The 115,343-nt window shown below is 56.4% G+C and carries 95 protein-coding genes, 5 tRNA genes and 1 riboswitch (2 of these 101 cut by a window edge); of the genes, 34 read left to right on the top strand and 66 right to left on the bottom strand.

Annotated elements, in window-relative coordinates:
• From DEU53_RS17820 to DEU53_RS17780, 9 genes are all read right to left on the bottom strand, one after another.
• On the bottom strand, positions 1 to 266 hold the start of the coding sequence (locus tag DEU53_RS17820) for an AbrB family transcriptional regulator (RefSeq protein ID WP_101763752.1). The gene continues 787 nt to the left of window position 1, outside the view; the window shows 266 of its 1,053 coding nt (coding positions 1–266); its start codon is at positions 264 to 266; its stop codon lies off the left edge, out of view.
• Between the two features lie 145 nt (positions 267 to 411).
• Complete coding sequence (gene corA / locus DEU53_RS17815) at positions 412 to 1,365, bottom strand: magnesium/cobalt transporter CorA (RefSeq protein WP_008105777.1); 954 nt, start codon at positions 1,363 to 1,365, stop codon at positions 412 to 414.
• 310 nt (positions 1,366 to 1,675) lie between these two features.
• Positions 1,676 to 3,838 (bottom strand): DNA helicase II, encoded by a 2,163-nt coding sequence (gene uvrD, locus DEU53_RS17810; RefSeq protein ID WP_101763753.1) that lies wholly within the window; start codon positions 3,836 to 3,838, stop codon positions 1,676 to 1,678.
• Between the two features lie 76 nt (positions 3,839 to 3,914).
• A complete protein-coding gene (gene yigB, locus DEU53_RS17805; RefSeq protein ID WP_110867923.1) occupies positions 3,915 to 4,631 on the bottom strand; it encodes a 5-amino-6-(5-phospho-D-ribitylamino)uracil phosphatase YigB in 717 nt (238 codons plus the stop codon).
• Positions 4,631 to 5,539: a tyrosine recombinase XerC gene (xerC, locus tag DEU53_RS17800; protein ID WP_110867922.1), complete on the bottom strand. Its 909-nt coding sequence runs from the start codon at positions 5,537 to 5,539 to the stop codon at positions 4,631 to 4,633. The genes yigB and xerC overlap by 1 nt, the downstream gene beginning before the upstream one ends.
• Entirely contained in the window at positions 5,536 to 6,240 is a 705-nt protein-coding gene (locus DEU53_RS17795) for a DUF484 domain-containing protein (RefSeq protein WP_101763756.1), read from the bottom strand. Before DEU53_RS17795 ends, xerC begins: the two co-directional genes overlap by 4 nt.
• Complete coding sequence (gene dapF, locus DEU53_RS17790) at positions 6,237 to 7,061, bottom strand: diaminopimelate epimerase (protein ID WP_110867946.1); 825 nt, start codon at positions 7,059 to 7,061, stop codon at positions 6,237 to 6,239. Before dapF ends, DEU53_RS17795 begins: the two co-directional genes overlap by 4 nt.
• Before the next feature lie 29 nt (positions 7,062 to 7,090).
• Positions 7,091 to 7,294, bottom strand: a complete 204-nt coding sequence (locus DEU53_RS17785; RefSeq protein WP_101763757.1) for a lipoprotein — start codon at positions 7,292 to 7,294, stop codon at positions 7,091 to 7,093.
• A gap of 134 nt (positions 7,295 to 7,428) precedes the next feature.
• A complete protein-coding gene (locus DEU53_RS17780) occupies positions 7,429 to 9,990 on the bottom strand; it encodes a class I adenylate cyclase (RefSeq protein WP_101763758.1) in 2,562 nt (853 codons plus the stop codon).
• A gap of 316 nt (positions 9,991 to 10,306) precedes the next feature.
• Here DEU53_RS17780 and hemC point away from each other — a divergent pair, with 316 nt between their 5' ends.
• The 6 genes from hemC to DEU53_RS17745 all read left to right on the top strand — a co-directional run bounded on the left by hemC (position 10,307) and on the right by DEU53_RS17745 (position 15,240).
• Positions 10,307 to 11,248: a hydroxymethylbilane synthase gene (hemC, locus tag DEU53_RS17770; RefSeq protein WP_101763931.1), complete on the top strand. Its 942-nt coding sequence runs from the start codon at positions 10,307 to 10,309 to the stop codon at positions 11,246 to 11,248.
• Positions 11,245 to 11,985 carry a uroporphyrinogen-III synthase gene (gene hemD / locus DEU53_RS17765; protein WP_101763759.1) on the top strand — a complete coding sequence of 247 codons (741 nt, stop codon included), beginning with the start codon at positions 11,245 to 11,247 and terminating at the stop codon, positions 11,983 to 11,985. Before hemC ends, hemD begins: the two co-directional genes overlap by 4 nt.
• A 23-nt stretch (positions 11,986 to 12,008) precedes the next feature.
• Positions 12,009 to 13,139, top strand: coding sequence for a uroporphyrinogen-III C-methyltransferase (hemX, locus tag DEU53_RS17760; protein WP_101763760.1), 1,131 nt, complete (start codon positions 12,009 to 12,011; stop codon positions 13,137 to 13,139).
• 2 nt (positions 13,140 to 13,141) lie between these two features.
• Positions 13,142 to 14,338, top strand: a complete 1,197-nt coding sequence (hemY, locus tag DEU53_RS17755) for a protoheme IX biogenesis protein HemY (protein WP_110867921.1) — start codon at positions 13,142 to 13,144, stop codon at positions 14,336 to 14,338.
• 159 nt (positions 14,339 to 14,497) lie between these two features.
• Complete coding sequence (locus DEU53_RS17750; protein WP_101763762.1) at positions 14,498 to 14,866, top strand: DUF6516 family protein; 369 nt, start codon at positions 14,498 to 14,500, stop codon at positions 14,864 to 14,866.
• Positions 14,863 to 15,240, top strand: coding sequence for a MarR family transcriptional regulator (locus DEU53_RS17745; RefSeq protein WP_110867920.1), 378 nt, complete (start codon positions 14,863 to 14,865; stop codon positions 15,238 to 15,240). Before DEU53_RS17750 ends, DEU53_RS17745 begins: the two co-directional genes overlap by 4 nt.
• Positions 15,241 to 15,805: 565 nt before the next feature.
• On the opposite strand, the gene DEU53_RS17740 is transcribed toward DEU53_RS17745, so the two are convergent.
• The 18 genes from DEU53_RS17740 to trxA form a co-directional block, all read right to left on the bottom strand.
• Positions 15,806 to 15,882: transfer RNA gene (locus DEU53_RS17740), tRNA-Pro, on the bottom strand.
• A gap of 37 nt (positions 15,883 to 15,919) precedes the next feature.
• Positions 15,920 to 16,006, bottom strand: a tRNA-Leu gene (locus DEU53_RS17735).
• Positions 16,007 to 16,022: 16 nt separating this feature from the next.
• Positions 16,023 to 16,098, bottom strand: a tRNA-His gene (locus tag DEU53_RS17730).
• 90 nt (positions 16,099 to 16,188) lie between these two features.
• Positions 16,189 to 16,265 (bottom strand) — tRNA-Arg (locus DEU53_RS17725).
• 159 nt (positions 16,266 to 16,424) lie between these two features.
• The gene (wecG, locus tag DEU53_RS17720; protein ID WP_110867919.1) at positions 16,425 to 17,159 is read right to left on the bottom strand and encodes a lipopolysaccharide N-acetylmannosaminouronosyltransferase; all 735 of its coding nucleotides are present in this window, start codon (positions 17,157 to 17,159) and stop codon (positions 16,425 to 16,427) included.
• A gap of 28 nt (positions 17,160 to 17,187) precedes the next feature.
• Entirely contained in the window at positions 17,188 to 18,531 is a 1,344-nt protein-coding gene (wzyE, locus tag DEU53_RS17715) for an ECA oligosaccharide polymerase (protein ID WP_110867918.1), read from the bottom strand.
• On the bottom strand, positions 18,528 to 19,598 hold the full coding sequence (locus DEU53_RS17710) for a TDP-N-acetylfucosamine:lipid II N-acetylfucosaminyltransferase (protein WP_110867917.1): 1,071 nt from the start codon (positions 19,596 to 19,598) through the stop codon (positions 18,528 to 18,530). Before DEU53_RS17710 ends, wzyE begins: the two co-directional genes overlap by 4 nt.
• Positions 19,595 to 20,848: a lipid III flippase WzxE gene (wzxE, locus tag DEU53_RS17705; RefSeq protein WP_110867916.1), complete on the bottom strand. Its 1,254-nt coding sequence runs from the start codon at positions 20,846 to 20,848 to the stop codon at positions 19,595 to 19,597. Before wzxE ends, DEU53_RS17710 begins: the two co-directional genes overlap by 4 nt.
• The gene (gene rffA / locus DEU53_RS17700; protein ID WP_110867915.1) at positions 20,848 to 21,978 is read right to left on the bottom strand and encodes a dTDP-4-amino-4,6-dideoxygalactose transaminase; all 1,131 of its coding nucleotides are present in this window, start codon (positions 21,976 to 21,978) and stop codon (positions 20,848 to 20,850) included. The genes wzxE and rffA overlap by 1 nt, the downstream gene beginning before the upstream one ends.
• Positions 21,975 to 22,673 carry a dTDP-4-amino-4,6-dideoxy-D-galactose acyltransferase gene (gene rffC, locus DEU53_RS17695; protein ID WP_110867914.1) on the bottom strand — a complete coding sequence of 233 codons (699 nt, stop codon included), beginning with the start codon at positions 22,671 to 22,673 and terminating at the stop codon, positions 21,975 to 21,977. Before rffC ends, rffA begins: the two co-directional genes overlap by 4 nt.
• Positions 22,651 to 23,532, bottom strand: a complete 882-nt coding sequence (gene rfbA / locus DEU53_RS17690; RefSeq protein WP_101763770.1) for a glucose-1-phosphate thymidylyltransferase RfbA — start codon at positions 23,530 to 23,532, stop codon at positions 22,651 to 22,653. Before rfbA ends, rffC begins: the two co-directional genes overlap by 23 nt.
• 22 nt (positions 23,533 to 23,554) lie before the next feature.
• Positions 23,555 to 24,631, bottom strand: coding sequence for a dTDP-glucose 4,6-dehydratase (gene rfbB / locus DEU53_RS17685; protein WP_110867913.1), 1,077 nt, complete (start codon positions 24,629 to 24,631; stop codon positions 23,555 to 23,557).
• Positions 24,628 to 25,887 (bottom strand): UDP-N-acetyl-D-mannosamine dehydrogenase, encoded by a 1,260-nt coding sequence (gene wecC, locus DEU53_RS17680; protein ID WP_110867912.1) that lies wholly within the window; start codon positions 25,885 to 25,887, stop codon positions 24,628 to 24,630. Before wecC ends, rfbB begins: the two co-directional genes overlap by 4 nt.
• A gap of 2 nt (positions 25,888 to 25,889) precedes the next feature.
• Positions 25,890 to 27,014, bottom strand: a complete 1,125-nt coding sequence (wecB, locus tag DEU53_RS17675; protein WP_101763773.1) for a non-hydrolyzing UDP-N-acetylglucosamine 2-epimerase — start codon at positions 27,012 to 27,014, stop codon at positions 25,890 to 25,892.
• Positions 27,015 to 27,024: 10 nt separating this feature from the next.
• Positions 27,025 to 28,074, bottom strand: coding sequence for an ECA polysaccharide chain length modulation protein (gene wzzE / locus DEU53_RS17670; RefSeq protein ID WP_110867911.1), 1,050 nt, complete (start codon positions 28,072 to 28,074; stop codon positions 27,025 to 27,027).
• A 34-nt stretch (positions 28,075 to 28,108) separates the two neighbouring features.
• Entirely contained in the window at positions 28,109 to 29,182 is a 1,074-nt protein-coding gene (gene wecA / locus DEU53_RS17665) for a UDP-N-acetylglucosamine--undecaprenyl-phosphate N-acetylglucosaminephosphotransferase (RefSeq protein WP_110867910.1), read from the bottom strand.
• 278 nt (positions 29,183 to 29,460) lie between these two features.
• Positions 29,461 to 30,720 (bottom strand): transcription termination factor Rho, encoded by a 1,260-nt coding sequence (gene rho, locus DEU53_RS17660; RefSeq protein WP_008105744.1) that lies wholly within the window; start codon positions 30,718 to 30,720, stop codon positions 29,461 to 29,463.
• A 345-nt stretch (positions 30,721 to 31,065) separates the two neighbouring features.
• Positions 31,066 to 31,398: a thioredoxin TrxA gene (gene trxA, locus DEU53_RS17655; RefSeq protein WP_008105741.1), complete on the bottom strand. Its 333-nt coding sequence runs from the start codon at positions 31,396 to 31,398 to the stop codon at positions 31,066 to 31,068.
• A 117-nt stretch (positions 31,399 to 31,515) separates the two neighbouring features.
• On the opposite strand from trxA, the gene rhlB reads away from it, so the two are divergent.
• Complete coding sequence (gene rhlB, locus DEU53_RS17650; RefSeq protein ID WP_110867909.1) at positions 31,516 to 32,811, top strand: ATP-dependent RNA helicase RhlB; 1,296 nt, start codon at positions 31,516 to 31,518, stop codon at positions 32,809 to 32,811.
• Between the two features lie 7 nt (positions 32,812 to 32,818).
• Positions 32,819 to 34,303, top strand: a complete 1,485-nt coding sequence (gene gppA / locus DEU53_RS17645) for a guanosine-5'-triphosphate,3'-diphosphate diphosphatase (protein ID WP_110867908.1) — start codon at positions 32,819 to 32,821, stop codon at positions 34,301 to 34,303.
• A 158-nt stretch (positions 34,304 to 34,461) separates the two neighbouring features.
• Here gppA and rep read toward each other — a convergent pair whose 3' ends face one another.
• Positions 34,462 to 36,483 carry a DNA helicase Rep gene (gene rep / locus DEU53_RS17640; protein WP_101763778.1) on the bottom strand — a complete coding sequence of 674 codons (2,022 nt, stop codon included), beginning with the start codon at positions 36,481 to 36,483 and terminating at the stop codon, positions 34,462 to 34,464.
• 72 nt (positions 36,484 to 36,555) lie between these two features.
• Between rep and ppiC the strand changes: the two genes are divergently transcribed.
• Positions 36,556 to 36,837, top strand: a complete 282-nt coding sequence (ppiC, locus tag DEU53_RS17635; protein ID WP_008105734.1) for a peptidylprolyl isomerase PpiC — start codon at positions 36,556 to 36,558, stop codon at positions 36,835 to 36,837.
• Here ppiC and DEU53_RS17630 read toward each other — a convergent pair whose 3' ends face one another.
• Positions 36,838 to 38,898 (bottom strand): AsmA family protein, encoded by a 2,061-nt coding sequence (locus DEU53_RS17630; protein ID WP_110867907.1) that lies wholly within the window; start codon positions 38,896 to 38,898, stop codon positions 36,838 to 36,840.
• A gap of 61 nt (positions 38,899 to 38,959) precedes the next feature.
• Positions 38,960 to 39,733, bottom strand: a complete 774-nt coding sequence (pdeH, locus tag DEU53_RS17625; RefSeq protein WP_101763780.1) for a cyclic-guanylate-specific phosphodiesterase — start codon at positions 39,731 to 39,733, stop codon at positions 38,960 to 38,962.
• Between the two features lie 282 nt (positions 39,734 to 40,015).
• Here pdeH and DEU53_RS17620 point away from each other — a divergent pair, with 282 nt between their 5' ends.
• Together DEU53_RS17620 and DEU53_RS17615 are read left to right on the top strand one after the other, a co-directional pair.
• Positions 40,016 to 40,945 (top strand): sugar kinase, encoded by a 930-nt coding sequence (locus tag DEU53_RS17620; RefSeq protein ID WP_110867906.1) that lies wholly within the window; start codon positions 40,016 to 40,018, stop codon positions 40,943 to 40,945.
• 398 nt (positions 40,946 to 41,343) lie between these two features.
• The gene (locus tag DEU53_RS17615) at positions 41,344 to 42,216 is read left to right on the top strand and encodes an alpha/beta hydrolase (protein WP_101763782.1); all 873 of its coding nucleotides are present in this window, start codon (positions 41,344 to 41,346) and stop codon (positions 42,214 to 42,216) included.
• Positions 42,217 to 42,219: 3 nt separating this feature from the next.
• Here the strand turns inward: DEU53_RS17615 and DEU53_RS17610 are convergent, their stop codons facing one another.
• From DEU53_RS17610 to bcsE, 6 genes are all read right to left on the bottom strand, one after another.
• Positions 42,220 to 43,728 (bottom strand): pitrilysin family protein, encoded by a 1,509-nt coding sequence (locus DEU53_RS17610; protein ID WP_101763783.1) that lies wholly within the window; start codon positions 43,726 to 43,728, stop codon positions 42,220 to 42,222.
• 245 nt (positions 43,729 to 43,973) lie between these two features.
• Positions 43,974 to 45,254 (bottom strand): dicarboxylate/amino acid:cation symporter, encoded by a 1,281-nt coding sequence (locus tag DEU53_RS17600; protein WP_101763784.1) that lies wholly within the window; start codon positions 45,252 to 45,254, stop codon positions 43,974 to 43,976.
• A gap of 228 nt (positions 45,255 to 45,482) precedes the next feature.
• Positions 45,483 to 47,495 carry a biofilm formation regulator HmsP gene (hmsP, locus tag DEU53_RS17595; protein ID WP_206098225.1) on the bottom strand — a complete coding sequence of 671 codons (2,013 nt, stop codon included), beginning with the start codon at positions 47,493 to 47,495 and terminating at the stop codon, positions 45,483 to 45,485.
• Between the two features lie 540 nt (positions 47,496 to 48,035).
• Complete coding sequence (gene bcsG / locus DEU53_RS17590) at positions 48,036 to 49,667, bottom strand: cellulose biosynthesis protein BcsG (RefSeq protein ID WP_110867905.1); 1,632 nt, start codon at positions 49,665 to 49,667, stop codon at positions 48,036 to 48,038.
• Positions 49,660 to 49,848: a cellulose biosynthesis protein BcsF gene (locus DEU53_RS17585; RefSeq protein WP_101763786.1), complete on the bottom strand. Its 189-nt coding sequence runs from the start codon at positions 49,846 to 49,848 to the stop codon at positions 49,660 to 49,662. Before DEU53_RS17585 ends, bcsG begins: the two co-directional genes overlap by 8 nt.
• Positions 49,845 to 51,395, bottom strand: a complete 1,551-nt coding sequence (bcsE, locus tag DEU53_RS17580) for a cellulose biosynthesis protein BcsE (protein WP_110867904.1) — start codon at positions 51,393 to 51,395, stop codon at positions 49,845 to 49,847. The genes DEU53_RS17585 and bcsE overlap by 4 nt, the downstream gene beginning before the upstream one ends.
• A gap of 195 nt (positions 51,396 to 51,590) precedes the next feature.
• Here bcsE and bcsR point away from each other — a divergent pair, with 195 nt between their 5' ends.
• The 5 genes from bcsR to bcsC are packed head-to-tail and all read left to right on the top strand — an operon-like array spanning position 51,591 to position 60,799.
• Positions 51,591 to 51,785, top strand: a complete 195-nt coding sequence (bcsR, locus tag DEU53_RS17575) for a cellulose biosynthesis protein BcsR (protein ID WP_101763788.1) — start codon at positions 51,591 to 51,593, stop codon at positions 51,783 to 51,785.
• On the top strand, positions 51,785 to 52,516 hold the full coding sequence (gene bcsQ, locus DEU53_RS17570) for a cellulose biosynthesis protein BcsQ (RefSeq protein ID WP_110867903.1): 732 nt from the start codon (positions 51,785 to 51,787) through the stop codon (positions 52,514 to 52,516). Before bcsR ends, bcsQ (DEU53_RS17570) begins: the two co-directional genes overlap by 1 nt.
• Positions 52,513 to 55,116, top strand: coding sequence for a UDP-forming cellulose synthase catalytic subunit (bcsA, locus tag DEU53_RS17565; protein WP_110867902.1), 2,604 nt, complete (start codon positions 52,513 to 52,515; stop codon positions 55,114 to 55,116). Before bcsQ (DEU53_RS17570) ends, bcsA (DEU53_RS17565) begins: the two co-directional genes overlap by 4 nt.
• A 15-nt stretch (positions 55,117 to 55,131) precedes the next feature.
• Entirely contained in the window at positions 55,132 to 57,417 is a 2,286-nt protein-coding gene (gene bcsB / locus DEU53_RS17560) for a cellulose biosynthesis cyclic di-GMP-binding regulatory protein BcsB (protein WP_110867901.1), read from the top strand.
• Complete coding sequence (bcsC, locus tag DEU53_RS17555; protein WP_110867900.1) at positions 57,410 to 60,799, top strand: cellulose synthase complex outer membrane protein BcsC; 3,390 nt, start codon at positions 57,410 to 57,412, stop codon at positions 60,797 to 60,799. The genes bcsB (DEU53_RS17560) and bcsC overlap by 8 nt, the downstream gene beginning before the upstream one ends.
• Before the next feature lie 27 nt (positions 60,800 to 60,826).
• Here bcsC and DEU53_RS17550 read toward each other — a convergent pair whose 3' ends face one another.
• The 18 genes from DEU53_RS17550 to DEU53_RS17465 all read right to left on the bottom strand — a co-directional run bounded on the left by DEU53_RS17550 (position 60,827) and on the right by DEU53_RS17465 (position 83,391).
• Positions 60,827 to 61,129, bottom strand: a complete 303-nt coding sequence (locus DEU53_RS17550) for a BrnA antitoxin family protein (RefSeq protein ID WP_110867899.1) — start codon at positions 61,127 to 61,129, stop codon at positions 60,827 to 60,829.
• Positions 61,116 to 61,409, bottom strand: a complete 294-nt coding sequence (locus tag DEU53_RS17545) for a BrnT family toxin (RefSeq protein WP_110867898.1) — start codon at positions 61,407 to 61,409, stop codon at positions 61,116 to 61,118. The genes DEU53_RS17550 and DEU53_RS17545 overlap by 14 nt, the downstream gene beginning before the upstream one ends.
• Before the next feature lie 176 nt (positions 61,410 to 61,585).
• A complete protein-coding gene (locus DEU53_RS17540; protein ID WP_101763795.1) occupies positions 61,586 to 62,590 on the bottom strand; it encodes a glycosyl hydrolase family 8 in 1,005 nt (334 codons plus the stop codon).
• Positions 62,591 to 62,599: 9 nt separating this feature from the next.
• Positions 62,600 to 63,046 carry a cellulose biosynthesis protein BcsD gene (bcsD, locus tag DEU53_RS17535; protein WP_110867897.1) on the bottom strand — a complete coding sequence of 149 codons (447 nt, stop codon included), beginning with the start codon at positions 63,044 to 63,046 and terminating at the stop codon, positions 62,600 to 62,602.
• Positions 63,046 to 66,849 carry a cellulose biosynthesis protein BcsC gene (locus DEU53_RS17530; protein ID WP_110867896.1) on the bottom strand — a complete coding sequence of 1,268 codons (3,804 nt, stop codon included), beginning with the start codon at positions 66,847 to 66,849 and terminating at the stop codon, positions 63,046 to 63,048. The genes bcsD and DEU53_RS17530 overlap by 1 nt, the downstream gene beginning before the upstream one ends.
• Positions 66,850 to 66,860: 11 nt before the next feature.
• Positions 66,861 to 69,392, bottom strand: a complete 2,532-nt coding sequence (gene bcsB / locus DEU53_RS17525) for a cellulose biosynthesis cyclic di-GMP-binding regulatory protein BcsB (RefSeq protein ID WP_110867895.1) — start codon at positions 69,390 to 69,392, stop codon at positions 66,861 to 66,863.
• Positions 69,389 to 71,494 carry a UDP-forming cellulose synthase catalytic subunit gene (gene bcsA, locus DEU53_RS17520; RefSeq protein ID WP_101763798.1) on the bottom strand — a complete coding sequence of 702 codons (2,106 nt, stop codon included), beginning with the start codon at positions 71,492 to 71,494 and terminating at the stop codon, positions 69,389 to 69,391. Before bcsA (DEU53_RS17520) ends, bcsB (DEU53_RS17525) begins: the two co-directional genes overlap by 4 nt.
• 54 nt (positions 71,495 to 71,548) lie before the next feature.
• Positions 71,549 to 72,349 (bottom strand): cellulose biosynthesis protein BcsQ, encoded by an 801-nt coding sequence (gene bcsQ, locus DEU53_RS17515; RefSeq protein WP_101763799.1) that lies wholly within the window; start codon positions 72,347 to 72,349, stop codon positions 71,549 to 71,551.
• Positions 72,340 to 72,999 carry a cellulose biosynthesis protein BcsO gene (bcsO, locus tag DEU53_RS17510; protein WP_101763800.1) on the bottom strand — a complete coding sequence of 220 codons (660 nt, stop codon included), beginning with the start codon at positions 72,997 to 72,999 and terminating at the stop codon, positions 72,340 to 72,342. Before bcsO ends, bcsQ (DEU53_RS17515) begins: the two co-directional genes overlap by 10 nt.
• 473 nt (positions 73,000 to 73,472) lie before the next feature.
• Positions 73,473 to 74,483 (bottom strand): dipeptide ABC transporter ATP-binding subunit DppF, encoded by a 1,011-nt coding sequence (gene dppF / locus DEU53_RS17505; RefSeq protein WP_110867894.1) that lies wholly within the window; start codon positions 74,481 to 74,483, stop codon positions 73,473 to 73,475.
• On the bottom strand, positions 74,473 to 75,459 hold the full coding sequence (dppD, locus tag DEU53_RS17500; RefSeq protein ID WP_008104610.1) for a dipeptide ABC transporter ATP-binding protein: 987 nt from the start codon (positions 75,457 to 75,459) through the stop codon (positions 74,473 to 74,475). Before dppD ends, dppF begins: the two co-directional genes overlap by 11 nt.
• Positions 75,460 to 75,471: 12 nt before the next feature.
• Positions 75,472 to 76,374, bottom strand: a complete 903-nt coding sequence (dppC, locus tag DEU53_RS17495; RefSeq protein ID WP_110867893.1) for a dipeptide ABC transporter permease DppC — start codon at positions 76,372 to 76,374, stop codon at positions 75,472 to 75,474.
• Positions 76,375 to 76,383: 9 nt separating this feature from the next.
• Positions 76,384 to 77,403, bottom strand: coding sequence for a dipeptide ABC transporter permease DppB (gene dppB / locus DEU53_RS17490; RefSeq protein WP_110867892.1), 1,020 nt, complete (start codon positions 77,401 to 77,403; stop codon positions 76,384 to 76,386).
• Between the two features lie 198 nt (positions 77,404 to 77,601).
• On the bottom strand, positions 77,602 to 79,212 hold the full coding sequence (dppA, locus tag DEU53_RS17485) for a dipeptide ABC transporter periplasmic-binding protein DppA (RefSeq protein ID WP_101763804.1): 1,611 nt from the start codon (positions 79,210 to 79,212) through the stop codon (positions 77,602 to 77,604).
• Between the two features lie 1,044 nt (positions 79,213 to 80,256).
• Positions 80,257 to 80,333, bottom strand: a tRNA-Pro gene (locus tag DEU53_RS17480).
• 104 nt (positions 80,334 to 80,437) lie between these two features.
• The gene (gene eptB / locus DEU53_RS17475; RefSeq protein WP_110867891.1) at positions 80,438 to 82,129 is read right to left on the bottom strand and encodes a kdo(2)-lipid A phosphoethanolamine 7''-transferase; all 1,692 of its coding nucleotides are present in this window, start codon (positions 82,127 to 82,129) and stop codon (positions 80,438 to 80,440) included.
• 269 nt (positions 82,130 to 82,398) lie between these two features.
• Positions 82,399 to 82,827 (bottom strand): organic hydroperoxide resistance protein, encoded by a 429-nt coding sequence (locus DEU53_RS17470; protein ID WP_101763806.1) that lies wholly within the window; start codon positions 82,825 to 82,827, stop codon positions 82,399 to 82,401.
• Positions 82,828 to 82,926: 99 nt separating this feature from the next.
• Positions 82,927 to 83,391 (bottom strand): MarR family winged helix-turn-helix transcriptional regulator, encoded by a 465-nt coding sequence (locus DEU53_RS17465; RefSeq protein ID WP_110867890.1) that lies wholly within the window; start codon positions 83,389 to 83,391, stop codon positions 82,927 to 82,929.
• Positions 83,392 to 83,453: 62 nt separating this feature from the next.
• Between DEU53_RS17465 and DEU53_RS17460 the strand changes: the two genes are divergently transcribed.
• Positions 83,454 to 84,047: an HD domain-containing protein gene (locus DEU53_RS17460; RefSeq protein WP_110867889.1), complete on the top strand. Its 594-nt coding sequence runs from the start codon at positions 83,454 to 83,456 to the stop codon at positions 84,045 to 84,047.
• A gap of 43 nt (positions 84,048 to 84,090) precedes the next feature.
• Here the strand turns inward: DEU53_RS17460 and DEU53_RS17455 are convergent, their stop codons facing one another.
• The 7 genes from DEU53_RS17455 to DEU53_RS17425 form a co-directional block, all read right to left on the bottom strand.
• Positions 84,091 to 84,387 (bottom strand): HTH-type transcriptional regulator, encoded by a 297-nt coding sequence (locus DEU53_RS17455; RefSeq protein WP_008104629.1) that lies wholly within the window; start codon positions 84,385 to 84,387, stop codon positions 84,091 to 84,093.
• A gap of 247 nt (positions 84,388 to 84,634) precedes the next feature.
• A complete protein-coding gene (uca, locus tag DEU53_RS17450) occupies positions 84,635 to 88,234 on the bottom strand; it encodes an urea carboxylase (protein ID WP_110867888.1) in 3,600 nt (1,199 codons plus the stop codon).
• A gap of 79 nt (positions 88,235 to 88,313) precedes the next feature.
• Positions 88,314 to 88,949 (bottom strand): urea amidolyase associated protein UAAP2, encoded by a 636-nt coding sequence (locus tag DEU53_RS17445; protein WP_110867887.1) that lies wholly within the window; start codon positions 88,947 to 88,949, stop codon positions 88,314 to 88,316.
• Positions 88,949 to 89,656: an urea amidolyase associated protein UAAP1 gene (locus tag DEU53_RS17440; protein WP_110867886.1), complete on the bottom strand. Its 708-nt coding sequence runs from the start codon at positions 89,654 to 89,656 to the stop codon at positions 88,949 to 88,951. The genes DEU53_RS17445 and DEU53_RS17440 overlap by 1 nt, the downstream gene beginning before the upstream one ends.
• A gap of 11 nt (positions 89,657 to 89,667) precedes the next feature.
• Positions 89,668 to 90,414 (bottom strand): ABC transporter ATP-binding protein, encoded by a 747-nt coding sequence (locus tag DEU53_RS17435; protein ID WP_110867885.1) that lies wholly within the window; start codon positions 90,412 to 90,414, stop codon positions 89,668 to 89,670.
• Between the two features lie 10 nt (positions 90,415 to 90,424).
• Positions 90,425 to 91,237, bottom strand: a complete 813-nt coding sequence (locus tag DEU53_RS17430) for an ABC transporter permease (RefSeq protein ID WP_110867884.1) — start codon at positions 91,235 to 91,237, stop codon at positions 90,425 to 90,427.
• A 14-nt stretch (positions 91,238 to 91,251) separates the two neighbouring features.
• Complete coding sequence (locus DEU53_RS17425; RefSeq protein WP_061719325.1) at positions 91,252 to 92,310, bottom strand: putative urea ABC transporter substrate-binding protein; 1,059 nt, start codon at positions 92,308 to 92,310, stop codon at positions 91,252 to 91,254.
• A gap of 62 nt (positions 92,311 to 92,372) precedes the next feature.
• Positions 92,373 to 92,467: riboswitch (guanidine-I (ykkC/yxkD leader) on the bottom strand.
• Positions 92,468 to 92,874: 407 nt separating this feature from the next.
• Between DEU53_RS17425 and DEU53_RS17420 the strand changes: the two genes are divergently transcribed.
• The 12 genes from DEU53_RS17420 (at position 92,875) to DEU53_RS17365 (ending at position 106,299) form a co-directional block, all read left to right on the top strand.
• Positions 92,875 to 93,597, top strand: coding sequence for a FadR/GntR family transcriptional regulator (locus tag DEU53_RS17420; RefSeq protein WP_110867883.1), 723 nt, complete (start codon positions 92,875 to 92,877; stop codon positions 93,595 to 93,597).
• Entirely contained in the window at positions 93,594 to 94,589 is a 996-nt protein-coding gene (locus tag DEU53_RS17415; protein ID WP_110867882.1) for an ABC transporter ATP-binding protein, read from the top strand. The genes DEU53_RS17420 and DEU53_RS17415 overlap by 4 nt, the downstream gene beginning before the upstream one ends.
• Positions 94,586 to 95,647, top strand: a complete 1,062-nt coding sequence (locus DEU53_RS17410; RefSeq protein WP_110867881.1) for an ABC transporter ATP-binding protein — start codon at positions 94,586 to 94,588, stop codon at positions 95,645 to 95,647. The genes DEU53_RS17415 and DEU53_RS17410 overlap by 4 nt, the downstream gene beginning before the upstream one ends.
• Positions 95,648 to 95,663: 16 nt before the next feature.
• A complete protein-coding gene (locus DEU53_RS17405) occupies positions 95,664 to 97,181 on the top strand; it encodes an ABC transporter substrate-binding protein (RefSeq protein WP_110867880.1) in 1,518 nt (505 codons plus the stop codon).
• Positions 97,182 to 97,198: 17 nt separating this feature from the next.
• Positions 97,199 to 98,140, top strand: a complete 942-nt coding sequence (locus DEU53_RS17400) for an ABC transporter permease (RefSeq protein WP_110867879.1) — start codon at positions 97,199 to 97,201, stop codon at positions 98,138 to 98,140.
• Positions 98,141 to 98,142: 2 nt separating this feature from the next.
• The gene (locus DEU53_RS17395) at positions 98,143 to 99,024 is read left to right on the top strand and encodes an ABC transporter permease (protein WP_101763820.1); all 882 of its coding nucleotides are present in this window, start codon (positions 98,143 to 98,145) and stop codon (positions 99,022 to 99,024) included.
• Positions 99,025 to 99,033: 9 nt separating this feature from the next.
• Complete coding sequence (locus DEU53_RS17390; RefSeq protein ID WP_110867878.1) at positions 99,034 to 100,632, top strand: gamma-glutamyltransferase family protein; 1,599 nt, start codon at positions 99,034 to 99,036, stop codon at positions 100,630 to 100,632.
• Between the two features lie 173 nt (positions 100,633 to 100,805).
• Entirely contained in the window at positions 100,806 to 101,519 is a 714-nt protein-coding gene (locus tag DEU53_RS17385) for a DUF3053 domain-containing protein (protein ID WP_110867877.1), read from the top strand.
• 457 nt (positions 101,520 to 101,976) lie between these two features.
• On the top strand, positions 101,977 to 103,911 hold the full coding sequence (locus tag DEU53_RS17380) for a PTS mannitol transporter subunit IICBA (protein WP_110867876.1): 1,935 nt from the start codon (positions 101,977 to 101,979) through the stop codon (positions 103,909 to 103,911).
• A gap of 94 nt (positions 103,912 to 104,005) precedes the next feature.
• Entirely contained in the window at positions 104,006 to 105,154 is a 1,149-nt protein-coding gene (mtlD, locus tag DEU53_RS17375) for a mannitol-1-phosphate 5-dehydrogenase (protein ID WP_101763824.1), read from the top strand.
• 60 nt (positions 105,155 to 105,214) lie between these two features.
• A complete protein-coding gene (mtlR, locus tag DEU53_RS17370) occupies positions 105,215 to 105,760 on the top strand; it encodes a mannitol operon repressor MtlR (RefSeq protein ID WP_199559727.1) in 546 nt (181 codons plus the stop codon).
• A gap of 176 nt (positions 105,761 to 105,936) precedes the next feature.
• A complete protein-coding gene (locus tag DEU53_RS17365; RefSeq protein WP_007893377.1) occupies positions 105,937 to 106,299 on the top strand; it encodes a YibL family ribosome-associated protein in 363 nt (120 codons plus the stop codon).
• 7 nt (positions 106,300 to 106,306) lie between these two features.
• On the opposite strand, the gene DEU53_RS17360 is transcribed toward DEU53_RS17365, so the two are convergent.
• From DEU53_RS17360 to DEU53_RS17350, 3 genes are all read right to left on the bottom strand, one after another.
• Positions 106,307 to 107,269, bottom strand: coding sequence for a VirK/YbjX family protein (locus tag DEU53_RS17360; protein WP_101763825.1), 963 nt, complete (start codon positions 107,267 to 107,269; stop codon positions 106,307 to 106,309).
• 188 nt (positions 107,270 to 107,457) lie between these two features.
• Positions 107,458 to 108,075: a superoxide dismutase [Mn] gene (sodA, locus tag DEU53_RS17355; RefSeq protein WP_101763826.1), complete on the bottom strand. Its 618-nt coding sequence runs from the start codon at positions 108,073 to 108,075 to the stop codon at positions 107,458 to 107,460.
• A gap of 160 nt (positions 108,076 to 108,235) precedes the next feature.
• Positions 108,236 to 109,261: a LacI family DNA-binding transcriptional regulator gene (locus DEU53_RS17350; protein ID WP_101763827.1), complete on the bottom strand. Its 1,026-nt coding sequence runs from the start codon at positions 109,259 to 109,261 to the stop codon at positions 108,236 to 108,238.
• A gap of 295 nt (positions 109,262 to 109,556) precedes the next feature.
• Between DEU53_RS17350 and DEU53_RS17345 the strand changes: the two genes are divergently transcribed.
• From DEU53_RS17345 to alsE, 4 genes are read left to right on the top strand one after another with little or no spacing between them, the layout of a single operon-like run.
• Positions 109,557 to 110,000, top strand: coding sequence for a PTS sugar transporter subunit IIA (locus DEU53_RS17345; RefSeq protein ID WP_101763828.1), 444 nt, complete (start codon positions 109,557 to 109,559; stop codon positions 109,998 to 110,000).
• A 15-nt stretch (positions 110,001 to 110,015) separates the two neighbouring features.
• Positions 110,016 to 110,282: a PTS sugar transporter subunit IIB gene (locus tag DEU53_RS17340; RefSeq protein ID WP_101763934.1), complete on the top strand. Its 267-nt coding sequence runs from the start codon at positions 110,016 to 110,018 to the stop codon at positions 110,280 to 110,282.
• A gap of 43 nt (positions 110,283 to 110,325) precedes the next feature.
• Positions 110,326 to 111,585 (top strand): PTS ascorbate transporter subunit IIC, encoded by a 1,260-nt coding sequence (locus DEU53_RS17335; RefSeq protein ID WP_110867875.1) that lies wholly within the window; start codon positions 110,326 to 110,328, stop codon positions 111,583 to 111,585.
• A 50-nt stretch (positions 111,586 to 111,635) separates the two neighbouring features.
• Positions 111,636 to 112,316, top strand: a complete 681-nt coding sequence (gene alsE, locus DEU53_RS17330) for a D-allulose 6-phosphate 3-epimerase (protein ID WP_101763830.1) — start codon at positions 111,636 to 111,638, stop codon at positions 112,314 to 112,316.
• 77 nt (positions 112,317 to 112,393) lie between these two features.
• Here the strand turns inward: alsE and DEU53_RS17325 are convergent, their stop codons facing one another.
• Positions 112,394 to 113,734 (bottom strand): aspartate aminotransferase family protein, encoded by a 1,341-nt coding sequence (locus tag DEU53_RS17325; RefSeq protein ID WP_110867874.1) that lies wholly within the window; start codon positions 113,732 to 113,734, stop codon positions 112,394 to 112,396.
• Between the two features lie 174 nt (positions 113,735 to 113,908).
• Here DEU53_RS17325 and DEU53_RS17320 point away from each other — a divergent pair, with 174 nt between their 5' ends.
• Positions 113,909 to 114,685 (top strand): DeoR/GlpR family DNA-binding transcription regulator, encoded by a 777-nt coding sequence (locus DEU53_RS17320; protein WP_110867873.1) that lies wholly within the window; start codon positions 113,909 to 113,911, stop codon positions 114,683 to 114,685.
• Here the strand turns inward: DEU53_RS17320 and fdhD are convergent.
• A protein-coding gene (gene fdhD / locus DEU53_RS17315; RefSeq protein ID WP_233501805.1) for a formate dehydrogenase accessory sulfurtransferase FdhD crosses the window boundary here: on the bottom strand, positions 114,682 to 115,343 show its 3' portion. It continues 130 nt past the right edge of the window; only the last 662 of its 792 coding nucleotides appear in the window; its start codon lies off the right edge, out of view; its stop codon occupies positions 114,682 to 114,684. The two genes, DEU53_RS17320 and fdhD, sit on opposite strands and share 4 nt — an antisense overlap.

Below are 115,343 nucleotides of genomic sequence, written 5' to 3'. Positions count from 1 at the left end.
AACACCACCGGCCAATCCTGAATCAGCGGCGTGAGAATGCCCGGCGATAAGCTCTGGCCAATCATGCAGCCGAGCACCGCTTGTGCCAGCACGAAGAAACGTTTATCGATGCGAACAGTCGCGCCGGACAAGCCCATAAAGGTGCCGACGATCATCGGGCCAAGCAGCAAGGCCGCAGGAAGATGGAACAGCTGGAGGATAATCCCCAGCACTAACGAAGCAATCAGCAGCAGTGTCCACTGAAGTCGCAATGAGAAGCGCGCCATAGGAGAGAATCAGATAGTGAGCAGAGCCAACAGGTTACGCAGAAAATTTAAGTTTATCTACCAGGTCGCTATAAATGGCGCCCCTACATTTGTCATGAGCGGTTTTGTAGGGTCGTCATTCATGACGACCTGGACTTGAGAACGGTTACAACCAGTTCTTGCGTTTGAAATAGAGGTACGGCGCCAGGCCAGCGAGAATCATCAGGCTAATCGCGCCCGGATAACCAAAGCTCCATTTCAGCTCCGGCATAAACTCGAAGTTCATGCCGTAGCTGGATGCCACCAGCGTGGGCGGCAGGAATACCACCGAAACCACTGAGAAGATCTTGATGATGCGGTTCTGCTCAATATTGATGAAGCCCATTGCCGCCTGCATCAGGAAGTTGACCTTCTGGAACAGCGATTCGTTATGCGGCAACAGCGATTCGATATCGCGCAGGATTTCACGCGCCTGCTCCAGCTGGTTGCCCGGCAGACGCGCTTTGCGCACCAGGAAGTTGAGGGCACGCTGGGTATCCATCAGACATAACCGCACTTTCCAGCCGATATCTTCCAGCTCCGCCAGACGTGACAGCGCCTGATCGTACTCTTCGCCCTGCTGGCCTTCCATTATCACGCGGCTGAGTTTCTCCAGCGCGCTATAGATGTTCTCGATCTCATCCGCCAGCTGTTCGATTTTGGTCTCAAACAGATCCAGCAGCAGCTCATAGGCGTTGCCATCGGTCAGCATCTGGTTGCGCGCACGCATGCGATAGAGACGGAAAGCTGGCAGTTCGCGTTCGCGCAGCGTATACAGGCGATCTTCGCGGATGGTGAATGCCACGGTGGAGTTGCCAGCGTGGTCTTCGGCATCTTCAAAGAAGAAGAAGGAGTGAATGTGCAGGCCGTCTTCGTCTTCGAAGAAACGCGCCGAGGCTTCGATGTCTTCCAGCTCCGGACGCGTCGCCAGGCTCTGGCCGAGCTCGCATTGCACGCGATCGCGTTCGCTGTCGTCAGGTTCGATCAGATCGACCCAAACAGACGTGTTGAGTTTGTCGTTATCTTCTTCCAGCTCGATGCGCGTCAGGCGATTACGATCGAGTTTAAATGCGCTCAGCATAGCAATAACTCCCCATTTTTTCGGAATGGGACAAGGCGGTGACCACTGTAAATTACGGGCACGGCGAAGCCTGAACACGGAAACTTTCGCTTCAAGGGTAAATCAGTGCTAACTCACGCGACGAGAGTAAAAAAGGGAGGTCGCTGTTAACCGCTAAGGCTACCAGCTAAAAGAGGTAACCTTAGGAGTTCCTGTTAAACAGGTGATTGAGCCAGCATCGACTGGGCGCGTCCAAGGCATTGTCCTCTCATGATAATAGTGCGCGCATGTTACGCTGAGACGAAAAAGTCGTCAAGGTAGCGCAACCGCGCTACACCGTTTCCAGACGGGCGTAAGCCGCCACCAGCCACTTGATGCCCTGGCCCTGAAACGCCACTTGCAAACGGCTGTGTTCACCGCTGCCTTCGAGATTGATGATGGTGCCTTCACCGAACTTGGCATGACGCACGCGCTGGCCGAGCGTGAAGCCGCTGTCATTTTGCGCGATGGGCGTGCCCATGCGCTGATGGCTCACCGGACGGCTGACGCTGGCGCGCAAACGCACCTCTTCCACGCACTCTTCCGGTAGCTCGCCGATGAAGCGTGATGGACGGTGATACACTTCCTTACCATAAAGACGACGGCTTTCAGCATAGGTAAGCGTCAGCTTGACCATGGCACGCGTCACGCCAACGTAAGCCAGACGGCGCTCCTCTTCCAGACGACCGCCTTCATCCAGCGACATCTGGCTCGGGAACATGCCCTCTTCCATGCCGACGATAAATACCTGGCTGAACTCCAGCCCTTTCGCCGAGTGCATGGTCATCAGCTGCACCGCGTCCTGCCATTTGTCGGCCTGACCTTCGCCTGCTTCCAGCGCCGCATGTGACAAGAATGCCTGCAGCGGCATCAAATCTTCGTCTTCGTCCTGATAGCTGAACTGGCGCGTTGCCGTGACCAGTTCCTCAAGGTTTTCAATACGCGCCTGGCCTTTCTCGCCCTTCTCCTGCTCGTACATCACCCATAAACCGGAGTCTTTAATCACGCGATCGGTTTGCACATGCAGCGGCATCTCGGCGGTTTCGCTGGCCAGTGAATCGACCAATTCGCAGAAGCGTTGTAGCGCTGAGGCGGCGCGTCCGGCTAAGGCTTTGTTCTGCAACAGCTCGCGCGTGGCCTGCCACAAGGTGAGTTGCTGATCGCGCGCGGTCTGGCGCACCACATCGAGGGTACGATCGCCGACGCCGCGCACCGGCGTGTTCACCACACGCTCAAAGGCTGCATCGTCGTTGCGATTGGCCATTAAACGCAGATAGGCCAGCGCATCTTTAATCTCCTGACGCTCGAAGAAGCGCATGCCGCCATAAATGCGATACGGCATGCTGCCTTGCAACAGCGCCTCTTCCAGCACGCGCGATTGGGCGTTGCTGCGGTAGAGAATGGCGCAATCCTGCAGCGCATTGCCGTTCTCGTGCCAGCTTTTGATGCGATTGACCACAAAGCGCGCTTCATCCAGCTCGTTGAATGCGCAGTAGAGTGAGATCTTTTCACCATCGCTGCCGTCGGTCCACAGCTCTTTACCGAGGCGGCCATTGTTGTTGGCGATCAGCGTGTTCGCCGCTTTCAGAATGTTGTTGGTCGAGCGATAGTTCTGCTCCAGGCGAATGGTTTCCGCGCCGGGAAAATCCTGCAGGAAGCGCTGGATGTTCTCCACCTGCGCACCGCGCCAGCCGTAAATCGACTGATCGTCATCGCCGACGATAATCACGCGGCCGCTATCACCCGCCAGCATGCGAATCCATGCGTACTGAATATTGTTGGTATCCTGGAATTCATCCACCAGCACGTTGCTGAAACGCTCGCGGTAATGATTCAGGATATGCGGCTTGTTAAGCCAGAGTTCGTGGGCGCGCAGCAGCAGCTCGGCGAAATCCACTAATCCGGCGCGATCGCAGGCTTCCTGATACGCCTGATAGATGCGCAGCCAGGTTTGCTCAACCGGATTGCCGTAGCTTTCGATGTGTTTTGGCCTCAGGCCTTCATCTTTTTTGCCGTTGATGTACCACATGCCCTGACGCGCAGGCCACTGTTTCTCATCAAGGTTCATCGCTTTGATCAGGCGCTTCAGCAGACGCAGCTGATCGTCGCTGTCGAGGATCTGGAAATCCTGCGGCAAGCCGGCATCAAGGTGATGCGCGCGCAGTAAACGGTGCGCCAGGCCGTGGAAAGTACCAATCCACATGCCGCCCTGGCTGGTGCCGATCAGCTGATCGATACGATGGCGCATTTCCGCCGCCGCTTTATTGGTAAAGGTCACCGCCATAATCGAATACGGCGAGCAGTTCTCTACCGACAGCAGCCAGGCGATGCGATGCACCAGCACACGGGTTTTGCCACTGCCTGCTCCGGCCAGCACCAGCAGGTTGCTGCGCGGTGCGGCGACCGCCTCGCGCTGTTTGTCATTCAAGCCGTCAAGCAGATCAGAAACGTCCATAAGCACCGTTCGCGAAAGAAAATGAACTCAAATCCACACTGCTGCGGATAGAGCTGTATATATTTACATGTGTGGATTATAGCAGCGAGGTCAGAGATGCCAACCGATCAATTTCAACATGCGGCAGCAAACGCGCATCGTCAATCTTCATCAGATTGCCTTCACGTAGATTGATCCAGCAGGCTTGCATGCCGGCAAGCAGCGAACCGGCCACATCGGTGGTGAGATCGTCGCCGACGTGCAGAATGTGCTGCGGTGCGATGTTCAAACGCTCAGCGGCCAGATGATACATATCCTGCCACGGCTTGGCGCGACCGTGCGGACCGGCACGCAGCGCGAACTGGAAGTGGTGATGGATGCCGAGCTTTTCCGGACAGGCATTGCCGTTAGTGATCGCCACCAGCGGCACGCGCTCACCCAGCCACGTCAGCGTTTGATGCGTCTCTTCCGGCATATCGACTTCACTACGCCACTGATGGAAGACGCTCATCACGTCGCTGGCACCGGCGGTGGCTTCCGCTTTGGATAAGCCGACATTGAGCAACGCCAGCTCCACCGAGCGACGACGCCATTCAGACACGTCGTGATAAATTTCCGGCTCGCGCGCCAGCAACTCATTGCGCAGCGCCTGATAATCCGCCGGGGTGAATTCTCGCAGCGCCGGATGATACGCCTGCAGCGCAGCGTGCGATTCGGCAGTGGTTTTGCGGATGACGGGATAGTTGTCATACAGCGTGTCGTCGAGATCAAAGGTGATTGCTTTGATTGGGCCGAGCGGACGATAAAACTTCATTAAGACTTTCCTCGTTTGGCACGCGGATGGGCCGCATCGTAAACCGTCGCCAGATGCTGGAAATCCAGATGGGTGTAGATTTGCGTGGTCGCCAGATTGGCGTGACCGAGCAGTTCCTGTACCGCGCGCAGATCGCCGCTTGATTCCAGCAAATGCGTGGCAAAAGAGTGGCGCAGTTTATGCGGATGAATATGGCTGGCAACGCCTTGCTTGATGCCCCATTCGGCAAAACGCTTCTGCACGTTGCGCGTCGAAATCCGGCTGCCGCGGCTGGAGACAAACACCGCATCATCCTGCGGCGCAAAGCTAGCACGCAGCGGTAACCAGTGCTGAATCCAGGTAACCGCCGTGCCGCCAATCGGTACGCGGCGCTCTTTGCTGCCTTTACCCAGCACCCGCACTTCACCTGCCTCCAAATCCATGTGGCGACAATCCATATTCACCAGCTCAGACAGACGCAAACCGCCGCCGTACATGGTTTCCAGCATCGCGCGGTCGCGTACCGCCAGCGGATCGTTGAGATCGATCTCCAGCAGTTGGTTAACTTCGTCGACATCCATGTTTTTCGGCAGATGGCGCGCATTACGCGGCGTGGATATGCCTTTGGCGGGATTGGCGCTCAGCATGCCCTGATGCACTTGCCAGTCGAGAAAACTGCGCAGCGCCGACATGCGCAGCGCCAGACTGCTGGCGCCTAAACCGCCCCGCCGGCTGCGTGCCGCCAGGCTGCGCACCTGCGCCGGTTCCAGCTGCGACCAGCTCGTCAGCTTCATCTCATCGGCCATTGCTATAATCGCCTGCAATTGCCGTTGGTAATTCTTTTGCGTCAGCGGACTCAGCTGGCGTTCGACCTTGAGATAACGCAGAAAGCCATCCACGGCCGGCAGCAGCGGACTGACGTGACTCATGCGCGTTCAATCCAGCGTGACAGCAGATCCGGCAACATTTGCGCCAGATGCTGCAGCAGCAGCGTGCCCATGCCCGCCTGATAATGCTGATTATCGCGGCTGGTGAACATTAATATGCCCAGCTCGCCGCGTTCGCCCATCAGCGACATCGCTACCGAGCCAATCGCTTTGGCCTGCGGCAACAGCAGTAGCAATTCCGGACCGTTCAGGCTGCCGAGATAGTGATGTTCATTGCCGAAGCGCTGAATGCGCAGCGGTTCGAATGCCTGACGTGACAAGCCGAGCTGGGTGAAATCAGAGGGTGCGCCGATGTGCCACTTGTCATTGAACACGCGTACGTGTGCGCCGGCCAGACCCAGTTCGCGCGCCCAGCGGTGCAGACGCGTTAGCATCTCTTGCAAGCTGTCGGCGGCGGCGAGATGACCTTGCAGCGCCAGCAGGCGATCAAACAGCTGATGGTTGGCGGTAGCCTGCTCCATCAGCAGCGTGATCTCCTCTTCTAACTGCTGGATGTGGTTGCGCTGCCGCGCCATATGCCACTCCACCAGCGAAACACTGCCGCGTACCGGATGCGGCACCATCATCTGTTCAACCTGGCGCGCATTGCGAATAAAAAAATCGGGGTTTTGACGCAGAAATGCGCTTACCGATTGATCGTCCAGCAAAACCTCGCTTTCGGTTTGCTCTTCGACATTTTTCATAGATGAATAAACCCATCGTAGACGTGTGTGGCTGGACCGGTCATAAACAGCGGTTGCCCTTCCCCTTTCCAGGCAATGTGCAGCGTTCCGCCCGGCAAATCGACGCGGACATTTTCCGCCAGAATGCCCTGCTGAACACCGCAGGCGACCGCCGCACAGGCGCCGCTGCCGCATGCCTGGGTTTCGCCTGCGCCACGTTCATACACGCGCAGACGGATGTGTTCACGATTGACCACTTCCATAAAGCCGACATTGACGCGCTCCGGGAATCGCTCGTGGCTTTCCAGCTCTGGGCCCAGCGTTTCCACCGGCGCGGTTTTCACGCTTTCTACCTGAATCACGCAGTGCGGATTGCCCATCGATACCGCACCAAACATCACGGTTTGCTCGGCCACCCGCTGCAAATAAAGGTTCTCTGCTTTATTCGCGCGGAGCGGCACGCTTTGCGGTTCGAAGTTGGGTTGACCCATATTGACGCGCACCAGCTCATCATTGGTAACGCTGAGCACCATGCGGCCGGTTTGCGTGCTGACACGAATGTCGCTTTTATTGGTCAAACCTTTCAGACGCACAAAGCGGGCAAAGCAGCGTGCGCCGTTGCCGCACTGCGCGACTTCGCTGCCATCGGCGTTGAAAATGCGGTAATGGAAATCGAGATCCGGATCGTAAGGCGGTTCAACGATCAGTAGCTGATCAAAACCGATCCCCAGATTTCTGTCCGCCAGGCGGCGAATCAGTTCCGGCGAAAAAAAGACGTTTTGCGTCACAGCATCCACAACCATAAAGTCGTTGCCGAGACCGTGCATTTTTGAGAACTGCATTTTCTGCTCCGCCGGATTACTCATAGAGTTTAGTTGGCCTGCGAACCAGGCTTGCTGGTGACCAAACCACCGACATCAGCATCCTGAGCCGCTTTTTGCTGCTGCGCGGTGACCTGCTGTTTCGGCTTGTTTGGCTGATCTTTCGGCGGGAAATACAGCGGTCCTTTTAGGCCACAGCCTACCAGGCTGACCAGTGCCAGCGCCATACCCAGCTGACTCATCACTCGTATCATTCTGTCTGCTCTTCTGTCCTAAAGCCATGGTTGCTTATCATCGCAGTTGACGTTGTAAAAGCAACAGGAAATAGCCGCATTTCCTGCGGCAGGTCAGAGTAACAGCGCATCCCGCCGCGCGAACGCGGGCGGGATCAATGCATTTGGTAGCGCGGCTGGAAGTCGCCGTTGTCGTTGTCAGGCTGGGTAGCGCAGAGCTGCGTCAGCGTTTGGCTGCGGAAAGGAATCACCTGGAAACGTTCGCCAGTGTTCACAATCTGGTAGAACTGCGGCAGGTTAAAATTGATAAAGCTGGAACCGTAGGTAAAACGGTCATGCGACGAGGAATAGAATCGACTCACGTCGCGCACCAGCTCTTCTTTACTGCCTTCGCAATGGTGATAAACCTCAACGCGATTGGTTTCGTCGAGGATATAGATGTTGAAGCCGCGATCGTCATTAGTATCTTCAAAGAAGAACTGAATAATGCCTTCGCTGGCGTAGCCGTTCACCACCGGTGGCAGCGGCGTCTGGTTCGATTCTACTTTAATCGACAAGCCATGCAGCTTGTTGTTAGAAATCGCGCCATAAAATTCCACGGCGTTTTCCAGCTTCTGCACCGACACGCTCATGCGTTCGAAGAACAAGCCCCAGGTTTGGCCCGCCATGCGTAACGCTTTAAAGCGGCCCGGTTCCTGACGCGTGCTCGACAGACGCAGCTCAATGCATTCCGAAACCAGCTGCTGCACGCGAGTACGAATTAAACCGCGCAGATGCTGGCTGTAGCAGAATACTTCCACCGTATCCGGCGGCGCAGCATCCTGATGCATTTTGCCGAGAATTGTTTTCAGCGCCTCAATCATCGCCTGCTCACCATTGAAGTGCAGCGTACGCACTTCATTCCACGAGTTGCGATAGAGCAGATCGATGCTGCCAATCAAACATTGCTGCTGCTGACCGAAGCTGAACACATCCAGCTTACGGAAATCAAAATGCACCACCTGATTGCGGAATGCGGAGGTAGGATCGTGTTCCAGGTTAACGATAATCGCTAAGTGACGAATTTCGCACGGGCTGTAGAGCGCTTTCGGCGTCGGTGCTGGCACGCGCAGCGGGAAGTGGCTCGACACATCGTTAACCAGTTCCTGCAGACGCGGCAGATCGCACAGATCGTTGCCCTTCATATGCAGACGCGTTTTACTGGTCAGCAAACCGTTAAACCACGCCCACGCCACCAGCTTGTTCAGATAGCGATTATATTCCAGCGGCTGATGGCTGATGATGGAACTCATGTCCGGCGATTGGTTATACAGATACCAACCGGCGCGATTAGCGCGGCCCGCCGGGACATGAATAAAGGTAAGATTCTCTTCCGAGAGATCGGGCGAAATCTGCGGGTTCACTAAAGTGACTTTACCCGGCAGCGCCTCGAACGCGGCATACAGTTTACGCGTCAGCACGCCGATATCCTGCGGGCTGGCGCTGACGCTTAAATTGTTGCGACGCGCAAAGCGAATCAGGTTGCGATAGCTCTGCATCATCGCATCCAGCAGCTCGTTGTGCGCTTCGCGTACCCGTTCGATTTTCCACTGCGCGCGGTTATCCAGTACCGCTAACTTCTCTTCATCCCAGCCCCACTCTTTAACCAGCTGCGATAAGATCTCGCGCCGCCAGCCGGTGCGCTGATGATGGTGATCTTCGCTCGAGAGCTTTTCACACACTTTTAAATAGAAACATCGACGCACTAAATCGAGGCGCGCCATGTCATCAACGCTGGTGAGATAGCGCGTCACGCGCTCCAGCATCATGCAGTAAGGATCGAGACCGAAGGAGACAATTTCGCCGTCGTGCAGGCGCTGCTTGATGTCCATCGACAAGAGCTGCGTGTCGGGATATTCCCAGCTGTAGGCTTCCAGCAGCAGGGTTTTCAGCACCGCTTTATACGGCGAGTCGATACTTTTATACAGCTGCCACAAGCTGGCACCGAAATACTCTTCCGCCGACAGCGTGCCAAGGCCGCCGAGATCCAGCCACTCATTCGGCGTCAGTACGCCTTGTGAATAGAGCGACATGACGTAATCGTCGTAATGGTGCTCCTCTTCGCCAGGCACCATATTCCACAGGATGCGTTTACCCGCCATACGCACGGCGGTACGGTAGAACTCATCCAGTAGCAAAATATGTTGGGTAGAACCGCAGTCTTCACCGCCGAGGCTACCGCTTTCGTTATGGCGGAAACGGTTCTCGTCAATCAGGAAGAAGCTGACTTCCACACCCATCGACACACACCATTTCTGCAACAGCGTACACTTACGCTGCAGATTGAGGCGCTCTTCATTATCCAGCCACGATTGGTGGCATACCCAGATGTCGAGGTCGGAAATGCTGTTTTGCCCAACCGACGAGGTGCTGCCCATTGAGTAAATGCCGGTAATTGGACGTTCGCCCGCGACGGCGGCGGTGAGATCGAGCGGTTGTCCGCCCGCTAAGTTCTGCAGTAGCTGGAATTGATTTTCATCGGGCGTGTAAAGGCAGACGCCATGCGGAACGCTACCTTCGAGGTAGCCCGGCATCAGCGGATGATGGTAATGCAATAATGTTGGCAGCAGACTGTAGACTTGCTGGAAAGCAGGCCCCATGGCAGCCAGTGCGCGATCTACACGCAGCTGGTTAATCGCATCCAGTCTCTGTTTCAGTGTCTCAATGTAGAGGTACAAGACGTTTCGCCTGATTGTCCCAGTGTTAAGCACCCTGTTTCCGCATTCTGCCGCTTAATAATAAAGATATCGGGCAAATAATTGCTGGAAACGTGATCAATCTAACACCCGGAGGATTGACCGTAAAGAAAGTTGCGCTACTTAACAGTTTAGCATGTTCCGACCGTAGCCCTGCTTTTTTCAGACTTCGACACAAAATTGCGACCCGCAAGATCCAGGCGCAGTCTGACATCGCGGCCTTTTCAATCCGTTGAAACTGACAGCATTCCCCTATCAATGATAGGATATTCGATGAACGATCAAAATGGTTAACAGCATGTTAAACAAAATTTTCAGAATTGCTACCAGACAAAGTCCCCTTGCTTTGTGGCAGGCACAATATGTCCAACAGCGTCTGATGGCGGCTCATCCGGGTCTGCAAGTTGAGTTGCTGCCGATGGTCACCAAAGGTGATGTCATCCTTGATACGCCATTGGCAAAGGTTGGCGGCAAAGGGCTATTCGTTAAAGAGCTTGAGCTGGCAATGCTGGAAGGCCGCGCCGATCTCGCCGTGCACTCAATGAAAGATGTGCCGATCGATTTTCCACAAGGCCTCGGTCTGGTGACCATTTGCGAGCGTGAAGATCCGCGCGATGCTTTCGTCTCCAATCGTTACAACAGTGTTGATGAGCTGCCACAAGGCGCGGTTGTTGGGACGTCCAGCCTGCGTCGCCAGTGCCAGCTTAGCGCCCGTCGTCCGGATTTAGTGATTCGCTCACTGCGCGGCAACGTCGGCACGCGTCTTGGCAAACTTGATGCCGGTGAATATGACGCCATCATTCTGGCGGCGGCCGGTTTGAAGCGTTTAGGTCTGGAAGATCGCATCCGTCAGGCAATGCCTGCCGAGATCTCCCTGCCCGCCGTGGGTCAGGGCGCCGTCGGCATTGAATGCCGCGCAGATGATGAGCAATTGATTACGCTGCTACAGGCGTTGAATCACGACGATACCGCCGTGTGCGTGCGCGCCGAACGCGCAATGAACACGCGGCTGGAAGGCGGTTGTCAGGTGCCTATCGGCAGCTTCGCGGTGCTGGAAGACGATCAGCTGTGGCTGCGCGGATTAGTTGGCTCACCGGACGGCAGTCAAATGGTGGTCGGCGAGCGTCGCGGTCCACGCGATCACGCCGAAAGAATGGGGGTTTCGCTGGCCGAAGAGCTGTTGGATGGCGGCGCGCGCGACATTCTGCGTGAAGTGTATCAAGGTCAACCGCCAGTATGACCATCCTCGTGACCCGCCCGGAACCGGCCGCCACTGAACTGGTCTCGCGTTTGCGCAGCCTGGGCAAGCTGGCATGGGGCTTCCCGCTGATTGAATTTACGCCGGGTCGCGATCTTATCCATTTGCCAAGCCAACTTGCGGCGTTACAGCCAGGCGATCTGGTGTTTTTACTGTCGCAGCAGGTCGTTACTTTCGCCGAGCCCGCTTTACAGCAAAGCGCGACAACATGGCCTGAAGCCCTCAACTATTATGCTATTGGTCGCAGCACCGCTTTAGCCCTGCATACCGTCAGTAATCTCAAAGTAGACTATCCTCATGCGCGGGAGACCAGCGAAGAGCTGGTGCGCCTGAACCGTCTGCAGCAGGTTAGTGGCAAACGCGCGCTGATTCTGCGCGGCAGTCCGGGGCGCGAGTTGCTGGCAGAAACGCTGATTGAACGCGGCGTTGAGGTGCAATACTGCGAGTGCTATCAGCGCTGTGAAAAGCACTACAACGGCGCGACTGAAGGCCGACGCTGGCGCGATCGCGGCATTACAACGCTGGTGGTAACCAGCGGCGAAATGTTACAACAACTCTTTTCTCTGTTTCCGCCAATTGATCGTCGGGAATGGTTACTGCACTGTCGGCTTGTGGTCGTCAGTGAACGTTTGGCTACGCAAGCCGCTGAATTAGGCTGGCAGGACATTGATGTAGCCGATGGTGCCGATAACGATGCGCTGCTGCGCGCGTTACGCTGAACTTAACAATGGGATGAGCCATAATGACGGAACAAAAAGCCTCCTCCGCCATGGTTGAAGAAACCACCCCAGCGGACAATTCTCCCTCGCCAGCAACCAAACCACCTCGCGATAAAAAAGGCGATGGCAAGGTGCTGAGTGCCGTGGCGATTGTGATTGCGCTGGCGATTGGGGCGGGACTTTACCTTAATGGGAAACACCAGGCCGATTTACAGGCTCAAACTAACCAGAATCTCAGTGAGCAGCTGAGCGCCTTGCAGCAGCAACTGGGCAGCGACAAACAGCAGCTGACGCAACAGCTGGATAGCGCCAACAGCGCCTTGCAGCAGGCGCGCACGCAGCAGGATAACAGCGCAAAAGAGCTGGAAACCCTGCGTGATAAAGTCGCTACCATCTCTGGAAACGACACGCGTACCTGGCTACTGGCGCAAGCGGACTACCTCGTCAAACTGGCGGGCCGCAAACTGTGGAGCGATCAGGATGTCACCACCGCGGCAGCGTTATTGAAAAGTGCTGATTCCAGCCTGGCCGACATGAACGATCCGAGTGTGATGAACGTGCGTCGCGCCTTAACGCAGGACATCAGTTCACTCTCCGCCGTCAGCCAGGTTGATTATGACGGCACCATCCTCAAGCTTAATCAGCTGTCGAACGGCGTCGATAATCTACGCCTGGCCGACAACGACAGCGATGATTCGCCTATGGACGCTGATGGCGGTGAACTCTCAAGTTCGCTGCACGAGTGGCGTCAAAATCTGGTGAAAAGCTGGCATAACTTTATGGATGATTTCATCACCATCCGCCGCCGCGACAACACCGCACAGCCGCTGCTGGCACCGAATCAGGACGTTTACCTGCGCGAAAACATTCGTTCGCGCCTGCTGATTGCGGCTCAGGCCGTACCGCGTCATCAGGATGAGATCTACAAACAGTCTATCGATGCGGTATCAACCTGGGTTCGCGCCTGGTATGACACCAACGATGCCGCCACCAAAGCCTTCCTTGCACAGCTGGATGAATTGAGCCAGCAAAGCATTTCAATGGATGTGCCGGATACGCTGGAAAGCCAGCCGCTGCTGGAAAAACTGATGCAAACCCGCGTACGTAATTTGCTGGCTCAGCCATCGGTTGCTGCTGATCAACAAGGAGGCTAACCATGCTGAAAGTATTGGTGCTTTTCCTGCTGCTGATTGCGGGCGTTGTGGTTGGACCGATGGTAGCCGGCCATCAGGGCTACGTGTTGATCCAAACCGACAACTGGAACATTGAAACCAGCGTAACCGGCCTGGCGATCATTTTGATCCTCAGCCTGCTGGTGATTTTGTTGGTGGAATGGATTCTGCGTCGCCTGTTCCGCACTGGCGCCCGCACACGCGGCTGGTTCACCGGCCGCAAGCGCCGTAGCGCGCAGCGCCACACGCAAAGCGCGCTGATGAAACTGGCGGAAGGTGACTTTAAACAGGCCGAAAAACTGCTGTCGAAAAATGCCGACCACGCCGATCAGCCAGTGGCAAACTACTTGCTGGCTGCCGAAGCGGCACAGCAACGCGGTGACGAAATCCGTGCTAATCAGCATCTGGAGCGCGCTTCTGAGCTGTCGGTGAATGACACGATTCCGGTTGAAATCACACGCGTACGTCTGCAACTGGCGCGCAACGAAGATCATGCGGCACGCCATGGCGTTGATCGCCTGCTGGAAGTCGCGCCGCGCCATCCGGAGGTGTTGCGTCTGGCAGAACAAGCCTATATTCGTACCGGCGCATGGGGCGCATTGCTCGACATTCTGCCTGCGATGCAGAAAGTGCAGATCAATGATGAAGCACAGCGCGATGCCTTGCAGCAGCAAGCCTGGCTGGGCCTGATGAACCAGGCGATGGCCGATCAAGGCAGCGACGGTTTGAAGAAATGGTGGCAAAACCAGAGCCGCAAAACGCGTCAGGAAACCGCCTTGCAGGTGGCTATGGCAGAACATCTGATTGAGTGTGACGACCCGGATACCGCACAGAGCATCGTGCTGGAAGGTTTGAAACGTCAATATGACGATCGTCTGGTATTGCTGATGCCGCGTATTAAAAGTGGCGATCCGCAATCTCTGGAGAAAGCATTGCGTCAGCAGATTAAACAGCATGGCGCCACGCCGCTGCTCCATAGCACGCTGGGTCAGCTGCTGATGCGTCATGGGGAATGGCAGCAGGCGGCAGAAGCGTTCCAGCAAGCGCTGGCGCAGCGTCCGGATGCGTTTGATTATGCCTGGCTGGCCGATGTTTACGACCGCCTGCATCGTCCGGAAGACGCTGCCAAAATGCGTCGTGAAGGCCTGCTACTGACGCTGAAGACCAATCCCAGCGTCTGATTTACGATTGTTACTTTTGTGCACGCCGGGCTTGTCCCGGCTTTTTTTTGCCTGCAATTTATCGCTAATCAATATCCTGATCTGTTTCGATCATTACCGTGTGGGTCTGATGAAATTTTACACAGCAACATTGATTTGTTATGATCGGGTCATAAGTATATGGATGATGAAGACTACGGATTAAATACGCTGATCGACATGGATGGATATCGATTTACTTATGAGAGCGGATATTGGTGGAAAATTGAGGTTCGTAAAGAAGCACCGTCGAAGTTCAGGCCGCATGGCATAAGGTACAATCTTACCTTCCATAACAATTACAACACCCGCATCTTCGGCATAGATAACGCTCATGCCATTAAGCCGCCGAAGAGAGGTTTTTCAGGTAAATGGACGGTTTATGACCATTTGCATAAAACCTCTGTTGATTCTGGGCAGCCCTATTTCTTTGTTTCGGCCAGCCAACTGCTCGAAGACTTTCTGGAAAATGTAGACAAAATCATTGGTGAAAAAGAGGGTAAATCATGAAAGCGCTCATCGGCATTATTTCTCCAGAGAATATGCGTAATCGCATGCTGAGCATTGCGAGTGGGCAGTACAAACCTGAGGCTGATGAACCCAAAGTTTGGTTTGCGTCCGTGAACGCGATTGCGCAGGTGCTTAGCAATGAGAACATCCTACTTCTCAAGCTTATGCACGAGCGCAAACCTCAGACCGTTACAGAGCTGGCGGAGCTTTCGGGACGTCGAGTCAGTAATCTGTCTGCGACGCTGAAAACGTTGGAAGGTCACGGCTTTGTGAGCCTGAAGAAGATAGGCAAAAAAAAAATTCCTACCGCACTTTTCACTGAGTTCGATATACGCGTGACCAGTGAACTCATCGCAAAACCCGAAGCGGCTTAACTGAACCTTGCGTTCCGAAGCCGAATCTACCCTTCGCCATATTACAGACAAAAAAACACCTGCCATAAGCAGGTGTAAGATCAGGTCGTTAAGACAACTGATGGCATCCGACTCAACGTAATGTCCTTCTTACTGCAGTAAAGCGTGCGCAAATACTGCCAGGCTGGACAACGGATGCCGTAAGGGGCTCTGCATCATTCCCAGGTTTATGTAGCATCAGCAAACATAAGAGGTGGAATGAGCATCTACAGGTAGATTATTGCACAAGACGTGCCAAAGTTGCAGCACGTGCAATAAGCTAATTAATATCAACAGGATATAGTCCCTGCCACAATCCCGGTGTTAGCCACTGTCGGTAAAACGCGACGATCATTCAATAAGCTGTCTCCGCAGAACGACAAGCTATGCAAGGAATTGTCATGCCCATATAAATCAATGATTTATATGTATCTAAATAGCGACAATGTGCGGAATTACGCTCAAAGGAAATGATGGGAAGAGTTGAGAATATGAATGGCGGATACAAACGAAAAAAGCCTGCTTTTTCAAGCAGGCTTTTCGAATATGGTCGGCGAGAGAGGATTCGAACCTCCGACCCACTGGTCCCAAACCAGTTGCGCTACCAAGCTGCGCTACTCGCCGATTTTTTACTTCTTTAACGCTACTGCGTAATTTTGCCTGGTGCGAAGGGAGGGACTTGAACCCTCACGTCCGTAAGAACACTAACACCTGAAGCTAGCGCGTCTACCAATTCCGCCACCATCGCGTGACCGAGCAAAATCTGGGGTGGCTAATGGGACTCGAACCCACGACAACTGGAATCACAATCCAGGGCTCTACCAACTGAGCTATAGCCACCATAATTCTGGTGCGTAAGCGTGTTTCGCTTACTAATTCACTGCATAACGCGGTCTAACCAACCACCGAAGCTCTTGCGCACAAACTAAATGGCGCGCCCGACAGGATTCGAACCTGAGACCTCTGCCTCCGGAGGGCAGCGCTCTATCCAGCTGAGCTACGGGCGCGTAGCGCCGTTGCGGATGGGCATACTACGGGCTTGACCTCATACTGTCCAGCCCTTTTTTAGAAAAAAAACGCGTTTGATTACGCTTTGTGCATTCCATCGATAATTACAGCAGTTTGAGGCGCTTACCCTCTCATTTTCGCTGGAAAAACCAGCAATTTCAGAGGTCGCCCCGCCAATGGTAGCGTAAGTATTTCAGCAGCTTTAATTGGCGACGCAGACGCGAAGGCTGACGAATAAGGCGATAAAGCCATTCCAGTCCGGACTTTTGCCACCAAACGGGCGCGCGCTTAACGTGCCCGGTAAACACATCGTAAGTGCCACCAACGCCCATATAGAGCGCATGCGGCCAATGGGCGCGGCAATCACGCATCAACAGCTCCTGGCGCGGCGAACCTTGCGCCACCGTGACAATCTGCGCACCACTCGCGGCGATGCGGGCAAACAGCGCGTCGCGCGCTTCAGGCGCAAAGTAACCATCCTGACTGCCAACGATATTCACATTCCACTGTCGGCGCAGCTTGTCGCAGGTTTCCTGCAGCACCGCCTGACGTCCACCAATCAGAAACACCGGAATGCCGCTACGCCCTGCACTCTCCATCAACGCTTCCCATAAATCCGCGCCTGCAATGCGGTTCACCTGCAGCTGAGGATACTTCTTACGTAGCGAACGGACGATGCTGATGCCATCCGGATATTTGAACTCAGCCTCAGCGATCAGTGCGCGTAGCTGCGCATCTTCTTCCTGCGTGAGCATTTTCTCGGCATTCATCGCTACCAGCGTGCCGCAACGCGGTTTACCCTCGGGCAGCAGAAAGCGCAGAAAGCTCGCCATATCGTTGAAGGCGTGAAGATCGACTCCGCGCAGGCTATAGCGCGGCTTATCGGTTTCCATGGTATGAATTTCCCGTTGTGCCCAAAGGTTAAGAAGGGCTGTGTAAAACCGGCTCGCTGCGCGGACGAATCAACCCCGCGCGCGCCAACAGCCAGTAAAGCAATTTAGCCGCCCACATACAGGCCGCAAAAATCAGACAAAAGAACACCACGCGCGAGCCGAAAGCATCCAGCCCTTCACGCGCCAGCACGATCATATTAAACACCGCGCCGAAGCAGAAACTCTGCAAAATCGCCCCGCTGTAACGATTGCTGGTATCGCGGCCATACAGATAAAGGTTATCGAAGCCTTTCATCAGCAGGCCGACAGCCACCGCACCGATTGGGATAAACCACACGCCGCCCATCACCACCAGCGAACCCAACAGCGTGGGCGAGATCGCCAAGCCGGAATGGTTGTTCAGCACTTCCCAGGTAAAGTAGTTAGCGCTGTTAAGAATGGCAGTTGGACGTCCCGGCCACATCCAGCTGGGAATGAACACGTAGAAATCGCGCCAAATCGGTGCCAGCCCCTGAAAATCGATCTTGTCGTAGTTTTGCAGCAACAGCGCCAGATTTTCCCACGGCGAGAAGGTGTCGCGCGTCAGATAAAGGAAGGTATAAAACGCTTCATCGCCCACTACGTCGAGGTTATAGCGACGCAACGCCAGCCAGAACATACCGCCAATCGCCATCACACCGGCGCCAACCAGCATCCACAACGTAATCCAGCCGCGCGTTATACCAATAAACAAGAACAGCGCGAACGCGATAATGATATTGGCGCGCGTGCCGCCCACCAGCGCGTAGGTCAGCAAGCCAAATGCCACCGACACCAGCAAAAACCACAGCCACTGACGCTGGGTTGGCTTGAGGAAGTAGCGAATCAGCATCGCCGGAATAAAGAAGTAGAAGAAGCGTTTAAGCGCCACGCCGGACACTTCGCTGGAGAAGATCTGGTTGTAAGCCGAAAGCCGGAACAGCAGCAGGCCGTTGTGCATAAAGAACACCGTCACGGTGCCAATCGCCACCAGCGCCAGCAGCAGACAGGTCAGATGGGTTTCAACCCGGTTCATCTGCAGCCAGGGTTTGCGCGCAGGCGCATTGGCCGGCCACAGCCGCACCTTGTAGCTAACGTAATAGATGGCATAAAAGCTGGTAGCGGCCAGCAGCGCCTGCAGCAGATATTCCGGCGGCACCACCGCCACGTTAAAGCGGAATACCAGCACGCTGGTCAGCGGGAAGCCGAAATAGAAGGTCAGTAAAAACAAAATGGTGAAGAACAGGTGGAAGTTGAAGCGCACCCGTTTAAATTCCCGCCAGGTTAGGGTCAGAATGAAACCCAGCGAACACAGATAAACCACCAGCAGACCACTAAACTGCATCAGGCTCATGTTCTCTCCCTTTCACTCAGGGTTAGCGCGTCGCGCCAGCCTGCCAGATAGCCGGGGGCAAAAAAGGCGATCGAAGAGTGATCGCACTGCGCTAATTGCCGTTGCGCTTCGGCCACGCTGGCGCTATCCAGCGCATCTTCGCTAAACAGCACCGGCAAACCTTGCTCGCTAAGATCGCGCCAGAACGGATTTTTGCGGTTCAGCACAAACGGAATATTGGCCTGAATCAGCAAGCAAAGCGTACCAATGCCTTGCTGGCGCTCGAACATAAAATAGCCGAGCTGGCAGCGGCTAAGTAATGTCAGATAGGCATCAAAGTCGATCTTGTCGCGCAGCAGCGTCACTTGCCCCGCCGGGAACAGGCGCTGTGCGGCGGCGGCAATCTCATCGATGTAAGCGTGATTGTTCTGCGGATAACCGAGCGGCACGACGATTTTCACCTGTTCACCAAACTGGGCTCGAATCGCCTCTAAACCGGCAATATGGCGATTACTGCGATCGCCGGAGTTACCGAGCAGAATAGTGAAATCGGGGCTTTCCACTGGCGCAGGCAGCGCCACATCCGGCATGCGCGTCGGGAAATAGAGCCGCGAGGCGGGAACGCGCGGATGACGCTGCTGGAAATGGTGCACATCACCGCGCGTCGCAAACACGCGCGCCACGCGCCCTTGCGCCATTCTGCGCAGCAGATAAAACAGCTGATACTTAAGGCCGCGCCCTTCTTCGTAGAGATCTGCGCCCCATACATGCCAGAACGCCTGCTGACGACGCAGTTTGCCGCTCAGCAAGGCCAACCAAATGCTGGGATTAAACTGGCCGTGAAAGAAGAAGCGCTGCGAGCGATCGGCAGCACGCGTCACCACCGCTTGCGCCAGCGCACGCTTGCTGGCAAAGGTTTCAATCTGCAATGAAGCATACGCTTGCAGCGTTTCGGGCGCGCTGGATACCACCATAAACTGACGCGGCGCAGCGCCAGGCAGCTCGGCGCTCATCACGTCATTAAAGAAGCGCAGCACCGTATGATTGTGATGCGGGATATCCGATCCCAATACGTGAAAAGTCGTCATTTTTTCCGGCAATAAATCATGAAGGCGCCACAACAAAGGGCGAAATAGAGAACGTAGGTTGCCATGTAAGCCTGCGCGGCCCCGGCGGTCCCGTGCAGCGGAATCAGCCAATGGGAAAAACCGGTCAGCAGGGCAAACTGGCTGATTTCCGTCAGAATATAGAAGCGCAGTGACGCTTTGGCGATCACCAGATATCCGAAAACATAGGCGCCGACTTTAAACACATCACCGCACAACTGCCAGACGAAAAGGTCACGCATCGCGCTGAACTGCGGCGAAAACAGCAGCCAGATAGCGACATCGCGCAGCAGCCATACGCAGAAACTGGCCGCTGCGACGGCAGGTAACACAAAGCGCAGCGCACGCCCAATCTCACGGGCGATTTGCGGTTTCTGCTCCAGCCGCGCCAGCGTGGGCAGCAGCCAGACGCTAAAGGTGGCGGTGATAAATTGCAGGTAGGCATCGGAAATACTGCTCACGCCCTGCCATAAACCGACCTGCGCCCAACCTTGCTGCTCGGCCAGCAGATTTCGCATCATCACCCACGCCACCGGCAAGGTGAATGAGGTGATCAGCGCCATCAGCGTAAACTTCGCCAGATTGCGCGCCAGGTCAGGATGCCAGCCTGGCATCAGCCAGCTCAGCGGCAGCCGATCGCGATGGCGACGCAGCATCAGCAACGCCGGAAACACCAGCAGCGCCGGCACCAGCGCCAATCCCACTAACGCACCAGCATAGCCGCCCAGCCACCAGCACAGCACATAACCCAGCACGCCGACGATACTTCCGGCAATCAGCGCCAGCGCATTGCCGCGCGCATCGCGAAAGCCCTTCAGCAACGCCAGCGTCAGATTGGCCCAGGCAATACCGAGCTGCAGAAAGGCGACAATGCGCACCACGTTGGCATATTCAGCATGACCAAACAGCGCCGTGCTGATGGGCGTTGCCGCCAGCAAAAACACCAGCGCCAGCAGCGTTGAAAAACCGAGCACAATCGCCGAAGCCGTGCCGGTCACCGCGCGCAGTTGTTGTGGCTGTTGCTGATGTTGCGCGACTAACGTAGTGACGCCGTTAAAGATGCCCGCGCCCGCCAATACGCCGAGTACAGTAATCAACTGGCGGAAGTTACCGGCTTGCCCGATCCCTTCGGGTCCGAAGCTTATCGCTAACAGTTTCACCACCAGCAGGCCAGCAACGATTTTTACCAGCGTGGAAGAAGCGGTCCAGACTGATGCTTTTGCTAATGACATCAGGCAAAGAAACTCAGCAGCGAACTGATCACCGTACGCTGGTTGTTATCCGATAAGTTGTAGAACAGCGGCAGGCGCAGCAGGCGCTCGCTTTCACGCGTGGTAAAGGCATCATCACCGTGGAAGCGGCCAAAACGTTCACCCGCTGGCGACGAGTGCAGCGGGATGTAATGGAACACCGTGAGGATTTCCGCCTCTTTCATCCAGTTGATCAGCGCCTGACGATCGTCGCTGTCGCGCAGCTTGATGTAGAACATATGTGCATTGTGGCGGCAATTTTTTGGCACTACCGGCAGCTCAATACGGCCGGCAGCAGCCAGCGGCCGCAGCGCATCGTAGTAGCGTTGCCACAAACGCAAACGCTGCTGATTAATTTGCTCCGCCGCTTCCAGCTGCGCCCACAAATAGGCCGCCTGCAAATCCGCCATCAAATAGCTGGAGCCAATATCGCGCCAGGTATATTTATCTACCTGACCACGGAAAAACTGGCTGCGGTTGGTGCCTTTTTCACGAATGATCTCGGCACGATCCACCAGCTTCGCGTCATTGATCAGCGTTGCGCCGCCTTCACCGCCGGCGGTGTAATTTTTAGTTTCGTGAAAGCTAAAGCAGCCAATGTGACCAATGGTGCCGAGCGCGCGTCCTTTGTACTGCGACATCACGCCTTGCGCGGCATCCTCGATAACATAGAGTTTATGCTTCGCCGCCAGCGCCATGATGCTGTCCATCTCGCAGGCCACGCCCGCGTAATGCACTGGCACGATGGCGCGGGTTTTCGGCGTGATCGCCGCTTCAATCAGCGTTTCATCGATATTTAGCGTATCGGGGCGCACATCGACAAACACAATGGTCGCGCCGCGCAGCACAAAGGCGTTGGCGGTGGAGACGAAGGTGTAGCTCGGCATGATCACTTCATCGCCAGGCTGCAGGTCAATCAGCAGCGCCGCCATCTCCAGCGACGCGGTGCAGGATGGCGTCAGCAGCACTTTTTTGCTGCCGAAATGCTGTTCCATCCACTGCTGGCAGCGGCGAGTAAAGCCGCCATCGCCGCACAGCTTGCCGCTGGCCATCGCCGACTGCATATATTCAACTTCGCTGCCGACAATCGGCGGCGCATTAAATGGGATCATGAGGCTTTCCTGTAGAACCAGTAAGCGGTGCTTTCCAGCCGCGCACCGCTGCGTAAATAGAGGCGCAACGCCGTGAGATTGCTGAGCTGGGTCGCCACGCGCAGATGCGTTAGCTGACGCACGCGGCCCCAGTCGGCGGCGGCGAGCAGCAGGCGCTGGCCGACGCCGCAACCTTGTGCGGCGGGCAATACCGCCAGCAGACCGATGCGCATGTCGCCGTCCACTTCGCGCATCGAGACGAAACCTTGCAGCGCGCCCTGCTCATCGCAGGCCACCAGACATTGATTATCAAAGGTGCCGCGCACCGCATTTTCAATCCACTGCGCGTAGAAACGTCCGCTGTCCGCCGCAGCAAACCACGGCGCGCGGAAGCGACTTTGGCTAAACGCCTGCGCAGCCGCTTCACGCAGTGCCGGGATTTGTGCTTCCCGCGCAATGCGCACGCCAACTTGCCGCTCGGTATGTTTGATGCTGAGGGAAAGGTCAGCTTCGCCTTCCACTAACTGAAAACCATGCTGGCTCAGCGCATCGATGGCATCAACACGTTCAGCGGGCACCTTCACTTGCCACAGCGCATACGGCTGCTGAAGGGCCTCGGCCAGCACCAAATCGCCATCCAGCGATAAGCGCACGCTGTTCTGACCGAAGAACTCATTTTCCCATGTAAGGGGATCAATATTGACGCGGACGGGCATTGTGAACATCCAGCAGATACTGGCCGTAGCCGGTTTTGGTTAGCGCCTGAGCCGCGGCTAAAAGCTGGGCATCGCTCAGCCAGCCGTTACGCCATGCAATCTCTTCCAGGCAGGCAATTTTAAAGCCCTGCCGTTTTTCCACCGTCTGCACAAACATACTCGCCTCAATCAGGCTGTCGTGCGTGCCGGTATCCAGCCAGGCAAATCCGCGCCCCAGCAACTCCACTGCAAGTTCGCCCTGATCGAGATACATCTGGTTGATGGCGGTGATTTCCAGCTCACCGCGCTCGGAAGGTTTCACCTGTTTGGCGAACTCCACCACGCGGTTGTCGTAAAAATAGAGTCCGGTGACCGCCCAGCGCGATTTCGGCTGCTGCGGTTTTTCCTCAATGGAGAGCGCGTTAAAGTCGTCATCAAACTCCACCACGCCAAAACGCTCCGGATCCATCACCTGATAAGCAAAGACGGTCGCGCCGCTGCTGCGCGCGGCCACTTTCTTCAGCTTGGGGCTGAAACCCTGGCCGAAATAGAGATTGTCGCCCAGCACCAGACAACAGTGATCGTCACCAATAAAACTTTCGCCAATGATAAATGCCTGCGCCAGCCCATCAGGACGGGGTTGTTCTGCATAGGTTAGCTGAATCCCAAATTCACTGCCGTCGCCCAGTAAGCGTTCAAAATGGGCGCGATCTTCTGGCGTGGTGATGATCAAAATTTCGCGAATCCCTGCCAGCATCAGTACCGACAGCGGATAGTAAATCATGGGTTTGTCATATACCGGCAACAGCTGTTTCGAGATGGCGCGGGTAATCGGATGCAAACGCGTGCCCGAACCTCCGGCTAAAATAATGCCTTTCATCGCTGCTCCTTCTGAAGTGCGTTTAACGCGGCGTGGCTAATCCCAGACGCTCACCGCGATAGCTGCCGTTAAGAATTGCCTGCCACCATTGCGGGTTTGCCAGATACCATTGCACGGTTTTACGAATGCCGCTCTCAAAGGTTTGCTGCGGCGTCCAACCCAGCTCACGCTCAATTTTACTGGCGTCGATGGCGTAGCGCTGGTCGTGGCCGGGACGATCGCTAACAAAGGTAATCAGGTCACGGTAGCGGCTCAGGTGCGGTGCACGCTGCTGCGGCGCCAACTCATCCAGCAGATCGCACAGCGTTTCCACCACTTCAAGATTACGTCGCTCGTTATGACCACCAATATTGTAGGTTTCCCCTACTTTGCCGCTGCTCACCACGCTATACAGCGCCCGCGCGTGATCCTCTACATATAGCCAGTCGCGTATCTGGCTGCCGTTGCCATACACTGGCAGCGGTTTGCCCGCCAGCGCATTAATGATGGTGAGTGGGATCAGCTTCTCCGGGAAATGATACGGTCCGTAATTGTTGGAGCAGTTAGTGATGATGACCGGCAAACCGTAGGTGCGCAGCCAGGCGCGCACCAGATGATCGCTGCTGGCTTTGGTCGCCGAATAGGGGCTGCTCGGCGCATACGGCGTGGTTTCGGTAAAGAAATCGTCGCTACCGTGCAGGTCACCAAACACTTCATCAGTGGAGATATGATGCAGAATGAAGCCTTTTTTGCGTTCATCTGCCATGCCATTCCAGTAATGACGCGCCGCTTCCAGCAGCTGATAGGTGCCGACAATATTGGTTTCGATGAAGGCGATAGGTCCATCGATCGAGCGGTCAACATGACTTTCTGCCGCCAGATGCATAATGCAATCCGGTTGATAGTGTGCCATGACGCGATCCAGCTCAGCGCGATGGCAAATATCCACCTGTTCGAAGGCGAAACGTGCATTCTGTTGCACCGGCGCCAGCGACGCCAGATTGCCGGCATAGCTTAGCTTATCGACCACCACCACGCGGTGTTCAGTGTTTTCAAGCAGAAAACGTACCAGCGCAGAACCGATAAATCCTGCCCCGCCGGTCACCAGAAACTGTTTCATCGCCAAACGCCTTTGGTATCAACAATCCACGGCTGGGCAATCTGGGCCGCATCAATCGCGCGGAACTGTGCGTGATCAACCAACATCACCAGAATATCCGCCTGCTGCAGCGCTACGTCCGTGGCAACCAGCGTGGCTTCGTGCGCCAGACGTTGCGGAATGTCTTCCACATGCGGTTCAACCACCCAAGTTGCGCCGCTGTGCCACTCGGCAATACGATGCGCGACGCTCATCGCCGGACTTTCGCGCAGATCGTCAATATTCGGTTTGAAGGCCAGACCAAAGCAGGCAATGGTGACATCGCTGGCGCGTTTGCCGCTGGCGGTGAGGCACTCTGCTAACGCCTGCTTTACCTGATCCAGCACCCAGCCCGGTTTGGCATCATTCACTTCACGTGCGGTGCGAATCAGTCGCGCCTGTTCTGGATTCTGCGCCACGATAAACCACGGATCGACGGCGATACAGTGCCCGCCGACGCCCGGTCCGGGTTGCAGGATGTTGACGCGCGGATGGCGATTCGCGAGCGCAATCAGCTCCCACACGTTGATGCCCTGCTCGGCGCAAATCAGCGACAGCTCATTGGCAAAGGCGATATTCACATCGCGGAAGCTGTTTTCTGTCAATTTGCACATCTCGGCGGTACGCGCATTGGTTTCCACACACGCGCCGCGCAGGAAAATGCGGTACAGCTCGCTGGCGCGTGCGGAACAGGCTGGCGTCATGCCACCAATGACGCGATCGTTTTCCAGCAGTTCAACCATCACTTTGCCGGGCAACACGCGCTCCGGGCAGTAAGCGATAAACACATCGCACGCATCACCGTGCTGCGGGAAACGCAAATCGGGACGCGCCGCCGCCAGCCATTCCGCCATTTGCTCGGTGGCGCCCACCGGCGACGTCGATTCGAGGATCACCAGATCGCCCGCTTTTAACACGGGTGCAATCGACAGCGCCGCGGCCTGCACATAGCTGAGATCCGGCTGATGGTCGCCGATAAACGGCGTGGGCACGGCGATCAGGAATGCATCGGCGGCTTCGGCCTGTGTAGTCGCACGTAGATGACCGGCACGCACGGCTTTGCGCACCACATCACCCAACTCGGGTTCCACGATATGGATATCGCCACGATTGATGGTTTCAACGGCGCGGACATTAATATCCACCCCAACGACTTTCTTTCCCTTTGAGGCAAAAACGGCTGCCGTTGGCAGCCCAATGTAGCCCAGTCCGATAACGGAAATGGTTTCAAAACGCATGGTTACACTCTGTGTTGTTTTAGGGCCTGCAAGATGCGCGCGCAGGCATGGCCATCGCCATACGGATTGTGCGCGCGACTCATTGCCTGCCAGGCTTCATCGTCCTGCAACAGCAGGCTGACTTCAGCGACAATTTTACTGATATCGGTGCCGACCAGTTTCACCGTGCCTGCCTCCACCGCTTCCGGACGCTCGGTGGTATCGCGCATCACCAGCACCGGTTTGCCTAATGACGGCGCTTCTTCCTGAATGCCACCGGAGTCGGTGAGAATCAGCCATGAGCGATTCATCAGCCAGACAAACGGCAGATACTCTTGCGGCTCAATCAGAATGATGTTTTCGATGCCGCTGAGAATGCGATTAACCGGTTCGCTGACGTTGGGATTGAGGTGCACGGGATAGACAATTTGCACTTGCGGATGCTGGCGCGCGATTTGCGCCAGCGCACTGCAAATGCGTTCAAAGCCGTCGCCAAAACTTTCACGGCGATGTCCCGTAACCAGAATGAGTTTTTTGTCAGCGTCGAGGAACGGATAGCGCGCGGCGAGGCGGGCATTGAGATCGGCATCGTCCAGTACGCGATCACGCACCCACAGCAGCGCATCAATCACCGTGTTGCCCGTCACGAAAATGCGCGCATCTGGCAGATTCTCGCGCAACAAATTTTGTCGCGAATTTTGCGTGGGCGTGAAGTGATAACTGGCGAGATGGCCGGTGAGCGTGCGATTGGCCTCTTCCGGCCACGGCGACATCAGGTTGCCGGTACGCAATCCCGCTTCTACGTGACCCACCGGAATCTGGTGATAAAACGCCGCCAGGCTGGCCGCAAACGTGGTGGTGGTATCGCCGTGCACTAACACCACATCCGGCTGGAAATCGGCGAGTACGGTTTTCATGCCCTGCAGAATGCGGCTGGTGATCTCCGTCAGCCCTTGCTCCGGGCGCATGATATTCAGATCATAATCAGGCTGCAGCTGGAACAAACGCAGCACCTGGTCGAGCATTTCACGATGTTGTGCGGTGACGCATAGGCGTGACTCGAACGCAGCATCCTGCGCCAGCGCCTGCACCAGCGGAGCCATTTTGATCGCTTCAGGACGCGTGCCAAATACCGTCAGAACTTTCACGTGGCTTCTCTTAATGGCTCGTTGCTAACGTTGAACGCGGACGACGCACCAGCGCCACTCCCGCACCGACCAGCGCGCCAATCACGCCCCACATGATCATCATAAACAGGCGGCGCGGACTATCGCGCGACACCGGCTCTTCCGGGGTGCGCAAATAGCGGTAAGTCTGAAATTGTTTATCCAGACGCGGACCGGCCTGCAGCGTACTCAGCATCGCTTTGTTTTGATCATAGCTTAAATCGTAAGCAGGCCCGCTGGCTTGTAAAGTGTCGAGTTGCGCCTGCAGCATTTGCTGACCCAGCAGGAAACGATCGCTGTCTGGCAACGCCTCGCCGGTTGCCGGCACGCGGTTCTCTTTAATCCCCTGCTCGCTCGCCACTTTCAGCGCCTGCTCGATGCGCTGACGTTGACGTTCAAATACCGCCTGCGCCACTTCCTGCTGGCGGTTAACCTGCGACGCCAGCTGCACGCTGCGCGCCTGCCAGGCGCCTTTCAGCTCCGCATTAAGATGACGCGCCGCACGCTCGCTGGCGTAGGCGATATATTGACGCAGCAGATTGTTAGCATCGCTGGCGGTTTCGGCGACCAGCTTAATGTTATCTAAGATATTGCGCGCCGGGTCGGCAGCGGTGAACTGAATGTTGGTGATCAGGTCGTCGAGCAGCGCCGCATCGTTGTGCGCGTTACCGCTTTTGCGGCTTTTGAAGTATTCGGTCTGCTGCCAGAAATCACGGCGCGTATCCCATGATGCCAGCTGCATGGTGAACTCCTGATAAACCTCATCCATCACGGTCGGCGCTGGCGAACTGAGATTGAGCGTATTGGTGCGCACATCCAGATTATTGAGGAATTGCTGCTGTACGAAGAAATCACCCAGCATATTGACCGTTGGACGATCGGTCACCGCCGTGGTGCTCCACGCCTGCTTCATTAACATCGATGCTAACCAGGCAACCAGCGCAAACAGCAGCGCCAGACCGATAATCCAGCGTTTACCACGCCAGAGTGTGCAGCCAAGGCCACGTATATCCAGTTCGTTCTCCACAACGACAGAGGTCATAACAAAATCCTTATCAGGGTACTTTCTGGGTAATTTATTTTTTATCTTCGCTGCTTTGCCAGCGACGTTTAATGCGACGGATTTTGCGCGCCACGCGCCATGCGTGTTTCAGGCAATAGCCATAAAGGAGGAATGCCATCATGAACAGCACCAGCATCACCCATTCCGGGATGAAAGCCAGATACTCGCCGAGCACACCAATACCCGCCAGAAGCGCGGCGGCGACGGTAATCAGCAGGAACGCCTGACGTGACGTGAATCCGGCGCGCATAATTAAATGGTGGATGTGCTGGCGGTCAGCGGAAAACGGGCTCATGCCTTTGCGCAAACGGCGATACATAATCGCCACCATATCCATCAGCGGAATCGCGATCAGCCACAGCGCGGTGACGGGCGTGATCGGATGGCTCAGGCCTTGGGTGGTTTCCAGCAGAATCCAGATGATGGTGAAACCGATCATGGTGCTACCGGCATCGCCCATAAACACTTTGTAGCGACGGCCAATCAAGCCGAGATTAAGCAGGATATAAGGAATGGTGGCGGCGATCATCGCGAAGCACCACATGGCGAGGCTGGTCTGGCCGTCGAAATAGAGAATGATGCCCATGGCGGCGAAAGTGACGCTGGAGAGGCCGCCAAGCAGGCCATCAATCCCATCCACCATATTGAACGCGTTGATGGCGGCCCATACGGCGAATAGCGTCAATACGTAGCCAAACGGACCGACAATTAACTCAACCGGCCCGATAATAAAGCCCAGACTGAGCAAATAGAGTTTGGCGCCGACCATCATCACGATGGCAACCGCCGCCTGCACCAGCGCACGAATTTTAACGCTGATATCGAAGCGATCGTCCAGTGCGCCAACCAGCACCAATACGCCCGCGCAACTCAGATACAGCATCGCGTGCGGCAAATAATAATTTGAGATGGCAAAAGCGAAGCAGATTCCCGCGTACACGGAAATGCCGCCAACTAACGGAATGGCGCCATGGTGCCTTTTTCTGGAGTTTGGTGTGTCCACAAGCCCAATTTTTTTAGCTGCTTTGCGAGCAAAAAACAGGAACACTAAAGTAAAAAGAAAAACTAAACCAAGCTCAGTACTCATAGTGAGTAAATTCACGTTAATGCTCTCAGCTAAAATCGTGGACAACAATATGCAAAACACCCGCCATTGCCGTATATCCCTATTCCGAATTCTGCTACAGAAAAGTCTGATTGCTGAAAAAACAAACGAATCTCTGTCACAGTCAATATAAAAGCTTCCTGACTGCGCTAATCCTAATGCCCATAAATAAAAAACGCCACGTTAAGACGTGGCGTTAGCAATATTTCCTGGCAAATTGTGCGAATCACCGCTTGGCTTAGCGACTCGCCGATCGCAACTTAGGAACGCTTCATCATATCGAAGAATTCGTCGTTGGTTTTCGTCATGGCCAGTTTGTTGATGAGGAACTCCATCGCGTCGATTTCACCCATTGGATGGATGATTTTGCGCAGAATCCACATCTTCTGCAGCTCTTCCTGCGTAGTGAGCAGCTCTTCTTTACGGGTACCGGAACGATTGTAGTCAATCGCTGGGAATACACGCTTCTCGGCGATTTTGCGCGAGAGGTGCAATTCCATGTTACCTGTACCTTTAAACTCTTCGTAAATCACTTCGTCCATCTTCGAACCGGTATCAACCAGCGCGGTCGCGATGATGGTCAGGCTGCCGCCCTCTTCCACGTTACGTGCCGCACCGAAGAAACGCTTCGGACGATGCAGGGCGTTAGCATCCACACCACCGGTCAGCACTTTACCTGATGCTGGAACCACGGTGTTGTAGGCACGCGCCAGACGCGTGATGGAGTCAAGCAGGATGATCACATCTTTCTTGTGCTCAACCAGGCGCTTGGCCTTCTCGATCACCATCTCAGCAACCTGCACGTGACGTGACGCTGGCTCATCAAAGGTCGAAGCGATCACTTCACCTTTAACCAGACGCTGCATCTCGGTCACTTCTTCCGGACGTTCGTCAATCAGCAGCACCATCAGCAGGCAATCTGGATAGTTGTAGGCGATGCTCTGCGCGATGTTCTGCAGCAGCATGGTTTTACCCGCTTTCGGCGGCGCCACAATCAGACCACGTTGACCACGACCAATCGGAGAAGCCAGATCCAGCACGCGTGCGGTCAGATCTTCAGTCGAGCCATTACCGCGTTCCATACGCATACGCTTGCTGGCGTGCAGCGGCGTAAGGTTTTCGAACAGAATCTTGTTACGCGCGTTTTCCGGCTTGTCATAGTTAACTTCATTAACTTTCAACAGCGCAAAGTAGCGTTCACCCTCTTTTGGCGGGCGAATCTTGCCAGAAATGGTGTCACCAGTGCGGAGGTTGAAGCGGCGGATTTGGCTAGGAGAGACGTAGATATCATCGGGACCGGCGAGGTAGGAGCTATCTCCAGAACGAAGGAAACCAAATCCATCCTGTAATATCTCCAGCACACCATCACCAAAGATGTCTTCGCCGCTTTTTGCGTGCTGTTTCAGGATAGAGAAAATAATATCCTGCTTGCGCATACGCGCCTGGTTTTCCAGCCCCATATTTTCGCCGAGGGTAATCAGCTCAGAAACCGGCGTATTCTTTAATTCGGTAAGATTCATAGTGATGGGTTCTTAAACTCGGGGTAATTCTCGAAATGATTGTCGTGAGTGGTATGGCAAAAATTCCATGCCTGTTAATGGCTCTTTTTCAACTCAGCTCGACGATTATCGTCAGATGTGGCGATAGGAAACGAGGAGACAGTCGAAAGATGATGCCGAATGTGCTAGTCATCAGATTGCCAAACCACGATAACGTTCATTGCGAGTAGGGTCTGACAAGGGAAAACTTAGATGCAAACTACAAGGTAAGAGCGTAATGCAGTGAAATTAACTTAACACGCTTAAAGTGAGACGTCCAGCAGTGGCGAAAAAATTCACCACTGCCGAACAAACACCGCGCCGGGCTTAGGCCAGGTTGGCGTTCAGGAACTCTTTCAACTGTCCTTTAGACAGTGCGCCAACCTTGGTTGCCGCCACTTCGCCGTTCTTGAACAGCAGCAGAGTTGGGATACCGCGGATGCCATATTTTGGCGCTGTACCCGGGTTGTCATCAATGTTCAACTTAGCGATGGTAAGTTTACCTTCGTACTCTTCTGCGACTTCGTCGAGAATTGGGGCGATCATTTTGCAAGGACCACACCATTCAGCCCAGAAATCTACCAGAGTGACACCGTCTGCTTTCAGTACGTCTGTGTCGAAACTGTCATCGGTCAAGTGAACGATCTTATCGCTGCTCATGTTTAACTCCAAAAGATTGCGCCTGGCGAATTGGCGGAAATGATACCAACGTAGGTTGACTTTATTTCATCGGATACGCTTTCGTAAAGCGCTAGTAAGCTGATATTCTACCACACTATGAGCAAAACACACTTAACTGAACAGAAGTTTTCCGACTTCGCCCTGCACCCTCAGGTGGTAGAAGCCCTTGATACCAAAGGCTTTTCTAACTGCACGCCTATCCAGGCGCTCGCATTGCCTTTTACGCTTTCAGGGCGTGATGTTGCGGGTCAGGCGCAAACCGGTACCGGCAAAACGATGGCGTTCCTGACGTCAACGTTTCATTATCTTCTTTCTCATCCTGCCGCAGAAGGTCGCCAGATCAATCAGCCACGTGCGCTGATCATGGCCCCGACGCGTGAGCTCGCCGTACAAATTCATGCCGATGCAGAACCGTTAGCCAAGGTCACTGGCTTAAAGCTGGGCCTAGCTTATGGTGGCGACGGCTACGATAAACAGCTGAAAGTGCTGGCTGATGGTGTCGATATTCTGGTGGGCACCACCGGACGTCTGATTGACTACGCCAAGCAGAACCATGTCAACCTGGGCGCGATTCAGGTTGTTGTGTTGGATGAAGCCGATCGCATGTTCGATCTCGGCTTTATTAAAGACATTCGTTGGCTGTTCCGCCGCATGCCGCCGGCCACCCAACGCCTGAGTATGCTGTTCTCTGCAACCTTGTCTTACCGCGTGCGTGAACTGGCGTTTGAGCACATGAACAACGCCGAATACGTGGAAGTGGAACCCGAGCAGAAAACCGGCCACCGCATTAAAGAAGAGCTTTTCTACCCTTCAAACGAAGAGAAAATGCGCTTGCTGCAGACGCTGGTAGAAGAAGAGTGGCCAGATCGCGCCATTATCTTTGCGAACACCAAGCACCGCTGTGAAGACATTTGGGGCCATCTGGCTGCCGATGGTCATCGCGTGGGTCTGCTGACGGGTGATGTGGCGCAGAAAAAACGTCTGCGTATCCTCGATGACTTCACCAAAGGCGATGTGGATATCCTGGTTGCCACCGACGTCGCGGCACGGGGTTTACACATTCCTGCCGTCACGCATGTGTTCAACTACGATCTGCCTGACGATCGCGAAGACTACGTTCACCGTATTGGTCGTACTGGCCGCGCGGGTGCCAGCGGTCACTCCATCAGCCTGGCGTGCGAAGAGTACGCGCTGAACCTGCCGGCAATCGAAGAGTATATTGGTCACGGTATTCCGGTCAGCAAGTACAACAGCGATGCGCTGATGAGCGAACTGCCACCGCCGAAACGTCTGCAACGCAGCCGCTCGGGTAACGGCCCACGCCGTGGCGGGAACAACAGTAACCGTCGGAGCGGCGCGCCGCGCAATAGCAACCGTAAACGTTCGGGTTAAGCACACCATGCTAAGCGCATCGTCACTTTATGCAGCGATTGATTTAGGTTCTAACAGCTTTCATATGTTGGTGGTGCGCGAGGTGTCTGGCAGCATTCAGACCGTCGCGCGGATAAAGCGCAAAGTGCGTCTGGCGGCTGGCCTCGACAAAGCGAATCACCTCTCCGCTGAGGCGATGCAACGCGGCTGGCAGTGCCTGAGGTTGTTCTCCGAACAGCTGCAGGATATTCCTCCGGAACAAATCCGCGTGGTGGCAACCGCCACGCTGCGCCTTGCCGAAAATGCGCAGGATTTCCTCACAACGGCTGAACACATTCTTGGCTGCGCGGTGAATGTCATCAGCGGCGAAGAGGAAGCACGCCTGATTTATCAGGGCGTAGCGCATACCACCGGCGGTTCCGATCAGCGTTTAGTGGTCGATATCGGCGGTGGCAGCACCGAACTGGTGACTGGCGAAGGTTCACATGCCACCACGCTGTTCAGCTTGTCGATGGGTTGCGTAACCTGGCTTGAACGCTACTTCAGCGACCGTCATCTGGCCAAAGAGAATTTCGAGCAGGCCGAACTGGCCGCGCGCGAGATGATCCGTCCGGTGGCCGCTGCGCTGCGCGAAAAAGGCTGGCAAATCTGCGTCGGAGCGTCGGGCACCGTACAAGCGTTGCAGGAAATTATGATGGCGCAGGGCATGGATGAGCGCATCACCTTAAGCAAACTGCAACAGCTGAAACAGCGCGCGATTCAGTGCGGCAAGTTGGAAGAGCTGGAAATTGAAGGATTGACGCTGGAGCGCGCCTTAGTGTTCCCGAGCGGTTTATCGATTCTCATCGCTATCTTCCAGGAACTCAGCATTGAAGGTATGACGCTGGCCGGCGGCGCACTGCGCGAAGGTTTAGTGTATGGCATGCTGCATCTGCCGGTGGATCGTGATATCCGCAGCCGCACATTGCAGAACGTGCAGCGTCGTTTTGCCATTGATATTGACCAGGCCGGTCGCGTACGTCAGTTGGCGGAGAGTTTCTTCCGTCAGGTGAGCAGCAGCTGGAAGCTGGATAACCGATGTCGCGATCTACTCCTTAGCGCCTGTTCTATCCACGAAATTGGCCTGAGCGTCGATTTCCGCCAGGCACCGCAACACGCCGCTTACCTGATTCGTCATCTCGATCTTCCTGGCTTCACTCCCGCGCAGAAAAAAATGCTGGCTTGCCTGCTGCAGAACCAAAGCGGCAGCATCGATTTAGCCTTGCTGACCCAGCAAAACGCCGTACCGCCGCGCATGGCGGAGCGTTTAAGTCGTTTGCTACGCTTAGCGATTATCTTCTCAAGTCGTCGTCGCGATGACACTTTGCCTGCCGTGCGTTTACAGGCGGATGATGATGCACTGCATTTGACGTTGCCGGCCGGTTGGCGCGAAGCGCATCCGCTGCGTTCTGAGCTGTTAGAGCAGGAGAGTCATTATCAGTCCTACGTGCACTGGTTACTGACGATTTCCTGATTGGGATTGCGCTGGCTGTCCCCCATCCCGACCTTCCCCCGCCCGCGGGGGAAGGAGATGCTGCCACATGCAGCTCCATCACTAACATGTGGCAGCATCTTCCTCCCCCATTCATGGGGGAGGACCGAGGAGGGGGACTACGACCACTAACCGGGAACTCAACCTTTCTTCGCATTCTCCAGCATCGCTCTCAATCCAGCGACGCGCGTCTGCCCGGTCTTCACGCGCTCTTCGGCGCTCACCACTTTTTTCTCGCGCTCCCACACCACATCGTCCTGCGGCAACTCCAGCAGGAAGCGACTCGGTTCCGGGCGCATCAGCTCGCCATACTGGCGGCGTTCCCGGCACAGCGTAAAGGTCAGCTCTTTCTGCGCTCGCGTAATCCCCACGTAAGCCAGACGCCGCTCTTCCTCGATGTTGTTCTCATCGATGCTGCTCTGGTGCGGCAATAACCCCTCTTCCATGCCAACCAGATAGACATACGGGAACTCCAGCCCTTTTGAGGCGTGCAACGTCATCAGCTGCACCTGATCGAGCTCCTCGTCGCTTTCACCGCGCTCCATCATGTCGCGCAGCGTAAAGCGCGTCACCACCTGCGCCAGCGTCATCGGCTCGTTCAGCTCATCGCCTTCCAGCATCTCGGTCATCCACTGGAACAGCAGGTTAACGTTCTTCATGCGCATCTCAGCGGCTTTCGGGCTGGGCGAGGTTTCAAACAGCCAGCTTTCGTAGTCGATGCAGCGAATCAGGTCGCGCACCGCATTCACTGGCTCGCGTTCGGTCAGCTGGACGATTTCACTCAGCCAGTGCGTAAAGCGCTGCAGATGCTCCAGCCCGCGCCCGCTCAGCGTTTGCTCCAGCCCCATATCGAAGCTGGCGTTGTACAGACTTTTATTGCGCAGGTTGGCCCATTCGCCCAGCTTCTGCAGCGTTGCCGGACCAATCTCCCGGCGCGGCGTATTCACGATACGCAGAAACGCGCTGTCATCTTCCTGATTGGTCAGCACGCGCAGATAAGCCAGCAAATCTTTGATTTCCGGACGTGAAAAGAACGACGTGCCGCCCGAGATACGATACGGAATACGGTTCTGCATCAGCTGCTTCTCGAACACGCGCGACTGATGATTGCCGCGATAAAGAATGGCGTAATCTTTGTAGGCGGTTTTGTTGATGAAGTGATGCGCGATCAATTCGCCCGCTACGCGTTCCGCTTCGTGGTCTTCGTTATTCGCGCTCAGTACCTTCAGCTCGCTGCCCTGCCCCAACTCTGAGAACAGGCGCTTCTCAAATACGTGCGGATTGTTGGCGATAAGGATGTTGGCCGATTTCAGGATGCGCTGCGTCGAGCGATAATTTTGCTCCAGCTTCACCACTTCCAGCGCCGGGAAATCCTGCTGCAGCAGCACCAGGTTTTGCGGACGCGCGCCACGCCACGAGTAAATTGACTGATCGTCATCGCCCACCACGGTAAAGCGCGCGCGCGCACCCACCAGCAGCTTCACCAGCTCATATTGGCTGGTGTTGGTGTCCTGATACTCATCCACCAGCAGATAGCGGATGCGCTGCTGCCAGCGTTCGCGCACTTCCTGATTGCGCTGCAGCAGTAGCGTGGGCAGCGCGATTAAGTCGTCGAAATCCAGCACGTTGCAGGATTTCAGGTGTTGGTCATACAGCTGATAACAGTGAGCAAAAATCTGGTCGCGCTGCGATTGCGCCAAACCCGCGGCGCCCTGCGGATCGACCAGATCGTTCTTCCAGTTGGAGATGGTGGAAATTAGCTGCTGTAACAGCGTCTTGTCCTCTTCCAGCCACTGTTTGGTCAGGTCTTTAAGCAAGGCCAGCTGATCCTGATCGTCGAACAGCGAGAAGCTGGCTTTCATTCCCAGCGCCTTGTATTCGCGTTTAATGATCTCCAGTCCCAGCGTATGAAAGGTGGAAATCATCAGGCCGCGTGCCTCTTTACGCCCCAACGTCTGCGCCACGCGCTCTTTCATCTCGCGCGAGGCTTTATTGGTAAAGGTTACGGCGGCGATATGGCGCGCCTGATAGCCACATTCGCGGATCAGGTGGGCGATTTTGTTGGTGATCACGCGGGTTTTACCCGAGCCAGCACCGGCCAGCACCAGACAAGGACCGGTGACAAATTCGACAGCTCGTTGTTGGCCGGGGTTTAAACGCATAACGGAATTCGCTCAGTTTAATCAAAAGAAAGGAGGTTATAATGGCCGGATTATACACATTAGGACTTCATCATGGCGAAAACCGCGGCGGCTTTACATATCCTCGTGAAAGAGGAAGCGCAGGCCAAATCCCTGCTGGCGCAACTTGAGAAAGGGGCGAACTTCCAGCAGCTGGCAAAGAAACACTCTACCTGCCCATCCGGACGCAACGGCGGTGATTTGGGTGAGTTCCGTAAAGGACAAATGGTACCGGCATTTGATAAGGCGGTCTTCTCCTGTCCGCTGCTACAGCCTTACGGACCGGTGAAAACCGCCTTTGGTTACCACATCATCAAAGTGCTGTGGCGTAACTGATCACTTCTGATTCTTCATCTGCTGCAGCACATTACTGCACTGATTGTCGTCAGTATCGCTAGGCGAAATCAGTGCGATCAACGCGGCGGCGGGAGCAACCACCGCACCGAGCGCCACCGCTGCGGCACCGCGTGCAATCAGCGGTCCGGCTTTCACCCCAGCATCCGGATTTTTAAAGGTGCCGCGCACATACAGCGGCGAACGCAGCGTGATGATGCGAATCCCTTTACTCTCCGGATTGATCGACAGGTCCATGCGTTCATTCGCGAAGTTGACGTTGCCGGTCACGTTGATCACCGCATTCTCGGTATCCAGCAGGAACAGTTTCGGCGTCGCTAAGCCTTGACGAATATTCATATCGGTCGCCGCGCAGTTGATCCTCACTTCATCATCGCCGAACAGCTTACCCACCACATAGTTACCGACGTTCAGTCCGGCAATCTCCATCAGGCTGCGGCTGATCAGGCCATCATTCATCAGTAGCTTCAGTTCGCCATTGCTGGTGCCGAGCAGATCCGCCACCGAATTGCCGGTGCCGCTCAGCGAGGCATCGCCGTTGAGCTGGCCCAAACTGTTCTGCATCGCCGTAACATCCGGGAACAGCTGACGCAGACGCAGCTTACGCGCGTGCAAATCGGCGCGTCCGCGCATCGGGCTGCGATCGCCCTCCAGATGAATGGTGGAGTTGATGCTGCCGCCGGCCATACCGAAGCGCAGCGGATCGAGCAGCAGGTCGCCGTTTTTTAGCTGCAGATGCGTATAGAGATCGCTGAGCGGCAGCTTGCTGCTGTGTTCGATGCGTTTGCCGCTGAACTTCACATCCGCGTCCATCACGTCCCAGCTCTTGGTATCAAACTTGTCGTGTGGCAACACGCGATCGGCGGGCTGCGATGAGGCTTCGCCGCGCTGCGCTTTGGCCTGCTGCGTTTTCTCGCTGCCTTTGCCGGAGTTGACGCCAATCAGCGGCCCCAAATCTTCCATCCGCAGCTGGTTCGAGGTCAATTCACCGGTCAGCGTTGGACGCGGTTTGCCCTGACGATAGGTGAGCGAGCCGTGAATATCGCTGTCGCCGATGTGGCCGTTAAACTTCTCGTAGCGGAATAGCGGCCCTTTCGCCTCATTGAAACGCGCAATCAAATGGCCGTCAGTTTCATAGGGCGGCGTATCGGGCAGCAGCACGCCGGTCAGGCCATACAGATTGGCCAGCGTATCGCCCGCGAAGCGCAGACGCACATCAAGTCCGCCAAGATTGAGCGGATCCTGCAAGGTACCGTCAATACGTACACGCGTGGTGCCATTACGCACATCCACCTGCAGCGGGAACGGCGTGGTTTTACTGCGCAGCGATAGCATGCCGCCAATTTTGCCGTCGCCATCCAGCTTCTGATTGTTGTAGGTGCCGTTCGCCTGCCAGCCAAAGACAAAATCACCCGCGCCTTTCTGCTGATCGTCACCGCCCGCCACTTGGGCGTAGGGCACCGGTTTGCCCAGCGGATTGATGGTCACTGTGACATCGGCTTTATTGACGGCGTCGCGATAGCGCACTTGTCCCTGATCGAACAGGATGTTGTCGAGGCGGAAGGACCAGGCAGAAGGCGCGGCGTTAGCATCGCTGTTCTGGCTGCTGGCGAGATCAAAGGTCCAGTTATTCTTCTTATCTGCGGTTTGCACCAGCCGTGCATCCGGCTTTTGCATCTTGATCCACGGCAGGTAGATCTGCTGATGCAGCAGCGCCAGCGGTGCAATGGTGGCTTCAACCCGCTGCAGATGCACCATGGTGACATCAGGAATAGAGGGCGGATTGCCGAGCATCACATCATCGGCATGCACCTGCGGCCACGGCACCCAGCTGCGCCAGCCAGGTTCTTCACGGTTGCGAACCCAGGCCACGCCGAGATCGCCGCGAATCGCGAAAGGTCGGTTCAGTTCGGCTGAAACTTTTTGATTAATCGTTGGTTTCAAGCGGTTCCAGTCAAAGGTGGCGATGAGCACCACAATCACTACAACCAATAACAAAAAAATCCCGAACACCCAGCTCAGGATCTTTCGAGTACGTGACATATTGCTTCCTCCTTGCCCTTCCACGTCTGACTAAGGATAGTCGAGACGCCGCGGAACGGGATCAGGGAAGCTCAAGAGCCATACGTTCCAGCTCGCTAAACGGCACCGGGCGCGAGAAGAAGTAGCCCTGCGCCGCCATCGCTGGCGAGCTACGCACCTGTTGCCACTCCTCTTCGGTTTCCACGCCTTCAACGATGACGCCGTTGCAGTAACGGTTAATCAACGCCAGCAGCATCGAGAACATCGAGCGGCCTTCATCGCTGGCGCGCAGCAGCATAAACAGCTCGCGCGAGAGTTTGATGTAGTCGTAACGCAGCTCGGTCAGCGCGGAGAAGTTCGCCATGCCAGAGCCAAAATCATCCAGCCACAGCGGCCCGAGTTCCGGCATCTTCGCCACCATCTCTTCCTGCGGCAGCGCATGATGCTCCGTTAGCTCGAAGCGCACCCACGGCAGCTGCGCAATCAGCGTGCGAATCGACTCATGCTTCTCAATCTCCATCAGCGTTGGACCGTCGATATTAACCGACGCCACCAGCTGACGCTGATTGAAAAACGCTGACCATGTTATCAGCAGCTCGAGTTGTTCCTGGACGACACCAAGCCGCTGCGCGATAGTCAGTGCTTCAAAATAGTCTTCGGGCGACAGCCTTTTTTCTGGCGCGGAGGGATGGGTAACCGCCGTCAGTAATTCAATAGCCAGCATGCGGCCTGAGACCTGGTAAATCGGCTGGAAAGTATAGAATCGTTGGCACTGCTGCCAGAAGAGACGCGTTTCCTGTTGTTGCTCCAATTCATTTGAAACAGGCAGCCGATGACTCAAATTCTTCATCACCATGGTTTTTTCCTGGTTGGTGTTGAGTGCCTGCAAATAGCATCTCAGCGGCAAGTATCGGCGATCGCCGGGATAACTTTATCAATCTCGTTAGTCCCATGAAGAGTTGAGTGTAACAGCGTGCTTCGCACTTAATCGGCAAAACAAAACGCGCTTTGGCCGCTAAATCACCGTGGCGCAGGCGGTTTGCTGCCTTAAGTTAAATCAAAACATCGTTTTAAAAACCATTGACGACTGCCATACCAGACGCGAGACTAAGGCAGAATTCACTACAGGCTGAAGACCATGACGCAGAAGAAAATCGCTATTATTGGCGAATGCATGATTGAGCTGTCCGAGAAAGGTGAGAACATCAAACGCGGTTTTGGCGGCGATACGCTGAACACGGCGGTGTATCTGGCGCGTCAGTCAAATAAACAGCTGCGTGTCGATTATGTCACCGCACTCGGCACCGACAGTTTCAGTGACCAGATGATCGCCGCCTGGCAGCAGGAAAATGTCGAAACCGCGCTGGTTCAGCGCCTCGACAATAAAATGCCGGGTTTGTACTTCATCGAAACCGACGACCACGGCGAGCGGACCTTCTGGTACTGGCGCAACGACGCCGCCGCCCGTTTCTGGCTGGACAGCGCGCAAGCGGACGCGATTTGCCAGCAGCTGGCGCACTATGATTATCTCTATTTGAGCGGCATCAGCCTGGCGATTCTGCCTGCGACCAGTCGCGAAAAACTGATGACGCTGCTTAGCGCCTGTCGTCAGAACGGTGGCAAGGTGATTTTCGATAACAACTATCGTCCGCGTCTGTGGGCCGATAAAGCCAGCGCTCAGCAGGCGTATGCCGAGATGCTGCGTCATACCGACATGGCATTTCTGACGCTCGACGACGAAGATTTGCTGTGGGGCGAGCAGCCGCTGGATGCGGTGATTGCTCGCACACGCGCTGCGGGCGTGCAGGAAATTGCCATCAAACGCGGTGCGGACTCCTGTCTGGTGGCGGTTGGCGATGAGCCGCTGCGCGAGGTCGCCGCCATCAAGCTGGCGAAAGAGAAAGTGATCGATACCACCGCGGCTGGCGACTCCTTCAGCGCTGGTTATCTGGCGGTGCGTTTAGCCGGAGGAAGCGCCGAAGATGCCGCCGCACGCGGTCATCTCACCGCCAGCACGGTGATCCAGTATCGCGGGGCGATTATCCCCCTCAGCGCGATGCCGAAATGACTTAACCACCTGCACCAACCGTAGCGGCGCAATTGATTGCGCGATGAATCGCGCCGCTACAAATCTCTGCGCCATTCATTACCTGTGCTAACCAACCCGCCCGCGCAGTTTGCCTTAACGCAGCATTTTTCCCTGCCAATTTCCGCTAACGACCTGACTCATCCACTTCTGTAACAAAAACGGTATTACTTCTTCACTCGCGCTAATCAGATCGATTTAAATTCAATGTGTTATGGCAGGAAATCTGGCCGCCAGGCATAGTCCGAAACTGGCGAAATCGGCGGTTTTCGGCTGGACGCCAGCAGCAAAAAAGACCATGTTTTAATCAACAACAGCAGGACGCTGTTACTCCGGCCGCGAAAAAAATAACGACAACATGACTCGCTCAGGACTGACTTATGCACACAGAAATCATCAATATCTGGCCACACGGTGATGCGCCAGGCGCGAGCGATTCGCGCGCTCAGCCGCAGATCGTCGATCTCGCCAAAGAGTATGAACCTTATGACCGCGCCGCCACCGGCGTGCGCTGCCCGGAAATTGCCATCTGGCATCCGGAAACCTCGAACGGCATCACGCTGCTGGTGGCGCCGGGCGGCGGTTATCAGCGGGTATTGATCGACCGCGAAGGCAGCGCGCTTGCCACTTTCTTCACGTCAATGGGCTACACGCTGGCGGTGATGACGTATCGCCTGCCGTATGACGGTCACCATGAAGGTCCAGACGCGCCGCTGGCCGATGCGCAGCGTGCGGTGCGCGTGCTGCGTGAACGTGCGCAGCGCGGGCTGAACGGCAAATATATCGTGATGATGGGCTTCTCGGCGGGTGGACACGTTGCCGCCAGCCTCGGCACCCGCTTTGGCGAGAAACTCTATCCGGTGCAGGATCAAGCCGACAGCTTCACACCGCGCCCGGATGCGATGGTGCTGCTCTATCCGGTGATCAGCATGCGTGAAGGTCTGGCGCATGAAGGTGCACGCACCCGCTTGCTCGGCGCATGGCCGGATCAGAAGATGGTTGATGCTTATTCGCTGGAGACGCGCGTGCACGCACACACGCCACCGACGCTGCTGATTCACGCGTCCGATGATGAATCGGTTTCGGTGAACAACAGCATGGTGTTCTTCAGCGCGCTGCGTGAGCACAAAGTGCCGGTGGAGATTCACTTCTACCAGAAAGGCGGCCACGGATTTGGTATCCGTGGCGTGGCAGATTTACCGCTCGCCAGTTGGCCGATGCTGGTAACCGAGTGGCTACGTGCTAAGACCTAATGTTTAGGATGATGGCGCGGTCTGATCCGCCGCGCCTGCGCTGTTATCCGGTTTCACTTCTTCCGGACTCGCGGGTACCGCTGGCGGTTCGGGTAGCTTCATCACTTTATCCCAGCTTTCCTGCAGCATCTTCACGTTGGTCTCAGCTTCACCCTGCGGCTGAATCAGCACCATGGTCAGCTCCTGCGACAGTTGCTGGCGCAGTTCCTGATTTAGCTGGTCGCGCGTCATTTCGCTGAGGAAGGTTTGACGCAGCTTCTGATACTGCTCAGGCGCAATGTCCACCACCGCGTTTTGCTGCGAGCGCAGACGCTGGCCCATCAGAATATCGGTGTCGGTGCGGGCGTATGTGGCAAACAGCTTGTTGAGCTCCAGCAGCTTCTGCGCCATCAGCGCATCAAACTCTTCCTGCGGTAACCCTTTGTCGCGCACCGCCGCCAGCTCTTTCGCCACCTGATTCATATTCTGCGGCAAAGAGGCATTCGGGCTGTCCATGTTGATCGAGCACTGCGCACGTTGATAGAGCACGCGGCAATCGAAGCCAACCTGCACGCTTTGCGCTTTGCTGTCAGCCAGCGCGCGCTGCACATGCCAGAACAGCGCTTCACGCGCTAAATCGCTCTGCCAGTAGCGCTGCAAGTTCTGCGAATCACGAATCGGCTGCCATGCGGTGTCCCACACCAGCGACAGGCGATCCTGATTCATGCCGCCATTCACCAGATTCACCGGCTGATGCGGCAGCGGTGACAGCGTCGGTAGCGCGGCAGGTGCAACACGCTTACCTTTCAGCGGCGCAAAAGCTTTGTTGATCTGCTCCGCCATGCTGCGGCTATCGACGTTACCTACTACGTACAGCGTCATGCCGTCGGGCGTGTACCACTGCTGATAGAAGCTGTTGAGCTGTGCGATATCCACCGGCGCGCGCGGTTGCTCGCCGGGATCGTGCGCCAGCATCGCCGAGCCTTTCAGGCGATAGCGCCACCACACATCCTGCGTATTGGCAGGCCAGGTGGCAATCGGATCGGTCGCCATTAATGCGGTAGAAACCACCTGCTCATTAATCGTCATTTTCCCGGCGGTCGCCGCCAGCCAGCTGAGCGCTTCTTTCAGCAGATCAGGGCGGTTGTTCGGCAAGCTCAGGTTGTATTGGGTGTAATCGTACGACGAAATAGCGGGTGGCAGCGGACGTTGCGGATCCATGGCTTGCTGCCACAGCGCACGTTGCTGATTGGTGTCCAGCGTGGCGTTATGCACCATCGCTAAACGCGGTAAAAGATGGCTATAGCCGGTTTGTTGCGCACTCTCCACCAGCGAACCGGTGTTAACAATCAGGCGCAGCTCAATACGATCGCTTGGACGTTGTGGTGTGGTTAGCAGCTGCCAGCTAAAACCATTGTCCAGTTTGCCTTCCTGCCAGGCGGGATCGGGTTGGAGCGTCTCGGCGTGCACGCCAAAACCGGACGCTGCCAGTAGCAATCCGCCAACCAAAAGCCGAATTCTGGTGCCCTGCATGTGAACCCCTACTCAAACAGATCAACGCTCGTTAGCGCGGCATGTTCGGTCACATCTGGGGTGACCGGCGCGGCATTGTGCCGCCACGTTTATTTAATAACAGACTCTTTGACCACGAGAAGGTCAGGATGTCGCGCAACGAGGCAAAAAATCGGGAAAAAAATCAATGGGGTTTATTATGCAAATGCCCGCTGTCAGGGCAAGCGACAGCGGGCATTTCTCGGCAAATTAACGCAAATAGCAGGTTATGCGGCGGTTTCTGGTGCGTTATTCACCTTTTTCCCGGCAGAAAGCGTCGCATTCAGTTGTTTCTCATCCAGTTGGCCGACCCACTTCGCCACCACGATGGTCGCCACGCCGTTGCCCACCAGATTGGTCAGCGCACGCGCTTCGGACATAAAGCGGTCGATACCGAGAATCAGCGCCAGACCCGCAACCGGTAAATGTCCCACCGCTGACAAGGTCGCCGCCAGCACGATAAAGCCACTGCCGGTTACACCCGCTGCGCCTTTCGAGGAGAGCAGCAGCACCACTAACAGCGTGATTTGGTGGAACACGTCCATATGCGCGTTGGTCGCCTGAGCGATAAACACCGCCGCCATGGTGAGGTAAATCGAGGTGCCATCCAGGTTGAAGGAGTAGCCGGTTGGAATCACCAGCCCCACCACCGATTTCTTACAGCCCAGCTTCTCCATCTTATCCAGCATGCGCGGCAGCGCAGACTCGGAAGATGACGTGCCCAGCACAATCAGCAGCTCTTCTTTGATGTAGGCGACAAATTTAAAGATGTTGAAGCCAGCGAAGCGTGCAATCAGCCCCAACACCACCACCACGAACAGCACGCAGGTGATATAGAAGCAGATGATCAGCTGCCCCAACTGAACCAGCGAGCCGACGCCATATTTACCGATGGTGAAGGCCATCGCCCCGAAGGCACCGATTGGCGCGAGACGCATAATCATGTTGATCACGCCGAAGATCACTTTCGAGAAGCTCTCAATGACGTTGAACATCACGGTGCCGGCGCTGCCCAGGCGATGCAGGGCGAAGCCGAACAGGATAGCGAACAGCAGCACTTGCAGAATGTTGCCGCTGGCAAAGGCACCAATGACGCTATTCGGGATCACATCCAGCAGGAAGGCGACCACACCTTGCTGCTCCGCCTGCTGCGCGTAAACCGCGACTGCTTTAGCATCCAGCGTGGCTGGATCAACGTTCATGCCCACGCCAGGCTGCACCACGTTAACCACCACCAAACCGATGATCAGCGCGATGGTGCTGACCACTTCAAAGTACAGCAGCGCCACTGCGCCCGTACGTCCAACGGCTTTCATGCTCTCCATGCCGGCAATACCGGTCACCACCGTACAGAAAATCACGGGGGCGATGATCATCTTGATCAACTTAACGAAACCATCGCCAAGCGGCTTCATTTGCGCGCCTAACTCAGGATAGAAGTGGCCCAACAGGACGCCGATGCCGATGGCAACCAGTACCTGAAAATAGAGGCTTTTTAAGATTTTCATAACAGGTGTCCAGTAAGACGGTTCGCACCGCCATTGTTGTGGAGAACGCATGCGGCAAGCCGCCAGAAGCGTAAAACCTTACCGATGGCGAGGAAAATAACACCCTGTTAACAAGATTAATATCCCCTACTATTCCTTACAAAAGTTACAAAACTCTAACTATGAACTGAAACGCTTCAGCACAGCGCTTCGCTACAATTTTGTAAGGAAAATCAATAACCAAGGTGATTATTCAGGGAGTTGCGAGCTATTGAGCCAGCGTTGATTAAAGACGTGGAGCGGCAGCGCTTCAGCGTATAAGTAGCCTTGCCCTATAGTAATTCCGCGCGCCAGCAGCCAGTCGCGCTGCTCGGCGGTTTCCACACCTTCGGCGATGACGTCGAGGTGAATGATGTCGGCAATCGCCGCCACGATGCGCACCATGGTGTCGTCATCCGGCAGCGCGGCGACGAAGCTGCGATCCATTTTCAGCTTATTTACCGGCAGCGCTTTGAACTGATGCAGATAGTTGAGGTTGGAGTAGCCCATTCCGAAATCATCGAGCGCTACCGCCACGCCGGTTTGCTGCAGCAAGCGCAGTAGCGCAATCGCCTGTTCGGCATCGCCAATCTGCGCGGTTTCGGTGATTTCCAATACGAAGTTGCCCGGCGCGATGCGATGGCGCTCCAGCAAGCCCTGCAAATGGCTGACCATGCTGGCATCACGCAGCTGCACCGCCGAGATATTGACGCTGAGCGGGATGTTAATGCCCTGCTTCTGCCAGCCGGCCAGAATGCGGCAGGCTTCTTCAAACACCCAGCGGCCAATGGCCGAGATCACGCCAATCTCTTCGGCGCTGGCAATAAACTCTTCCGATAATCCGTAGCTGCCATCCGGCATGCGCATGCGCAACAGCGCTTCGGCACCGGCCAGCTCGCCGGTTTCCATATTGATTTGTGGCTGCAGATAGAGGGCAAACTGCTCGTCCTGCAGACCTTGCAAGATGTCGTGTTCCTGCGTTAAACGCTTTTGCGCCCGCTCGGTGAGCGCCGGATCGAAGAACAGAATCTGGTTTTTGCCCTGATGCCGCGCCGACATCATCGCCGAGGTGGCGCGATCGAGCTGTTCGCTGGCCGAGATGCTGCTCTCTTCGTGCAGCGCCAGGCCAATGCTCGCGTTCGGACGCAGCTGCAGCTGTTGCAGGTTCACCGGCTGATTAATGCGAATCATCAGGTTGCGCGCCAGACGCATGGCGCGGAACGGATTGTGCGCGCGCTTCATCAGCAAGGCGAAGTCGCTGGGCCCGGTTTGCGCCAGCAGTGAGTGATCGTCAACGGTGCTGCGAATCTTCTCCACCAGCGTCAGCATCAGCGTATCGCGCTGCTCATCGCTCAGCACGCCGTTGGCTTCCTGCAGCGTTTCAATGCGAATCACCATCAAGCCCCACGCCTGACGATTGTGGCGATGACTGATGTGCTGTTCGAGCAGCGCAAGGAACAGCGCGCGATTGGGCAGATCCGTAACGGCAAAATGCGTGGTCATGCGGCTCATTTCGTCGTGAATCGACTCCAGCACCTGCTGGTTGCGGTTATAGCTGCGGATCAACATGCCGATTTCATCATCGCGATGATTATTCGGCAGCTTCATTTTGTGGGTCAGAATCGCCTGCGGCGGCAGCTCCTGTAAATCACGCGAAAGATCGCGCAGCGGATGCACAATCAAGCGGTTGATACACCAGCTAATGGCGATCGAGAGAATCAGCGCCAGCAGCAGGTAGGTGGTGATCATGGTGGATAACGTGCTGAGCAGGAACTGATAGACGCGGGAGGAATCAGCCTGTAGCACCAGATAGGCAATCGGCTTCGGCAAACCGGAACGCTCCACGGAATAGAGCGGCAGCGTGATTTGTACCGGCAGCTCAAACAGGCGTGCGACCCAGCGCGGCACCGGTTTTTCCGGAGCAAAATCGGCGTGCAGCGCCTGGAAGGCATTTGGCAACACCACATCGGCGCGCGATAAAATACCGGCCGGTTTCAGGGTATTAAGGATGCGTTCGGCTTGCGGAATATCGGCTTTGAGTACCGCTTCGGAGAGTGGCTGACGCACGGTGTGCGCCACATTTTCCATTTGCTGGGCGTAGTCAATCCTGCGCTGCTGCACAAAGTGAAAGAGCTGGATGACAATAAAGATGCAGATGGTCACCATCGCCACGGCGGAAACCGTCGCCATCTGCTTTATCGTTAGAGAACGACTGACGCGCAACAAAACTTCTCCAGGCCACCAAAGGCGTGTAATGAGATGAAATTCGCAGCGAGTATATCCCAGGTCACGCGTTTTTTTCGCCGGGATAAAGGCGAAAAATAAGCAAGTTTGGTTATTTATGAAGTGATTCGGAATTATGCAGGTTTTGACGCGCATTCAAGCGCGCCTGGCCGTCATGGATGACAACCCCATGAGATTTGTAGCGATTGCGAGTGAAAAATACGCGTTAATGCTGCAGCGCGGGTGTTGAGGCGACATCCCGAGCCGCTGAGCGAATGAGGGATTCCAGGGCGAGCCGCATGGATGCGGCGAGAGGTGGCGCTGAGCAGGAGCGAATCGCCACCGGTCCGTCAGGAATCGTGAATGAGTGAAGGCACCGCGAAGCGGCGGGTTGGGCTGGCGCAAGGCCCGGGAGTGCAGAGGGCGCGGCCAGGCGTCCTCTGCTCGGTCGCCGCACGTAGGTGCTGCAACTGCCTCAGCACATGGCGAACGAAAGTCGCTCCGCGCTTAACTGAGCGGCATCACACCATTAATGGCGCCCTACTGCGGATACGGCACCCAATCGCCGCCGTTGAGGCGGATCCACGGTTTACCCTGATACATCATCACCACCGCGTTATCGTTCTCAGACACCACCGGCGTCTGCGGCAAATTATCGGTCAGCACTGACATATTAACGTTCGGCGCGTTAAATACCTGGCCATCCACCACGCGCGACACGATTTCCGAGATCGCCATCAGGCTGGTAGGCGTCTCCACGCTAAGCGGCTGGCCCTGATGCGGTGCTTTCATGCCAACAAACTTAATGCCGACCGGCACATGGGTAATATCCGGACTGGGGATATCACGCAATCCTGACATCTGCATCTTGTCGCCCTGCAGCGCCGCGCCGTGTTCCGGCACCACCAGCACCATCACGCGACGGCCCGACTTCTCCAGATTGGTCAGGAAGGCATCGAGCTGATCAAACAGCACTTTGGCGCGCGGCTGCCAGTCTGCGCTGCGCGTACTGCCCAACTCGCGCGTACCGTCATGCAGCGGAATCAGATTATAGAAGGTGGCGGAGCGCGCATCGCTGCTCTTGGTGCGGTCGTCAAGCCAGCGCTGCATCAGCTGCGCATCATTAAATACCGGCGAGCCATCAAATGACGTCACCTCCGGCGAGATGCCCGCCTGCGACATCAGCGGCGCCTGCAGATTGCCCTCTTCGCGTAGCTCTTTGAGATAGTTACCAAACACGCCGGTGTGATCCATCATCAACTGCTGTTTAAAGCCCAGCTTCGCCAAATTATCAAACAGATAGCAACGCTGATCGGTGGCTTTGTACAGATCGCTGTGCGAGCTCTGGCCGCAGCTGGCGCGCAGCAGACGAATCCCCGCCGGGCCGCTGTAACCGGTGGCAGAGTTGTAGTTGTTAAGCAGAATATCGAAGTGCTGCCACAGCGGATGATTACGCAGCTGCGCGACGTTCAAATCCGACCACGACAGCGAACAGATGTTGATCACCAGAATATCGAACGGCTGCGAATCAGCTGGCAAGGCGTCCGGGAAATGGGTTGCACGCTGGCGCTCGGCGTCGTAAAAACGGTTGAGCCACGCGGTGAGGTTGGCGCTGGTTGGCGGCGCGGATTGATCGAGGCCATCTGGCGCTTTCGCCGCTGGCGTATCGTTGAGCTTCACCGTCGGCGTGGCGGCGCTGTTCGGCAGTAAATTCATTGCCGGTCCGGCGATCGTCAGCACGTTGAGCCAGATCAGCATCAGCGACACCAGCACGGTGACGCGAATCCACTGCGCGATAAACAGATACAGCACCAGCAGTACAAAGCCCGCGCCAATCATCTCCCAGTTGATAAAGCGATTGGCAAGATCGAGCAGATAGCTGGGCGAGAAGCCTGCCAGCTGGCTGCCCTGGCTCATAATCGAATTGAGTCCCGGCAGCCAGGTATCGTGCCAGAACAGCGCAACGCCAATTGGCAGCGAAATCCACTGACGCAAGCGATGCAGCCGCACGCCCGGCAGCGGGAACAGCAGCCACGCCAGAAACACCAGGTTACTTAGCGCGTGAAAATTAAGGTAGCCGTACCACAGCAGCGCAAATTTAATCAGGAAGTAAAAGTTCCAGCCGCCGAGGCCGCGCCACCACGAACCGTGCATTGTGAATCTGTTATTCATGTTTATCCGTTTTATGGGTTTTGCGTTGCCACTGTCCTTCTGATCTCAATGCGCGCGTCGGCAGCAAACGCAGCAGCGGATTAGAGCCGCTACGCGCTCGTCCGCGCCCAAACAGTGATGTCAGGAACAGCAAAATCAATAACAGCAGGATCGCCACCTGCACCCAATCCATCAGCGTCATTGGTGGCTTACTCCATCGAGGTTGAGGGTAATCGGCTGCGGCGTTTGTGCCCCGCGCTCAGGCGCGGCGGTTTGCGTGCTGACTGGCGCAGCGGCCAGCGGCGTGGCCTGCCGGTCGCGCTGTGCCACCGGCGTCAGCTGACGAATTTTGTCCGCCTCCGACACGATCTGATTGTCTTCAAACCAGACGATACGATTGCTAAACAGCTCGTCGTGCGGCAGCGAGAAGATCGACTTCAGCGCGATATCCAAATCATTGAATCGGCATGAAGAGAGGAACAGATAGATGCGGTCATTCACCAGCGTCACCAAATCGCCGAAGCGGCGCGGTTTACACAGCGTCAGAATCTGTTCGGGTTTCAGCTGCGGCACCGCGCGCAGCGCCACCAACAAGCCTTTGTCATTTTCCGGCAGCAGCGTATTGCTCATCAACTGCTGCACCGCCGCGCAAAAGGCATCCAGCGGTAAAAAGCCTTTCTGCTGTAGCGGCTGCAGCGCCTGCATCAGGGCATTGAGATTGGCAGGCACATGGCGCGAGAACTGCTGCCCCTGAATCCCTTCCAGCGTGGTAAGAAAGCGCGACAGGCTGGCTGCAGTCGGCACAATGGCATTCACGCCGCAGGCCAGCAGCAAACGCTCATCACTGTATCGTAGCGTGGTACTGATTTCGCGCACCACAATCTTGAGCGCGCTACCGCGTGAGCGACGCAAACTATGGACCATCGTTGCTAAAGAATTAATGTCTTGATTATGAACCAGACTAAAGATGACCGTGGCGGCATTCGCCTGCTGCGCACGCGAGAACACGCTTTCATTATCGCTAAACAATTGCCACTGCGCCGAAAGCGGCGGCGCGCCTTCCAGCACACCTTCCTGAGCAAGGAATTGGTTTTCATCATTGCGGCTTAAGGGAATATTTTGTTCCGCTTGATTAACGGCAATAAATTGATTATCGACATAACTCAAACGGATAGCGCGGTCGGCCAGTAATTTATCTGCCGCATACCACCAGTTAATTCGATAATGCCAACTGTCCTGCTGAAACTCCAAATGTGCGAGACCATCAAGCTGGCGAAAATAACCTTGCAGATGATTACGCAGGTGAATTATTGACGTACCGGAGGTGATCATTAACAACGTAATTTGTTTTTTAGATAACAAACGGCGCATGCGCTTAAGCCAGAAGGTTAACTCATCGGGCGATAATTTTCCCCACAGCGCGGCATTACTATAAAAAATCACCAGGCCACTGCGACTATTCAGCACACGGGAAAAATCACTTTCCAGCTGCTTTAGGCTGCGTTTATTAGCCGGCAGTGAAAATAACGGCATACGCGCTGGACCGCCGATGGGATCGGGCGTCAAAAGCGCCTGCGGTTTCTCATCCGCACTGATGAGCGTAGCCGCCTTTTGTTGGCTAACTACCTGACGCAGCAGCGTTCGCGCATCTTCCTGACGCTGGCTGGTAATCCAGTAAAACCCCGGATTCTGCAGAGTATTTAATTCCTGCTGAATCTGCTGCAGGCCAAGCGCATAATGTTTTTTCATATTTGATTCGCGATCGATACAATCCAGGCTAGTTTAATCGAGACAGCCGCAATTGGAACGGGTGAAATAAAAAATAGCGTATTAGCGCAAATCATATTGATCTGTGGATAGCATTTGTCTTTACTTCAGGTTTAAACTTTACAAAAAATAAAACCACAATTCATCCGTTGTCGATTTTTTGGTGGCAAAAAAATAATGAAAACAGAGAATGCATTTTCGCTGAATGCGACTAGCAGCGAAGAGCACGATGACATTACTGCCTTAAGTGATGCCTTTTCCCTTAAGGCATTTCGCTACATTGATATTGCCCGCGAAGCGCGACTGAATACCATTATGACGCGCTGGCCATTGCTGCGTGAAATAAGCGCCGCACAGGAGTCAGAACGTTAATGCCTGTTATTGCATTACAAGGATTACGTGGCGGTTGTGGCGCTACCTCGCTGAGCGCCGCACTCGGCTGGGCGTTTAACGCGCTGCAGCAATCGGTGCTGGTTATCGATTTTTCCCCGGTAAATCAGCTAGCTGTCCACTTTAATATGCCGCTCGACCGCGCTCAGGGCTGGGCGCCCGCGCTGCTCGAACAGCAAGCGTGGCAGCAGTGCGCTCAGCGCTATCAGGCAGGGCTGGATTTTCTGCCGTTTGGCGCACTCACGTCGCAACAGTACGCCAGCATCAGCGCTATCAACGCAGAATTTGCCGCACCGCTGCTACACGCGCTACCGGCCCTGAAATCGCACTACAACTGGATTATTTTCGACATGCCAGCGGATCTGTTGCCGTGGCAGCGATCCCTGGTTACCGCGGCCGATCGTCTGCTGCAGGTGCTAACGCTGGATGCCAACTGTCAGTTGCGTCTGCATCACGCGCGTTTTCCTGCGCACACGCTGTTTCTGATCAACCAGTTCAACGCCAACAGCCAGCTACAGCAGGATCTGCATCAGCTGTGGATCAACTCACTGAAAAACCTGATTCCCCAAGTGATTCACCGCGATGAAGCGCTGGCGGAAGCGCTGATGATGAAACAGCCGGTGGGCGAATATCGGCCGCATGCGCTGGCCAGCGAAGAGATCAACACCCTGGCTAACTGGCTGCTGCTGCATGTGCCGGGAGGCGCGGCGTGAATCCATTACGCTGGCTGCTGATGCCGCAAGCGTGGCAGGCGCTGCAACGCCGCGCTCAGCTGGCGCATCAGCATGGCGCGGGCCGTTTCACCATCGCGCTGCATTTAATGTGGTGCGTACTCGCGTGGTCGCTGTTGCGGCTGGAAACACCGGGATGGCAGCGCATCCTGCAACATCGTCAACGTTACTACCCGCAAATTTCGCCGCTGCGCCCACGTCCGCTTGACCCGCTGCGCTATGCACTGCAAAGCCTGTGGCTGATGCTGGTATTGCCGCTGGATAAACGCACGCGTAAAAGTTTCAGCGTCAAACCGCTGTTCCGCTGGCGCGAGCCGCTCTATCAGTGGCTCGGTGCGCTGCCGGCACGGCTGGAACGAAACCGGTTCTCCCAGCGCAGCGAACAACGTATTCAGTCGCTGCCCGCGTGGTTGCGGCAGCTGCTGTTTATCGTGGCAGCGATTGTCGCCAGCCTGCTGGCGCTGCTGTGCATCTCGCAGCCCTTCGGCATCACTACGCAGTTTGTCTTCGTGCTGCTGTTATGGGGATTGGCGATGCTGGTGCGTCGCGTGCCGGGCCGCTTGTCCACCATCATGCTGATCGTGTTATCGCTGACGATTTCCTGCCGTTATCTGTGGTGGCGCTACACCGAAACTCTCAACTGGGATGACCCGATCAGCCTGACGTTTGGTCTGCTGCTGATAGGTGCGGAAACCTATGCGTGGGCGGTATTAGTGCTGGGTTATTTCCAGACGCTGTGGCCACTCAATCGTCAGCCGGTCTCGATGCCGCCGGAAATAACCTCGTGGCCGAGCGTCGATATTCTGGTACCGACCTACAATGAACCGCTGAGCGTCGTGAAACCGACCCTCTACGCGGCGATGGGCATCGACTGGCCGCAGGACAAGCTCAATATATACCTGCTGGACGACGGCTCGCGCGAAGAGTTCCGCGAGTTTGCCGCCAGCGTCGGCGTCAATTACGTGGTGCGTCCCACCCACGAACACGCCAAAGCGGGCAACATCAACCATGCTTTGAAAGCCGTGTGCCGCAGCGAATATGTTGCCATTTTTGACTGCGACCATGTGCCGACGCGCTCGTTCCTGCAGCTGACGATGGGCTGGTTCCTGAAAGATCATCGGCTGGCGATGCTGCAAACGCCGCACCACTTCTTCTCACCCGATCCGTTTGAACGTAACCTCGGTCGTTTCCGCCAGACGCCTAACGAAGGCTCGCTATTTTACGGTTTGGTGCAGGATGGCAACGATACCTGGGATGCGGCGTTCTTCTGCGGCTCTTGCGCCATATTGCGCCGAACTGCGCTGGATCAGATCGGCGGCATTGCGGTAGAAACCGTCACCGAAGATGCGCACACCTCGCTGCGTCTGCATCGCCAGGGTTACACCTCGGCATATATTCGTATTCCGCAGGCTGCGGGTCTGGCCACCGAGAGTTTGTCCGCGCATATCGGTCAGCGTATCCGCTGGGCGCGCGGTATGGTGCAGATTTTCCGCCTCGATAACCCGCTGTTCGGTAAAGGATTAAAGCTGGTGCAGCGCCTGTGTTACGCCAACGCCATGCTGCACTTTCTCGCCGGGATTCCGCGTCTGATCTTCCTGCTGGCACCGCTGGCGTTTCTGCTGTTCCACGCCTACATCATCTACGCGCCCGCGCTGGCGATCGCCATCTACGTGTTGCCGCACATGCTGCACACCAGTTTGACCAACTCGCGCATTCAGGGCCGCTGGCGACATTCGTTCTGGAGCGAAGTGTATGAAACTGTGCTGGCGTGGTACATCGCGCGGCCAACCACGGTGGCGCTGTTTAATCCGCACAAAGGCAAATTCAACGTTACCGCCAAAGGTGGTTTGGTGGCTGAACGTCATCTCGATTGGGTGATTACCAAGCCGTACATGATGCTGGTGCTGCTGAATATCGCCGGTATTGGCATGGCCTTCTGGCGCATGGCGTACGGTCCGGCCAACGAAATGCTCACCATTTGGGTCAGTTTGGTGTGGGTGATTTACAACATGATTATCCTCGGCGGCGCGGTGGCGGTATCGGTTGAAGCGCGCCAGATCCGCGAAGCGCATCGTGTGGAAATCGCCATGCCTGCCGCCATCGCGCGTGAAGATGGACACATGGTGCCGTGCACCCTGCGTGACTATTCCGACGGCGGCGTGGGCGTTGAGCTGCGCGAAGCCGATGCGCTGAAAGAGGACGAAACCGTGTCGCTGCTGCTGCGCCGTGGTCAGCAAGAGTTCAGCTTCCCGTGTCAGGTGCAGCGCGTGTTTGGCCGTCGCGCCGGGATTCGCCTGCATCAACTCACGACGCGCCAACACATTGAATTTATTCAGTGCACCTTCGCTCGCGCCGATACCTGGGCGCTGTGGCAGGACGGATTCCCGGAAGATAAACCGGTGCAAAGTCTGGCCGACATTATGGTGCTGGGTTTTAAAGGCTATCTGCGTCTGGCCGAGTATGGACCTGCGCCGCTGCGCCGCTTATTCCGTGGCCTCACCGCGTTGGTGAGTTGGCTGGCGACACTGCTACCGCAGCGTATTGACCGCCAGCCTGCGACGATCAAAGCCGATTTTACTTAAGTTGATGATATGACCATGACGAAAAAACTGAGTTGGTTCACCGCCCTGCTGCTGGGCTGCGTCTCTGTGGTGCAGGCCGCGCCGCTGACTTCTGGCGCCATGACTGCGCCGCAGCCGTTACCGGAGGTGAACGCGCGGGTCGACGCCAACGCGCCGCTGCGTGACAGCCAGCTGGTGTTTAATCAGGTCGCTCCGCCGCCCGGTAGCATGACGCTGCGCGGTACCGAACCAAGCAGCCAGATTGAGTTCGGCGTGCGCAGCGATGAAGTGGTGACGCGCGCGCTGCTGAATCTGAGCTATCGTCCCTCGCCGGCGCTGATTCCGACGCTGTCGCAGCTCAAAGTCTATCTCAACGATGAACTGGTGGGATTGGTGACGGTCACCGCCGAGCAGCTCGGCAAAGAGAACCAAACGCAAATCCCTATCGATCCGCGCTTTATCAGCGACTTCAACCGCGTGCGGCTTGAGCTGGTAGGTCACTATGCCAACGTATGTGAAAACCCGGCCAACAGCACCATCTGGCTGGATATCGGCAAAGCCAGCAAACTCGATTTGACGCTGCAGAAGCTGCCGCTGAAGAACGATCTGTCGCATTTCCCGGAGCCGTTCTTAGATACGCGTGACAGCCGTCCGCTGCAGCTGCCGATGGTCTTCAACGCCCCGCCGAATCTGCTGCAACAGCGTGCGGCCGGGATTCTGGCTTCCTGGTTTGGCAGCAAAGCGCAGTGGCGCGGACAATCTTTCCCGGTGCTGTATAACCAGCTGCCCAAAGAGCAGCATGCGGTGGTGTTTGCCACCAACGATCATCGCCCCGACTTCCTGAAAGATCTGCCGCCAGTGGAGAAACCGACGGTGGAGATGGTGAATCAGCCGGACAATCCGTACGAGAAGATGCTGCTGATCCTCGGCCGTGACGATAATGACCTGCTGACCGCCGTCGAAGGCATTGCGCAAGGCGAGCTGCTGCTGCGCGGCGACAGCTCAACCATCGACAGCGTAAAACGGCTGGCCGCACGCCAGCCGTACGACGCGCCGAACTGGGTGCGCACCGATCGCCGCACCACCTTTGCCGAGCTGACGCAGTATCAAAACCAGCTACAGGGCAACGGTTTGCAGCCGAATCCGATCAGCCTGACGCTGAATCTGCCGCCGGATCTGTTCCTGGTGCGCGCGCGCGGCATCGATATGGATCTGCGCTACCGCTACACCTCGCCGATTCAGCAGGATGGCTCGCGTCTCGCGGTGCACCTCAACAATCAGTTCATGCAGGATTATCCGCTGACGCAGAAAGATAGCGCCGGTCAGCAGCTGATGCGCATCCCGCTGATGCAAGGTTTGCAGGACAGCAATCGCCAGTTGACTATTCCGGCGCTGCGCCTCGGCGTGGTGAATCAGCTGCGTTTTAACTTTGATTACGCCAACACCTTTATTGGCGGTACCGCCGATGGCCGCTGCGAAACCGTCACCGCCGTCGGACATCACGTGGTGATTGACGATACCTCGAGCATCGATTTCTCCGGCTATCGTCACTACATCGAAATGCCGTCGCTGGGCGCCTTCGCCAACGCCGGTTTCCCGTACAGCCGCTACGCCGATCTGGCGCAAACGCTGGTGCTGGTGCCATCCAGGCCGAGCAATGACGAAGTCAGCACGCTGCTGAATGCGCTCGGCAGCATCGGCGCCCAAACCGGTTATCCGGCGCTGCGCGTGCAGATGAGCGATGACTGGAGCAAAGCGAAAACGGCGGATGCGGATATGTTGATGATCGGCGGCATTCCGCAGGATCTGCAGGACGACACGAAGATCCCGCTGCTGGCCGATGCCGCCCGTAGCTGGATCAGCATGCCTGCACGCAACAACGCAGCAGCTAACGTACCGATTTCTGACAGTGAACGCGCGGTAGAAAGCCAAACCACCATTAGCTCACGCGGGCCGATGGGCGCGATTGTCGGCTTCCAGTCACCGTTTAACGATCAACGCAGCGTCGTGGCATTGCTGGCCGACAGCCCACGCGGCTGGGAATTGCTGAATAACGCGCTGCTCGACAGCGGCAAACGCGCGGCAGTGTTCGGTACCGCCACGGTGATCCGTGAATCGGGGGTTAACAGCATCCGCGTCGGCGATACCTATTACGTCGGTCACCTGCCGTGGTGGGAACGCCTGTGGAATCTGCTGGCCACCCATCCGGTGTGGCTGGCGATTTGCGCGGTGGTGGTCGTGGTTCTGTTTGCGCTGATGGCGTGGCGTTTAATGCGCATGGTCAGCCGTCGCCGTCTGGCCGAGCTGGATGACGATGAATAAGCTGCAGCTGGGATTGCTGATCAGTAGCACGCTCGGGGTGTTGGCCGGCGCGACTGCCGCCCCGATCGGTCCCCAGGTTTCGCCGGTTGAGTGGCTGCTGATGCAGATTCGTACCGGCGAATCGACCAACAAAATCGATCTGGTACAGCAATCGCTCTATCGACTGGAAAAAATCGATCCTGATAATCCGCAGGTGCTGGCGGCGCAAATCCGCATGGCGCTGCGCCAGGGCGACCAGGCCAAAGCGCAAAAACTGCTGGATGAACTGAAGCGCGTGGCACCGAATGCCGCCGCCACGCGTGAATCAGCAGCCGGATTGCGTCTGGTGACTGCGGAAGGGCGTCAGCAGCTGCAGCAGGCGCGACTGCTGGCCACTGCCGGGCATGTTGTCGAAGCCAAAGCCGCGTGGGACGCGCTGTTCCACGGCGTGTTCCCTGATGTGAATACCGAGCTGGAGTATTGGCGGCTGGTGGCGCGTTTACCCGGCCAGCAGCCACAAGCGTATCAACAGTTGCAGGCGCTGGAACAGCGCTATCCCGGCAACATCGGCGTAGAACTGCAGCTGGCGCGCATGGCGTTTGATAATAATCAGCCGGCCGAAGCCTTCACCCAGTTGCGTCGTCTCGCCAACCGCAACGGCGGGCGCGATGCCGCTTCCGAGCTGTGGCTACAGCAGATCCAGAATCAGCCGGTGAGCGAAAGCAGCGTCGCCAGCCTGCAGCAATATCTGCAAACCTTTACCGAGGGCGATGCCCAGCAGCGCGGTCAGCAAGAGCTGGCGCGTCAGCAACAACTGCTCGCCGATCCGGCGTATCGCCAGCGGATGCGTGGCTTAGCGCTGGTGGATGCCGGTGGCGGCGCCAATGCGATTGCCGCGCTCAATGCCGCGCTAACCGCCAATCCCAACGATGCTGAATTGATGGGCGCGATGGGCCAGGCGCAGGCGCGAGCCAACAATCGCGCCGCCGCCATTCGCTGGCTGGAGAAAGCGATACAGGCCGGTCAGGCCAGCACGCAGATCGGCAAATGGCAGTCGCTGCTGCAAACCAACCGTTACTGGTTGGCGATCAACAACGGTGATGCGGCGCTGAAAAAAGGCGATATCGCCGCGGCGGAAGGCTATTACCGCAGCGCGCAAGGGTTGGATAATCGCGATAGCTGGGCGCTGATTGGCTTGGGTGATGCCGCGCTGGCGCGTAAAAATTCTGCGCAGGCAGAGCGTTATTGGCAGCAGGCGCTGCGCTTAGATCGCAGCAATAGCACGGCGAAACGTCGTCTGCTACAGCTGCGCACCGATGCGCTGATGGCCGAAGCCGATGCGTTGGCGCAGCAAGGCCAATGGCATCAGGCGGCGGAGAAGTATCGCCAGGTAGCGCAGGCGAATCCTGATGATATCTGGCTGGTTTATCGACTGGCTGGCGCGCTGCGCAACGGCGGCGAAGAAACTCAGGGCGCGCAGGTGATGGACGCGATGGTGCGCCAGCATCCACAGGAACCCACAGCGCTGTATGCGTCGGCGCTGTGGCTGGCTTCTGGCGACCGCGATGACGCGGCGCTGGCCACCTTGCATCGCCTGCCCGCTGCGCGCTGGGACAGCAACATGCACGAGCTGGCCGATCGTCTCGAGCAGGACAAGGTGTTTACCCGCGCCAGTGATTTACGCACGCGCGGCGATGAAACGGCGGCAATTGCGCTACTGCAACAGCAACCCGCGTCCATCCGCCGCGATATCACGCTGGCCGATTGGGCGCTGGAGCGCGGCGACGCCCGCCGCGCGCTGGCAAGCTATCAACAGGTGCTGCAGCAAGACCGTAAAAACGGCGATGCGGCGCTGGGGCGTATCGAAGCCTTGATCGCTTTAAAACGCCCTGCAGAAGCGCAACGCGCGTTACAAGCCTTGCCGCCCGGCGTGGCGCAGCAAAGCGTGAACAGCGGTCGGCGCGTGGCGCTCGCCTGGCAGAACAGTGGCGATGCGGTTCGTGCTCAACAGATTTTTGCTGAGCTGAAAACCCGCGCGGCGCAACAGGCCGCGTCACAGGAAAAAGCGTTGGTGTTTCGCGATGCGGCGCGGCTGGAAACGCAGCTGCAACAACCCGCACAAGCGCAGCAGGATTATCAACGGGCGATGGCCGCGAGCGGCATCAGCCCGGATGTGCCACAGGATAACGATCGTTATACGCAATTAACCCGCAATCAGGCGCAGGATGACTGGCTGAAACGTAGCATCCGCAGCGACGCCGCCGATCTTTATCGTCAGCAGGACACCACGTTCACGCTGGAGCAGGATTACTCGCGCAACAAAGGCAACGGCGGCACTTCCGATTTCACCGCCCATACCACCATGATGCAGGCGGAAACACCGCTGGCCGATGGCCACAGCTTTGTGCGTGTCGATCATGTGCGGGTTTCAGCCGGCACTTTCTCCACCAGCAACGGCAGCCACAGCGAGCAGTTCGGCAGCTGTAACGATGACAATTCCGGCGGATGCAGCCGCGACTTTACTCAGCGCGATGAAGGTACCGCGCTGGGCGTGGGCTGGCATAACGATCGCTGGTCGGCAGACTTCGGCACCACGCCGCTCGGCTTCGAGACCCGCAACTGGGTCGGCGGCGTCAGTTGGAAAACCGACGTCAAAGACATTGGCCTGACGTTCACCGCATCACGCCGACCGATCTCCAGCTCGCTGCTGGCGTACGCAGGCGCGCGCGATCCCGCGGCAAACGGCGGCAAAACCTGGGGCGGCGTGGTGGCAACCGGCGGCTCGCTCGGACTGAGTTATGATCAGGGCGGCGCGCATGGCGTGTGGGGCGATATCAGTGCGCATCAACTCAGCGGTGATAACGTGGCGGATAACAGCCGCGAGCGCCTGATGGCGGGCTATTACTACAAGCTGATTAATGAAGATAATCGCCGCGCCACCGTGGGCCTGAACAGCATGCTGTGGCATTACCAGAAGGATCTCAGCGACTACACCTTCGGTCAGGGCGGCTATTACAGCCCGCAGCAATATTTCTCGCTGTCGCTGCCGGTGACCTATCGCCAGCGCACAGAGAACTGGTCGTTTGATCTCGGCGGCTCGGTTTCCTGGTCGCAATCGCATACCGACGGGCAGCAGCGCTATCCGGTCAATCCAGGCTTCACGCTGGCGTCGAATCCCACCTCAGACAGCAGTTCGGGTAGAGGTTTTGGCTACACGCTGCAGGCGCTGGTAGAGCGACGCATTACGCCGCATTGGTCGGTGGGATTGGCGATGGATATTCAGCAGGCGAAGGATTACACCCCGAGCCACGGCCTGATTTTCATGCGCTACTCGATGTCCGGCTGGAACGGCGACATGGATATGCCGCCACAACCGCTGACGCCGTATGCGGATTTTAAATAGCGGCGAACTTGTAAAGCCGCCCGGGCACTATTTGCTTTCTAATTCGCGCAGCATTGCCGCGCGCAAAATGGCGTTCAAACGCGTCTGGTACCCTTTACCCGGCGCTTTCAACCACTCAAGCACATCCGCGTCAATTCTGACTGAAGCCTGTGTTTTAATCGGACGATAAAATCGCCCGCTGGAAGCCCTGTTCCAGAAACGTTCATTTAACGGGGCGATTTCACCGCAATCAATCTCGCTATCCGGCTTTTGACTCAGCGCGTCCAGTTCAGATTGCAGGCTATCCGAAAGCGGCGGTAATTCGCTGCGTTTAAACCTAACCTTGCTCATAGCGTCTCCTCTCATTGCGCGTGGCAGGACGTGCACTAATGATGCGAATAATCTCAGTGCCCTGCTCGAAACGTACCGTGTGGGCCACCAAAATAATAATATGGCCCATAACATTACCTATTGATTGCCAGCGATATTCGCCATTCTCACAACGATCCTGGCTAGAAAGATGAAAAGGATCATCAAACACGCGCACGGCAATTTCGAAGCGGATGCCATGCTTGCGGTGATTAGACTCTGCTTTGCTAAGGTCCCACTCAAATTCAAGTTCCGTTTGCATTTTACCATACACTTTTGTCTATACATTTTAGCATGACAAATTTGCATGTGTGTCAGTGCTGCCATTTTGATCGCGTTCAAGAAATCAAAGATAAGCAGCACAATGAAATGAGATTCAGACAAGGCTGGAAAATATGGCCTGGCCGCCATTTATGTCGACCAGGCCAAAAATGAGATTTAGCGCTTTTCCTGATATGCCAGCCAGGTCAGCAGCTGCAGGCTGGCGGAAAAGTAGTTTTGATCCGCTGCCAGTGTGTCATTGAGATACTGGGTTTGGCCCAGGGTTAAATCGCGCACCGCAATCAATCCCCCCTCCATGTTGTACGGCGCTGGCGTGTTGCCCAACACATCATACCAGGCGGGCGTGGTCATGCGCGCCGAACCTTGCCAGACACGCTGGAACGGCACCAGACGCAGGCTTTGCGGGTCGTACCACCAGATATTTAGCGGAATACGGATCGCGTCATAGCTGAAGCGATTGGAATAGCCGACCGCCGGTGCCACAGAACCATCAGCATTCAGCGCCACCCAATCGAGCGGCAGGCCGGTTTTGCCGAAGTGCATCTCACCCAGCAAATCCATGCCGTCATCAATCAGCTCATTCCAGATACGCAGATGGCTGTGTTCCGCAAATTCGCGCCAGGCCTCAAACAGGAAATAAGAGGGATTAAGCACCACGTAGCTGGTTTTGTTGAAGCCCTGCGCGCCCGGCAGCATCACTTTATGTCCGCCGTAGCTGATCACATTCAGCTTGACGATCGCACGCTGAATGCGGTCGGAGGCCTGCTGATAATCGCCGCCCCACTTCTGTGCCGCACGTTGCAGCGCCCAGGCAATCAGGACATCACCATCGGAAGCGTTATTTTTGTCGGCAATCGGATCGGCGGCGCCTGGCGTGTAGCGCCAGTAGAACAGATCGTTTTGCGGATTACGCAGATGGCTGCGCGTCCACTGCCACAGCAGATCGAAAGTGGCGCGATCGTCATGCGCCACCGCCAGCAACATGCCGTAGCCTTGCCCTTCGGTATGGCTAACGTTGTTGTTGGCCGTATCGCTGATTCGGCCATCGCTGCCCATAAAACGGCTTTTATAGGTACTCCAGCCATCTGCGGCCGCCTGAGCGCTAAAAAACATCACCATGAAACACAGCATCCATTGACGCCAGAACCGCATCACTCTCATTACAGCATCCTATTGATATCGATAGTGCAGCGTGCCGCCGTCGTTGTTCTCCAGCATCACCGGCACCGCCGCGCTGCCGCCTTGTGCCTGCAGCCACTGCGCATACACGCCCGCCAGCACCGCGCTCAACGCCAGCTGCCAACGTTCAACACCGACGTTGCTGTCGCCCTGCGGCAGCGCGTGGTGCTGAATCAGAATGGCATTCTCCTGCGGCTGTAACTGCACAAAGCCCCAGTTAAATCGCGCCAGCTGCAAATTCATTTCACGCTCCAGATCCTGCACGGTGCGCGCGTCGGGTAAAGGATAGCGTGTTGCCAGCGATACGCCGACACCGTTGAGAAAGCCTTCCGCTTCCTCGCCCGCGTTGTCCAGCATGCTCTCAATCATCGCGCTCACCAAATCAAACCAGCCCGGCTGATGCGGATGGCTGACGCGTGCGGTTACTTGCTCACTCATTAGTAATCTCCGAACATGTAACGGAAGTACAGATTGGCGGTGCTCTCGTTGTAATCGCCAAAGGTGTCGTAGCCAAGTTGACCGCCCACGGTGACATCTTTGTTGATCTTATAATCCGCACCGGCATGCAGGTTGTAGCCAATGCCGTTTTTGCTGTCGCCGCTGTAGAACGCATCCTTCACGAAGCCTTGATCGGCCAGACTTTGCAGCTGCGCCTGCAACGACGGATTATTCGGGAAGTAGGCGCTCTTATCCTGACTGTAGGATTGATAACCCACCGAACCGCCGACATTCACTTTCAGATCGTCAAACTTGCGGCTGAATTCGATAGGGAACGACACCGACGCATAGTTCTGCGGGCTGAAGTAACCGCCCTGACCGTAGCTGAAGTAGCTGAGGTTTTTCGAGTAATCCATCCACGACAAGCTCATGCCGACTTTCAGCTCGCGATCGTCGAGGTGATACGGACGCACATACGCGCCTGCGGTCGCCTGCACGCTGTTGTTGCTCGCCACGTTTTCGCCGATGTAGCTGTACGCGCCGCCGCCGACATAAAAACCGGCATCGCCGTTGTCGTAACTCAGCAAGGCGTTACCGCCGTTTTTAGTCACACGGCCCCAGCGTTTACCGCTGGTTTTGTCTTCGACGCCGACATACGACAGCAAACTGTCGGTCATCGCGCGGCGTTCACCGGTAAGGATCAGCGTCAGGAAGTCGGTCAGCTTCGGCGACCACTGCACGCCGCCCACCAGCGTACTCAAGTCCTGACCCAGCGGCGTGCTGCCGAGGTCAATCTTGTAGCTGTCGCCCTTCAGCGCCATGTTCAGCTCTACGCCGGTCGCGGATTGCGAATCGGTGGTGGAGTTGGGCGTATCATCAATTTTCGCCGCACCGGTTGCAACCACGTTGCCCTGCACCAGCGCGTTGGTACCGAATCGACGCCACGCGTCGCCACCGGCGCTGCCGGCGGTGAGGGAAACCGGCGTCATGGTGAAGTCGAAGCGCGACTCGCCAAACGGCACGGTGGAGAAGGTGAGCGGTGCTTTGGCTTCGGTGAGTTTGCTCAAGCCTGATTCGCCATCACGACCGCGTACCTGCATTTCACCCTGCACCCAGGTTCCGGTTTTCTCTTGCAGGTCATCCATTATGTTGTCGATTTGGCGCAGCGTCTGGCTCTGCTGAACCGCCGGTGTGTTGCTCGCCAGCGTCACGCCTTCGGCGCTGCTGGTGGCCGCCGGTGCCGACTGCCACGGCATCACCGCGCCATAGCTGGAAGGCGTACGCCCCACCGGCGAGGTGCCGCGATTGATAAACGGATTGTCGGCCAGCGCCAGACCACCGACGTTTGGCACGCTGCCGGTTTCTGCGCCCTGCAGACCAATCAGCTGACCGCGCGCGGTGCGCAGGTAGCTCATCGCCTGGCTGTGTTCGCCGTTGGCTTCGGCCACGCGGGCTAACAGCAGCAAGCGATCCGGCGACTGCTCGTTGCGCAGGCCGCGCGTTAAGGTGTTGGCTTTGTTGACGTCATTCTGCGCCAGCGCCACGTTGATGGCGCCGGTACGCGCGTCTTGCGTTGGCGTATCCTGGGTCATCAGGTAGTCGTATACCACGCCCGCTTCTTTGTTCATCTTGCCGGACTGGTAGAGTCGCGCCATGGCGAACATCAGATCGCGGTTCTGCGGATCATGCTGCAGCGCGCCCACCAGCTTGTCGTAAGCGGCGGCGTACTGTTTCTGCTCGCGCAGACGATCCACTTCGTTGATCACGTAGCCGTTGCGGATGCTCGCCAGCTGGGTTGGCGTGCTGCGTGCCTGCAGTTCCGGACTGCTGAGGAAGCTCTGCGCTTCGGTATTCAACCCGGCCTGATTCAGCACCGCCACCTGCGCGGCGTAATCACCGGCGTTGCCCTGAATGCCGCGCTGCATGTTGCTACGCACCACGGACACCGCGCTGGTGAGATCGCCGGCTTTCGCCAGCTTCTGCGCCAGGTTACCGGCATCCACCGGATTGGCGGGCGGCGTAGAGGCCAGCGCACGCAGGGTGTTGGCCGCTGCCGCGTTCGAGCCCTGCGCCAGATACTGATCGGCGGTAGCCATCTGCAGGTTGAAGTTGACGCGCTGCGCCAGCTCGCGCATATCGCTGTTTTTGCTGCTGTTGGGAATGCGAGACAGCAACTGACTCGCCTGCTGCCACGCGCTGCTTTCGCTGGCGTTTAACGCACCCGCATAGAGTTCGGTGGTGCTGGCGCCGCTGCGCAGGGTGGGCTGCATGATATTGGCCGCCATCATGTTATTGCCCTGCGCGCGGTAGAGACGTGCCAGATCGAGACGCAGCCAGCCATCGTTGGGATAGCGCTGAATACCCGAGGTCAAGGTGGCGATGGCGGCGCTGTTATTGCCCGCCGCCACTTCACGTTTGGCCTGGGCACGAATCGGATCGGTGCTGCTGCCGCGCGGTGCCACGCTTTGGCGCACGCTGTCGGGCAGTGATGCCAGCAGCGTGTTGGCTTCTGCGCCACGGTTCTGCTGACGCAGCACGTAGAACAAGCCTTCTTTGGCGTTGCGGTTATTGGCATCGCTTTGCAGGATGGCGCGATAGGTTTGCTCCGCCTGATCGAGCTGATTGCTGCGACGCTGCACATCGGCGCGGAACAGTTTGGCCGAGACGCCTTTCTCGCCGTCGGCCTGCGCCAGCGGTTCGCTCAGCGCCAACGCCTGCGCGCTGTCGCCATTTTTCAGCGCCTGCTGCGCGGAGGCCAGCTGCGCGTAGAAGCGTGCATCGGCGGCCTGCTTCTGGCGCGTGTCGCTCTGATCGCCACCCATCTGCGCCGCGCGCGTCAGGTAATCCGCCGCTTCGGCATAACGTCCGGCGCGCTGGGCCACATAGCCCATACCGGCCAGCGCATCCGCATCTTGCGGGTTAGCTTGCAGTACTTTCTCAAAGTTATTCTGCGCGTTGCTGACGTCGCCGCTGTTAAGCGCGGTAAAGCCTGCGCCCTTCTCAGCGCCGCCAACGTTTTTACGGTAGTAATCCAGCACCGCGTTGTCTTGCGGATGGCGCTGCTGCCAGGTTTGATACAGCGATGCATCAGACGCCTGCGGACCCAGCCACAACAGCGCCTGACGCAGCGAACGGTCCGCTTCTTTGTTGCCGTCTGCCAGGCTGGCAAGCACATCGATACCCTGACGACGCGTTGCTTCCTGATAGGTCAGCGCTTTACCCAGCGCCAGCTTGGCACCGGTATCCTGCGGATGATCGGCGGAGAACTGACGCAGCGCTTCAACCGCCTGCGGCAGCAGCGAACGATCGCCCGCCATGGTCAGATAATATTCGGCTGCCACGCTTGGCGGCGGTTCGTTGCCGCTGAAGGTGTTACGCCAGGTTTGCAGCGACGCCGCGATGTTGCCGCTGCGTGCCTGCTGGCGCGCTAACTGCAGCTGCGCCTGCGGAATGGTTTGCAGCTGGCGGGCGTTATCCAGCTCGGTGAGATGCGGATCGTTTGGCGAGGCTGCGCTCAGGCGCGCACGCCACTGCGCTGCTTCCGCTGTGCCGCCGCTTTGCTGTGAATAGAGCGCCAGCAGATAGAGCGCTTGCGTGTTGTTGGGCTCAACCATCAGCACTTTCTGCAGCGAGGCTTTGGCCAAATCGTCATGCGCTTTCTGGTGCCAGTAAGCCGCCTGATCGAACAGCGCCTGTAACGCAGGATTATTGCTCTCCGCCGCCAGCAGCGGCTGAGAGAGCGTCAGCGCGCCACCCAGAATCAAGGCATGGAGATTACCGGCACTTAACAGATGTTTTTTCATTGTTTTTATCCTTACTTCTTGCCGGACTTGCTATCAACTTTTGGGTTGAGACGACGCCACGCATGACGTTTCAGCATCACCCACGCACCGCCGCCGACCAACGCTGAAAGCAGCAGCGCCGCCAGCGCCATCAGCACCGAGTGCTGGTTGGCATACCACACCACCATCATGTACCACGGCATTTCGCCGCTCGGGAATTGCGGGCCGACGCGGAAGCTGCGAATGCCGTTCTCATCGGTGATGATGGCGGTATCGCCGCGAATCCCGGCGTTGATGCGTGCAGAATTCAGGTCTTCATGCAGGCGCAGCAGTTGCTGATCGCTGGTCGCCACCGTCATCACCACTAAGCGATCCGGGTTCCACGGCGAGCGATAGCTGACAAAGCCGCGCCACGCTTCGTTGGAGGAGAAGTAACGATCGGCATCCAGCGGCTGGCGATACCAGTCGCCGGTCAGCCAGCCACGCAGTTTGTCCCAGGTGGTGGGCTCTTTCACGCCCAGCGTGTTGCCGCTGGTATCGAACGGCGTGTTGGCCAGCATTGCCTGGTTGAAGTCGTTGTTCTGCGTGGTGCTGACCGCCAGCAGATCGCTCTGCTGCAGGCGCGTCATGTTGGTGCCGCCGTTTGGCAGGCCAAACAGCACCTGATTTTGCAGCAGCGGTACGCCGGTAGCGTTACCGGCGCGTGAGGCCATATCCAGCAGCGTGGCGATCTCCGCATCGCTTGGTTGTTCCGGCAACAGCAGCGTGGTCTGCGAGAAGTCCGCCAGACGCGAGAACGGGAACGAAGCGCCAACAAAGTAAGAGAGATTTGGCAGCATGGTGAAGTGGCGCGTGTGGCTCAGATCGATCCACGAATCCTCTTCGATGCGGCTCTTAATGTTGTTGTTCAGCAGCACGCCGCACGGCGCATCCGCTTTCGGCTTGATGTTGAAGTAGAGCGCCAGCTGATTGTCACCGTAAATCAGGTACGGTTCGAGCTTCAGGGTGTAATGCTCCTGACGCGCGTCGCCGCCCAGCCGATGCCAGGCGCTCTCCAGCAAACCGACTTTATTCACCGTAAGATTGCGCAGGAACGTGCCGTTAATCATGACGTTGAGGAACGAGTTGTCCTCATCAATCCAGCTTTCGGATGGGAAGCGATAGTGCAGCTCCACCGGAATGGTGTCGCCATCCCACAGGAACAGGTCTGGCGCCGCGCGGAAGTTGACGCTCAGCGCATCGTGCCAGATGCCGGTGGTGGTCAGGCTCTGATCTTTGCGCAGCAGTTCGCTCAAACGCACCGGGCGCATGGTGTTGATCCAGCGCGGCGCATCGTACGGCTTACGTTCACCTATCGGCTGCGGCTGCACGTTAAGGCTGCTGGCATCGGTCGCCAGCGGCTGAGTGGTTAAACGGTTAGCGGCCTGACGTAGCTGATCGTCATTCGCGCCCACCACCAGCAGCAGTTTGTAGACCGGATTGTTCGGATTATCGATCACCTGCAGCAGCGGACCACTGGTGGCTGGCAAGGTTACGGTACCAATTTTGTCGCCCGGATGGCCGACCAGAATGCCGTTGTGTTCAGGCAGATCGCCGCGCACCACCGGGAAACGGATGCCACGATAATCCGACTGAATGCCCATCCACGATGCCACCAGCGCAGCGGCGCTGATGCTGTCCGGCGCGACATTGGCGGCAAAGCCAAAGGTGACGCTGGCGGGCGTCATGCGCTGCGCATCAATAAACGGACGCGGGAAGTTACGCAGGCTGGTGCCGATGTTCAACTGCTGCCCTTCGAGGCTCAGCGTGGTTTTCGGCAAAATCGACACCTGATACTGCTGCGCGCTCTCTTTCTCGCACAGCAGCTTGTCGGCATCGTTAATCTTGAAGCTGAGGTTATTGCTGGACACCACCATCGCCGCCGGAATATCCAGCTGGTAATCGCTGACATCGCTGTCGCTGGCGCCCAAAGGCAAGGTACCCAGCGGCTGACCGTTCAGCATCAGCTGCAGCGAGGTGTTACGCGCGGCCAGCGCCGCCGAGACGCGCAGCGACAGATTAAGACGCGCGTTGGTGATCACTTCATCGCTGGGCAGCGTGAACATGATGCCGGATTGCAGCTGGCCGCCGGTCAACGTAATGCCGCGCGGCTGGCCCATTTGCGCCACCGAAACGGTGCTGCTGATTGGCTGGTTAAGCGTCACGGAAGACGTTTCTGGCATCATCGCCGGTGCGGTTGGCGCTACCGTTGGCAGCACCATTTCTGGTGCGGCAGCAGGTTCGCTGGGCGCAGGTTCAGCAGGCGCATCGTTTTCCGTTGTCGATGCGGCTTCCGGTGCGGTTTCGGGAGCGGTTTGCGGTGCGGTTTCCGCTGGCGCATAAGGTGCAGCGCCCGCTGCCTGTTGCAGCTGCGGATCGGCAGCGCTTTCGATGCCTTGCGGCGGCGGCACGTCTGAAAGTGCAGCGCTATCCTGAGTGACTGGCGGGGTTTCGGCCCACGCTGGCGCGAGCAGCAGCGCCGTTGCCAGCGAGCTTGCCAGCAACCTTTGCGTCAAATTCTTCATGCAGCGCTGTCCTCTTTTACTGCGGGCTGGTTGTCACGCTTACGCTTCTCACGGCGATCTTTCCAGGTCAGCCAGAACAGCTCAAAGACGGTACGAATAATGGTGCCAAGCGAAACCAGTGGATTGTCTTGCTTATACTCCGGCTGAATCCACGCATCGGCACGCGCCAGTACCACGCGCACCAGCTCACGGCGGCGCGACAGCGGCATATCGCCAAAGCGCAGACGGATGCTCTCCTCATCGCCGGAGATTTTGTTCACCGGAATGGTGATGGTGCCCGACTTCAGCAGCAGATCGATCTCTTCAATTTCATCGTGCTCGTGACGATTGTCCGGCGCATCCAACTGCGCGCCACCCATCGACAGATCGCTGGTTTTCGTGCGTGACGAGATGCCGCTGGCGTAGTGAATCACCGCCGGGATCTGCACCTCAATACGAATGGTTTTACGCACCTGCTTGGTTTCGCGCGCCACGGCAATCGCCGCCATCAGGATAACCAGGCTGAATACCGCCCAGCCGACGTTGAGCGCAATAACGTAAGGATCGACGCCAAAGTAGTCATGCGCAGTAGCGCGCACCACGCCCGCGATGATGCCGATCGACAGCAGCACCGCGACAATCACATGTGGACGCACGATGTGGAAGTCGAAGAAGCCCTGATCGAGCAGGCCGCCTTTATCCGTTACGTTAAACTTACCGCGCTTCGGCGCCAGCATGGTGAGCAGCGTTGGGATGACGAGGTGGAAGCACATCACGGTTTCGTAGATTTCGCCCCAGAAGGTGTAACGGAACTTGCCGTTCATTCGCGAGTTGACGTAGAGGGACATCACCAGATGCGGCAGGACGTAGGCGAAAATCAGCGAGGCTGACGAGTGAATGATATTCAGGTTAAACAGCAGGTAGGCCAGCGGTGCCGTCAGGAACGCCACGCGCGGCAAGCCAAACTGGAAGTGCAGCATGGCGTTGAGGTAGCACAGACGCTGCTGCCACTTCAATCCACGGCCAAACAGCGGATTATCAACGCGGAAGATCTGCGTCATGCCACGCGCCCAGCGGTTACGCTGCACGACGTGCAGGCCAAGACGCTCGGTCGCCAGACCGGCCGCCAGCGGAATCGCCAAAAAGGCCGATCCCCAACCGCGACGCTGCATTTTCAGCGCGGTATGCGCATCTTCGGTCACGGTTTCCACCGCAAAACCACCGATCTCTTCCAGCGCGCTACGGCGAATCACCGCACAAGAACCGCAGAAGAAGGTGGCGTTCCAGTTATCGTTACCCTGCTGCACCGGGCCGTAGAACAGTGAACCTTCGTTCGGGATGCTGCGCGCCGCGCGCAGGTTACGCTCGAACGGATCCGGCGAATAGAAGTAGTGCGGGGTTTGCAGCAGCGCCAGCTTTGGGTCTTTCAGGAACGGACCGACCGTTGCCTGCAGGAAGGTGCGCGTGGCCACGTGATCGCAGTCGAAGATGCAAATCAGCTCACCTTTGGTGATCTTCATCGCGTGGTTGAGGTTACCGGCTTTAGCGTGATTATTGTCGTCACGGGTGATGTAACCCACGCCTACATCGGCGGCAAATACCGCAAACTCACTGCGCTTACCGTCATCCAGCAAATAGACCTTCAGCTTGTCGCGCGGGTAATCAATACACTGCGCCGCCAGCACGGTATCACGCACCACATCGAGGCTTTCGTTGTAGGTCGGAACATAGACATCCACCGTCGGCCACAGGCTGGTATCATCCGGCAAAGGTTCGATGGTGCGTTTTAATGGCCAGGTGGTTTGCAGGAAGCCGAGAATTAAGATCAGCCAGACATAGAGTTCGGCCAGATATAAGCCGATACCGAGAATCGCTTCAATCTCAGAATTAAATTGCAGCGTCTCCGTAGTACGCCACCAGATATATCGGGTCGACATCAGCGCGGATAAGATAACCATAACGATGGTTATTTTGCGGCTTTTGCTGAAGCCCAGTAAAAACATCATCCCGATGCTGATTAAGCCAAATATATATTGCTTCTGGCTGTCCATAGGCGTGATGACGATTACCGCCGCCACCGGTGCAAGCACCAGCAGCAGCAGGTAAAACCCGAGTTTACTCATGATTCACCCTGAAGAAGCTGTGTTGTTATTATGTGGCCGGAGTCGGCCTCATTATTAATAGTGGCTGCGAAAAGGTGCCTGAACTTCGCCGTTACCCACGGTGATATCCAGGATATTGGCTACGCGTTTTGCCACTAATTCGATATCAAACGCAGCTGCAGACGCTGGGCTGAAATCATAAACCGATTGTTGCGAGGCATTGGCTTCCGCGACGCTTTCATCACGATGAACCACGCCTAATAAGTTCTCACCCAACCGCTGCTGCATAAAAGCGGTGACTTCACGGCTAATATTGCGGCGGTTATCGCTCTGGTTAAGGACAAAATAGTGACCGCGTTTATTATTCAGCGGTCGACCGATCATGCGGTCATTTTCTATTTGCGGCAGCAACGAGACCGATGCGGTATCCGCTAACATCACCACTAAATGCATATCGGCAAGTGCCTGCATTGCTTTAAGCGCCGGACCCGGACCGGGGGGAAAATCGGCGATAATCACCAGTCCCGGATAATTCAGCACCGTATCAAGCCCGCGTTTCAGGAAATGCGGATCTTTTACCAGGTTCTCTTCAAAGCGTTCACGCTGCTCTTCGCTCACCTCGCCATACGGCATGACGAAAATATTGCCGCCGGTGGTCAGAATCGATTGGCTCCAGTCAGCCTGATCTTCAGAGCGTGCCACAAAGCCGCGACCATCATTCAGCGGTACACCGAAATGCAGGCGCAAGGCGTTCTGAACATCGAAATCGATTGCCAACACCTTGCTGCCAGCGCGAGCCAGACTCCACGCAAGGTTGGCCGCCATGGTGGTTTTCCCTACTCCCCCTTTTGGCGAGCACACACAAACTAACGGCATAGCGCAATCTTCTCCAGTAGCGGTTTTAACGGTGTTTCTTTTGACAGGTTAGCCGGCTCGGCTGGACGCGAGCGGAACAGCGCACCAAAGCGAGACGGGGCCGGCGCAGCCGGACGTGCCGGTTCAACCGCAGCGGCCAGGGTTGGCACAGGCACTGGCGCGATTGGCGCGGGAGCTGCCGGTGCGGCAACAGCAGCAGGCTGAGCGGCTGGCGCGGCGGCAGGTTTTGCTGGTGGAAACAGTGAGGTTGTCGCCTGGCGCTCGACCAGCGTGGCTTTCGGCGCTAATGGCGTCGCAGAGGAGAGCGGCTTAACCGACGGCGCGGGCGGAAACAGCGATGAGCCGCTCTCCGGTTGCGCGGCGGCAGGTGCGTTCAGGCTATCGAGAATCGATGCGCGCGTCGGGCTGGCTGGTGCAGCCTGAGCCGGTTCCGGCGGTGCGCTGAATTCATCCCCGCGAATCGGCTGTGGTTGCGGCATATCGATGCGCTGACCGCTGCCTAATTCAGGCTCTTGTTCGGTGGTCAATTGACGCAGTAACGCCCACTGACTTTGATCGGCTTCCTGCGATTGACCGGACATATCCTTAAAAGCGATGTCAAGCGTCTGCGTTTTCTCTTTAAAACGCTGCAGATCGTCGTAATTCTTCATGATCAGAGCCTGTAAAAGCGGGAGGGAATTTTCCGCGAATATATCACACACATTAAAAGACGGTGAGACAAATCTGATTACTAAAACAGCGCATTCAATAAAAGAATTCTATCTTTAAGATTGAAAAAGCGGGAATGCAAAAAGCATGCAGTTATTTATGGACGGAGATTAATTAGTATCAATTAACAGAAATAATCACGCAGGGGATTTTAACCTAAGCTTCTGAAAAACCTCTACTGCGCTGCAAGTTATGGATTTTATTCTACAGTGACATTGCTCACACAATGATGATGAAAATAGGAATTTGCCTTTACGATATATATCTTAATCAGGACCATTTGTTCACAGATGCAGTGGCGTAATGCTTTTGCCAAAGCTTTCGCGGTAACACTTTTTGTCGTTAATTTATCTCATGTATTAATCAGCAAAAAGAAAGGCTCCCGCAGGAGCCTTGATTCATTTATGGCAGTAATTTATGACACGCCTACCGGCTGATTTTCATCCTGATCAACCGCGAAGCAGGCGATTTGCTGATCGCCATATTGCTTCAGTTTTGGCTGCAGCTGAACGCAGGTGCCAAAACGACGACGGCAGCGCGCGTTAAACGCACAGCCCGGCGGCGGATTGAGCGGGCTTGGCAACTCGCCCGTCAGTTTGATGCGCTCGCGGCGATCGTCCGGGTTGAGGCGTGGTGTCGCCGACAGCAGTGCCTGCGTGTAAGGATGACGCGGATTGCTGAAGATCGCCTCTTTGCTGCCCTTCTCAACGCAGCGGCCGAGATACATCACCATCACCTCATCGGCGATATGTTCCACCACGGAGAGATCGTGCGAGATGAAGACGTAGGACAAGCCTAAATCCTGCTGCAAATCCATCATCAGATTCAGCACCTGCGCACGCACCGACACGTCGAGCGCGGAGACCGGCTCATCGGCGATCAGCACATCAGGATCGAGCATCAAACCACGCGCAATAGCGATACGCTGACGCTGGCCGCCCGAGAACATGTGCGGATAGCGATCGTAATGCTCGGTTTTCAGGCCAACCTTCGCCATCATCTCCAGCGTTTTTTCCTTGCGCTCCGCTTTGGTCAGCGAGGTGTTGATCACCAGCGGCTCTTCCAGAATCTGGCTGATTTTCTTACGCGGATTGAGCGAGCCATACGGGTTCTGGAACACGATCTGAATTTTCTGGCGACGCAGTTTCTGCGCCTGCGGATCGTGTTTCAACAGATCCTGACCGTGCCAGAACAGCTTGCCTTCGGTCGGGGTTTCAATCATCGTCAGCAAGCGGCCCAGCGTGGATTTACCACAGCCAGACTCGCCGACCACCGCCAGCGTTTTGCCGCGTTCGAGGTTGAACGAGACGCCATCCAGCGCTTTGACCAGACGTTCCTGGCCAAACAGACCTTTCTTCACCGGGTAGTGTTTTTTCAGGTCAATCGCCTGCAGCAGGTAATCCTGCTTATCGTTATCAAGACTCATAAGTCGGTCTCCCGGCATCATCCAGTGGGAAGTGACATTTGGCCTGGCGGCCAGGAATGTCGCGCAGCTCCGGCTCTTCGCGGCGGCAGCGATCGGTCACATACGGGCAGCGCGGATTTAACAGGCAGCCGGTTGGGCGATCGTATTTACCCGGCACTACGCCAGGCAGCGAGGCCAGACGCGCTTTGTCGGCAGCAAACTCCGGCAGCGCGCGCAGCAGCGCTTGCGTGTAGGGATGACGCGGCGCTTTGAAGATATCCACTGCTTTACCGCTCTCCACTACTTGTCCGGCATACATCACGATGATGTGCTGAGCCGCTTCGGCCACCAGCGCCAGATCGTGGGTAATCAGGATCAGCGCCATGTTCTCCTGCTTCTGCAACTCCAGCAGCAGTTCGATGATTTGCGCCTGAATGGTCACGTCGAGCGCAGTGGTCGGCTCATCGGCGATCAGCAGTTTCGGTTTGCAGGCAATCGCCATCGCGATCATTACGCGCTGGCTCATCCCGCCCGACAGCTGATGCGGATAGACATCCAGGCGCGAAGCCGGGTCGGGAATGCCCACCTGATCGAGCAGATCAATCGCACGCTGACGACGGGTACGTTTGCTGCCGCCCTGATGCACCTTCAGCGCTTCCATGATCTGGAAACCCACGGTGTAGCAAGGGTTGAGGCTGGTCATCGGGTCCTGGAAGATCATCGCTACTTCGGCGCCCACCAACTGGCGGCGCTCTTTTTCGGAAATTTTCTGCAGGTCGCGCTGATTGAATTCCAGTTTCTCGGCCATCACGCGGCCGGGATAATCGATCAGGCCCATAATCGCCAGCGAACTGACCGATTTACCGGAACCGGATTCCCCGACGATGCCGACTACCTGGCCTTGCTCGACCTGATAGCTGATGCGGTCAACCGCACGGAACGGTGTTTTTTCGTCGCCGAAATGCACCGATAATTTGTCTACATTTAATAATGCCATCTCGGTGCCTCTTTACTGCTTGAGTTTCGGGTCGAGTGCATCACGCAAACCATCGCCCATGAGGTTGAATGCCAGAACCGTTAGCAGAATGGTCACTCCAGGGAATGTCACCACCCACCAGGCACTTTGCGCATACTGCAACACGTCGGAGAGCATGGTGCCCCACTCCGGCGTTGGCGGCTGCGCCCCCATACCGAGAAAGCCCAACGCCGCCATATCGAGGATGGCGTTGGAGAAACCTAATGATGCCTGCACGATCAGCGGTGCCAGGCAGTTAGGCAGAATATTGATGAACATCTGGCGCAGCGTACCGGCACCCGCCACGCTTGAGGCGGTAACGTAGTCGCGGTTAACTTCAACCAGCACCGCAGCACGCGTCAGACGGATATAGTGCGGCAAGGCGACGAAGGTAATCGCCAGCGAGGCATTAACGATCGACGGACCGAAGATTGCCACCAGCACCAATGCCAGCAGCAGGCTTGGCAGCGCCAGCATGATATCGACCACACGCATAATGATGGCGTCAACCACGCCGCCAAGGTAGCCAGCCATCAGGCCAAATATCACGCCGAGAATCAGCGACAGCACGACGACCATGCAGCCAACCAGCAGCGACAGGCGCGCGCCGTACATCAGGCGCGACAGCACATCGCGGCCCACGTCATCGGTACCGAGGATGTAGCTCCAACTGCCGCCTTCCTGCCAAACCGGCGGATGCAGCAAGGCATCACGGAATTGCTCAGCCGGTGCGTGCGGTGCCAACACATCAGCAAAGATAGCGATTAACAGCATCAGAACGATGTAAACCAGGCCGATAACCGCGCCTTTGTTACGCCTGAAGTAGTGCCAGAATTCCTGCAACGGGGTCATCGGCTTGGGTGCAGCAGTTACGCTTGCGGGATCAACAGCAGACATGATTCCCCCTTATTTCTTATGACGGATACGTGGATTGACCACGCCGTACAACAGATCAACCAGCAGGTTGACCACGATGATCAGAATCGCCACCAGCAACACGCCACCCTGCACCACCGGATAGTCACGGCGTTGCAGCGCTTCGATCAGCCAGCGACCGAGTCCCGGCCACGAGAAGATGGTTTCGGTCAGAATCGCACCGGCCAGCAGCGTACCAACCTGCAAACCAATCACGGTGACGACCGGCAGCATGGCGTTACGCAGCGCATGCACCACAATCACACGCATACGCGTCAGCCCTTTGGCGCGCGCGGTGCGGATGTAATCTTCACCCAGCACTTCCAGCATCGAGGAGCGCGTCATACGCACGATCACCGCCAGCGGAATGGTGCCGAGCACGATGGCCGGCAGAATCATGTGCATCACCGCATCTTTAAAATCGCCCTCTTCGCCCCAGAACAGCGTATCGATCAGCATAAAGCCGGTGAGCGGATGACTGTCGTCGAGGAAGATGGTGTCGCTGACGCGCCCGGAGACCGGCGTGAGGTTCCACTGCACCGAGACCAGCATGATCAGCATGATGCCCCACCAGAAAATCGGCATCGAGTAACCGGTGAGCGAGATGCCCACGGCGGTGTGATCGAAGATCGAGCCGCGTTTCACCGCGGCCAGCACGCCAACAGGAATGCCGACAGCGACCGCGAACAACATGGCGCAGATGCCCAGTTCCAGCGTGGCTTTGAAGCGTGGTACGAATTCGTCCCAAACCGGGATGCGGCTTTTCAGCGAGATGCCGAGGTCACCGTGTAAGACGCCGTTGATGTAGGTGATGTATTGCTTCCACATCGGCTGATCGAGGCCAAACTGCGCCATCAATTGTGCGTGACGTTCAGGAGAGATACCGCGTTCGCCAGCCATGATCAGTACCGGATCGCCGGGGATCAAGTGGACAAACGCGAAGGTCAATAACGTGATACCGATGAACGTTGGGATGACAAGGCCCAAACGTCGGAGTATGAATTGCAGCATAAGCCTGGTTCTCTGACATTTCCCACAGCGTTACCGCCGGGGACAACATTGCTCAACACTCGCAGCCAGCCAAAGGCGGACGCGACGCAAGAAGCGCTTCATTAGTAGAATTTGCCGGAAAAAAAGAGCGGAATACGGGCGGCGAAGGTGCCGCCCGAGGGCCAGCAATGCTGGCCCTGACCGCGATAATCCGAAAGGTTATTCCTGGATATCGACGTTTTCGAAGTGATGTTTACCTAATGGATCAACCACATAACCAGAGACTTTCTTACTCACTGGCTCGTAGACGGTTGAGTGAGCGATGATCAGCGCTGGAGCCTGGTCATGCATCACTACCTGAGCCTGTTTGTACAGTTCAATACGTTTGTTGTGATCGGCTTCAGCACGGGCTGGCTGAATCAGATCTTCAAACGGCTTGTAGCACCAACGTGAGTAGTTAGAACCGTCTTTCGCCGCTGCACAACTGAACAGCGTGGCGAAGAAGTTATCCGGATCCCCATTATCACCGGTCCAGCCCATCATCACGGTCTGGTGTTCACCGGCTTTCGCGCGCTTCAGGTACTCGCCCCATTCGAAGGTGACGATTTTGGCTTTCACGCCAATTTTCGCCCAGTCAGCCTGAACCATTTCCGCCATGCGACGTGCGTTCGGGTTGTATGGACGCTGAACCGGCATTGCCCACAGGTCGATGGAGAAACCATCAGCCATACCTGCTTCTTTCAGCAGCGCTTTGGCTTTCTCAGGATCGTAAGCGTAATCTTTGATGTCGTCGTTGTAGCCCCACATGGTTGGTGGGATCAGGTTTTTCGCGGCCTGGCCAGCGCCCTGATAAACGGCATCAATGATGGCTTGTTTGTTCACCGCCATGGTCAGTGCCTGACGCACCTTCACGTTATCCAGCGGCTTTTTCTCGGTGTTGAACGACAGGTAACCGACGTTCAAACCAGGCTGTTCCATCAGGTTAATTTTGTCGTCTTTCTTCATGCTGGCGATGTCGGCCGGGTTCGGGTACGGCATGACCTGGCACTCGCCTTTCTGCAGTTTCGCATAACGCACAGAGGCGTCTGGCGTGATGGAGAACACTAAGCGATCAATCTTCGGCTTAGTGCCCCAGAAGTCTGGGTTAGCTTTATACAGAATGCGCGAGTCTTTCTGATACTGCTGCAGTACGAACGGACCGGTGCCCACTGGATTGAGGTCCAGCTTCTCAGGCGTGCCCGCTTTCAGCATGTTGTCGGCATATTCTTTAGAAATGATTGAGGCGAAGTCCATGCCGAGGTCAGCAATGAACGGCGCTTCTGGACGCGTCAGCGTGAAGCGTACGGTGTAATCGTCAACTTTTTCGATTTTGGCGATCAGCTTAGGCATGTCCATGCCTTCGAAGTATTCGTAGCTGCCGCCAGAAACACCGTGATATTTGTTGTTTTTGTCGAGCTGACGCTCGAAGGAGAACACGACGTCATCGGCATTGAAGGTGCGGGTTGGCTTGAAGTCTTTGGTGGTTTGCCACTTCACGCCCTGACGCAGGTGGAAGGTATAAGTTTTACCGTCCGCGCTGACATCCCATTTTTCTGCCAGACCTGGCTGCAGCTCGGTGGTACCGGTTTTGAACTCAACCAGACGGTTGTAGATCGGTACGGAGCTTGCGTCGTAGGTGGTACCCGATGTGAAGAGCTGCGGGTTGAAGCCTTCCGGCGAACCTTCTGAACAATAAACGAGGGTTTTCGCCTGGACACCAGCGGCAACGGTCATAGCAATCAGGCTGAGACCGACCTTCAGCATCCTGGATTTAGCCAGGGAGTTGATCATGTTTTGCTCCATTGTGATGTGATGTTGTGTGCGTCGCCCGACCTCTGATTTTTTTATGCGGTTCGGGCAGGTCAATTAAGAGTAAGCAAAATGTGAGCGGTTATTTTTTTGTGCTGGCACCGTGGAATCTGTCAGACACGTCCTTCTCTACATTTTATTGACGCATCAATTTGTCAACAGTTGCAATGAACGTCAATACAGTGTGGGGTTATTTACATAGAGTGTGACTAAGTGCAAGCAACGATAAAAAACACCCTTCTCAGCCTAAGCCAAAATTAAAAAAGGTGATAAAGCGCTCAATGCCGCGTGATTATCTGGCTATGTAGTCAAATAGCAGTGATTATCACCGCTAAAAAACACACAAAACTTATTGGTAAATGTTGAATATCTGAACGATTCTGCGTGCGTTATGACGTTCAGGCAGCGGAATGTGCTAGGGAAATGGCATAAGAAATCAGCATGATGCATAAACCGGTCATAAGAAGAATGTTTCGCGAATTAAGCCTGCGGGTTCCATTTGGCGTGGGGTGCAAGCTTGAAAGTCGGAATAATAGTGATCATTTTTGATTTGAGAGATGGAACGGTTGTATGTACGGGTTTTGCTGATTATTGGTACGTTGCTCAGGAAAGGCGGCTCGAACGCAAAGTCGGCGTGAATACGTCCCTGTAGCCTCGACCGCCGCATCCCTGCGGCGGACGCTTTGCTAACCGAGCCGCCTTCCCATCGCCCGAACGATGGGTTTCGCTTTAAAACAGAGCGCAGCGGAATTTGACAAAGGATGGGATACGGACCGCGGAGTAAAGCTTCCGGCGCATGGACAAAAACGCCGGGAGCGTTTTTGAACAACGCGCAGCATTGGCCCGCGAAGCGGGCGAGCCTCAGGGATGAGGCGAGTAACCGTCGGCAGAGCCCACAGGGATGTGTCCACGGCGACTTTACGGAGCGGCCCGTATTTCATCCTGATACGCACCTAACCAGTGAAGTAATCCACGCATATTACAGACGAAAAAAAACCTGCTTATAAAAGCAGGTTTCTTCAAAGATGGTCGGCGAGAGAGGATTCGAACCTCCGACCCACTGGTCCCAAACCAGTTGCGCTACCAAGCTGCGCTACTCGCCGATGGGGGCGCATATTACTGCGCTGCTAAAAAAGCGTCAATGCCTTTTACTGAAAACCCAACTGATCGCCTGGAAAGCAAGCAGCGGTCAACAACCCCAAAAAAATCACAGCGCTTTAGCAGGCGCGGCCGCTGGTGCTGAACACCAATTATTTGCGCCTTTAATTCCGCCGTCCGGCGAGGTGTAGCCGAGGCAACCCATGATGGTGTCGAACAGCTCAACATGGCGATGGGTTTTACCCACGCGCTGCTGCGCCTGTAAACGTTCGAAGTTGCTGCGGTTGGTTGGATCTTCAAGATACTTATCAGAAGCCCACACCATCATCGGTACACGGAACTGCTCCGGTGGCGCCATCTCGCGCGGCGTACCGTGCAAGTGCATATTCTCGCTGATTGATTCACCGTGATCGGAGGCGTAGAACACAATCGCCTTCTTATCACGCAACTGATCGAGCACGCTATCCAGCATGGTATCAACGTATAAAATCGAGTTGTCGTAGGCGTTAATCAACTGCGCTTTACTGCACTTCTCATCAACGCCCATGCACTCCGGCTGATAGCGCGCGAAGTCTCGCGGATAACGTTGTGAATAAAGGTAATGCGAGCCTTTGGTGTGCAGAATCACCACGTGCTTGCCTTTCGGGAAGCGCTGTAACGATGCCTGCAACTCCGGCACTAACAGCATGTCATCGACCGCTTTGCCCTGATTACGCTTCTCTGAACCAATCTGCTCGCGGAACGAGAAGTTATTGGTGTCAGCGTTATCGTAGAACCACACTTCGCTCTGCATCGCGAACAGCTCAGACGTGAAGCCCAGCTCTTTCAACACGGCGAAAACATTTTGTTCTTTCAACGTGCGGCCCGGATTATCCATGGTGCCGCCTTCGCGCACGAACATGCAGCGCAGCGACAGCTTGGTGGCGGTATCACAAGATTCACCACGGAACGCGACCAGGTTCTTCTCTTTCGACAGCTTCGGCGTGGTATCACGATCGTAGCCGAGCATGCCCATGTGATCCCAGCGCGTGGTTTCGCCAATCACAAACACCATATAGGTATCGTCGATGCCCGCAGGCGCGACGTAAGTAAACTCTTTTGCCGGATCGAGTAACTTCTGGCCATCCCACTCTTCATCAACTTTGGTCCAGGCGAACAGGCCTAGCGCGGCAATCCAGTTGGATGGCAGATACGAGTGCGCCACCACGCCGCCATAGCTCGGCAAATCGATGTTGGTGATCTCTTCATTCACCTTCTGCAACTTGTCGAAATAGCGAATCGGCAGCCAGACCAGCGCCACGCTCAGCAGCATAACGGCTACCGGCTTAAGACGTTGGCCAGGCGTTTTAAGTTGTTCAATCAGTGTCTGGCTAAGCTTATTGCGCCAGATAAGCAGCAGCGGCAGCGCACTCACCAGCACCATCCACAGCACGAAATGCAGACCAATCACTTCTTTAGAGAGATCGATATCGGTGGTCATCACCGAGGCGATAATGCCGTAGCCAATCACCACGTTGAAGAACGCCATGTAATAGGCGGCGGCAACAGAGATGATCACGGTGAGTGTGGCGAGAATGCGGTAAACCCATTTGCCGCCCAACGACAGCAAGCGCATCAGGAAGAAAGTCAGCAGTACCGCTGCCATCACTTCCGCCGCTGCAGAGAGCCAGTTAGAGATATTGGATTTCGTTAAGAAGCCGTCAAAGCGGCGATAAAATATCGGTAAATTCAGTAAGATACCGAGATATAACGCAAGCAGCAGAGACAGCTTTTGCTGCGTTAAACTTTTAATATAATTCATGAAAATTTTCTATTCCCGACCTGGTGTCGTTGTATCAACCGTTATGTGACTGTTTAAAGACAGCAGAGTTCGCTAAACCGCAGTAAAAGCGTGACGCAAGATGCAGGATCGGGACGATTCCGACTGGCGAAAGGGCGATGGCGCGAAGCCGAGCAGTAGAACATTTAACCAATGGTAAGACCAGATAAATTTTCTAATCGAACCGGTCAGCGTTTTATTCAGATGTGAAAAAGGCTCCCGCAGGAGCCTGTTATCGTGAATAACATCAACTAGTTGATGATGTTCAGCGTCACGTCGATATTGCCACGCGTTGCGTTTGAGTATGGGCAAACGATGTGTGCCGCATCCACCAGCTTCTGCGCTTCAGCTGCATCCATCTCTGGCAGATGAATATTCAGTTTGGCTTCAATACCGAAACCGTTCGGGATTGGGCCAATGCCAACTTCGCCTTCAATCCACGCATCTTTCGGCATCGAAATCTTGTCGCGGCCAGCCACAAACTTCATCGCGCCGAGGAAACACGCTGAATAACCTGCAGCAAACAGCTGCTCCGGGTTAGTCACTTCGCCGCCTGCGCCACCCATCTCTTTTGGCACGCCCAGTTTTACATCCAGCACGTTGTCGGAAGAAGTAGCACGACCATCACGACCGCCGGTAGCTTTAGCTTTTGCAGTGTAAACAACTTTTTCTAAAGACATAATAACCTCATTAATTCGCTATATAATCGCGCACTACTTATTATGCGCAAACCTGAACGTCATCTTTTGGGTTGTCGGGACAGCGACTTCCCCTGTTTATTAATTGGCGCGGTAAAGGCTATCGCGCAACTCGTCTAACTGAGCTTTCAGAGATGCCATCACCTGGTCATCGCAGGCTGTTGCGCACTGAATGGCCTCCGGAATACTTTCTGCTTTGTCACGCAACGCACGACCTTCATCGGTCAGCGTTACCACAACCTGACGCTCATCCTGACGGGAACGCTGGCGATGCAATAAACCCGCGCTCTCCAGACGTTTTAACAGCGGCGTCAGCGTGGCTGAATCAAGAAACAGCTGCTCGCCAATCTCAGAGACCGTCACATCGTCCTGATTCCACAGCACCAGCATCACCAGATATTGCGGATAGGTAATCTCCAGCTTTGATAGCAGCTGGCGATAGACTTTGTGCATCGCGAGATTCGCCGAATACAGCGCAAAGCAGAGCTGCTGATCTAACTGAAGTGGCGCCTGCTTCACTTTTTTGTCATCTTGATTACTGTTCATGGGTTTCAATATAAATAGCGCGCTAGATAATTGCAAGCGACTTTTCTCTGGGAGAGTGAAATATGCGAGATTCACTGGAAGAGCAAGCGCGCCGTTATGCCACTGAGGCGCATGCCGCTGCGGGTCAACGTCGCAAATACACTGACGAGCCTTACATTGTGCATCCGGCTGCCGTCGCCGAATTAGTGCGTAGCGTTACCGATGATGAACAGATGATTGCAGCCGCCTGGCTGCATGACACGGTAGAAGACACACCCAGCACCATTGACGATATCGAACGCCATTTCGGCCCGCGCGTGGCGGAACTGGTGGACCAGCTCACCGACAGCGCGCAGCCTGCGGCAAAAAACCGCGCCGCACGTAAGCTGGCGCATTTTCGCCACACCGCCGATGCCTCGCCCCAAGCGCAAACCATCAAGCTGGCCGACATCATCGACAACACCCGCGCCATCGTGCAGTACGATGCCGACTTTGCGCGCGTCTATCTGGTGGAAAAGCAGATTCAGATTCAGCTGTTACGCCAGGGCGATAGCCATCTTTGGCGGCAGGCAGAGCAGACCATCAAACAAGGGCTTGCGCAGTTAGCGCAACCGCCGTACAGCGTGCCGGAGAGCTGGTTCGTTAAACAGGCAGCAAAGTATGGCGCCATAAATTAAAAAACCCGCCATCAAGGCGGGTTGGATCATCCCGAAAAAGGGATTACTCCAGCAACTGACGCCCTAAATAAGGGTTGGCCTGCAACAACTTCATCAATTTACGCGCCGTAGCGGAAGGACGTGTACGTTGCGCCTCCCAGCTTTTCACTGACGAAACGCTAACACCCATCACACGGGCAAATTCGTCAACCTGCATGCCGGTCATCTCGCGTAAACGCTGCGGCTCGGGAACTGTAGTCTGATTGATTGAAATTTCTGATACGGATGGCTTCGCGTCACGTGTCAAAACAATCTGCTCAAGGCTGCTGAGCAACTCGACCATGGGATCTTTTAATTCCATAGAGAACTCCTTAAAAACTCACTATGAAGCACGTGAAAGTAGAGAGGTAAGCGCCACCAGGCGCTGAAACCGGACGATCAGGCTGTATCCCGAAGCGGTTTCGCATAGTTATTATCAAACCGATGCGGGACACAGCCTGTTGAGCACTGCAAAAGATGTCAGGGCAATGCAACAATAGTTCGGGTTTCTAAGTATGGGACATATCCCCGACTTTGCTGCCAGATTCCTGATTATTTTTTATTCTTTCTTATGCCACTTTTGGGTCGATCACCATAAGCAATTGACCTGCCTGCACTTGCTGCCCAGACTGCCGCGTCAGACTATGGATTTTTCCACTGACGGGCGCGACGATCGGGATTTCCATCTTCATTGATTCGAGAATGCCGACCGTGGCCCCCGCACTGATTTCACTGCCTTCCTCCACCAGCCATTGCCACACGCTGCCCGCCACCTGGCTCTCAACGGGATGACAACCGGCTGGCACCACACTCTCTTCGCTGCTCTGCGCTTGCAGCTGGCTATCGAAGGTAAACTGCCCTTCCGCTCGCCAGCACGCTAACTCCTCATCAAACGCCTGCTGGCGCTGCTGCTGGAAGGCATCAATCTCCTGCGCGTGCTGCGTCAGCATCGCCTGATAGTCGGCGAGGCGGAATTCACCCTGTTCCACGCGTAGCGGATAATCGCCCCACGGGAAACGCTCACGAATCTGCAGCAACTCGTCGGCATCTACCGGATAAAAGCGAATTTGATCGAAGAAGCGCAGTAACCAGGGCTGGGTAAACGCAGCTGTGGGTCGATCGCGGTTCCACATCTGCATAGTGCGTCCAACAAACTGATAGCCGCCCGGCCCTTCCATGCCGTACACGCACATATAAGCGCCGCCGATACCGACCGAATTTTCCGCCGTCCAGGTGCGCGCCGGATTGTATTTGGTGGTCACCAGGCGATGGCGCGGATCGAGTGGCGTAGCCACCGGCGCACCGAGATAGACATCGCCCAATCCCATTACCAAATAAGAGGCGCTAAATACGATCTCTTTTACCGACTCAATGCTATCCAGCCCATTGATGCGGCGAATAAATTCAATATTGCTTGGACACCACGGCGCATTCGGTCTGACGGATTGGTCGTAGCGCACAATCGCTTCACGACAGGCCGCATCATCCCAGCTAAGTGGCAGCCAGACGGTGCGCGCAGGCACGGCCGCATCGGCCAGGCTACCCAATGCTAAATCAGCGTGCAATATTTGCGCCACTCGCTCACTTCTGCCACATATTTGTGCGTCATAATGAATTTGTAGCGAGCGGATGCCAGGCGTCAATTCCAGTTGCCCCGGCAGCGGATGCGCTTCCAGCCATTGCATCAGCGCATGCACGCGAAAACGCAACGCGATATCCAGTTGTAAATCGCCATATTCCACCAGCAGAAAACGATCGCCCGCCGCCCGAATACAGAGCGAAGGACGTTGCTCCGTTGCCGCATGATGGTGCAGAACCGGATCAATTAAGGGCAGCGCCGCGTTCACTGTAATCGGTTGAGATTGCAGTTTGATGATCTCGTCACGCTGCGCCTGCGCCAGTTGATCGGCGGTGGCAAGTTCGATCGGCTGGAACTGGACGCGATCGCCAGCTTTCAGCTGCCCCAGCTTCCAAAGATCGGCTTCGATCACCGTTGCCGGACAAACAAAACCTCCCAGCGATGGGCCATCCGGGCCGAGGATCACCGGCATATCGCCGGTAAAATCCACCGTGCCGAAGGCGTACGCATTGTCGTGGATGTTCGAGGGATGCATGCCCGCTTCGCCGCCATCGCTGCGTGCCCAGGTCGGTTTGGGGCCGATCAGGCGAATGCCGGTGCGGCTGGAGTTGTAGTGCACTTGCCACTCAGCGGCAAAAAATTCCGCGATGTCATCATCGGTGAAGAAGGTTGGCGCGCCATGCGGACCGTAAATCACCCGCAGCTGCCAGCTGCCGTTCAGTGACGGCAGCAAATTATCCGGCAAGCTGGCCGCTGTCAGCACCTGCGGCGCGGCGAGATGCAGCACATCACCGGCGCGCAGCGCGCGTCCGGCATGACCACCAAATTTGCCGAGGGTGAAAGTGCTGCGGCTACCCAGATAGCGCGGCGTATCGAGGCCACCGGCCAGCAGCAGATAGCTGCGGCTGCCATCTCGTACTTCGCCCAGCGTCAGCGTTTGCCCGGCCTGCGCCGTCAGCCGCTGATGCATCGGTATCATTTGTTGATCAAGCTGCGCGGCAATCGGCGCGCCGGTCAGGACAAAACTGCAGGCCTGGTTGAAGCGCAGCGTCGGGCCACGCAAGGTGATCTCCAGCCCGGCGGCCTGCGCATCATTGTCTAACAGGCGATTACCCAGCTGGAACGCGCGGCTGTCGAACGGACCGGAAGGCGGCACGCCAACATGCCAATAACCGATGCGGCCCGGCGCATCTTGCACTGTGGTTAAGGTGCCGCCGCTAAGAATATCCAGCGTTGGCGGCTGCCACTGCAGGGTGCCGAGCGTGGCGGTGATGATGCGTCCCTGCTGCACGTCCGGCAGCGTGCACAGCTGGCGCAGCCATAGCAAATTGGTTTCGATGCCGTACAGTTCGGTGGCGGACAGCGCCTGCGCCATGCTGCCTAGCGCGCTGGTCCGGTCAGCGGCATGCACGATAAGTTTCGCCAGCATCGGATCGTAAAATGGCGAAACCTCCATGCCGCTCTCAACGCTGCTGTCGATGCGCAGCGTAGCGCCCTCAATCGTAGTCGGGAACTGCACATGGCTGAGCAATCCCGCGCTGGGCTGGAACTGCTTAGCCGGATCTTCGGCGTAAAGCCGTACCTGAATGGCGTGACCTTGCGCGACCGGCTGCAAATCGGCCAGCGGCGGCAATTTTTGCTGCGCCAGTTCCACCATCCAGCGCACCAAATCAACGCCATACACCATTTCGGTGACGCCATGTTCCACCTGCAAGCGCGTGTTCACTTCGAGGAACCAGAACTGCTGGCTGGCATCGTCATAAACATATTCCACCGTGCCCGCGCTGCGATAGTTCACTGCCCGCGCCAGCCTTACGGCGGTGGCCTGCAACTGCGCGCGCACCGCAGCGCTCAAGCCCGGTGCGGGCGTCTCTTCCAGCACCTTTTGATTGCGGCGCTGGGCCGAGCAATCACGCTCGCCGAGCGCGATGACTTCACCTGCGCCGTCGCCAAAAATCTGCACTTCGATATGGCGCGCACGCGCAATAAACTTCTCTAAAAACACGCCATCGTCGGCGAAGTTGTTGCCAGCGAGGCGCTTCACGCGGGTAAATGCCGCGTCGAGCTGTTCGGCATCGTCGCAGCGCTGCATGCCAATGCCGCCGCCGCCCGCGGTGCTTTTCAACATGACCGGATAGCCAATCTGCGCCGCCATCTGCTGCGCCTCGGCCAGCGAAGCCAGTAAGCCGCTGCCCGGCAGCAGCGGCACGTTATTCTGTTCAGCCAGCGCACGCGCGCTGTGTTTCAGGCCAAAGGCCGCCATCTGCTCGGCGCTCGGCCCAAGAAAATGCACGCCCGCCGCTTCGCAGCGCGTGACAAACTCCGGATTTTCACTGAGAAAACCGTAACCGGGATGCAGCGCCTGCGCGCCACTCTGCGCGGCTATCGCCAGTAATTTATCCTGATTGAGATAAGTGTCTCGCACCTGACCTTCACCGAGCGACCAGGCTTCATCCGCCAGACGCACATGGCGCGCATGACGGTCGGCTTCGGCGTACACGGCAATCGCCCGGATATTCATGGCTTGCAGGGTTCGAATAATGCGCACGGCAATCGCGCCACGGTTGGCAATTAATACGCGATCAATCATGACTGAATACTCTCGTTGCGGCAGGTCGTCCTGCGTAGCATTGACGGCAGAAAACGGGTCGTCCCGTTGCGTCAGAGAATCACCACACGTTGACTAAAATCGGCGTTGGGTTGTAACCGTTGCAGGGATTATTGAGCTGCGGGCAGTTGGAGATCAGCACCAGCACGTTGATGCGCGCCAGCATCTCAACATATTTGCCCGGCGCAGAAATGCCGTCGGCAAAGGTCAATCCGCCATCCTGCGTCACCGGCACGTTCATGAAAAAGTTGATGTTGTGGGTGATGTCACGACGCGTCAGGCCAAACTCCGGCTGTTCCGCCACCGCCAGCATCCAGCTATCGCGGCACGAATGCATATGGCGCTTCTCCAGGTCATAGCGCACCGTGTTGCTTTCGCACGAACAAGCGCCGCCGAGCGTGTCGTGACGGCCGCAGGTATCGGCAGTGATGGTCAGCATTGGGCGATCAAAGTTCGAGCGCAGCACGCTGCCGGCCGTCAGAAACACATTGTTCTGCCCGCGCAGCGTGTCGCTCATGCTGTAGCGTTCGGCGGTGTCATCAGCATTGAAAAACAGCGTATCGGCGGCTTGATTGCCTTCAAGATCGGTGATGCGTAGCGTTTGGCCCGCCTCGATGCGCTGCAGCCAGTAATCACCGGCATCAATTTGCTGCTGGAAGCGCGCTTCGGCTGGATTGCGCTGACTTTCGATGATCATCACATTTCTCCTTGCAGTTGATACAGCGCGTTATTGCGCAGACCGCGCTGATTCTCGTCGCGCTCGAGACACATCGCCGGCAGCGGCGCGTATTGCGCATCCAGTTCGATCTGCACCGGCTGGCGCGGATAATCCTGCGATGCGCTGAGCGGATGCGGGCAAGTGTGCAGCAGCACCAGCGTGTCCATCGCGAAACGTAAACGCACGCTGGCACCCGCCGCGCCCTGACGTTCCAGCTGCAAAGTGCCACTGTTGTCGGCGCGCACCTGCGCAAACAGGTTGAGGCAGGACGCGATATCGCGCTGGCCGAGCCCATATTTGGCCAGCTCGACAAGAAAACTGTCGTAGCCATTTTGATGGCGCAGATTGCGCGCCTGCTGATAGGTGCTGGTACCAAAACGCGCGGCGGTTTGCGCGGCATTCAGCGTGCCGCACACGCTTTCGTGCCAGCCGAAGCTGTCGTGTTCGATGCCGCAGAAAATACGTCCCATATCTGAATAGAGACAATGACCGGCGGTGAGGCGGAAAGTGTGCTGGCACTTCAGGGTGTCGGGCGCGTTATAGCGCTCCAGCAGGTTTTCCGGGTTGTAAAACAGCAGGCCGACGTTGGCGCCACCTTCGACATCGGTGAGGGTCAGCGCGCTGCCGCTGCGCATCACCAGCGACCAGTGTGCGCCGCTCGGCAACAAGGTTTGGTAAGGCTTCATGGTTTTCTCCTTTAGGCGACCTGCGGTTCGGATGGCTGTGCGCGATCCAGCGGCAGATCGTAAGTGATGGTCGCGCCCCAGGCTTCAGGCGCGTGCGGATCGTGGCGCAGCTTGTCGAACACCAGCAGACGCGATGCAAGGCTAAATCCCTCTTTCAAATCGTGGGTGATCATGAAAATGGTCAGGTTATGCTGCTGCCACAAACGGGTGATCAGTTGGTGCATCTCGCTACGGATGCCGGGATCGAGTGCGCCGAAGGGTTCATCGAGCAGCAAAATGCGCGGCTGCTTCATCAGCGCCTGCGCCAGCGCCAGACGCTGCTGCATGCCGCCCGACAGCTGATACGGATATTTATTCTGTGCCTGTTCAAGCCCAACCTGCGCCAGCATGGCCTGCGCGCGCTGGCGAATCGCCCGGCGCTTCTTTCCCCACACGCGGCCCAGCCAACGCGCACTGCTGAACTCGTCGCCCAGCATCACGTTGCCCAGCACCGTCAGATGCGGAAACACGGAATAACGCTGAAACACCACGCCGCGATGCGCATCCGGTTCGTCGGGGATAGGTTCGCCATCCAGCAACAGCTGGCCTTTGCTGGGCGCTTCAGTGCCGAGCAGCACATTCAGGAAGGTGGTTTTGCCGCAGCCGGACGCACCGACAATCGCCACAAACTCGCCCTCTTCAACCTCGATGTTGAGGCGCTCCAGCACCACTTGCTGGCCGTAATGTTTCTCAAGGTTTTTCAGTTGCAGTAACGGCATCGCTCGCCCCTTATTTCGCGTGATACCACGGCCAGCAGCGACGGCTAACCAGCCGCAGCAACAGGTCGAGCAGGAAGGCCAGCAGCGCGATCCACGCCACGTAGGGCAGAATCACATCCATTGCCAGATAACGCCGCATCAGGAAGATGCGATAACCCAGGCCTTCCGTGGCGGCGATGGCTTCAGCGGCAATCAGAAACAGCCACGCCGACGCCAGCGACAGCCGTACCGCATCCAACAGGCGCGGCATTAGCTGCGGCAGGATCACGCGCCACAAAATCTGTGCGCTGTGCGCGCCGAGCGTCTGCGCTTTTACCAGCTGCTCGCGCGGGATCTTCTGCACCTGCAGCTGCAAATCGCGGGCAATCAGCGGCGTAATGCCGATGACAATCAGCACCACTTTCGATACTTCGCCGAGACCAAAACAGATAAACAGAATCGGCAGAATCGCCAGCGGCGGCACCAACGCAAACAGCGTCACCAGCGGCGCCAGCACCGCCCGCACCACCGGCAGCGCGCCGGTGAACAGACCCAGCGCCAGCGCCAATAGCGCGCTGATCGCCACACCACACAGCAAACGCAGCAGACTGGCGGCGGTATCGCTCCACAACAGATATTCGCCAGTGCGCGGGCTGGGCTGAAATGCCATGCGGCTGATGGCGTCGCCCATGGCGTTAAAGCCCGGCAACAGCTTGTCTGCCGCATTCAGACTGAGACGCGCCTCCGACGCGAACAGATACACCAGCAGCAGCGCCAGCAGCGGCAGAATGCCCAGCAGCAAGCGCCCCAGCGGCAGCGGTTGGTAGTTGATCAACTTACGCATCGGCATCGCCTCGCTTACAGCTGCCCGGCGGCGGCCATTTTGGTGTACTCATCGGTGAAGCGCAGTTTGAGGTTACCCGCATCGCCCCAATTGCCCGCAGGCGTTGCCACGCCAACCACATCGGCGCTCGGCGCGCCCTCGCCCAGCAAACCGTGCTTAAACGAGAACTCGGCGACCATCTGCATGGTGGCTTTGAGCTGTGGGCTTTGGACGAAATCGAGGGTGGTTTTGGCATCGCTAAACAGATGCGTGGCGGCCAGCTGCTGGTCAAAGCCCGCCAGATCGGTGCCGGAAGCCTGCGCCATTTGTGTACGTGCCGCTTTAGCGCTGTCGGTTGGGCCGGACATGGTTTTCAACGTTTCATACCATGCGCCGGTCAGCGCTTTGCCGAGCTGCGGATACTTCTGCAGCGTGGCGCTGTTGACCACCAGCAGATCGAGGATTTCGCCAGGAATTTGCGCGGAAGAGAAAATCAGATGGCTGTTCGGCTGCTTCTCCGCTTCGGCGAGCAGCGGATTCCAGGTAACGATAGCGTTGACGTCGGCAGTGCCGAACGCCGCCACCAAATCGGCATCGGCGGTGTTCACCACTTTGACGTCTTTCTCGCTCATGCCGGATTTCTCCAGCGCCCGCGCCAGCAGGTAATGCGAAACCGAGAGTTCGACCAGATTGATCGGCTTGCCTTTCAGCGCTGAGAGGTTGCCCGCGCCTTTTAGCAGAATGCCGTCGTTACCGTTGGAGTAATCGCCGACGATCAGCGCCGTGCTATCCACGCCGCCGGTGGCCGGAATGGTCAGCGCATCCATGTTGGTCATGGTGCAACCCGCAAAACCCCCGGCGGTGTATTGATTCACCGACTCGATATAGTCGTTAACCTGCACAAACTGGATATCGATGCCGTATTTGTCAGCCCATTTTTTGACGATGCCGCTCTGCTGCGCGTAATCCCACGGCATCCAGCCCGCGTAGATCGACCAGCAAATCTTAAAGGAGGGTTTGTCGGCGGCCAGCGTGTTGACGCTGAACAGCGTGATGGTGCAAAGCAACAGCAGGCGAAGGCAGGCTTTGATCATGATGGTTCCTCTGGCGTTAACGGACGAAAAAAAGCAGGAGGCGGCGAGCAACGTTCTCGCTTTCCTCCCGGGCTTTTTTCCCGCCGTGTAACCGTCAGAGGACGGTCGGTCACTCTCGGACCAGCATCTTTCGACCGGAACCCTAGTGACCCATTGCAAATTGTCTGGCGACCTCGGTTGCCCGCTATCGCTCCTGCATCTGCGTTAACACATACAAAATAGATGCCAAGGTTATATCCCGCTGAAAACCATCGGTTATTCACCCACCGTGCGTCACCGCACTGCTGGCATTGCACAGATAAGCAGCGCGCGCGCACCACCGTGAAGCAGTATGCCGGTGAGGACGTTGACGCTTCTCGCAATTCACAACCGGCACTGAAAAAACTTTTGCTTTGCGATCATGTGGTTATTACACATTGATGACACGCCAATCCGAACCAATTAAATATTGGTTCACTTCTTGCCTACGCTAAGAAAGCTGCCGAATTCGCCTTTCATCAGGAAAAGTGCTGGATACGCGGCGATTACCGATCTTTTTCTGATGCATAAGCAGGCGAACCAATTATGAATGACACGCCAGAAACCAGCCGCAACTCCAGCACCGCACTTGAGCAACTGCGCCAGCTGATTCAGCAACAGGAGCACACGCCCGATCGCGCGCTGCCCACCGAACGTGAGTTAGCCGAGCGGTTTGGCATCGGTCGTCGTGAAATTCGCCGGGCATTAGATGTGCTGGAAGAAGAGGGCCGCATCTGGCGTAAACAGGGCAAAGGCACCTTTGTTGGGCCCTCCGCGCCAGTGCAGCCGCTGGTGCTACAGGATCTGCCACAGCAATCGAATCTGCTTGAAGTGATGGAAGCGCGTTTGCAGCTGGAGCCGGGGCTGGCAAGTCTTGCCGCCCTGCGCGCCACCAAAGAACAAATCGCCTTAATGAATCGCCTGCTGGAGCGCATGCACGCCATCACGCCGCCTGAAGATGGCGATCAGCATGAACTGTGGGACAGCGCCTTCCATCGCGCCATCGCCGAAGCGGCGGGCAATCGTTTGATGCTCGGGCTGTTTGATGCCGTCGATGCGGTGCGCCGCGATCCCGGCTGGCAGCATTTGCGGGTGCAGGCGCGTACCCCGGCACGCCTGGATAACTATGACACCCATCATCAGCGGCTGGTGATGCACATCGCCCAGCGCCAGCCCCATGAAGCGGCAGCGGCGATGCGTGAGCATCTGCTTGCGCTGCAACAGGCGCTGATGGAAACGCTCTATTCCCGTCAGGAGGAAGCGCCATGACCGCACATCCCGTTTTATCGCTACGCAATCTGCGCGTGCAGTTTCGCGGCTCGCTGGTCACGGTACTGGATGATATTTCTCTGGAGCTACAGGCGGGAGAAACGCTGGCGCTGGTCGGTGAATCGGGCTGCGGCAAAAGCATCACCTCACTCACGTTGATGGGTTTGCAGCCTGACAGTGCGCAAATCTTGCAGGGCGACATGCTGTTTGATGGCCGCGATCTGCGCCAACTCAGCAGCAGTGAATACGCCAGCCTGCGTGGCAACCAATTGGCGATGATTTTTCAGGAACCGATGACCTCGCTTAATCCAGCCTTCACGCTTGGCGATCAGCTGAGCGAAGCGGTGATGCGCCATCGCAAAGTGAGTAAGCGCCAGGCAATGGACGCGGCGCTGGCGATTCTGCAAAAAGTGCAAATTCCAGCAGCGGAACAGCGGCTGAAAGCCTATCCGCATCAGCTCTCCGGCGGCATGCGCCAGCGCGTGATGATTGCCATGGCGCTGATCAACCAGCCAAAACTGTTGATTGCCGATGAACCCACTACCGCGCTCGACGTCACCATTCAGGCGCAAATTCTGGCGCTGTTGAACACCCTAAAACAGGACACTGGCACCGCAGTATTGATGATCACGCATGACCTCGGCGTGGTAGCGGAAGTGGCGCAGCGCGTGGCGGTGATGTATGCCGGTCAGGTGGTGGAGAGCGGCAGCGTGGAGCGTATTTTCAACGATCCGCAGCATCCGTACACCATTGGCCTGATGGGCTCAATTCCCAGCCTGAGCGCGCGTGAAGGGGCGTTAGCCACCATTCCCGGCCAAGTGCCGTTGCCGGAAAACATGCCGACTGGCTGCCGCTTTGCCACGCGCTGCCCCTTCGCCGAAATACGCTGCCACCAGCATCGTCCGGCGTTGCGCGCACTGGCGAACGATCATCAGGTGGCCTGTTTCCGCGCTCCGTTAGAGCAACACGTCACGCTGGGAGAAAGTGCATGAAGCCGATTTTAGAGTGCCGCGATTTAAGCAAAACCTTCTCCACCGGCAACCGGCTTTTTTCACGCAATCGCGGCGTGACGGCGGTCGATCGCGTTGCGCTACAGGTGATGCCGGGCGAAACGCTGGCGATTGTCGGCGAATCCGGTTCCGGTAAATCGACGCTGGGACGTTTGCTGCTGCGTTTATTAGCCGCCAGCGCCGGCGACGTGTTCTATCAGGGTGAAAGCATCACCGATGCCAGCGGCGCGCGACTCAATCAGCTGCGTCGCGAATTGCAGATTATCTTTCAGGATCCGTTTGCCTCGCTCAATCCGCGCATGACGGTGCAGCAGATTGTGGGCGAACCTTTGTGGCTGCACGAAAAGATGAGCCGCGATCAGCGCCACGCGCGCGTCGCCGAACTGCTACGCACCGTTGGCCTGCCTGCGGCCTGGGCCGAACGTTACCCGCACGAGTTTTCAGGCGGTCAGCGCCAGCGCATTGGTATTGCTCGCGCGCTGGCCTCACAGCCGAAATTACTGCTCGGCGATGAGCCGGTTTCAGCGCTGGATGTGTCCGTGCAGGCGCAGGTGGTGAATCTGCTTGAGAGCCTGAAACAGCAGTTTGGCCTGACGATGATTATCGTGGCGCACGGTTTGGCGGTAATCCGCCATATGAGCGATCGCGTGGCGGTGATGTATCTCGGTCAGATTGTCGAACTGGCCAGCGTCGATGAGATTTTTGATGCGCCGCTCCATCCTTATACGCAAGCGTTGATTGCCTCCGCGCCACAAATGCAGCCGGGCGTCAGTCGCACCATCCCAATGCTGCAGGGTGATTTGCCCAACCCAGCAGATCCCCCGAGCGGCTGCCGTTTTCATACCCGTTGTCCCTATGCCACAGCGGAATGTCGCCAGTTTGAACCGATTAATCAGGTGCTGAGCGGCGGCCGTCAAATTGCCTGTCACCGCTGGCAGGAGATTAATCGCGATCGCAGCGTCATCACCCTTGCGCCACCTTCCGCCGCTTTTTTACGTCGCCGCGCCCTGTTTGAGCAGGCGGTGAATCAGCAAGCCTAACCTCTGGAGATACACCGTGAAGCAAGCTCGTCATACGTTATTAACCGCCCTCAGCGGTCTGTTACTGCTCGGGGCTAGCGCCCACAGCCAGGCTGACAGCGTGATTCGCATCGGCCTGGGCGCCGATCCCGACATGCTCGATCCGCATCTGGCGCGCACCTATTACGGCCGTTTTGTGTTTGCGGCCATGTGCGATCGTTTGGTCGATGTTGACCAAAACCTCAAAGTGGTACCGGGTCTCGCGACCGATTGGACGTGGAGCGAGGACGGCAAAACGCTGACCATGAATCTGCGCAGCGGCGTGACCTTCCACGATGGCGAAAAATTTGATGCGCAAGCGGTGAAATTCAATATCGAACGTGCGCAAACGCTGCCGGGTTCGCTGCGTAAAAGTGAAATCTCCTCGATTGAAAGCGTGGAAGTGAGCGGCCCGATGCAGGTGAAGTTCCACCTGAAAAACCCGGATGCGGCGCTGCTGAGCCAGCTGACCGACCGCGCCGGAGCCATGCTGGCACCGGAAGCGGCGAAAAAGCCCGATTTCGCCGCTCATCCGGTCTGCTCTGGCCCGTATCAGTTCGACAGCCGTGTTCAGCAGGATCGCATCGTGCTGAAGCGCTATGACAATTACTGGAATAAAGGCGCCTATCACTTCGATAAGGTGATTTTCCTGCCGATCCCGGATGCTTCAGTGCGCCTCGCGAACCTGCGTGCGGGCGATTTGGATCTCACCGAAGGCGTGGCCGCCAGCGATGTGAAAACCGTTGAAGCCGATAGCAAACTGGCGCTGGCAAAAGTCACAGGTCTTGGTTATCAGGGCATCACTTTCAATATCAACAACGGCAAAGTCGATGCTAATAGTCCGCTGAAAGATGCGCGGGTGCGTGAAGCGTTCTCACTGGCGATTGACCGTGATGCGCTGAATCAGGTGGCGTTTGAAGGCTTATATACGCCAGCCAATCAGGCGTTTTCACCGGTCAGCGCGTATCACGTCAAAACACCGATCGCACCGCGCGATGTTGAGAAAGCCAAAGCACTGCTGAAGGCTGCGGGTGTTACCACACCGCTGAATCTGACGCTGCTGGTCAGCAATAACCCGACCGCGCAGCAGGTGGGCCAGGTGATTCAGGCGATGGTCGGTGAAGCCGGTTTCAACCTCAATCTGCAAATGAGTGAGTTCGCCACCCTGTTGGATCGCCAGCAGCGTGGGGATTATCAGCTTAGCCTGTCGGGTTGGTCTGGTCGTCCGGATCCGGACGGCAGCATCTATTCGTTTATTAACAGCAAAGGCACGCTCAATGACGGACGCTACAGCAATGCGCAGGTCGATGAGTGGCTGAATGCCGCGCGTCTCACCAACGACCAGGCACAGCGTCAGGCGCTCTACACCCAGGTGGTGAACCAACTGCAAAGCGATATGCCGATTGCATACCTCTACTTTGAGCCACGCATTTTTGGCATGTCGAAAAAACTGCAGGGCTTCAAAGCCTGGCCGGACGGATTGGTACGTTTGGCTGGCGTAAGTCTGGCGCAGTAAACCGCTAAGGAGCGAGGATGCTGGAACTGATTGTAAAACGGCTATTGCTGGCCATTCCGACGCTGCTGCTGGTGAGCATTATGGTGTTCGCACTGCAAAAGCTGCTGCCGGGCGATCCGGTGCTGGCGATGGCGGGCGAAGAGCGCGATCCAGCGGTTATCGCCCAGCTGCGGGCGGAATATCATCTGGACGATCCGATTCCCGCGCAATATTTCGCCTGGATGGGTAATGCGCTAACCGGCGATTTGGGCATGTCGCTGCGCACCAAAGAGCCGGTGACGGCGCTGATCGCCAGCAAATTGCCGGTCACGCTGGAATTGTCATTGCTGGCGATGATTATCGCGCTGGTGATTGGCATCAGCATGGGCATCATCGCCGCGGTGCGCAAAGACAGTTGGGTCGATCACACCACCAACTTTGTCGCGCTTTCCGGGATTTCAGTGCCTCACTTCTGGCTCGGTATTCTGCTGATTCTACTGTTCTCCGTGCACCTGCAATGGCTGCCGGCATCGGGTTTTGTGCCGGTTAGCGAAGATGTGGCGCAGAACCTGAAAACGCTGCTGCTGCCGGCGCTGGTGCTTGGTACCGGACTGGCCGCCACGTTAATGCACCACACTCGCGCTTCAATGATCGCCGTGCTGAAAGCGGATTACATTCGCACCGCACGCGCCAAAGGGCTGCTGGCAAAGAAAGTGGTGCTCAAGCATGCGTTGCGTAATGCGCTGATGCCGATTGTTACTCTCACCACGCTGCTGTTTGGCGAGTTGCTGGGTGGCGCGGTGCTGACCGAGCAGGTCTTCACGCTGCCCGGCTTTGGCAAGATGATTGTCGATGCGGTATTCAACCGTGATTACGCCGTGGTGCAAGGCGTGGTGCTGGTGGTGGCGATTGGCTTCTTGCTGCTCAATCTGCTGGCTGATGTGCTCTATCTGATCATTAACCCGAAAATGCGAGGCTGACCATGAGCGAGGTTTTAACCGCTGGCGCACTGCCTGCAGTGGCAAAGCCGAATCGTCGGGTGCTGAAAAAGTTCCTGCGTAATAAAAGTGCGCTGATTGGTGCGGTGATTGTGCTGCTGTTTGTCGCCGTGGCGCTGCTGGCACCGTGGCTGGCACCGTTTGATCCCATCAAAGCCAATTTCCTTGCGGTGCGTAAAGCACCTACGGTGCTGCACTGGTTTGGCACCGATGAGCTGGGGCGCGATATTTTGTCTCGCCTGGTGTGGGGCGCGCGTACTTCGCTGCTGGCGGGTTGCATTTCGGTGCTGATCGCCATTCTGATTGGTGTGCCGCTTGGGTTGATTGCCGGTTACTGGCAAGGCTGGTGCGACGGCATTATTTCGCGCTTTATCGAAGCGCTGCTGGCATGCCCGTTTCTGATTCTTGCAATCGCGCTGGGAGCGTTTCTCGGCCCGAGCTTATCAAACGCTATGATTGCCATCGGTTTATCTGCGATGCCGATTTTCGCGCGCTTGACGCGCGGCCAGGTGATCGCCATTCGCCACGAAGAGTACATTGACGGCGCGCGAGCGATTGGCCTGCCCGATCGCTGGATCATCCTGCGTTACGTGCTGCCCAATGTGCTATCGCCAATTCTGGTGCAGGCCACGCTGGCGATTGCTTCGGCGATCATTACCGAAGCCAGCCTCTCATTCCTTGGCCTCGGCCAGCAACCGCCCTCGCCTTCATGGGGTGCGATGCTGAATACCGCCAAAGGCTTTCTCGAACAGGCGCCGTGGATGTCGATTTTCCCCGGCCTGGCTATTTTTCTCACTGTGCAGGGCTTCAACCTGCTGGGCGACGGTTTGCGCGACGCGCTCGACCCACGTGATGACTCACACTAAGGAACGATCATGAGTGAACTGGATTTTAACGTCAGCTATGCCTCACACCGCGTACCGATGATGGGACGCAACGCGGTTGCCACTTCGCAGCCGCTGGCGGCGCAGGCCGGGATGCGTATGTTGCAACAGGGCGGCAATGCGGTAGATGCGGCGATTGCCAGTGCAATGGCGTTGACCGTGCTGGAGCCTAGCGGCAACGGACTCGGCAGTGACGCCTTTGCGATTATCTGGGATGGCAAACAGCTGCACGGTTTGAATGCCTCGGGCCGCTCGCCCGCCGCATGGAACCCGGAACGCTTTGCCGGGCGCGATGCCATGCCGGAAATTGGCTGGGAAGCGGTCACCGTGCCGGGCGCGGTTTCGGCGTGGGTGGAGCTGGCCGAACGCTTTGGCACGCTACCACTCACCACGCTAGCGCAACCGGCCATCGAATACGCGCGCGATGGTTTCCCGGTTTCACCGCTGATTGGTCATCTGTGGCAGCGCGCCTACCACAAGCTGAAAGATCAGCCCGGCTTCGTCGAGTGCTTTGCGCCCGATGGACGACCGCCGCGTGCCGGCGAGCTGTTCCGTAATCCGGCGCAAGCCGAAACGCTGCAAAAAATCGCCGAAACGCGCGGTGAGGCCTTCTATCGTGGCGAGCTGGCTGAAAAGATAGTGGCGTTTGCTAAGCAGCATGGTGCGGCGCTGAACCTTGATGATCTGAAAAATCATCGCGCCGACTGGGTAGAATTGTTATCGCGTCCGTTTGCGGGCGGATCGGTGCAGGAACTGCCGCCGAACGGTCAGGGCATCGCCACCCTGATTGCGCTGGGCATTCTCGAACAGTGGGATATCGGCCGCTATGAACCGGATTCGGTGCCGTGGCTGCATCTGTCGATTGAAGCGATGAAGCTGGCGCTGGCCGATCTGGATCGCTATGTCAGCGATTACGATCACCTTGAGTTCCCGGCAGAATTGCTTCTCAGTGATGAGTATTTAAAACAGCGCGCGCAGTTGATTAATCCCGAACGGGCCGGAGATTTTACCTTTGGCTCCCCGCAGCAGAGCGGCACGGTTTATCTTTCTACCGCTGATGCCAGCGGCATGATGGTGTCCTTTATACAGTCAAACTACATGGGCTTCGGTTCTGGCGTAGTGGTGCCGGGCACCGGCATTAGCCTGCAAAATCGTGGCTGCGGTTTCTCGCTCGATCCGCAGCATCCCAATGTGGTGGCCGGCGGCAAACGTCCGTTCCACACCATCATTCCGGCATTTGCCCTCGACGGTGACGGCCAGCCGCTGATGTCGTTTGGCGTGATGGGCGGCCCGATGCAGGCGCAAGGTCATTTGCAGATGGCGCTGCGCATCATGCAGCATAAGCAAAACCCGCAGGCAGCGATTGATGCACCGCGCTGGCGCGTTGAGCAAGGACGTGCGGTGGTGGTTGAACCCGGCATCGACCTTAACGTGCTGGCGAAGCTGCGCGAGATGGGGCACCAGATCACGCTGGAAGATCCTTTGCTCGGCTATAACTTCGGCGGTGCGCAGGCGATTGTGCGCGATCCGCAAGGCTTCTATATCGCCGCCACTGAAAGCCGTAAGGATGGGCAGGCGCTGGTGTTTTGATTTAACGTGTTAAAACGGTCACCATTATTGGTGACCCTGGAATTCCGCCATTTCCTTATCGGGTGCGCATTTATGCGCACCAGGCAAACGCCGCCCGTTGTACCCGTCAGGCCATTGCACTATCCTTTAGGACCATTCCCATCGAATCGAATTAGCCATAACAGGAGTTCATCATGGCGTCAGGAATTTCTCGCATCTGGATGCGTACCGGCATGCTGATGGTTAGCGCGTTAGTGGTGCTGCAACTCACAGCCTGCGGTGACAAAGAGGGCGATCAGCGTAAAGCGTTCAGTGACTTCCTTCAGAACACGGTGATGCGCAGCGGCGAACATCTGCCAAGCCTGAGTGAAAACCAAAAGCAAACCTTCGGCAATTATGCCAGCGACTACGCCATCCTTTATGGCTTCTCGCAGCAGACCAATCAGGCGATTGAGCAAGGCATGCGCCCGGTGGTTGATGAGTTAGCAGCGATTCGTGTACCGCAGGATTACCTCACGCGTCGCGATAGCCTGCGCCAGGCCAGCGGCAATCTGAGCGTGCTGACCCAGCAGATTCAGAGCGCCAAAATGCAGGCGGACAGCAGCAAAGCCACCCTGAAGCAGCCGGATGATCTGAAGAAAGTGTATGACGCGGCCTACGTCAAAGTCGTGACGCAGCCAGCGAGCACGCTGATTCCGCTGCTGCCACAGCTGCAGGCGCTGAGCCAGGCAGCCGTGCAAACCGGCGACTATCTGCAATCGCAAGGCACGCGTGTAACCTTCAACGATGGCGGCGTACAGTTCCCAACCCAGGATCAGGCAACGCAATACAACACGCTGATGAGCAATCTCTCCAGCAACGCGCAGGCGCTGACGCAAGCGCAAAATGCGGTGCAAGGCGGGTTGTAACAGCCGAACTATTTAAGTGGTCGCCATCAATGGCGACCCTGAAAGTCTGTTGTCCCTTTTCAGAATTTCGTCACTTCCTTACAGCCCACTTATCTGCTGCAGCAGATTGTGATCTGGCGCATTTTCGACCAAAAATAGTTTGTGACATTGATCACACTTACACAACAAAGCGCCCACTTTAAAAGGTGACTTAAGTCACATTCATCGCCTTGTTTTGCTTAATTTTTCGGCACCGTTGCTTTCTTACAGCGCCTTTTTGTGATCGATGTCACCTTATTGCCCCCCAATCACCCCAGCTTAGCGTGATCTGCATCACACTTAGGCGCAGCTCTACGCAGCGTAATAAACTAGTGCTAGAGTCCGCGTGCATACAGTAATGCCACGGCCCCCGCCGTAACGTTCAAACAAAAACAAACGCGCTCTCTTATTGCAGCGCGTCTCAATAAGGGGTGGGTTTATGTCCTCATCAGTAAAGGTCAAGGTTCAGAGCTTTGGTCGCTTTCTGAGTAATATGGTGATGCCTAACATCGGTGCGTTTATCGCATGGGGTATCATCACTGCGCTGTTCATCCCAACCGGATGGATTCCAAACGAAACGCTGGCGAAACTCGTCGGCCCAATGATCACCTACCTGCTGCCGCTGCTGATTGGTTTCACCGGTGGCCGTCTGGTTGGCGGCGATCGCGGTGGCGTGGTCGGTGCGATCACCACCATGGGCGTGATCGTCGGTGCCGATATGCCGATGTTCCTCGGCTCCATGATTGCCGGTCCGCTGGGCGGCTGGGCGATCAAATCCTTTGACCGCGTTGTTGATGGCAAGATCAAAAGCGGCTTCGAGATGCTGGTTAACAACTTCTCGGCCGGTATCATTGGTATGCTGCTGGCGCTGCTGGCGTTTGTCGCTATCGGTCCACTGGTTGAAGGCCTGTCACACATTCTCGCCGCGGGCGTGAATCTGATGGTGCAGAACAACCTGCTGCCGCTGACCTCAATCTTTGTTGAACCGGCGAAAATCCTGTTCCTCAATAACGCCATCAACCACGGCATCTTCTCGCCGCTGGGTATCCAGCAGGCGAGCGAGGCGGGCAAATCAATCTTCTTCCTGATTGAAGCCAACCCAGGCCCGGGTATGGGCGTGCTGGTTGCCTACATGGTATTTGGTCGCGGTAGCGCCAAACAATCTGCAGGCGGTGCAGCGATCATCCACTTCCTTGGTGGTATCCACGAAATTTACTTCCCATACGTGCTGATGGCGCCGCGTCTGTTGCTGGCGGTTATTCTCGGCGGTATGACTGGCGTATTCACCCTGACACTGCTGAACGGCGGCCTGGTCTCTCCGGCTTCTCCAGGTTCCATCCTGGCGGTGCTGGCGATGACGCCAAAAGGCGCTTACTTCGCGAATATCGCTGCCATTATCGCTGCGTTTGCCGTCTCTTTTGTGGTCTCAGCTATCCTGCTGAAAACCAGCAAAGTGAAAGAAGATGACGATATCGAAGCGGCGACGCAGCGCATGCAAGATATGAAAGCGCAGTCAAAAGGTCAGGCTGTTGCCGGTTCGCCAGTCGCTGGCGATGCGATGAGCGTTGACCTGAACCACGTGCGTAAAATCATCGTAGCCTGTGACGCCGGTATGGGTTCAAGTGCGATGGGTGCAGGCGTGCTGCGTAAGAAAGTGCAGGACGCGGGTCTGAGCAATATCTCTGTCACCAACACGGCGATTAACTCGCTGCCGGGCGACGTTGATCTGGTGATTACCCACCGCGATCTGACCGAACGTGCAATGCGTCAGGCGCCGCAGGCGCAGCACATTTCGCTGAACAACTTCCTCGATAGCGCGCTGTACAGCAACCTGACCGAACGTCTGGTGGCCGCTAACCGCAGCGAAGCGCGTCGTGAAACCGTGCAGACCACGCTGGCTGACAGCTACGACGAAGGCAACGCGCACCTGTTCAAACTGGGTGCAGACAACGTGTTCCTCGGCCTGAGCGCCACCCATAAAGAGCAGGCGATTCGCTTTGCGGGTGAGCAGCTGGTGAAAGGTGGCTACGTACAGCCGGAATATGTTGATGCGATGCTGGAACGCGAAAAGCTGACGCCAACTTACCTCGGTGAATCCATTGCTGTGCCACACGGTACTGTAGAAGCGAAAGACCGCGTGCTGAAAACCGGCGTGGTGTTCTGTCAGTATCCGGCGGGCGTACAGTTTGGTGATGAGCCAGAAGACGTGGCACGTTTGGTGATTGGTATCGCCGCTCGCAATAACGAGCACATTCAGGTGATTACCAGCCTGACCAACGCGCTGGATGATGACAGCGTGATTGATAAGCTGGCCAATACCACCAGCGTGCAGGACGTGTTGGATCTGCTCTCGGGCAGCACCGTCAAAGCGTAATACCCCGTTTTACCTTCCCTGGGGCGGGTAAGCCCGTCCCACATTTCCGGGGCGGACTTGCCCGCCCTTTCGTCATTTGATATGGGTCAAATTTATGAAAGCGTTACATTTTGGAGCAGGTAACATCGGTCGCGGTTTTATCGGTAAGTTACTGGCAGATGCCGGCATCGAGCTGGTGTTTGCTGACGTCAATCAGGTGGTACTTGATGCCCTTAACGCCCGTCATGAGTATCCGGTTCATGTGGTTGGCGAACAGGCAAAAGTCGAAATCGTAACAGGCGTGAGCGCCGTTAACAGCACCAGCGATGACATCGTTACGCTGATTGCTGAGGTTGATATCGTGACCACGGCGGTTGGTCCGCAGATTCTGGAGCGCATCGCCGGTGGCGTCGCGAAAGGTCTGGCCAAACGCAGCGACAGCGGTAATGTGCGTCCACTCAACATCATCGCCTGTGAAAACATGGTGCGCGGTACCAGCCAGCTGAAACAGCACGTGCTAAAAGCGCTGCCAGAGCAGTATCACGCATGGGTTGAAACGCATGTTGGCTTCGTGGATTCCGCGGTAGACCGCATCGTGCCGCCGTCCGAAGCGGGCACCACCGATCCGCTGGAAGTGACAGTTGAAACCTTCAGCGAGTGGATTGTTGATAAAACCCAGTTCAAAGGGGAATTGCCGAACATTCCTGGCATGGAATTGACCGACAACCTGATGGCATTCGTTGAGCGCAAGCTGTTCACCCTTAACACCGGTCACGCCATCACCGCGTATCTCGGCCAGCTGGCTGGTCACGCTACCATTCGTGACGCGATTCTCGATGAGAACGTGCGTGCGGTAGTGCAAGGCGCGATGCAGGAGAGCGGCGCCGTGCTGATCAAGCGTTATGGTTTTGAAGCCGATAAACATGCTGCCTATATCCAGAAAATCCTCACCCGCTTCGAAAACCCGTACCTGAAAGATGACGTTGAGCGCGTCGGTCGTCAGCCGCTGCGTAAATTGAGCGCGGGCGATCGCCTGATCAAGCCAACGCTGGGCACGCTGGAGTATCAGCTGCCGCACGATAATCTGGTTCAGGGCATTGCCGCCGCGATGCACTATCGCAGCGAAGCCGATCCGCAGGCGCAGGAACTGGTCGCGCTGCTGGCAGAAAAAGGCCCGCAAGCCACGCTGGCGGAAATTTCTGGCCTGGATGCCAACAGCGAAGTGGTCACCTCAGTGGTGAGCGCTTACAACGCTATGGCATAATGCGCGCCCTTTAGTGGTTAACTCGGGCGCGCTTGCGTGCCCGCTGGCGGTAGCTGAACGATGCAGGCAATGATGGAAGAGAAGCAGGCTTTTGAAAACCGGGTGCTTGAGCGCCTGAACGCCGGTCGTTCGGTGAGAAGCTTCCTGATCGCCGCCGTTGAGCTGCTGACCGAAGCGGTTAATCTGCTGGTGCTGCAAGTGTTTCGCAAGGACGATTACGCGGTTAAATACGCGGTAGAACCGCTGCTGCTGGGTGATGGTCCGCTGGGCGAACTCTCGGTTCGCCTCAAGCTGATTTACGGCCTGGGCGTGATCAATCGGCATGAGTACGAAGATTGTGAACTGCTGCTGGCGCTGCGTGAGGAGCTGAATCACGACATCAGCGATTATCGTTTTACCGATGATGAGATCCTCGGCCCGTTTGGCGAACTGCACTGCGTGGCCGCCTGGCCATCGCAGCCAGACTTCAACCGTGACGACGACCAACTGCGCTCCATGCAGCAACAGCGCTATCTGCAGATGGTGCGTTCAACCATGGTGCTGTCGCTCACCGAGCTGATTTCACGGATTTCGCATAAGCAGGTGTTTAAAAAGCCGGCGCTGTAGTTTTTGTATGAACAAGCACGATGAAGCGTGCCGCTGCGGATAAGTGCGCGTGAGGCATCTACGTGTTAAATCAGCACGCATTGTCGCGGCGCGGTTTATCGCGCGAAGTCATGCGCTGCAAAGTTGCCTGAATTTGATGTATCCTTTGCCTGTTTTCCTTAACGAGTTTTCCCCCAATGAAAGAACAAGAAAAAGCCGAGATCAAACTTCTGAGCGATCAGCTCGATGCGCTCAACCGCAAAGAAGCCCCGCTGTTAGCCTCTGGCGATGCCGAAAAGCTCGGTGAACTGCTGCGTGAAAAAGAGAAGCTGGAGCTGGAAATTGAGCGCCTGCGCGGTGTGCGCACCGAGAAGCTGAGCAAAGAAGCGCAACAGCTGCAGAAGCTGGGCTTTAGCCGCGAAATCACCAAAAAAGAACAAGCCAACATGGGCGCATTCAAGAAAAGCGTGCGCGGCCTGGTGGTGGTACACCCAATGACCGCGCTCGGACGTGAGATGGGACTGAAAGTGATGACCGGCTACGCGAAGCAGCCGTTCTAATCTTGACTTACGCGGCGTGTGAAACGTCGCGTAGGATGCCCGCCGCCTGATGAACTTGTTCATTCAGACTGTCCAGCAAGGCATAACGACGGCGATACTCGGCGCGCTTCTTGCTGGCAATCTCTTCCAAATCTTTACGCTCCGCGCGTAACGGCAACGTAAATAGCTCATCGCCACGCGCCACGCCACCCAACGACAACCAAAACTCGCTGTAGCTGGCAAAGAACTTATCACCTTTACTGTGACGGTAGCGCAGGCTGCGAAACACGTGCGTGGTATCGCCAACGGCGGTGATCGCCTCAACGCCACACTGTTCCGCCAGATTAAATACTACTTCCATCAGCAGACGTTTTGGGAATACGCCATGCGCCGCTTTGGTGGCATCGCGAATCACATCGTTAGAAATATGCTTACGCGGCCCCTGCAATCCACCAATTAATAACGTGCGCTTCTGCTGTTCGCGAATAATTGAGAAAGAGAGCGACGCAATTAACTGCGTTTCATAGCGCAATTCCAAAGTAATTTCACCTTCACGGTCAAAGCGGCCCGGACAGCAGTGAATCACATACGTCTCATCATTTTTGCCGCTCAGGCTGGCCAGTAAATTATCACCCGGACTCTGCAACAGCTGACGCAGCGCCGCATTATCTAACTGATCCATCAACGTATAGTGATCGATGATCGCCTGTGCGCGCTGCGCCACGCTGAATCCCGCACGCAGATAAGGACGATGTGGCTTCGCCGGCAGCAAACCCTGCATGGTCAGCAGCTGTGGTAACGCAGATAATTGCGCCAACTGGTGCAGGTAATTAAAGGTAGTTACAGGAAAGACCAGCGATCTTAAGGCAAATTTCGCGCGAAATCTTCCGCTATTCCATAATTTATTTGGCCTGAACTTTCCGCTTATTAACGGCAAAAATAGCGGTGCTGACGAATCATTATTCGTCACAGAAGTTGTGATAGTAGACATGATTATTTAGGCTTGGCGAGACAAATTATCGCCACTATATGCCCCAAATTATCAACGGCAGGTTAATAGCTTTCGCAGCGGAATAGTCTTGTGCGGGAATATTCAGGTCGTTTAGCAAGGGTTTATAAAGGCGAAAAAAAACCGGTGAAGAGATCACCGGTTTAGTGCGTTGCGGCTATCGCCTGAACTTACTTCGCAGCAGCGAAACGTGCTGCAGCTTCGTCCCAGTTCACTACGTTCCAGAATGCTTTGATGTAATCAGGACGTTTGTTCTGATACTTCAGGTAGTAAGCGTGTTCCCACACGTCCAGACCGATGATCGGCGTGCCTGAAACGCCAGCAACGGCTTCACCCATCAGCGGGCTATCCTGGTTTGCGGTTGAAACCACAGCCAGTTTGTCGCCTTTTTTCACCAGCCACGCCCAGCCTGAACCGAAGCGAGTAGTCGCAGCTTTCTCAAACTCAGCCTGGAAAGCTTCAACGCTACCGAAATCTTTTTCGATGGCGGCTTTGAGGTCGCCCTGCAGCGAGGTGCCCAGCTTCAGACCTTTCCAGAAGAAGCTGTGGTTAGCGTGGCCGCCTGCGTTGTTACGCAGTGGACCTTTTTTGTCTGCTGGCAGCTGATCCAGTTTGGTGATCAGCTCTTCTACCGGCAGGTCAGCGAATTCGGTACCTTCCAGCGCAGCGTTAGCGTTGTTAACGTAGGTCTGGTGGTGTTTAGTGTGATGGATTTCCATCGTCTGCTTGTCGAAGTGCGGTTCCAGTGCGTCGTACGCATACGGCAGGGATGGCAGTGAATAACTCATGTTCTTCCTCTCCATTTTAGTGTTTTGCAGCACCACCTCACTGGGCGTGCCGCGTAAGCAGTCGGATCATTATAGTTAAAAACATGATCCGTAAAAGGGTTATCAATGCCTTAGAATTGATAAGGATTTGATGAATCTGGGAAAAGGTGCGCACGCACGGCTACACCTTGTGGCTGCTGGCGCGCAGTTTTAGCTGCACCGGCAGTTCATTGATGGCTGGCGGCTCATCACCTTTGAGCGCCGCCAGCAGACGTTTACCCGCCATGCGCCCCATCTCTTCATACGGCAGCACAATGCTGGTGAGCGGCGGCGAACATACGGCCGCCAGCGGACCGCCGCCGATGCTGGCAATCGCCAACTGGCTGGGAATCGCAATCCCCGCCGCATGGCACGCCATGATAGCGCCGCAGGCCACTTCGTCGCTGGTGCAAATCAGCACATCCAGCTCCGGCCAGGTCAGGCGAATTTCCGCCAGCAAGCTGTGCCCGGCGGCAAAGGTCGGCATTTTCGGCGAGGTCACCACGCGATGAGGCGCCTGATTCATCGCCAGCATGCCGCTGTGCCAGCCATTCAGCAGCTGGCGGAAGATGGTGTTATTACTCTGCGTGCACAGCAAACCGAGATTGCGATAGCCGCGCTCGACCAGACTTTGCACCAACTGGCGAATCGCTTTGGCGTAATCGACACCAATGCTGATCCCCGCCGAATCCTGATGCACGCCGCCAATATCCATGACCGGCAGCCCGGAATTGCTCAGCAGACGATGCGCTTCGGCGGCGTTATCGAAATTGAAATGCACCATCGCCGCCGGATTATAGGAGAGCAACATTTCGATCAGCTCGCTCTCTTCTGCCGCCGAATGGTTGGCTTCAGCCAGCATCATGTTATAGCCCTGCGGCCGCAGCACTTCCTGTAGCGCTTCGGACACAATCGCACTGCCCGGCGTGGCAAACGATGGCACCACCATGGTAATCAGGCGTGATGTGGCCGATGCCAGATTGCTCGCCTGCACATTCGGCACATAGGAGAGCTCAATCACCGCCGCATCGATTTTGGCGCGAATTTCAGGCGACACTTTCTCCGGCATGCGTAGCGCGCGCGACGCTGTCATGGTGCTTACGCCCACCAAACGGGCAACATCGGCTAAAGTGCTTTTACCGGTACCGCGCCGTTTTTTTTCTGTCATGCGATCTCCTGCATTACTCGCTACTTTTTTGCCAGGACGCAGCTTAAAACCAAATCTGTTAACGCGCCATGTGAAAAACCTCAGTTTCGGGCGTGCCTCACCCCGCGATCTTTTCAGAATGATTGAGCATGTCAGGTGCTTGCAACCAAGACAAACGCACAGCAAGGAAATGTTAGCGATAACACGTTTTTTAACAATAACGGTGTTAGCGCTAACTTTTGCGACAATCATCACAGAAAACCGCTGAGAAAATAACCTACATTGCACTCCATCGACGAATAAACAGGAATGACTGATGCTCACTCAATGGCTAACGCCGCAACATATTCGGGTAGTAGAGCAGGTTAGCGACTGGCAGGAAGCAGTGCGATTATCTGCCGAACCGCTGCTGGCCGCTGGGGCGATCAGCCCGGCTTATCTTGATGCCATCTTCACTTCGCATGCCGAACTCGGCCCTTACTACGTGCTGGCGCCGGGCCTGGCGATGCCGCACGCCCGCCCGGAACAAGGCGCGCGCAAAAACGGCCTGTCGTTGCTGCATGTGAAAAATGGCGTGAATTTTCAGGCCGATGAAAACGATCCGGTTTATGTGGTCATCATGCTGTGCGCGGTATCTGGTGACGATCACATTCAGATGATCACCGCCTTAGCGGACGTGTTCAGCGACGAATCCCGCCTGCAGCAGTTGCTGTCGGCTTCTACCCTGTCAGCGATTAAAGCTGTCATTGAAAATAAATAACCAGAGAACCCTATGATGAAAAAAGTCCTGATTGTGTGTGGAAATGGTTTAGGTAGCAGCTTTATTGTTGAAATGAACGTGAAGAAGATTGTGGCGGAATTAGGCAAAGAGGCGGAAGTGGGCCACACCGATTTAACCTCTGCGAAATCTGAACAGGCTGATTTAATCATTGCCGCAAAAGATATTGCCGACCAATTAGCCGGGCACAGCGCGAAAGTCGTTGGTCTGACAAACCTGCTGGATAATGCAAAGATTAAAGAAATTTTGGCTGAAAATATCTAACAACAGTTTATCCCGAAAAACTTTACTCACTATGGAGTAAGTTATGCTGCAGTTTATAATTAAGGATGTTCTTGGAACACCCGCTATACTTGTCGGCCTTTTTTCCCTGTTTGGTTTATTACTGCAAAAGAAACCGGTTTCTGATGTTATTTCCGGTACGCTTAAAACCATCATGGGTTTTGTTATTCTCATCGCCGGGGCCAATTTAATTGCGGCCACGCTGACCATCTTCAGTCAGCTGTTTGAGCACTCTTTTAATATTCAGGGCGTAGTGCCAAATACGGATGCAATGGCCGCGCTGGCGCAGAAAAGTTACGGCACCGAAACCGCCATGATTATGGTGTTTGGTATGCTGGTGAACATCTTGCTGGCGCGCATTACCCCGTTGAAATACATCTTCCTGACCGGTCACCACACGCTGTATATGTCGGCGATGCTGGCGGTAATTCTGTCGGTAGGCGGCATTCACGGCTTCTGGCTGGTGCTGATTGGTTCGCTGATTCTCGGCACCATGATGGTGGTTTGCCCGGCGATTCTGCAGCCGTTCACCCGCAAAATTACCAACTCGGACGATCTGGCGCTCGGCCACTTTGGCTCAACCGGCTATCTGCTCTCCGCATTAGTGGGCAAAATGGTCGGTAAAGGCAGCCCGTCGATTGAAGAGCTGAAGGTGCCAAAAACCCTCAACTTCCTGCGCGACTCATCGGTAGCGATTTCGCTGACCATGATGATTCTGTTTATCGCGCTGGTTCTGGTTGCCGGTAAAGAATTCACCGAAAGCATCAGTGGCGGCCAAAACTACATTGTGTTCGCCATCATTCAGTCGATCACCTTTGCTGCGGGCGTCTATATCATCCTCGCCGGTGTGCGCATGGTGATTGCCGAAATCGTGCCGGCCTTTAAAGGTATCGCCGATAAGCTGGTACCCAACGCCAAACCGGCGCTGGATTGCCCAACCGTGTTCCCGTTCGCGCCGAACGCGGTGATCATCGGCTTCCTGTCGAGCTTCTCCGCCGGCTTGATCAGCATGTTCCTGTGTCCGCTGTTTGGTCTGAGCGTTATTGTTCCGGGTCTGGTACCGCATTTCTTCTGCGGTGCGACCGCTGGCGTCTACGGCAATATCACTGGCGGACGTCGCGGCGCAGTGATCGGCGCCTTTGTGCAAGGCTTGCTGATCTCCTTCCTGCCAGCGATTCTGCTGCCGCTGATGGGCGACCTCGGCTTCGCTTCCACCACCTTCGGTGATGCCGACTTCGGCATTGTTGGTATCGTGCTCGGCCACATTATTTCGTTCTTCCATTGATGTCATCAACAGCGCCTGCGGGCGCTGTTGTTGTAATGAGGAAATAAGTTATGCAAGCCAAATTCTCCCCCTCCTTAATGTGCATGGATCTCACGCGTTTTCGCGAGCAGGTTGAAGCGATGAATAGCACCGCTGCCTTTTATCATGTCGATATTATGGATGGCAGCTATGTGAAGAATATTACGCTGTCGCCGTTCTTTATTGAGAACCTGCGTAAAATTACTGATGTACCAATTGATGTGCATTTAATGGTAAATCATCCGGAAGATATTATCCCAATGTGCATTGAGGCCGGCGCAGATATTATTAGCTTCCACCCGGAAACCGCTAATAACAAAATTTTCCGCCTGCTGACGCAAATTAAAGACGCAGGCCGTCGCTGCGGCGTGGTGTTAAATCCGGCCACACCGGCAGAAACTATTCGTGAATATGCGCACCTGCTGGATAAAGTCACGGTGATGTCAGTGGATCCGGGTTTCGCCGGGCAGACATTTATCCCGCAAACGCTGAATAAGATTCGCCAGTTGATCGCCATGCGCGAAGAGCACGGTTATCACTATCTGACCGAAATTGATGGTTCATGCAACGCACGCACCTTCCGGCAGATTGCTGCTTCAGGCGTGGATGTGTTTATTGTGGGCACGTCAGGTTTGTTTAATCTGGATGACGATGTCGCGCAGGCGTGGCAGAAGATGGAGAGCATTTTCGCCGAGGAAACCGCAGCTGCGTAAACCTGCGCATATCGTAGCGGCGCAATTTATTGCGCGATAAATCGCGCCGCGACAAAATGTGCACAATCAATGATCTGTTAACGCCCCAGCTCACTCAGCGATTTATCCAGCGCGCCCACCAGCCAATCGATATCCGCTTCCTGGAACGCCAACGGCGGACGCAACTTCAGCACGTTGCCGTAAGGTCCCGCCACTGACGTCAACACGCGGTGTTCGCGCAGTTTCTCGATCAAATCCAGCGCCAGCGCTTTATCCGGCGTTTTACTGGCGCGATCCTGCACCAGTTCGAAACCAATAAACAGGCCCGCACCGCGCACGTCGCCGATCGACTCGTGGCGATCCATCAGTTTCTGCAGTTCACTCAACAGCCTGGCGCCCACCACGCGGCTGTGCTCCTGCAAGCCCTCTTCTTTAATTACCGTCAGCACCGCTTGCGCGGCGGCCATCGCCACCGGATTACCGCCAAAGGTGTTGAAGTAAGGAATCTCGTCACTAAATGCCGCTAGCACATCGCTTTTCGCCAGCAAACCTGAAACCGGAATGCCGTTGCCCATTGGCTTGCCGGTGGTGATCACATCGGGCACCACGCCGTGACGCGCAAAGCCCCAGAACGCATCGCCGGTACGACCAAAGCCCGGCTGCACTTCATCGGCAATGAAAATCCCGCCGTTGGCATGCACCACATCGACCGCTTTTTGCAGGAAACCGCGCGGGTTCGGCAATACGCCATCGGATGAGAAGATTGAGTCAGCGAGGAAGCCGGCAAACTTGATGCCGTGCGCTTTCATATCGTCAATCTGCTGCTGGATTTCATTGGCAAACCACTCGCCGAGATCGGGCGCATTCACGCGATAGGCATCCGGCGGTGAAACCAGACGCGTGGTTGCCGCCAACGGCTGTCCGCTGCCGAGGGCGGGCGACACACCTGACGTGAGATCGCTGGTGCCGTGATACGCCTCCTGCGACACGATAATGCCGGTGCCGCCGCTGAAAGCCCGCGCCACGCGGATCGCCAAATCGTTGGCTTCCGAACCGGTACACATGTACATGGCGCGATCGATGGCATCTGGCGTGGTCGCCAGCAACTCTTCGGTGTAATCGAGAATGCGTTCGTGCAGATAGCGCGTGTGGGTGTTCAGCATCTTCATCTGCTGATTCACCGCCTCAATCACCGCCGGATGGCAGTGACCAATGCTCGCCACGTTGTTGTACACATCAAGATATTTATCACCGGCGGCATCCCACACATACTGCCCTTCGCCGCGCACTAAGTGCACCGGCTTGCGGTAAAACAGGCGATACGACTCGCCCAACACTTTGCTGCGCTTGTCGGTTAGCTTGCGGGTTGCCGCATCCAGTCCGTCGGCGTGCTCAGCACGAAAACTGTTGGTATCCATGATGGTAGAACGTGTAGCCATGGTAACTCCCGTTGCGAAGGTGAAAGGGGTGCATGCGAAATCGCCGTTTGCCAATATCATGCCTGCTTTGGCGACAAATGCAACAAAATACACAAATACAACTAAATACACATGACGGCGCAATGACACTCAGGTAAGCTTAGGCCCAGGTTGAACACGCCACAGGGAAAAGTCATGCTGCAGGAAACCCGCTTACACCGCATTCGCGCGCTGCTGACCACGCAACATCAGCTCAGCACCGAACGCATCATCAATGAGCTTGGCATCTCGCGCGAAACCGCGCGGCGCGACATTATTGAGCTGGAAGCGCAGGGATTGGCGCGGCGGGTGCATGGCGGTTTGGTCGCCGTCGATAGCCAGCCAGAGCCGCCGCTGCAGGTGCGCCGTAACGCGCAGGCGAAAGAGAAACGCGCAATTGCGGTTGCTGCCGCGCAACATCTCCAGCCCGGCCAAACGCTGTTCCTTGATGCCGGCACCACCACCACCATGCTGGCCGAACAACTGCGCACCATGTCGGGTTTAACCATCATCACTAACAGCCTGCAGGCCGCGCTGGCGCTGAGCGCAGCGGAAGAGCATGAGACGCTGAATAATCAGGTAATTTTAATTGGCGGCATGATGATGGCGGGCGCGCAGCAAACGCGCGGGGAGATGACGATTGGGGAAATTTATCGTTATCGCGCCGATGTGGCGCTGCTTTCGCCGGTCGGCATCGACGCTAAAAACGGTGCCAGCAGTTTTCATCCCCACGAAGCGGCGATTGCCCGCGCCATGGTGCAGCAGGCGAACCGCACCATTTTACTGGCGGATCACAGCAAACTCGGCGTGATGAGCCGCACCGTTTATGCTCCGGTTGCGGAAATCGATCTGCTGATCTGCGACAGCGGCGCGGCAAAACCCGGCGCGCTGACGGCGCTGCAACAGGCGCTGCCGCAGGTGCAGGTGGTTTAACGCAGCCGCTGCGGATGGCTGTAAACCGTGGCGCGGCCCGGTTTACTAAAGCCGACTAGCGTGAGATTGCAGCGTTCGGCCACCTCAACGGCGAGCTGTGTCGCAGCCGACACCGCGAACAGAATCTCCACGCCGCACATGGCGGATTTCTGCACCATCTCATAGCTGGCGCGACTGGAAACCAGCACCGCGCCCTGCTGCCACGGCTGCTGGCTGCGATTCCCCAGCAGTTTATCCAGCGCCACATGGCGACCGACATCTTCATACCCGCCCTGCAATTCGCCTTGCGGTGACATCCACGCCGCCGCGTGCGTGCAGCCGGTGAGATTGCCGATCGGCTGGTAGTCGCGCAGCTGCGCCAGGCCTTTATCCAGATTGGCTAAATCAAAGGTTTGGCTGAACGGCAGCGGCTGTAATGGCTTACCGATTTGATCGAGTTGCTCCACGCCACACACGCCGCAGCCGGTACGGCCAGCCATGGCGCGGCGCTGCTCTTTCAGCGCCATAAAGCGGCGGCTGGAGAGTTCAATCTGTACTTCAATGCCATTACAGCCCGGAACCACATCGATACCGTAGATTTCATCCGGGCGCGCAATAATGCCTTCCGAGAGCGAGAAACCTATCGCAAAAGCTTCCAAATCATTGGGTGTCGCCATCA

It is taken from the genome of Pantoea sp. AG1095 (genome assembly GCF_003208415.1).
Taxonomy (GTDB): domain Bacteria; phylum Pseudomonadota; class Gammaproteobacteria; order Enterobacterales; family Enterobacteriaceae; genus Pantoea; species Pantoea leporis.
The sequence above is the reverse complement of the archived record's forward strand: the minus strand, read 5'-3'. Positions and strand labels throughout refer to the sequence as shown.

Bases quoted from the DNA above. Each gene is read 5' to 3' on its own strand.
- corA (WP_008105777.1), bottom strand. From the start codon at position 1,365: ATGCTGAGCGCATTTAAACTCGATCGTAATCGCCTGACGCGCATCGAG.
- uvrD (WP_101763753.1), bottom strand. From the start codon at position 3,838: ATGGACGTTTCTGATCTGCTTGACGGCTTGAATGACAAACAGCGCGAG.
- yigB (WP_110867923.1), bottom strand. From the start codon at position 4,631: ATGAAGTTTTATCGTCCGCTCGGCCCAATCAAAGCAATCACCTTTGAT.
- xerC (WP_110867922.1), bottom strand. From the start codon at position 5,539: ATGAGTCACGTCAGTCCGCTGCTGCCGGCCGTGGATGGCTTTCTGCGT.
- DEU53_RS17795 (WP_101763756.1), bottom strand. From the start codon at position 6,240: ATGAAAAATGTCGAAGAGCAAACCGAAAGCGAGGTTTTGCTGGACGAT.
- dapF (WP_110867946.1), bottom strand. From the start codon at position 7,061: ATGCAGTTCTCAAAAATGCACGGTCTCGGCAACGACTTTATGGTTGTG.
- DEU53_RS17785 (WP_101763757.1), bottom strand. From the start codon at position 7,294: ATGATACGAGTGATGAGTCAGCTGGGTATGGCGCTGGCACTGGTCAGC.
- hemC (WP_101763931.1), top strand. From the start codon at position 10,307: ATGTTAAACAAAATTTTCAGAATTGCTACCAGACAAAGTCCCCTTGCT.
- hemD (WP_101763759.1), top strand. From the start codon at position 11,245: ATGACCATCCTCGTGACCCGCCCGGAACCGGCCGCCACTGAACTGGTC.
- hemX (WP_101763760.1), top strand. From the start codon at position 12,009: ATGACGGAACAAAAAGCCTCCTCCGCCATGGTTGAAGAAACCACCCCA.
- hemY (WP_110867921.1), top strand. From the start codon at position 13,142: ATGCTGAAAGTATTGGTGCTTTTCCTGCTGCTGATTGCGGGCGTTGTG.
- DEU53_RS17750 (WP_101763762.1), top strand. From the start codon at position 14,498: ATGGATGATGAAGACTACGGATTAAATACGCTGATCGACATGGATGGA.
- DEU53_RS17745 (WP_110867920.1), top strand. From the start codon at position 14,863: ATGAAAGCGCTCATCGGCATTATTTCTCCAGAGAATATGCGTAATCGC.
- wecG (WP_110867919.1), bottom strand. From the start codon at position 17,159: ATGGAAACCGATAAGCCGCGCTATAGCCTGCGCGGAGTCGATCTTCAC.
- wzyE (WP_110867918.1), bottom strand. From the start codon at position 18,531: ATGAGCCTGATGCAGTTTAGTGGTCTGCTGGTGGTTTATCTGTGTTCG.
- DEU53_RS17710 (WP_110867917.1), bottom strand. From the start codon at position 19,598: ATGACGACTTTTCACGTATTGGGATCGGATATCCCGCATCACAATCAT.
- wzxE (WP_110867916.1), bottom strand. From the start codon at position 20,848: ATGTCATTAGCAAAAGCATCAGTCTGGACCGCTTCTTCCACGCTGGTA.
- rffA (WP_110867915.1), bottom strand. From the start codon at position 21,978: ATGATCCCATTTAATGCGCCGCCGATTGTCGGCAGCGAAGTTGAATAT.
- rffC (WP_110867914.1), bottom strand. From the start codon at position 22,673: ATGCCCGTCCGCGTCAATATTGATCCCCTTACATGGGAAAATGAGTTC.
- rfbA (WP_101763770.1), bottom strand. From the start codon at position 23,532: ATGAAAGGCATTATTTTAGCCGGAGGTTCGGGCACGCGTTTGCATCCG.
- rfbB (WP_110867913.1), bottom strand. From the start codon at position 24,631: ATGAAACAGTTTCTGGTGACCGGCGGGGCAGGATTTATCGGTTCTGCG.
- wecC (WP_110867912.1), bottom strand. From the start codon at position 25,887: ATGCGTTTTGAAACCATTTCCGTTATCGGACTGGGCTACATTGGGCTG.
- wzzE (WP_110867911.1), bottom strand. From the start codon at position 28,074: ATGACCTCTGTCGTTGTGGAGAACGAACTGGATATACGTGGCCTTGGC.
- wecA (WP_110867910.1), bottom strand. From the start codon at position 29,182: ATGAGTACTGAGCTTGGTTTAGTTTTTCTTTTTACTTTAGTGTTCCTG.
- rho (WP_008105744.1), bottom strand. From the start codon at position 30,720: ATGAATCTTACCGAATTAAAGAATACGCCGGTTTCTGAGCTGATTACC.
- trxA (WP_008105741.1), bottom strand. From the start codon at position 31,398: ATGAGCAGCGATAAGATCGTTCACTTGACCGATGACAGTTTCGACACA.
- rhlB (WP_110867909.1), top strand. From the start codon at position 31,516: ATGAGCAAAACACACTTAACTGAACAGAAGTTTTCCGACTTCGCCCTG.
- gppA (WP_110867908.1), top strand. From the start codon at position 32,819: ATGCTAAGCGCATCGTCACTTTATGCAGCGATTGATTTAGGTTCTAAC.
- rep (WP_101763778.1), bottom strand. From the start codon at position 36,483: ATGCGTTTAAACCCCGGCCAACAACGAGCTGTCGAATTTGTCACCGGT.
- ppiC (WP_008105734.1), top strand. From the start codon at position 36,556: ATGGCGAAAACCGCGGCGGCTTTACATATCCTCGTGAAAGAGGAAGCG.
- DEU53_RS17630 (WP_110867907.1), bottom strand. From the start codon at position 38,898: ATGTCACGTACTCGAAAGATCCTGAGCTGGGTGTTCGGGATTTTTTTG.
- pdeH (WP_101763780.1), bottom strand. From the start codon at position 39,733: ATGGTGATGAAGAATTTGAGTCATCGGCTGCCTGTTTCAAATGAATTG.
- DEU53_RS17620 (WP_110867906.1), top strand. From the start codon at position 40,016: ATGACGCAGAAGAAAATCGCTATTATTGGCGAATGCATGATTGAGCTG.
- DEU53_RS17615 (WP_101763782.1), top strand. From the start codon at position 41,344: ATGCACACAGAAATCATCAATATCTGGCCACACGGTGATGCGCCAGGC.
- DEU53_RS17610 (WP_101763783.1), bottom strand. From the start codon at position 43,728: ATGCAGGGCACCAGAATTCGGCTTTTGGTTGGCGGATTGCTACTGGCA.
- DEU53_RS17600 (WP_101763784.1), bottom strand. From the start codon at position 45,254: ATGAAAATCTTAAAAAGCCTCTATTTTCAGGTACTGGTTGCCATCGGC.
- bcsG (WP_110867905.1), bottom strand. From the start codon at position 49,667: ATGAATAACAGATTCACAATGCACGGTTCGTGGTGGCGCGGCCTCGGC.
- DEU53_RS17585 (WP_101763786.1), bottom strand. From the start codon at position 49,848: ATGACGCTGATGGATTGGGTGCAGGTGGCGATCCTGCTGTTATTGATT.
- bcsE (WP_110867904.1), bottom strand. From the start codon at position 51,395: ATGAAAAAACATTATGCGCTTGGCCTGCAGCAGATTCAGCAGGAATTA.
- bcsR (WP_101763788.1), top strand. From the start codon at position 51,591: ATGAAAACAGAGAATGCATTTTCGCTGAATGCGACTAGCAGCGAAGAG.
- bcsQ (WP_110867903.1), top strand. From the start codon at position 51,785: ATGCCTGTTATTGCATTACAAGGATTACGTGGCGGTTGTGGCGCTACC.
- bcsB (WP_110867901.1), top strand. From the start codon at position 55,132: ATGACGAAAAAACTGAGTTGGTTCACCGCCCTGCTGCTGGGCTGCGTC.
- bcsC (WP_110867900.1), top strand. From the start codon at position 57,410: ATGAATAAGCTGCAGCTGGGATTGCTGATCAGTAGCACGCTCGGGGTG.
- DEU53_RS17550 (WP_110867899.1), bottom strand. From the start codon at position 61,129: ATGAGCAAGGTTAGGTTTAAACGCAGCGAATTACCGCCGCTTTCGGAT.
- DEU53_RS17545 (WP_110867898.1), bottom strand. From the start codon at position 61,409: ATGCAAACGGAACTTGAATTTGAGTGGGACCTTAGCAAAGCAGAGTCT.
- DEU53_RS17540 (WP_101763795.1), bottom strand. From the start codon at position 62,590: ATGAGAGTGATGCGGTTCTGGCGTCAATGGATGCTGTGTTTCATGGTG.
- bcsD (WP_110867897.1), bottom strand. From the start codon at position 63,046: ATGAGTGAGCAAGTAACCGCACGCGTCAGCCATCCGCATCAGCCGGGC.
- DEU53_RS17530 (WP_110867896.1), bottom strand. From the start codon at position 66,849: ATGAAAAAACATCTGTTAAGTGCCGGTAATCTCCATGCCTTGATTCTG.
- bcsB (WP_110867895.1), bottom strand. From the start codon at position 69,392: ATGAAGAATTTGACGCAAAGGTTGCTGGCAAGCTCGCTGGCAACGGCG.
- bcsA (WP_101763798.1), bottom strand. From the start codon at position 71,494: ATGAGTAAACTCGGGTTTTACCTGCTGCTGCTGGTGCTTGCACCGGTG.
- bcsQ (WP_101763799.1), bottom strand. From the start codon at position 72,349: ATGCCGTTAGTTTGTGTGTGCTCGCCAAAAGGGGGAGTAGGGAAAACC.
- bcsO (WP_101763800.1), bottom strand. From the start codon at position 72,999: ATGAAGAATTACGACGATCTGCAGCGTTTTAAAGAGAAAACGCAGACG.
- dppF (WP_110867894.1), bottom strand. From the start codon at position 74,483: ATGAGTCTTGATAACGATAAGCAGGATTACCTGCTGCAGGCGATTGAC.
- dppD (WP_008104610.1), bottom strand. From the start codon at position 75,459: ATGGCATTATTAAATGTAGACAAATTATCGGTGCATTTCGGCGACGAA.
- dppC (WP_110867893.1), bottom strand. From the start codon at position 76,374: ATGTCTGCTGTTGATCCCGCAAGCGTAACTGCTGCACCCAAGCCGATG.
- dppB (WP_110867892.1), bottom strand. From the start codon at position 77,403: ATGCTGCAATTCATACTCCGACGTTTGGGCCTTGTCATCCCAACGTTC.
- dppA (WP_101763804.1), bottom strand. From the start codon at position 79,212: ATGATCAACTCCCTGGCTAAATCCAGGATGCTGAAGGTCGGTCTCAGC.
- eptB (WP_110867891.1), bottom strand. From the start codon at position 82,129: ATGAATTATATTAAAAGTTTAACGCAGCAAAAGCTGTCTCTGCTGCTT.
- DEU53_RS17470 (WP_101763806.1), bottom strand. From the start codon at position 82,827: ATGTCTTTAGAAAAAGTTGTTTACACTGCAAAAGCTAAAGCTACCGGC.
- DEU53_RS17465 (WP_110867890.1), bottom strand. From the start codon at position 83,391: ATGAACAGTAATCAAGATGACAAAAAAGTGAAGCAGGCGCCACTTCAG.
- DEU53_RS17460 (WP_110867889.1), top strand. From the start codon at position 83,454: ATGCGAGATTCACTGGAAGAGCAAGCGCGCCGTTATGCCACTGAGGCG.
- DEU53_RS17455 (WP_008104629.1), bottom strand. From the start codon at position 84,387: ATGGAATTAAAAGATCCCATGGTCGAGTTGCTCAGCAGCCTTGAGCAG.
- uca (WP_110867888.1), bottom strand. From the start codon at position 88,234: ATGATTGATCGCGTATTAATTGCCAACCGTGGCGCGATTGCCGTGCGC.
- DEU53_RS17445 (WP_110867887.1), bottom strand. From the start codon at position 88,949: ATGATCATCGAAAGTCAGCGCAATCCAGCCGAAGCGCGCTTCCAGCAG.
- DEU53_RS17440 (WP_110867886.1), bottom strand. From the start codon at position 89,656: ATGAAGCCTTACCAAACCTTGTTGCCGAGCGGCGCACACTGGTCGCTG.
- DEU53_RS17435 (WP_110867885.1), bottom strand. From the start codon at position 90,414: ATGCCGTTACTGCAACTGAAAAACCTTGAGAAACATTACGGCCAGCAA.
- DEU53_RS17430 (WP_110867884.1), bottom strand. From the start codon at position 91,237: ATGCGTAAGTTGATCAACTACCAACCGCTGCCGCTGGGGCGCTTGCTG.
- DEU53_RS17425 (WP_061719325.1), bottom strand. From the start codon at position 92,310: ATGATCAAAGCCTGCCTTCGCCTGCTGTTGCTTTGCACCATCACGCTG.
- DEU53_RS17420 (WP_110867883.1), top strand. From the start codon at position 92,875: ATGAATGACACGCCAGAAACCAGCCGCAACTCCAGCACCGCACTTGAG.
- DEU53_RS17415 (WP_110867882.1), top strand. From the start codon at position 93,594: ATGACCGCACATCCCGTTTTATCGCTACGCAATCTGCGCGTGCAGTTT.
- DEU53_RS17410 (WP_110867881.1), top strand. From the start codon at position 94,586: ATGAAGCCGATTTTAGAGTGCCGCGATTTAAGCAAAACCTTCTCCACC.
- DEU53_RS17400 (WP_110867879.1), top strand. From the start codon at position 97,199: ATGCTGGAACTGATTGTAAAACGGCTATTGCTGGCCATTCCGACGCTG.
- DEU53_RS17395 (WP_101763820.1), top strand. From the start codon at position 98,143: ATGAGCGAGGTTTTAACCGCTGGCGCACTGCCTGCAGTGGCAAAGCCG.
- DEU53_RS17390 (WP_110867878.1), top strand. From the start codon at position 99,034: ATGAGTGAACTGGATTTTAACGTCAGCTATGCCTCACACCGCGTACCG.
- DEU53_RS17385 (WP_110867877.1), top strand. From the start codon at position 100,806: ATGGCGTCAGGAATTTCTCGCATCTGGATGCGTACCGGCATGCTGATG.
- DEU53_RS17380 (WP_110867876.1), top strand. From the start codon at position 101,977: ATGTCCTCATCAGTAAAGGTCAAGGTTCAGAGCTTTGGTCGCTTTCTG.
- mtlD (WP_101763824.1), top strand. From the start codon at position 104,006: ATGAAAGCGTTACATTTTGGAGCAGGTAACATCGGTCGCGGTTTTATC.
- mtlR (WP_199559727.1), top strand. From the start codon at position 105,215: ATGCAGGCAATGATGGAAGAGAAGCAGGCTTTTGAAAACCGGGTGCTT.
- DEU53_RS17365 (WP_007893377.1), top strand. From the start codon at position 105,937: ATGAAAGAACAAGAAAAAGCCGAGATCAAACTTCTGAGCGATCAGCTC.
- DEU53_RS17360 (WP_101763825.1), bottom strand. From the start codon at position 107,269: ATGTCTACTATCACAACTTCTGTGACGAATAATGATTCGTCAGCACCG.
- sodA (WP_101763826.1), bottom strand. From the start codon at position 108,075: ATGAGTTATTCACTGCCATCCCTGCCGTATGCGTACGACGCACTGGAA.
- DEU53_RS17350 (WP_101763827.1), bottom strand. From the start codon at position 109,261: ATGACAGAAAAAAAACGGCGCGGTACCGGTAAAAGCACTTTAGCCGAT.
- DEU53_RS17345 (WP_101763828.1), top strand. From the start codon at position 109,557: ATGCTCACTCAATGGCTAACGCCGCAACATATTCGGGTAGTAGAGCAG.
- DEU53_RS17340 (WP_101763934.1), top strand. From the start codon at position 110,016: ATGAAAAAAGTCCTGATTGTGTGTGGAAATGGTTTAGGTAGCAGCTTT.
- DEU53_RS17335 (WP_110867875.1), top strand. From the start codon at position 110,326: ATGCTGCAGTTTATAATTAAGGATGTTCTTGGAACACCCGCTATACTT.
- alsE (WP_101763830.1), top strand. From the start codon at position 111,636: ATGCAAGCCAAATTCTCCCCCTCCTTAATGTGCATGGATCTCACGCGT.
- DEU53_RS17325 (WP_110867874.1), bottom strand. From the start codon at position 113,734: ATGGCTACACGTTCTACCATCATGGATACCAACAGTTTTCGTGCTGAG.
- DEU53_RS17320 (WP_110867873.1), top strand. From the start codon at position 113,909: ATGCTGCAGGAAACCCGCTTACACCGCATTCGCGCGCTGCTGACCACG.